The following is a 115,343-nucleotide window of genomic DNA, read 5'->3' as shown; positions in this document are numbered from 1 at the left end:
AGTTCGCAGGCAGCAAGGGCGAGGGCGCCATCGAGGGGGTTGCCGGTCCCGAGGCGGCCAACAATGCTAGCGCCACAGGGTCCTTGGTACCGCTGCTGACGCTCGGCATTCCGACCTCCGCGACAGCCGCGATCCTGTTGGCCGCGTTCCAGAACTACAACCTGCAGCCGGGACCGATGTTGTTTCAGACCTCGGGCGATCTGGTCTGGACTCTTGTCGCCTCGCTGTACATCGGTAACGTCATCCTGCTGGTGTTGAACCTGCCGCTGGTCGGGTTGTGGGTCAAGCTGTTGCAGATTCCCCGACCGTACCTGAACGCCGGCATTCTGGTGTTCGCCACCATCGGCGTGTACGGCATGCGCCACTCTTCATTCGACCTGCTGCTGATGCTGGCCATCGGTTGGGGCGGGGTGCTGATGCGGCGCTTCGATTTCCCCGTCGCTCCTGTAATCGTGGGCATGCTGCTGGGGCCGATGGCTGAAAAACAGCTGCGCAACGCGTTATCCATCAGCGAAGGAGACTGGATGATCTTTCTGACGCAACCCATCGCCGCGTCGTTCCTCGCGCTGACCCTGTTGGTGTTGATCGTGCCGCATCTGCTGCACGCTCGGGGCATCAAGTTGCATGAGGATGATTAGGCAGTTTTCTTCAATACGCAGGGCAGGGCGCTCAGTACCTTGGGCGCTGGTTTTCCTGAATTGAAGAAGGTGTGCGATGAGTCTGATTATCTCCATGGCGACATTTGCCCTGGTGGCGTCGATAACGCCGGGGCCGGTGAACATTGTCGCGTTGAGTTCGGGGGCGCAGTTCGGTTTCCGCGCCAGTCAGCGGCATGTGGCCGGGGCCACGTTGGGCTTTGTGTTATTGCTGGTGTTGATGGGCCTGGGACTGCATGAGGTGTTGCGCCTTTGGCCCGCGCTGACGCAGGTGGTGCAACTGGCGGGCGTGGGGTTTCTGTTGTTCATGGCCTGGAAGCTTGCGGCGGACGATGGTCGCATCGACGCGAAAGAGTCGCGCAAGGCACCGTCGATGCTGTACGGCGCGGTGATGCAATGGCTCAACCCGAAAGCCTGGCTGGCGTGTGTCGCGGGGATGGGCGCCTTCGTCGCGGACGGCGAGGCGCGGTTGGTCTGGCAGTTTGCGGCGGTGTATCTGGTGATTTGCTACGTGTCGGTGGGGTGCTGGGCGTATGCCGGAACATTCCTGCAGGGTTATCTGAATAACCCGGCAGGCATGCGCTGGTTCAACCGGGTCATGGCGCTATTGCTGGGAGCAAGTGCCGTGTATCTGCTGGTTTCCTAGCCCCCAGGCAACTCACCTCAATCGAGGCCGTGCAGCAAACTGAACTCGTTTTTTGTCAGCGGTGTGAAACGGTTGTTTCGCAGTTGGCTGATGGCGTACAGCGCACGACCGGTACGACCGTTGCCGTCGCCCAAACCGTGGAATCCCACGACGGTCGCCAGCAAATGTTTGTCGAAATGCTCATGGCCGGTGTCCAGTGTTTTCAGATGCTGTTCCATTGCGGCGAAGCCACTGATGTTGCTGGCGTACTTCTTGTCATTGACGCCAATGCGCACGATGTCCGAGGTTGCAGGGGCAATCCGTGCGTGCACCTCTTTGATCACCGCCGGATCGGTCAGCGATTTTTCGTTGCCCGCGTAGTCGCGCAGGACCTGAACGATGCTGTCAACGTCATTGCCGGGGGAGGTCGAACCGTTGACGATCCAGGCGCCGGCCCGCTGCGAATTATCCGTAAAGCCATTCGGGTTGAACGTTGATTCCGCCATGGCCTGGTTGAACGGCGCCTTGCCCAGGTCCTGCTTCAGCACGTTTTGCTGGTAGCCCTTCATGTAATTGACGTTTTTAGCTTCGACCTGAGCAAAGGTGGCCAGTGTGTCGGCATAACCTTGGGCGCCCGATGCGGAACGTGCGGTGGTGTAGCCGTATTGCGATTTATCCAGGACCGCCGCGAACAGGTCATCGACCGCCGTTCGACCAATCAAGGCCTGCAGATCTTGCGCTTGCTTGAATTGGGCCGCCGATTCGATGACCGCATTATTGAACAGATGCTCCAGTTCGAGGTGGGTTGCACTCTCGGGTAATCGAATGTTCTTGTCCCCCAGACGGGCCACAATCTGTTCGACAGTCTGAATGCTGTCGTCCTTGAACAGCGCTCGGCCATGGGCAACCGAGTCCAGCGACATGCGGATCCGGGGCGCCGCGCCGGTATGGTCGACGGCCTTGATCAGGTTGTAGCTGTTCGCGCCGGAGAGGTAACGCAATTGCTGTCGGGCAGCATGTGATGCGGAAAGGGCGCTGCCGCTCAGTTTCGCCACGCTCCGGCCGAGCAGCCGGGCGCCACCCTTGAACAGCTGCGGTACGCCGCTGACCGGATTGACCAGGCTGACCGCGGTACTGGCCACGACTGTGGAGGCAGACAACAGCTTCGAAACCAGGGTCGTGGCTTTTGCACTGATCGCGACGACTTTTACGCCGATAATGGCGAACGACATGACCAGCGCCGCGGCGTCGATGACACACCCCAGAATCGCGCTCCGCTGTCTTGATGGAACACCTGAGGAAAGGTCCTCGATGCACCCTTTGAACGGAATGATCAGGTTCAAAATGACATTGAATACGGCATCGGTACTGGCGATTGCTTTTTCGCGCTCCGTTTCGTCAAGGCTCAGTGTTTTCAGCGCGCCTTTGTTGAAGTACGGGTTCTCCTTGGCAATAAAATCGCTGATTTCATCTTTCCGTTGGGAGCGGAAGTAGCGGTTCGGCGAGGTGGTGTCGGTATTGTCAGAGGGTATGTTGAACTCGCCGAGTTTGTGGAAGACAACCTGAGAATTATGGCCACTACGGGCTGGCAAGTTCTTGAAGTAAGCACGAGCGTCGATGGGGTAGTCCGTGAACACTCGTTTTTCCGGATAGTCATTGCCGTCGATAGCGTTGAAGGGATTCAATCGATAATGTTCGACAAGCGCCTTGTTTAAAACACATTCCATTCTGAGCGGGAAAAGTTCGTAACAACGAAGTTGCGAGTCTTTTTGTGCATAGATGAAGGTTCCATAGGGATATTTTTCGCCTAGTGGAATGCCGTCAAATCCGGCCGGCCCCCACGAATAAATCTGGTAAATAGCCAAATGCCCTTCTTCGATGAACTGCCTGTCCAGGGGACGAAGTTGCGAAAAAGCAATGTTGATCGAGGCAGATAATGCGTTGGTCATCGTATCAATATGGTCGTCAAAGACCGGCTCGTACAGTTCGGCAACAGGCTGCATGTGGACCAGGTGAGGGAAAGACTTGTAAATGCTTTCTCCTGAAATCCGGTCCCATTCCTCAGTATGAAGTTCGTCGCCCATATAAAGGTCTATCACCGATACCTTTCTTCCCGCCCCTCCACCGGTACCGCGATGTTTGACCAACAACTCCTCAGGGTCGCAGTCCGATTCCCAGGATTTCAACTCTTTCAACGCAAGCGCCTTGCGATGGGGTAACGGCTTGCCCAGTTGATTCACGGCGCCGTTGATCATATCGATGTGCTGTTGATATTCCTCCATGGCCAGTGTCACGGCTTCCGCGCTCAGGTTGCCTTCGGCGTCCCGGGAGACAAGCCTGTTCATCAAGGCCCAGGTGATGACCGGATCGACCGATACCGTCGCCGACAGGTTTTTTACGGCCGGGCTCAATTCCGATATCCGGCCAAACCCGAGCAACTGCTGATACGTCATGCTTCGGGAGACGCCCGGAACAATCGATTCGGCGAAATGGACGGCTTGGGTGAATACAACCCAGCCGGGCGTTCCAAGACGTAATTCGGGCGGCAGATCACGGACCAGATATTCCGGCGCCATGCCGCCCAGGATCAGTTCTGCCACCAGCGGCGCAAAGAGTTCATGGAGTTTGCAGGCGGTGACCAGATGCTGTTCAAGTTGCGTGCGCACCTCAGTCGGGCTGGCCAGCAAGTAACGTTTCGAATAAAGGTCGAAACCGGCAAACGTGGTGTTGGCCCGGTCGGCATCGGGGTCCAGATCAAGCAGTATCGCCGCAATGATCAACTGCTCAATAAACTGTTCGGTGGGTTTGGGGGCCGTTTCTTCCGCGAACCATCCCAGGGCATCGATGTATTCTTGCCCGTTGTCGGAGGCCCACACGGCGATGTCGATCAGCCGCGCCATCCGGTAGTTTTGGCTGGTGGGCAATCCATCGGCGGAGCCGCTTTCGAGTCTCAGCGAATCGCCCAGCAGGGTCACCAGTGGGACTTCGCCTGCCGTCTGGTCCTCGGAGATACGGCGAATGATTGCGCGGTTTTCTTCCGTGAGATTGAACGGAGAGTCTTCTGGGGTATTCAGCAGTTGCCAGTAATCTTCGTGCGTCGGGCTGTTCGGCAATGTCGAGTGATTGATCAAGTCGATCAACTCTTTGGCGCTTTCTACGGTGCCCGGCATTGCCAGGCCGTGAACGCGCAACCACTGACTGACCGCCATTTTCTCGGTAGCGGTCACCCATCCACCGGTCAACCTGGCCATGCTTGCCAACAGTTGAAGGTCTTCCTCGAAAGATTGATGGCCGGCGAGCGCGTGAGTGATGTCTGTGCGGGTAGAGAAGTAGCCGACGGTGACAACTTCGGAATCGACGGTACGGCTGTTGACGTTCTCATGGGTGTAATAGAGATGACCCAACTCATCGACTTGAAAGGAACTTGTCGCAGGGATGGAGTGTTCGGAACGGATCTTTAGAAAATCAGGATGACGGATAAGTCTCGAAAGACACATGGCGGCGGGGCGATGCAAGTTATCCAAGTGGGAGTCGGTCGTGCGTGTGACCGATAAGCGGTCCCACGACCAGCCAATAGTATCCATGACATCTTCATCACTGAGGAAGTTGGTAATGGCGTCAGTGACTGTTTGTTTGTCTCGTTGGTTGTTGGAGTGAAGCAGGTTGTTATATGAATTGTTCAAGTGAGAAGCTCCATCTTCTGGTGTCTGGTTTGGGTGTGGCTTGGGAAGGGAGCTTAAATAAGAGGGCGCAGCGCTGTCATTTTAGTTATATGTCTTTGTATGTTTATAGAATGGGTGAAGGTCGCATAATTGCTATGCAAATAAATAACTCTCTAGCGGGATAAGTATTGGCTTAGCCGCGATACTGCCCCGGCGTGGCAGCCAGGTGCTGTTTGAATACCCGCTGTAAATGCGCCTGATCGGCAAAACCCGCTTCCAGTGCTACATCCGCAATCAACTTGCCGCTGCGCAATTGATCACGGGCGAACTGGATACGCCGATTGACCAGAAAGGCATGGGGCGTCATGCCGTAGTGGTGCTTGAAGGCGCGAATCAAATAGGACGGCGACAGTTGCGCCGCTTCGCAAATGTCCTCGAGTTTGAGCGGCTGTGTGCAGTTGTCGCGAATGTAGTCGGCGGCCCGTTCCAGCTTGAAATTGGGTTCGCGCAACGCTTGGTCGACCGGGTTGAGCCGCTGCTGTACATCGGTAAAAAACTCCACCGCCGCACTGTGTTTGCACAACACGTCCTGCCAGGGATCAACCAGTATTTCGTACAAGCCGTTGAGGCCGGCGAACAGGTTGCCATCGCGGGTGTGGGTGATGGAAAACCGCCTGAACGCCGAGTCCTGGCTGAAGCCGAGCTGATGCTGCAAAACGGTCAGCCAGGGCGTCTCGACGTACAGCATCAGGTACGACCACGGCTGGTCGTCAATCGGATTGCAGGCATGCACATCATCAGGGTTCATCAACACCACGGTGCCGGCGCTGACCTGGAACTGCGCTTGCTCATGAAGGTAGGTGCTGCGCCCGGCGGTGATCGCACCGATGGAAAAGTGTTCGTGGGAATGCCGGGTGTAGCAGACCTCGCGGCCATCGGCGATGGATCGGGCTTCGATGAAGGGCAGGGCGTCGTCGCGCCAGAAGCGGGGTGCTGTGTCAGCGTATTTGGCAACGGTGTGCTTCATCGTCAATGTCCTCGGCAGGCCAGCAACGGAGTGTATTAGCTCTCGCCGTCAAAGGCTCGCTGCAAGGCGGCGATGTCGAGTTTTTTCATCTGCATCATGGCTTGCATGGCACGTTGGGATTTCTTCGTGTCGGGGTCTTTGAGCATGTCCATCATGGCGACCCGCACGATCTGCCAGGACTTGGCTGGACCGTAGATCGACATTTGCCCTCAGGCATTGGCGTGATCGAGTCAAAATGACAATGATTTGAGTCATATCGACCATTAAAGAAAGTTGTCGTTATGACTCATGTCGCTTCAAGGTGCTGATTTAAATGGACTAAATAGCTGGCACGAGACTTGATAAGTAAAACGTACAACTGAACTGCTTCAGGAGTACGGAAAAATGTTCGAGTTCTTCAACAATCCTCAGAACGTTCTGCACCTGTCTAGTCGCGTGCTGGGCGCGGGTCTGGCGCTGCTTTTGGCGGGCATCTACGGCGCGTATCTCTACGACGGCCATGTGCCAATCGTGGCGCTGGTAACGATGCATGCCATGACCATCATCGGGCCGACCTTGCTCAAGATCGGCTACGTGATGCGACTGCTGGCCCAGTATCGGTTGAGTACAGGTTTGGCCAGGGCGGTGGCCTGATGCGCAGACTCGCCGCTGCCCCCCTCTTCAGTCTCGGCTTTCGACCCTTCTTTCTGGCGGGTGCCGGGTTCGCCGCGATCGCGGTGGCGATCTGGACATTTTGGCTGTACGGGCGATTGCCCGATGCGCAACCCGTTGGCGGGATGCTGGCCTGGCATCGACATGAAATGCCGTTTGGTTTTGCCACGGCGATCATTGCCGGGTTCCTGCTCACGGCCGTGCCGAACTGGACCGGGCGCCCTGGTCTCAACGGCTGGCCCTTGATGGGGCTGGTGCTGGTGTGGCTGCTGGCGCGGCTGGCCTGGTTACTGCCCGTTCCCGATAGCGTATTGCTGGTGCTGCAAGTACCGTTTCTACCGCTGCTGGCCTGGGCGATCGGACGGGATCTGGTGGCCGCCGGCAAGCGCGATAACTACCCGATTCTGCTGGTTATCACGTTGATGGTCAGCTGTCAGGTCATGACGCTGTGGGGCATAGCGATCGATGACGCGGGTCTGCAACGGCGTGGTGTGTTGGCAGCCTTGTGGCTGGTGGCGGCGCTGATGACGGTGATTGGCGGCCGAGTCATTCCCTTTTTCATCCAGCGCGGCTTGAACCGGGCGGCTACACCCACCGCGCACCCGTTGCAAACCAGACTGTTGCTGCCGAGCAGCCTGCTTGCGGCGATAACGTTTGCTGCCGGATTGAACGGTGCTCCTCGACCCTGGCTGGCCACGTTATTTCTGCTGATGGGCGCGTTGCACGGGCTGCGGTTGTGGCGCTGGCATGATCGGGGTATCTGGCGCGTGCCGTTGCTCTGGTCGCTGTACCTCGCTTATGCCTGGCTGGTGGTTGCTGGGCTGGCGATGGCGTTGTGGCACACAGGCATCATGCAGCAGCAAAGTCTGGCCACGCACGCCTTGGCGGTCGGCGGTATCGGCGGGTTGATTCTGGCGATGATTGCACGGGTCAGCCTGGGTCATACCGGGCGACTGTTGCAGCCGTCGAACGCTGTGGTGCTGGGGTTTGCCTTGCTGGTGATCGCCGGTATGAGCCGGGTGTTTCTGGTACCGTTTTCCGGGTGGGGGCTAGGTCTTTCGGCGCTGCTGTGGAGCAGCGCTTTCGCACTGTTTTTCATGCACTACACTGGCATCCTGCTCAAGCCGAGGCGCTAACGCCCGATGCCACCGCGATCAGCGATCCACTGCGTGGCCATGTCGATGAAAGCGCGCAGTTTCGGTTGTGTCTGGGTACGGCTGGGGAAGTACAGGTACAACGCCGAACTCAGTGGCACAAACGGCTGCAGCACGCGCTCCAGCTGACCGTTCTCCAGCTCGTCGATGATCTCCAGGTTGCAGGCATAAGCTAATCCGAGCCCGTTTCGGGCCGCGCTAATCAATAGCTTGCGATCATTGACGAGCACGCCACTTTCGACACCCACCGTGAAGTCTCGCCCGTCGCGGCGAAACTCCCAGCGATGCGCGCTGCCGGAGCTGGCGAAGCGGAAGCCGATGCACTTATGCCGGGTCAGCTCTTCCGGGCTGATCGGTTTACCGGCCTTGGCGAAGTACGCCGGTGAACCCACCACCGACCACTGCAGGTCCGGTGTCAGGCGCACGGCGATCATGTCTTTCTCGATGGACTCTCCCAGCCGGATCCCGGCATCGAAACCGCTTTCCATGAGGTCGACCGTGGCGTCGTCCAGGGAAATGTCGAGACTGACCTGCGGATAAGCCTCACGAAACAGTGGCATCAGCGGCTCGATCAACAAGGCGCCGGACAAGCGTGGTGCGGTGATGCGCAGCGTGCCCATCGGTTTGTCGCGGAAACCGCTGAGCACCGCCAGCGCCTCGTCGATTTCACTGGCTGCCGGACGCAAGCGGGCGAACAGGCTGGCGCCGGCCTCGGTCAACGCCACCCGGCGCGTGGTGCGCTGGAACAGCAACACGCCGGTGCGCCGCTCCAGCAGTTTGATCGCGTGGCTGACCGCCGTGGGCGTCACCGCCAACCGGGTGGCGGCGAGGGTGAAGCTTTTGTGCTCGGCCACCGCCAGAAACTCGGTCAAGCCATCGAAAGGATCGTGATTCATATCGACGCCATTATGAAAGACAGTTTCATAGTGCTTGTAACACGAGGGCATTTTTCCGACCAATCTTCCTGCGTACCTTGTGCTTACCCCAACCCAAACAAGGAACTCGATCATGACCACTTCCCACACTTTCAAACGTGTCTGGCTCATCACTGGCGCTTCGCGCGGTATCGGCGCCAAGATCGCGGCCGCCGCACTGGCCAATGGCGACGCCGTGGTGGCCACTGCCCGTGATGCCCGCAGCGTCACCCAACGTTTTGGCACTCAACCCGCGTTGCTCGCCGTGTCCCTGGATGTCACCAATGAAGCCCAGGGCGTTGCGGTGGCCAAGGCGGCCATCGAGCACTTCGGGCGCATCGACGTGCTGATCAACAACGCCGGCTTCGGCTTGCTGGGCGCGGTAGAAGAAGCCAGCGCCGATGAAGTGCGCCGCGTGTACGAAACCAACGTCTTCGGCTTGCTGAACATCACTCGTGCCGTGTTGCCATACATGCGCGCCGCCCGCAGTGGGCATGTGATCAACCTGTCCTCGGTGGGCGGTTACGCGTCGGGCCCGGGTTTTGGCGTCTATTGCTCGACCAAGTTTGCCGTCGAAGGTCTTAGCGAGGCGCTGCACGCCGAGTTGGCGCCGCTGGGTGTCAACGTCACCGTGGTTGAGCCTGGATACTTCCGTACCGAATTCCTCGAGGGTAATTCGCTGGTCGAATCCCCGTCCACGATTGCCGACTACGACAGCACGGCGGGTGAGGTGCGCAAAATTGCCAAGGCCGTGACCCTGAACCAGCCGGGCGACCCGGACAAGCTCGCCCAGACCATGATCACCCTGGTAGAAGCGAAAAAGGTACCTCTGCGCTTGCCGCTGGGCAGTGACTGCGTCGCGGCGATCGAAGCCAAGAACGCCTTCGTCGCCAGTGAGTTGCAGACCTGGCGCGAAGTGTCGGTGTCGACCGACTATTGATCGCAATCTTTGTGGCGAGGGAGCTTGCTCCCGCTGGGCTGCGAAGCGGCCCCAAAACCTCCAGACCCGGTTAATCAGTTACACCGAATTGGTCGGGTTTGCGACGGCTTCGCCGCCGAGCGGGAGCAAGCTCCCTCGCCACAAAAGGCACTTCGCCGCACCAGGTCACTTCCATAAAACCGCCACGCCACACAAGCTCCTTCACGACAAAAAACTCATTCCAAGGCCACCCATCGAGGTGGCCTTTTTTTTGACCGGTGGTCGATGAACCGGTCTCCCCCGGCAATTTGCGCTTAGCTGTAGGGATAACCCGAGGCGCGTAGACCCGCCGGCTTTTGTAGGAGCGAAGCTTGCTCGCGAAGAACGATGATTCGGTATACCTGAACGGACGCCTTCGCGGGCAAGTCGGATCGCCGCATCGCTCGCTCCTACAGAAAACCACGACGTCTACATAGAAACGCCCCTTCAGAACACCGTGAGTCTGAGGAAATTCGCAATGCTGACCCTGAACATCAATGGCAAGGATCAGGAGTTGGATGTCCCTGCGGACATGCCGCTGCTCTGGGTCCTGCGCGATGTCGCGTACCTGACCGGGACCAAATTCGGTTGCGGCATGGCCCAGTGTGGCGCCTGCACCGTGCACGTCGACGGCGCGCCGTTGCGCTCCTGCATCACGCCCGCCACCGCGGTGGCCCACGGGCAAAAAATCCTCACCATCGAAGGCCTGTCCACCGACGGTTCGCACCCGGTGCAGCAAGCCTGGGCCGAACTCGACGTGGTGCAGTGCGGTTACTGCCAGTCCGGGCAAATCATGTCCGCCGCCGCGCTGCTGGCGAAGATCCCCCAACCCACCGACAGCGACATCGATCAGGCGCTCTCCGGCAATATTTGCCGCTGCGGCACCTACCCAAGGATCCGTGCTGCGGTCAAACGCGCCGCCGAGATCGGTTGATGCCACGTCGAAGGGAGTCTGAACCATGAACAGCATCAACCCGGTGTCACGTCGCGGTTTTCTCAAAGGCAGCGCGCTGTTGGGCGGAGGTCTGGTGGTGGCGTTCGTCATTCCCGGCGCCCATCGCTTTGCCGTGGGCGCGGAGAATGAAGGCAATGTATTTACGCCCAATGCGTTTTTACGGATCGGCAACGACAACGTCGTCACCGTACTGCTCGGGCACTCGGAAATGGGCCAGGGCATCTGGACCGGCCTGACCATGCTGATCGCCGAAGAACTGGACGCCGACTGGTCGAAAATCCGCGTCGAACATTCACCTGCGTCGGCGGCCGACTACGGCATGGCGGGTTTCGGCGGGATGCAAATCACTGGCGGCTCGACCTCGACCTGGATGGAGTTTGATCGCTATCGCCAGGCCGGCGCGGCAGCGCGCCTGATGTTGATCGATGCGGCCGCCAAACGCTTCAACGTCGCGCCCTCGGCGATTCATACCGAGTCAGGCGTGGTCATTGCCGGCGACAAACGCGCGACCTACGGCGAACTGGCGGACGACGCCGGCAAGCTGCCGGTGCCGGATCCGGCCTCGATCACGTTCAAGGAGGCCAAGGACTGGAAACTCATTGGCAAACCCACCAAGCGCCTGGACACCCCGGAGAAAATCACCGGGCGGGCCAAGTTCGGCATGGATGTGCAATTTGAGGGCTTGATGACGGCCATGGTTGCCCGTTCGCCGGTATTTGGCGGCAGCGTCAAATCTTTCGAAGGCGCCGAGGCGCTGGCCGTGCCGGGCGTGCACAAAGTGGTGCAGGTGCCCACTGGCGTGGCGGTGATTGCCGACCATTACTGGGCGGCGAAGCTGGGGCGCGATGCGCTGAAAATCGACTGGGACCTGGGGCCGAACGCCGGCCTCGACAGCCAGAAATTGCTGGAAGGCTTCCGCAAACTCGCGGCCACGCCTGGCACCTCGGCCAGTAAGGCGGGCGATACCACCGCCGCACTGGGCAAGGCGGCGAAGACCGTCGACGTCGAGTACAGCGTGCCGTACCTGGCCCATGCGCCGATGGAGCCGCTCAATTGCACGGTGAAAATCAGCAAGGATAAATGCGAGATCTGGACCGGCACGCAGTTCCAGACCCTGGATCAGATGATCGCGGGCAAGATCACCGGGCTCAAACCCGAGCAGGTTGAAATCCATACCGAATTCCTCGGCGGCGGCTTCGGTCGCCGAGCCAATCCGACGTCGGACTTTGTCGCCGAAGCCGTGCAAGTTGCCAAGGCGGCCGGCGGGCCGGTGAAAACCGTGTGGTCCCGGGAGGATGACATCCGCGGCGGTTATTACCGCTCGGCGTTCCTGCATCAGGCACGCATCGGCCTGGATGCTGGCGGCATGCCCACGGCCTGGAAGCATGTGATGGTCGGTCAGTCGATCATGGCCTTGACCATGCTCGAGGCCACCATGGTCAAGGACGGGGTCGACAAGACCTCGGTCGAAGGCGTCGCCGACAGCCCTTACCTCGAAGGTTTGGCCAATCACCAGGTGGAACTGCATTCGCCGACTACCGGCATCAGCGTGTTGTGGTTGCGTTCGGTGGGGCACAGCCACACGGCGTTTGTGATGGAATCGTTGATCGATGAACTGGCAGAGGCGGCCGGCAAAGACCCGGTGGACTACCGACGAACCTTGCTCAAGGCGCATCCGCGACATTTGGGCGTGCTGAACCTTGCGGTCGAGAAAGCCGACTGGAAGGCGCCATTGCCGGACGGCCACGCCTTGGGTGTGGCGGTGCATGAGTCTTTCGGCAGCTATGTAGCCCAGGTTGCTGAAGTGTCCCAGGACAACCTGAAAATCCGCGTGCACCGGGTGGTGTGCGCGGTGGACTGCGGGATCGCGGTCAACCCGATGAGCATCGCGGCGCAAATGGAGTCCTGCATCACCTTCGGCCTCGGCTTTACCTTGCACAGCAAACTGACGTTCAAGGACGGCCAGGTGGTGCAATCCAATTACCACGACTATCAGGTGCTGCGGCTCAACGAAATGCCGATGGTCGAAGTGCATATCGTGCCGAGCACCGAAAGGTCCGGCGGTATCGGCGAGGCCGGTGTCCCACCTACGGCGCCGGCAGTGGCCAACGCGGTGTTCGCCCTGACCGGGCAGCGCTTGCGGGAACTGCCGTTGCAACTGTCGGGGGTGTGAGATGAAACGACATCTGATTCTTGGCGCGGTGGTGATGATCGGCCTGGTTGGTTATGCCGAAGACCTGTTTGCTGACGATAAGGACGCCATCAAGGCGTTTGATACGGTGCAGAAAGTCTTTCAAAGTCCGCGTTGCCAGAACTGTCATATCCCGGGCGATTCGCCGTTGCAGTTCGACGCGGGGATCCCCCACGCCATGAGCGTAGTGCGCGGGATGGACGGCAAGGGCGCAGCGGGATTGCCCTGCGCGACCTGTCACGCCGAGGCCAATCCGCCGGCCAGTTACGGGCCAAATACTCCACCGGGGGCGCCGCACTGGAGCTTGCCGCCCGCGGCGCACAAGATGGCCTGGATCGGTCTGCCGGCCGATCAGTTGTGCGCAATGATCAAGGATCGCTCCAGTAATGGTGACCGTGATTTCGCGGCGCTGATCAAGCACGTCAGCGAGGACAAGCTGGTGCTCTGGGGCTGGAGCCCGGGTGAGGGAAGGGCGCCGGTGCCGGTGCCGCACGACATTTTCGTCACTCAATTCAAGCGATGGGCTGACGCTGGTGGACCGTGTCCGGTGCAGGGCAGTTGACCGGCGGTCTGTTAACAGGGAGTCAAACCGGGTATGCACGACTCTAAAGTGCATACCCGCCAATGGAGTGAGTCATGCTGATCCCAGGCAAACCGTTCAAGCGCGGTGCTTGTACAGACCCGTTACGTTCGCCACTGCAGGAGCGTGAGCTGCTGCGTGACCAGGCCCGCAAGGCCGAGCAAGAACTGATGGGCGTGCAGATGGCGAGCATGGACGAGATGACGCTGCTTCCCAACCGTCACGGTTTTACAGCACAGGCCCAACAGGGGATAGACGCCTGCCTGCAACTGGGACTGCCGGCGACGCTGCTGTTTTTCGACCTCGATAATTTCAAGCGAATCAACTATCTGTACGGGCGCGCCGAGGGCGACCATGCCCTGAAGACCTTCGCTGACGTGCTGCGTATCGCCTTTCGCGAAAGCGATGTGATTGGTCGATTGGGCAACGATGAGTTTGTCGCCTTGTTGACGGGTGCAAGCGTTGTAGAACTGTCCGCGATCAAGGCCCGGCTCGAAGAAATACTCGCCGAGCGCAATGCCACGGCGAATCGCAGTTTTGACATTCACTTCAGCATTGGCCAGGTCGAGTTTGATGCTCGGCTAAACCCGACAGCGGAAGACGTGTTGGCCCTGGCCGACAAGGCGATGCACGACACGGGTCATTGTTGAGCGGCGCCTTGCAAAGCTGCAGCAATGTAGGCTGCCGTTCGCAACAGCCGGCCATCGTCCCTGAACTTCCCGATTATCTGTAGCCCGACCGGCAACATGGGTTGGGCGCGCACCAGCGGGATGTTCACCTGCGGCCAGCCAAACGCCCCCCAGAACTTGATGAAGTCCGACGGTCCGGTGCTTTCCAGGCCTAGCGGCGCGACCATCCCGCAAGAGGCGCCGAGCATGGCGTCGAAAGGTTGGCAAAGCTCATTCAAACGGGGCGCAAGCGTGGCCAGGCGCGCCTTGGCAGCGGATTCCTGCTCCCAGGTTGTCGCCGCCGCTCGCTCGAACATGGCCAGTGTCGAAGGGCTCAGTTGAGCACGGTGGCGTTGGAATTCCTTGGCCAGTGAGCGGGCACCTTCGCAATCGTTGATCAGCTGATGGTCGTCGAACACTGCGGCAAACTCTTCGGGCAGCTCCAGTTCGCTCACATCATGGCCGGCGCTACGCAACTGATCCGTGGCCTGCTCCAGAGCGCAGGCCACCTCGGGGTCCACTTGATCCCAGCGTAAGGTGCGGCAGAAACCCAGCCGTAGTGGACGCCGCTCGACGTCGGGCACTACAAAACCGGGAATCAACACCCGTGCCACAAGGTGCAGATCGCGCACCGATCGTCCATACCAGCCCACGGTGTCGAAGCTCGGCGCCAACGGCTTTACACCTTCCAGCGACACCAGTCCCAAGGACGGTTTGTAGGCGAAGAGGCCGCAATAGGAGGCCGGCTTGAGCAGCGAGCCAGCCGTCTGGGTGCCCAGCGCCACAGCAAAGAATCCCGCTGCCATCCCGGCCGCCGAACCCGCGCTGGAACTCCCCGGCGTGCGAGCGAGGTCGTGAGGATTTCGGGTCGGGCCGGTGTGCATGTAGGCAAATTCGGTGGTGTGCGTCTTACCCATGATCAGCGCGCCGGCCTGGCGCAACAGCGTCACGACGTGGGCATCCCGGGACGGTTGATGGTCGGTGTAGATGGGCGAGAAGAATTGCGTGGGGTAGGCGGCGGTGTCGAAGATGTCCTTGATGCCGACGGGGACGCCGGCCAGCAGGCCACGCCCGGTGTTCTGCGCCGCATCGGCGCGTACCTGCCGGTCGTCGAACGAGACGAACGCCTGGATATCCGGCTCCCGCGCCTGAATGCACGCAAGAAAGGATTCGGCGATGGCGACAGCGGTCGTATCGCCATTGACCACCGCTTCACTGAGGGTGGTCGCGTCAAGGGCCGGGCGGTTCATTTGGCGAACAACTGGCTGATGTTTTTAAACGCTTTGAACTCCAAAGCGTTGCCGCACGGGTCGAATAGAAACATCGTGGCCTGCTCGCCCACCAATCCCTGGAAGCGGATGCCTGGCTCGATCACGAAGCGCGTCCCAAGGCCTTTCAACCGCTCGGCCAGCGCCTCCCATTCCGCCATCTCCAATACCACACCGAAATGCGGCACCGGTACGTTATGACCGTCCACGGCATTGGTGTGCGCCGCTTCCTGAGAAGCGTTTTTCGGTGCCAGGTGAATCACCAGTTGATGGCCGAAAAAGTTGAAGTCGACCCAATGGTCGCTCGAGCGGCCTTCTTCCAAACCGAATATGTCACCGTAAAAGCGCCGGGCAGCCGCCAGATCGTAAACCGGTACGGCCAAGTGAAAAGGGCAGAGTTGCATCGGGTTCGCCTCGGGTTCTCAGGAGTTGAAGCAGAGTTTAGCGCTATGATTTTTGATTGAAAGACGATAGTTTTTGCGTCGAGCTCAAATTATTTCGATCAATCGAGAACGCTTATGCTGCGCGAATTGAAAACCTTCATCGCCGTGACGCGCTACGGCACGTTCGCATCTGCCGGGATGCATATCGGTCTGACGCAGTCGGCAGTCAGCGCACAGATGCGCAATCTGGAACAGGCGCTGGGCATCCGCCTGTTTGATCGAACCGGGCGTCAGGCGATTCTCAATGCCGCGGGGCAACGGGCGTTGCCGATGGCGCAGGAGATCCTCGACACGTTTAGCCGGATGGCCGTCAGTGAGGATGTCAGCGAGTACCGTGGCGAGTTGAAAATCGGCGCGGTGGCCACGGTCCAGACCGGGTTGTTGCCTCAGGCATTTTTGCGGTTGAGGGAGCAGGCACCGCTGCTGGAGCCGAAACTGGTGCCGGGCGTGTCGATGAGTTTGTTGAGTCAGGTCGATACCGGTGAGGTAGATCTGGCGATATTGATCAAGCCGCCGTTCGAACTGCCCAAGGAGCTGTCGGCGCAGGTGATTCGCCGGGAACCGTTTGTATTGATCGTGCCGATGGGCCTTGAGGGCGCTGATCCGTTGCAGATCCTCGCGAGCCATCCGCACGTGCGTTACGACCGCAACTCATTCGGTGGACGTCTGATAACACGATTTTTGCGTGAACAGCAGATTGATGTACACGTGGTGATGGAGCTGGATGAGCTGGAAGCCATCGTGAAGATGGTCGAATGCGGGTTCGGCGTTTCACTGCTGCCCGAGGCCGGGCTATGGCTTGAACATGGGGCGAAGGTCAGGATTATTCCGTTGGGCAAGTTGACGTTCTACCGCGAGATTGTGCTGCTGCAGCGTTACAGCCAGCGCACACAGCCGATCCAGCTGTTGTTTGCCAAGTGCCTGACGCAACCTGCCGGCTAAAGCAGGCGTGGCAGCTTATGTGCTGTAAAGAATGAATGTTGGCTCTTGAAGACAGTAAAACTGTTATTTATGACAGTGATATCTGTTTCGGCTTTCGCACTATCGTGGCGCTGTCAAACGGATCTGGCTGTCGGGATGGATGGTTTGTCGGCATCCCCTGATTGCATGGAACCCTTACTTCAGGAGGATAACGGCATGACAGCGCAAGCCAACACGCAGCAAATACCAGGTGATGTGGATGTGGGATTTGCTGACAACGGGATGATCAATATTCCGCAAGACTCCTCTCAATGTGTCGTTGAAACATCTGCCGGGAAACTTCTTTACGTGGCTCAAACAGGCCGTGTCTCATGGGTTTATCGAGCCATGGCTGATGGCACTTCCGATCCGACCTTCCCACCGTTCCCGTGGGACTTCGCCAAAGGTCAATTTGAAAGGACCACACGTTTACTTGCTCGAGAAGATGGCAAATTCCTGTTGATTGGTGACACGGGTAGTGACCCCTTTACCAGGCAGGCTGCGATTACGCGATTCAACGAGGGAGGAAGTCCTGATTTAGTCTTTGGCACAAAAGTGTTGCCTTTACCCATCGATCCTGTCCCTCCGGGGCAGAGTTTGCAGACTTACGAACCTACGGGATGCCTCGCTGCTGACAACCATGTTTTAGTGGCCGCAAGTTACCAATTGGCTGACAACGACGGCGCAACTATCGATTCGGCAGGTAGGGTATACGCCCTTGATGACCAAGGTAATTCCGACACTGATTTTGAAGTCAGATTCGATGGTCTGATTACGACGATCCATAGCATCGGCGTCCTGTCAGACGAGCGCATCGTTGTGTTTGGGATTGTTGGCCATCCGTCATCAGACTCGAACGCGGTCTTGGCTTGCTATAACCGAGACGGCACGTTGAACAAAACCTTCGGCATTGACGGATTTTGGGAGAGCAACGATTCCACTAGTTTTGGTGCGATGGTGGTGGATGATGACAAGATAACCATCGCAGTTGTCACGTCGATTAATGACGATGGCAAACGTTATATTGCCGTGCAACGAGTATTGGGTGATGGCACTTCGGATAATACCTTCAACAATGGAGCGCCGTTGGTGGTTGATCTGGGTACCAGCTTTTTAAACATCCCCTCCATCACCGTACAACCAGATAAAAAAATCGTGGTTGGAGGGAGTGAGGATTTTCCTGAGCAGAAGTTGTACTGGCTGCGCATCACAGATGGCGGTGCACTCGACGCTTCTTTTGGTAACTCCGGGGTGGTTCGGCAGCAAGCTGGCCGCGTGAATGACATTATTGTGCAGCGCACCGGCAATCGAATCATCCTCGCGGTTGATCTGGGCTCAAGTGCAGGTCGAGATCCGAAAGTTTTGGGTATCTTGAGCTAATAGTGTTTTTACGAACGCGCAAGCAAAACAACCCGCCAATCGAGACGGGTTGTTTAATGGCCAAGCGCACCCAAAGGGGATTTGCATCAGGCCTGATAATGCAGGCATAAAAAACCCGCCAGAACCGGCGGGTTTTTTAGTGGCTAACGGAAGATCACTCTTCCAGGCTACCCATCGCAGTGGTGTTGAAGCCACCGTCTACATACATGATTTCGCCGCTGATGCCGGACGCCAGGTCCGAGCACAGGAAGGCGCCGGCGTTGCCGACTTCGTCGATGGTGACGTTGCGACGCAGCGGGGTTTGCGCTTCGTTGGCGGCCAGCATCTTGCGGAAGTTCTTGATGCCGGAAGCGGCGAGGGTGCGGATCGGGCCGGCCGATACGCAGTTGACGCGGGTGCCGTCCGGGCCCAGGGAACCGGCCAGGTAGCGCACGCCAGCTTCCAGCGAAGCCTTGGCCATGCCCATCACGTTGTAATTCGGCATGGTGCGCTCTGCACCCAGGTACGACAGGGTCAGCAGGCTGCCATTGCGGCCTTTCATCATTTCGCGGCCAGCTTTGGCCAGGGCCACGAAGCTGTAGGCGCTGATGTCGTGAGCGATGCGGAAACCTTCACGGGTGGTGGCTTCGGTGAAGTCGCCGTCCAGTTGGTCGCCCGGGGCGAAGCCGACGGAATGCACGATGCAATCCAGGCCGTCCCACTTCTTGCCCAGCTCAACGAAGACCTTGGCGATTTCCTCATCGCTGGCCACGTCGCATGGGAAGCACAGGTCCGGGTTGGAACCCCAGCTTTGTGCGAACTCTTCGACACGACCCTTGAGTTTGTCGTTCTGATAAGTGAAGGCAAGCTCAGCGCCCTCGCGATGCATGGCGGCAGCGATGCCGGATGCGATGGACAGCTTGCTGGCGACACCGACGATCAGTACGCGCTTACCGGCGAGAAAACCCATGTGTTGCTCCTCTCTTTCAGGTTATTGCGCAGTGGCCGGAGCCAGGAAAGCGGCTTCCAGCAACTGCTGTGTATACGGATGTTGGGGGGCGGCAAAGATACTTTGCGCGTCTCCCTGTTCGACCACTTGGCCCTGCTTGACCACCATCAGCTGGTGGCTCAGCGCCTTGACGACAGCCAGGTCATGGCTGATAAACAGATACGTCAGGTTGTACTTGGTTTGCAGTGAACGCAGCAGCTCCACCACTTGGCGTTGCACGGTGCGGTCGAGGGCCGATGTCGGCTCGTCCAGCAAAATCAACGCCGGTTTTAGCACTAATGCCCGGGCAATGGCGATTCTCTGCCGCTGCCCACCGGAAAATTCATGGGGGTAGCGGTTCCGGGTTTCCGGGTCCAGGCCTACCTCCTTCAATGCCGCAATAATCGCTTGTTCCTGTTCCGCCTCAGTGCCCATCTTGTGGATCCGCAGGCCTTCGCCGACGATCTGGCTCACGCACATCCGTGGGCTCAGGCTGCCGAACGGGTCTTGGAACACCACCTGCATCTCCCGGCGCAACGGCCGAACTTCGTTCTGCGTCAGGCAGTCTAGCTGCTTGCCCTCAAAACGGATGCCGCCTTTGCTGCCGATCAGCCGCAAAATCGCCAAACCCAACGTCGACTTGCCCGAACCACTTTCTCCCACAATCCCCAGGGTCTGTCCCAGGGGCAGGCTGAAATTGATGCCGTCCACCGCTTTGATGTGATCGACGGTCTTTTTCAGAAAGCCTTTCTTGATGGGGAACCAGACTTTCAGGTCCTCGACTTGCAGCAAGGGCGGGCCGATAACATTGGTCGCCGGCTTGCCGCTGGGCTCCGCTGCCAGCAGTTCCCGAGTGTACGGATGCTGCGGCGCGCGGAACAACTCTTCGCACGATGCCTGTTCGACGATGCAACCGCGCTGCATGACACATACGCGATGCGCAATTCTTCGCACAAGGTTCAAATCATGACTGATCAGTAGCAATGCCATGCCCAGGCGGGCCTGCAATTCCTTGAGCAGTTCGAGGATTTTCAGCTGAACGGTCACGTCCAGCGCGGTGGTTGGCTCGTCGGCAATCAGCAGCTCGGGCTCGTTGGCCAGGGCCATGGCGATCATCACCCGCTGGCGCTGGCCGCCGGACAGCTCGTGGGGCAAGGCCTTGAGGCGCTTGTGCGGCTCAGGAATGCCGACCATCTCCAACAACTCCAACGTGCGCTTGGTCGCCACTTTGCCGACCAGGCCCTTGTGGATGCCCAGCACCTCGTTGATCTGCTTCTCGATCGAGTGCAGCGGATTGAGCGAGGTCATCGGCTCCTGGAAGATCATCGCGATCCGGTTGCCGCGGATGTGGCGGATGGTTTTCTCTTTCAGGCTCAGCAGGTCTTGCCCGGAATACTCGATGGTCCCGGACGGATGCCGGGCGAGCGGGTAGGGCAGCAGTCGCAGGATCGAGTGCGCGGTCACCGATTTGCCGGAGCCGCTTTCGCCGACCAGTGCCAGGGTTTCGCCGCGCTTGATGTCGAAGCTGACGCCTTCAACCACCCGCTGACAGCGTTCGCCGACGACGAATTCGACGGCCAGGTCGCGCACTTCGATCAGATTGTCCTGATTCATTTCACTTCCTCGGGTCGAAGGCATCGCGAGCGGACTCGCCGATAAACACCAGCAAACTCAACATCAGGGCCAGCACGGCAAACGCGCTCATGCCCAGCCACGGCGCTTGCAGGTTGGATTTGCCCTGGGCCACCAGTTCACCCAACGACGGCGCGCCCGGCGGTAGACCGAAGCCCAGGAAGTCGAGCGCGGTCAGGGTGCCGATGGCGCCGGTCAAAATGAACGGCATGAAGGTCATGGTCGAAACCATGGCGTTGGGCAGGATGTGACGGAACATGATCGCGCCATTCTGCATCCCCAGTGCCCGGGCTGCGCGCACATACTCCAGGTTACGCCCGCGCAGGAACTCGGCGCGCACCACGTCCACCAGGCTCATCCACGAGAACAGCAGCATGATCCCCAGCAGCCACCAGAAGTTCGGCTGCACGAAACTGGCGAGGATGATCAGCAAATACAGGACCGGCAGCCCAGACCAGATCTCCAGGAAACGCTGCCCGGCCAGATCCACCCAGCCGCCATAGAACCCCTGCAAGGCCCCGGCAATCACGCCGATGATCGAGCTGAGAATGGTCAGGGTCAACGCAAACAGCACCGAAATGCGGAAGCCGTAAATCACCCGCGCCAACACATCGCGGCCCTGGTCGTCGGTGCCCAGCAGGTTGTCGGCCGAAGGTGGCGCCGGCGCCGGGACTTTCAGGTCGTAGTTGATGCTTTGGTAGCTGTAGGGAATCGGCGCCCACAGCACCCAGGCGTCTTTGGCCTTGAGCAATTCGCGGATGTACGGGCTCTTGTAGTTGGCCTCCAGTGGGAATTCGCCGCCGAACGCGGTTTCCGGGTAGCGCTTGAGCGCCGGGAAATACCAACCATTGTCGTAATGCACCACCAGCGGTTTGTCGTTGGCGATCAGCTCTGCGCCGAGACTCAGGCCGAACAGCACCAGAAACAGCCACAGCGACCACCAGCCACGCTTGTTGGCCTTGAACAGTTCGAAGCGCCGGCGATTGAGCGGGGACAAATTCATCTCAATGCTCCCGGCTTTCGAAGTCGATGCGCGGATCGACAAAGGTGTACGTCAAATCGCCAATCAGTTTCACCACCAGCCCCAGCAATGTGAAGATAAACAGTGTGCCGAACACCACCGGGTAATCGCGGTTGATCGCCGCTTCGAAACTCATCAAACCGAGACCGTCCAGGGAGAAGATCACTTCCACCAGCAGCGAGCCGGTGAAGAAGATCCCGATAAACGCCGACGGGAAGCCGGCGATCACCAGCAGCATCGCATTGCGGAACACATGACCGTAAAGCACACGGTGATTGGTCAGGCCCTTGGCCTTGGCGGTGACCACGTACTGCTTGTTGATTTCGTCGAGGAAGCTGTTTTTGGTCAGCAGCGTCATGGTCGCGAAGTTGCCGATCACCAGCGCGGTCACCGGCAATGCCAGATGCCAGAAGTAATCGAGGATCTTGCCGGCGGTGCTCAGTTCATCGAAGTTGTTTGAAGTCAGCCCCCTGAGCGGGAACCAGTCCAGATAGCTGCCGCCGGCAAACACCACGATCAGCAGGATGGCGAACAGAAACGCCGGGATCGCATAACCGACGATGATCAACGAGCTGGTCCAGACATCGAAGTGGCTGCCATGTCGCGTCGCCTTGGCGATCCCCAGCGGGATCGACACCAGGTACATGATCAGCGTGCTCCACAACCCGAGCGAGATCGACACCGGCATCTTTTCCTTGATCAGGTCGATGACCTTGGCGTCGCGGAAGAAACTGTCGCCGAAATCCAGGGTGGCGTAGTTCTTGATCATGATCCACAAGCGTTCCGGCGCCGATTTGTCGAAGCCGTACATGTGCTCGATTTCCTTGACCAGCATCGGGTCCAGGCCCTGGGCGCCGCGATAGGCGGAGCCCGCCACCGAGACTTCGGCACCGCCGCCGGCAATGCGGCTGGTGGCGCCTTCGAAGCCTTCGAGCTTGGCGATCATCTGCTCCACCGGCCCGCCGGGGGCGGCCTGGATGATCACGAAGTTGATCAGCAAAATGCCGAGCAAGGTCGGGATGATCAGCAGCAGTCGCCGAAAAATATACGCCAGCATCTGATTACTCCGTGCCCGCAGGGTCGGCTTGCAGTTTGGTTTCGACTTCTACCGCAGGTTTGGCATCGGGCTTGACCCACCAGGTGTTAATGCCGATGTCGTACTTGGGGGAGATTTTCGGATGGCCGATGTGGTTCCAGTACGCCACGCGCCAGGTTTTGATGTGCCAGTTGGGGATCACGTAATAGCCCCATTGCAGCACGCGGTCCAGCGCTCGTGCATGGGCCACCAGACTTTTGCGCGAATCGGCGTTGATCAGCTGCTCGACCAGTTGATCGACTACCGGGTCCTTGAGGCCCATCGAATTGCGGCTGCCAGGTTTGTCGGCCGCGGCGGACATCCAGAACTCGCGCTGTTCGTTGCCCGGCGAGTTGGACTGCGGGAAGCTGCCGACGATCATGTCGAAGTCCCGTGAACGCACGCGGTTGATGTACTGCGAGACATCGACCCGGCGGATCACCAGGTCAATACCCAGGTCGCTGAGGTTGCGCTTGAACGGCAGCAGCACGCGTTCGAATTCGGTCTGGGCCAACAGGAACTCGATGGTCACCGGTTTGCCATTGGTGTCGACCATCTTGTCGTCGACGATCCGCCAGCCGGCCTCTTGCAGCAATTGGTAAGCCTCGCGCTGCTGGGTGCGGATCATGCCGCTGGCGTCGGTCATCGGGTTCTGGAACGCTTCGCTGAACACCTGCTCGGGGATCTTGCCCCGGAACGGGTCGAGGATCGCCAGTTGAGCGGCGTCGGGCAGACCGGTCGCGGCCATCTCCGAGTTTTCGAAGAAGCTGCGGGTGCGCACATAGGCACCGTTGAACAGTTGCTTGTTGGTCCACTCGAAGTCCAGCAGCAATGTCAGCGCCTGACGCACGCGTACATCTTGGAACACCGGGCGGCGCAGGTTGAACACAAAGCCTTGCATGCCGGTGGGGTTGCCGTTGGGGATCTGTTCCTTGATCAATCGGCCTTCGGTGACGGCTGGAGTGTTGTAGGCGTTGGCCCAGTTTTTCGCGGACATTTCCGCCCAATAGTCGAACTGCCCGGCCTTGAGGGCTTCCAGCGCGACGGTGTTGTCACGGTAGTAATCGGTGGTCATCACGTCGAAATTGTAGAAACCACGGTTGGCCGGCAGGTCCTTGCCCCAGTAATCCTTGACCCGCTCGTAGCGTATCGAGCGCCCGGCCTTCACTTCGGTCACCTTGTAGGGGCCGCTGCCCAATGGCATTTCAAGGTTGCCCTTGTTGAAGTCGCGGTTCGCCCACCAGTGCTTGGGCAACACTGGCAACTGGCCGAGGATCAGTGGCAGTTCACGGTTGTTGGTGTGCTTGAACTTGAACAGCACGGTAAGCGGGTCTTCGGCGACCGCCTCTTCGACATCGCTGTAGTAACCGCGATAGAGCGGGGCGCCGTCCTTGGTCAGGGTCTGGAAGCTGAACACCACGTCTTCGGCGCGCATCGGATGACCGTCGTGGAAGCGCGCTTCGGGACGCAGATAAAAGCGCACCCAGCTGTTGTCCGGGGCTTTCTCGATCTTGCCGGCGACCAGCCCGTATTCAGTGAAGGGTTCGTCCAGCCCCTGTTTGGCCAGGGTGTCGTAGATCATGCCGATGTCGTCGGCCGGTACGCCTTTGCTGATGAACGGGTTGAGGCTGTCGAAGCCGCCGAACCCTGCCTGGCGAAAGTTCCCGCCCTTGGGTGCGTCGGGGTTCACGTAGTCGAAATGCTTGAAGTCGGCCGGGTATTTAGGCGGCTCGTTGTACAGGGTCACGGCATGTTGCGGAGCGGCGCAGGCCAGTCCGGCGAACAGCAGACCGCTGGCCTGCAAGAGCAGGGCGCTTAGGGGTTTCATCGATCCTTCTCCGAAGATTTCAGCCACCACGCGGACAGGCCCAGGGTGTAGGGCGGCGTGGTGACGAAGGCGAACCGGTTGCGGTAGGCCAGGCGGTGATAATTAAGGTACCAGTTGGGAATGATGTAGTGCTGCCACAGCAAGACTCGATCCAGGGCTTTGCCGGCGGCCACTTGTTCGTCGCGGGTTTGCGCGGCGAGCAATTGTTCGAGCAGGTGATCCACCACCGGGTTGGCGATGCCGGCGTAGTTTTTACTGCCCTTGACCCCGACCTGGCTGGAATGGAAATACTGCCATTGCTCCAGGCCCGGGCTGAGGGTCTGGTTAAGCGTCATCAGGATCATGTCGAAATCGAACTGATCCAGGCGTTGTTTGTACTGAGCGCGATCGACCGTGCGCAGCCGGGCGTCGATGCCAATGCTGGCGAGGTTTTCGACGTAAGGCTGAAGGATGCGTTCCAGGTTCGGGTTGACCAGCAGGATCTCGAGCTTGAGCGGCTGGCCCTTGGCGTTCTCGATCCGTTGCCCATTGAGCTTCCAGCCGGCCTCGGCGAGCAGCGCCAGGGCCTTTCGCATGGTTTCCCGGGGAATGCCGCGACCTTCGGTCCTGGGCAGGCTGAACGGCTCGGTGAAGAGCTTGGCGGGCAGTTGCTCGCGATACGGCTTGAGCATCAGCCATTCGTGACCGACCGGCAGGCCCGTCGCGGAGAATTCGCTGTTGGGGTAGTAACTCATGGCGCGTTTGTAAGCGCCGCTGAACAGGGTGCGGTTGGTCCACTCGAAGTCGAACATCAGCCCCAGCGCTTCCCGGACCTTGCTCTCGGCGAAAGCCGGGCGCCGGCTGTTCATGAACAGGCCCTGGGTCTGGGTAGGGATCTGGTGCGGGATCTGCGCCTTGATCACGTCGCCGCGGCGCACGGCCGGGAAGTTGTAACCGTTGTCCCAGTTCTTCGCCTGGTGCTCGATGTAGATGTCGAATTCGCCGGCCTTGAAGGCTTCGAAGGCCACATCGCTGTCGCGGTAGAACTCGACTTCCATGCGGTCAACGTTGTATTTGCCGCGATTGACGGGCAGGTCCTTGCCCCAGTAATCCTTGACCCGTTCGAAAATAAGCTGGCGTCCGGGGGTTACCGACGTAATGCGGTACGGCCCGCTGCCCAGTGGTGGTTCGAAGGTGGTGGCCTTGAAATCACGACCTTTCCAGTAATGCTGCGGCAACACCGGCAACTCACCCAGGCGCAGGATCTGCAACGAATTGCCGGCGCGCTTGAAGACGAAGCGGATGCGCCGCGGGTTGAGGATGTCGACCCGCAACACTTCCTGAAGGCTGGTGCGGTACTGCGGATGACCGTCCTTGAGCAGCAAACGGTAGGAGAACGCCACGTCATAGGCGGTAATCGGCGTGCCGTCGTGGAATCGCGCTTCTGGACGCAGGTTGAACACCACCCAGCTGCGGTCTTCGCTGTACTCCACCGATTGGGCGATCAGGCCATAACTGGAGGTCGGCTCATCACCGGACGGCGCGTACTGGCCGGTGCCGACCATCAACGGTTCGTTGAGCTCGTTGATGCCGTATTGCAGGAAATTGGCGGTGGAAACCGGGCTTGAACCCTTGAACGTGTAAGGATTGAGCGTATCGAAGGTGCCAAACGCCATCACTCGCAACGTACCGCCCTTGGGCGCTTGCGGGTTGACCCAGTCGAAGTGGGTAAATCTGGCCGGGTACTTGAGCGTGCCGAACTGCGCATAACCATGGCTTTCGCTGATCGTCGCGCTTGCGGAGGAGCTCAAGGCCAGGCTGATCAGGAAGAGGAGGAGGGGGCGCTTCAAGTCAGAGATCCGATCCAGGCGGCTTGGGCTTTGTGGGCCGTACAGTAACAGCTTGTATCGACTGGAAAAAGACGGGGGCTTAATGCGTTGTTAACGGCTGGCGCTATAGCCCTGTGCATCGCAGAACCTGTGGCGAGGGGGCTTGCCCCCGTTGGGTCGCGAAGCGGCCCCTTACATCCTCTCAGATCAACCGCATTCGCAGGGTTTGCGACTGCTGCGCAGTCAAACGGGGCAAGCCCACTCGCCACAACAGCCCCTGGGTAGTACTTAACAAGTGCAGTAGTCCTCAAACTGCTGGCCAAAAAAAGCCCCTGAAATCAGGGGCTCGTTTTTAGCGTGGCGAAGAAACCGTCAACAACTGACCAGGTTTGAGAGCCTGACCGACACGCGGGTTCCAGCGCTTGAGGTGCTGCATTTCAACGTTGAAGCGCTTGGCGACGATGTACAACGAGTCGCCTTGCTTGACCTTGTATTGGGTCTGCGGCTTCTGTTTGTCGGCTTTGCTGTTGGTCTTGCTGTTCGCCGCCACGACGGTGTTGACGCGACCGCCGCTGCGTTTGGTGGTGTCCTGCATCACCAGGGTCTGGCCGACCTTGAGGTTCTTGCCGCTCATCTTGTTCCAGCGCTGCAGGTCCTTGACGTCGACCTTGTTGGCCTTGGCGATGGCGGCCAGGTTGTCGCCGCGTTTGACACGGTAGGCACGTTTGAGGCTGGCGACTTCGGATTCATCGGCACCTTCGAAGACCGGCTTGAGCGACTTCTTGCTGATCAACTCTTCAGGACGCATGGTCGAGAGGCTGGCAGTCAGCAACTGTGCCTTGGACGTTGGCACCAGCAAATGCTGGGGGCCGTCGATGGTGGTGCGCTGTTTGAAGGCCGGGTTGAGCTGGAACAACTCGTCTTCGTCGATGTTGGCCACCGCGGCAACCTTGGACAGGTCCATGCGCTGGTTGATTTCGACGACCTGGAAATACGGTTCGTTGGCGATCGGGTTGAGGTTCACGCCGTAGGCTTCGGGGGCCAGCACGACCTGGGACAAGGCCAGCAGCTTGGGCACGTAAGCCTGGGTTTCGGCTGGCAGCGGCAGGTTCCAGTAATCGGTCGGCAGACCGAGTTTCTCGTTGCGCTCGATGGCACGGCTGACCGTACCTTCACCGGCGTTGTAGGCCGCCAGGGCCAGCAGCCAGTCACCGTTGAACATGTCGTGCAGACGGGTCAGGTAATCCATGGCCGCGGTGGTCGAGGCGGTGATGTCGCGACGGCCATCATAGAAGCGGGTCTGACGCAGGTTGAAGTAACGGCCGGTGGAAGGAATGAATTGCCAAAGGCCCACCGCATTGGCCCGGGAATAGGCCATCGGGTTGTAGGCGCTTTCAATCACTGGCAGCAGCGCCAGCTCCAGCGGCATGTTGCGTTCTTCAAGGCGTTCGACGATGTAATGAATGTAGAGGCTGCCGCGTTCGCCGGCGTTTTCGAGGAAGGACGGGTTGCTGGCGAACCACAGCCGCTGTTGCTCGATGCGCGGGTTGACGCCCAGGTTGTCCTGCAACTGGAAGCCCTGGCGCATGCGCTCCCAGACATCCTGTGGAATTTGTGGAGTCGGCTTTTCGCTGAGCCAGATAGGTTTCTGCTTGGCGCGAGCGGCGATGTTCGGAGTGTGTGTCGCTTCGGTCTGCGGCACATGGCTGGAACAGCCCGCCAGAGTGGCGGACACAGCCACCGCGATGGCTTGAGCCAGGCGGGTCAATGCGTCTGAATTGATGGCTTTACGAATAGATGACGACATTGGCTGGAAGTAAGTTCCGGGCAAAAATGTCGGGCGATTCTAGAAAGCGTACCCTCTGCGGTCAACCATTCAGAATTTTTGTACCAACGGGGCGGCTACTTAGAACTTATCTTTCCAAGCCCGAAGTACAGCAAAAACCGCACTCGGAGCCCGGTTTTGGGTTCCATTCCGTTCGTCCACTTTTTCTTTAACGGATGTTTCGTCGACACGCAAAAACGGGTTGGTCAGCTTTTCAAGCGCCAAAGTAGAGGGCAGCGTCATGATTCCGGCTGCACGTTGCGCGGTGACTTTTTCCAGACGTGCGGCGGTGTCCCGATTGCCCGGTTCGACCGCTACGGCAAATTTCAGGTTGCTCAGGGTGTATTCATGCGTGCAGTAGACCAGTGTATCTTCGGGCAGGGCAGCGAGGCGGCTCAGCGAGGTGTGCATTTGTTCTGGCGTGCCTTCGAACAGGCGCCCGCAACCGGCGGCAAAAAGGGTATCGCCGCAGAACAGCAGGCCATGATGGTAATAGGCAATATGTCCCAGGGTGTGTCCGGGGACGGCGAAGACGTCGAAGTCCCAGCCCAGCACGCTGACACGGTCGTTGTCCTTGAGCGCCACGTCCCGCGCCGGAATGGTTTCGCTGGCCGGGCCGCAGACTTTCGCGTCTGTCGCTTTTTTCAGCTGCTCGACGCCGCCGACATGATCATGATGATGGTGAGTGATCAGGATATCGCTCAATACCCAGCCCGGATGCGCCGCCAGCCAGGCTTGCACGGGCGCGGCATCACCCGGATCGACCACGGCGCAGCGCTGGGTGTTGTGGTCTTGTAACAACCAAATGTAGTTGTCGGTGAAGGCGGGCAGGGCACTGATCTGTATCATCGTCGGATTCGCCAAGCTGAAAACAATGGCGCATCTTAGAACTTCCTGGCGCGTTGGAGAATGCAATGACCGATAAAGCGTTCGCTCAGGCCGATCCTGAGTGGCTGACGTTGATCAGCGCGGCCCGTGAATGGCTGTCCGGCCCGATCGGGCAATTTCTGCTGGATGAAGAGCGGCGCATGCTCGAAGACGAGCTGGGCCGCTTCTTCGGTGGCTATCTGGTGCATTACGGCCCGTCGGCCCAGACGCCGCCGTCGGCACCCCAGGTTCAGCGCAATGTGCGACTTGGCGCGCCGTTGCCGGGGGTCGAGATCGTCTGCGAAGAGCAGGCGTGGCCGTTGAGCGAGCATGCCGCTGATGTGGTGGTGATGCAGCACGGTCTGGATTTCTGCCTGTCGCCCCACGGCTTACTGCGTGAAGCGGCGAGCAGCGTGCGGCCCGGCGGGCATTTGCTGATCATCGGGATCAACCCCTGGAGCAGCTGGGGCTTGCGCCATGTGTTCGCTCACGACGGCTTGCGCAAGGCGCGCTGCATCTCGCCCTCGCGAGTGGGCGACTGGCTGAATCTGCTGGGCTTCGCGCTGGAGAAACGCCGCTTCGGGTGCTATCGTCCGCCGCTTGCTTCACCCGCCTGGCAGGCTCGTCTGGCCGGTTGGGAGCGCAAGGCCGGTGACTGGCAACTGTCGGGTGGCGGCTTCTATTTATTGGTGGCGCGCAAGATCGTGGTGGGCCTGCGACCCGTCCGTCAGGAGCGGCGCGAACCGATGGGCAAGCTGATTCCATTGCCGATGGCCAAGGTCAACCGTCGTAACATCGAGCCGTAACACACTCTTTATTTCCCGGCCGGGTTTGCCCCGGCCTAGGGCATCGTCGGTCACTGATTGGCGAGCCACCGCATTTTCTGGATAGATTGGCATGAGCGATAGCGTAGAACTCTTCACCGACGGCGCCTGCAAAGGCAACCCTGGCCCTGGCGGTTGGGGCGCGTTGCTGGTGTGCAAAGGCGTTGAAAAGGAACTGTGGGGCGGCGAAGCCAACACCACCAACAACCGCATGGAGCTGATGGGCGCGATTCGCGGCCTGGAAGAACTCAAGCGTTCCTGCGACGTGCTGCTGGTGACCGACTCCCAGTATGTGATGAAAGGCATCAACGAGTGGATGGACAACTGGAAGAAGCGCGGCTGGAAAACGGCGGCGAAGGAACCGGTCAAAAACGCTGACTTGTGGAAACTGCTGGACGAGCAGGTCAACCGCCACAACGTCACTTGGAAATGGGTGCGCGGGCACATCGGCCACCATGGCAACGAACGGGCGGACCAACTGGCCAACCGTGGTGTGGATGAAGTGCGCGGGTACAAGCAGGCCTGACTCAGCGCTGAACCTTTGTGAGAGCGAGCGGGCTCGCTCTCACAGGACCTCACAGTATCAGGATGGCGGTCGCCAGTTTTGGTCTGGCTATCTGCATCCAGGCTTTATAAACATTGCTAATGATTGCTGAAAGCTGCATGAGCGCCGCTCACTTGGCGGCACGCGCGCCGGATCCAGCGAGCGTGTTAACATCGCCGCTTTTGCACGATTGACCCGTTGAGAGCTGAGCGCTGATGGCCACCAGATCCGTTGTACTCGATACCGAAACCACCGGCATGCCGGTGACCGACGGCCACCGGATTATCGAAATCGGTTGTGTCGAGTTGATCGGTCGGCGCCTGACAGGCCGGCATTTCCACGTTTACCTGCAACCGGATCGCGAGAGTGACGAAGGTGCCATCGGCGTCCACGGTATCACCAACGAATTCCTGGTGGGCAAACCGCGTTTCACTGAAGTGGCCGATGAGTTTTTCGAATTCATCAAGGGCGCGCAGCTGATCATCCATAACGCAGCGTTCGACGTTGGCTTCATCAACAACGAATTCGCACTGATGGGCCAGCACGACCGTGCGGACATCACGCAACACTGCTCGATCCTCGACACTCTGATGATGGCCCGGGGACGTCACCCGGGGCAGCGCAACAGCCTTGATGCGTTGTGCAAACGTTATGGCGTCGACAACTCCGGCCGTGAACTCCACGGCGCCTTGCTCGACTCCGAGATCCTCGCCGACGTTTACCTGACCATGACCGGCGGCCAGACCAGCCTGTCGCTGGCCGGTAATGCGTCCGATGGCAACGGTTCCGGCGAAGGCGCGGACAACTCCGCCACGGAAATCCGCCGCTTGCCGGCCGATCGCCAGCCGACCCGGATCATCCCCGCCAGCGAAGATGACCTAGCCCGGCACGTGGCACGCCTGGAAGCCATCGCCAAGTCCGCCGGCGCTCCGTCGCTGTGGCAGCAATTGGTCGAGGCCAAGGCGCAGGCTTGAGCGCAATCTGATGTGACACGGCTTTTGTGGCGAGGGGGGGGGTGTGCCACAGGTCATTTGTTGAGAACCGTGCACACGGCCTGTAGCAGCTGCCGAGCTGCGCGAGGCCGCAGCCTCGCGCAGCTCGGCAGCTGCTACAAGGTGCGCTACACAGGTAACTGCGGAGCAACCTACCTGCAGGGCGCCGCCAAGCTCAACGTCTCCATTTCAGTTGGGGGTTGATGGCCACATGATGGTGCACTCATTGACCCGCTTCAGGGCATCGACGCTCGCCACATCCGCTTCAACCCTCTACCCTGAGCATATTGGCAGGCCACGGTCTGCAGCCTCAGGACACTGAGCCTCATGTATAAAGATTTGAAATTCCCGGTCTTGATCGTGCACCGCGACATCAAGGCCGACACCGTCGCCGGTGACCGCGTGCGTGGCATCGCCCGGGAACTGGAGCAGGAAGGCTTCAGCATCGTTTCGGCGGTGGATTACACCGAAGGGCGGCTGGTCGCTTCGACCCATCACGGCCTCTCCTGCATGTTGATTGCCGCAGAAGACGCCAGCGCCCATTCGCATTTGTTACACAATATGGCTGAATTGATCGGTCTGGCGCGTGTGCGTGCGCCGGACTTGCCGATCTTTGCGCTGGGCGAACAGGTCACGCTGGAAAACGCCCCGGCCGATGCCATGGCCGAGCTCAATCAACTGCGCGGCATTCTCTATCTGTTTGAAGACACCGTGCCCTTTCTGGCGCGGCAAGTGGCCCGGGCGGCCCGAAAATACCTGGATGGTTTGCTCCCGCCGTTTTTCAAGGCGCTGGTGCAACACACTGCCGATTCCAATTATTCCTGGCACACACCCGGTCATGGCGGCGGTGTGGCCTATCACAAAAGCCCGGTGGGGCAGGCGTTTCACCAGTTTTTCGGGGAGAACACCCTGCGCTCGGATTTGTCGGTATCGGTGCCGGAATTGGGCTCCTTGCTCGACCACACCGGCCCGCTGGCCGAGGCGGAAGCCAGGGCCGCGCGCAATTTCGGCGCCGATCACACCTTTTTCGTGATCAATGGCACCTCGACCGCCAACAAGATCGTCTGGCATTCGATGGTCGCTCGCGATGACCTGGTGCTGGTGGACCGCAACTGTCACAAGTCGGTGCTGCACTCGATCATCATGACCGGCGCGATCCCGTTGTACCTGTGCCCGGAGCGCAATGAGCTGGGGATCATCGGTCCGATTCCGCTGAGCGAATTCAGCCGCGAATCGATTCAGGCGAAGATCGACGCCAGCCCGCTGACCCAGGGCCGTGAGCCCAAGGTCAAGTTGGCCGTGGTGACCAATTCGACCTACGACGGCCTCTGCTACAACGCCGAACTGATCAAGCAAAACCTGGGTAACAGCGTCGAGGTCCTGCATTTCGACGAGGCCTGGTATGCCTACGCGGCGTTCCACGAGTTTTTCGCCGGCCGGTACGGCATGGGCACGTCCCGTGGCGAACACAGCCCGCTGGTGTTCACCACGCATTCCACGCACAAACTGCTGGCCGCGTTTAGCCAGGCCTCGATGATTCATGTCCAGGACGGCGGCGCGCGGCAACTGGACCGCGACCGCTTCAATGAAGCGTTCATGATGCACATCTCGACGTCGCCGCAGTACAGCATCATCGCCTCGCTGGACGTCGCATCGGCAATGATGGAAGGCCCGGCCGGGCGATCGCTGTTGCAGGAAATGTTCGACGAGGCGCTGAGTTTTCGTCGGGCCCTGGCCAATCTGCGCCAGCACATTGCCGCGGATGACTGGTGGTTCTCCATCTGGCAGCCGCCCTCGGTGGAAGGCATCGAGCGTGTGGTCACCGAAGACTGGTTGTTGCAACCTGACGCAGACTGGCATGGCTTCGGTGGTGTGACCGACGACTACGTGTTGCTCGACCCGATCAAGGTCACGCTGGTCATGCCTGGCCTGACCGCGGGTGGTGCACTGAGCGAGCGCGGGATTCCGGCGGCGGTGGTCAGCAAGTTCCTTTGGGAGCGAGGGTTGGTGGTCGAGAAGACCGGCCTGTATTCATTCCTGGTGCTGTTCTCGATGGGCATCACCAAGGGTAAATGGAGCACGCTGCTGACCGAGTTGCTGGAGTTCAAGCGCAGTTACGACGCCAACGTCAGTCTGGCTACGTGCCTCCCCTGTGTGGCGCAACAGAACGTCGCACGTTATCAGGGCATGGGGTTGCGGGATTTGTGCGATCAACTGCACGCCTGTTATCGCAGCAATGCCACGGCCAAACACCTCAAACGCATGTACACCGTGCTGCCGGAAATCGCCATGAAGCCGGCTGACGCCTATGATCATTTGGTGCGGGGTGAAGTGGAAGCGGTGTCGATCGATGCCCTGGAGGGGCGAATTGCCGCGGTGATGCTGGTGCCGTATCCACCCGGCATCCCGTTGATCATGCCGGGCGAGCGGTTCACCGAGTCGACCCGGTCGATCATCGATTACCTGTCGTTTGCTCGCACGTTCGACAGCAGCTTCCCCGGGTTTGTCGTTGATGTGCACGGATTGCAACACGAAGACGAGGGCAATGGACGGCATTACACCGTTGATTGCATCAAGGAATGAGGACCTTTCCCAGCATGCAACCGATCATGAATCCCAAATACCCAGGCCTCTCGGTGCGTGTCGCCGATGAGGGTTTCGCGCCCTATATCTGGGGCAGCGATTTCAGTTTTGAAGTCGCGGCCTATGGCGCAGCCGAAATCGGCAAACCGGTGGAGCAGTGGCGGGTGACGCCGATCACCCCTTATCGAAAGTGCTACGGCATTGATCCCGAGGAGTTCAGCAGCTTCCGCGATGCCGCGGACAGTGCGGTGTTCATGGCCTATCTCGATGATGAGCCCGTCGGCCATCTGGTGGTCAGCACCAACTGGAACGGCTTTGCCCATATCGACGAGTTGGCCGTGCATGCGCCGGCGCGCCGTCACGGTGTGGCCAAGGCGTTGCTGGACGTGGCGCAGTTCTGGAGTCGCAAGAAGAAGTTGCCGGGCATCATGCTCGAAACCCAGAACAACAATCTGGGGGCCTGCCGACTCTATGAGCGCTGTGGTTTCGTGATAGGCGGGATCGATCATCTGCGTTATCGCGGCATCGACCCGAACACGGCTGAAGTCGCACTGTTCTGGTATCGCCTGTTCGATAATCCGCTGGAAAACCCGCTCAGCTCGACAACATCGCCACGGCTTGTTCCGTGAGGATGTCCAGCAGCACCTGAACGGCCGGCATGGGCTCGCCGTTTTTCAGGGTCAGGGCATAGAGGCTGATCGGCACCGCAGGTGCCAGCGGGCAGACATCCAGGCCGCTCGATTTGGCACCGAGGGCGGTAAACGGGTCGACAATCGCCAGGCCTTCTCCGGCCTCGACCATGCTGCGCATCATCTGATGAGTCTGCACCCGTGTCTGGATGACCGGGGCAGGGCGCAAGGCATGCAGTTTGTTGTCGAGCGCCGGGCTCAGCGGATCATGACCTTCCAGACCAACCATCGACTGGCCGGCCAGATCTTGCAACGAAATATACTTCTGTTTGGGTTGCAGCCAGCCATGGGGCGCCAACAGCTGGAGTTTGCCTTGGGCAATCACCTGGCAATGAATGTCAGCGTGGTCGGGATCGTGCAGGCTCAGCCCCAGATCGCTTTCGCGTAGCAGCAGGTTTCTGACGATCTCGCGGGTGGGTTGGCTCAGCAGGGTGCAAGGCGCATCGGGAAGGCGTCGGCGCAGGGCGGCGATGCTGTGAGGCAATAACTGTTGGGCCAACGGCGGGGTGCAGATGATGCGCAGCGGGTGCGCCTGATATTGCTTGAGGCTGCTGGCCAGGCGCTGGACCGGCTCAAGCGCGTCGTAGACGTGGGCGATTTCAACCTGAAGCTCCCGCGCCTCGCGCGTAGCCTGCAGACGTCCACGCACGCTGGAAAACAGCATGAAACCCAACTGATCCTCGGCGTCGCGCAAAATGCCTTCGACCTCGGCCACCGGCAACTGCAGCCATTCGGCGGCGGTGCCCAGGTGACCGGTCTGCAAGAGCGCGTGGATCACTTCGATATGACGTAAACGCATGCGTGAAGTCCATGTTCAGCAGGTGAGGGAGTCAGTGACTGAATCCTAACTCAAGTGCGCGCATATGACTTCTGCTCATAACGCGGGGTTATGAGGCGGTGGTGATTTCCGGCCGGCTGCCGACATAGGTGTCGGGCTCGCGCACGATGGTGATGTTCGATTGCACCAGCAAAAACTGGTTGTCGTCGAGCTTATTGACGCGATCGCCAATGGCCAGTTTGTAGGTGGTCACAGGCGCCGAGCCAGTGAGGCCGTCATGCGAGGGGGTGGATTCCTGGAACTCATGCACGGAATAAACGCGGCCTTCCGCGTCTCTTGCATGGAACTGACCGACGAGTACTGCTGCCATCTGCTTAGAACCTCTGGAGATAAATCACTCAATTTGCGGTTCTGTAGACCGTGGTTAAGCGAAGTAAGTTTTCCTACAGGAAAAAAATAGTCAGGGGCGGTAAATTCAACAGCCCACTGGGTGAATCGTCATCTATAACTACAAGTCTTTCCATCGAACAGTCGAGAGTCTTCCATGAGCAACGTCTACACGATCGCCGTACTGGTCGGCAGCTTGAGAAAGGAATCGATCAACCGCAAGGTGGCGCTGGCTCTGGCCGACCTGGCGCCTGCCAATCTCAAGCTCACTATCGTCGAAATCGGCGATCTGCCGCTCTACAACGAAGACATCGATGGAGCTTTACCGCCGGCAGCCTACAGCACTTTCCGACAACAAGTGAGTTCATCCGACGCAGTGCTGTTCGTTACCCCTGAATACAACCGCTCGGTGCCGGCGCCGCTGAAGAACGCGATCGATGTGGGATCGCGTCCGTATGGCAAGAGCGCCTGGAGCGGCAAGCCAGGGGCGGTGATCAGCGTTTCGCCGGGCGCTGTCGGCGGGTTTGGGGCCAACCATCACTTGCGTCAGTCGATGGTGTTTCTGGATGTACCGTGCATGCAGCAACCGGAGGCCTATCTGGGAGGTGCCGGTTCGGCGTTCGATGAGGCGGGTAAATTGTCCGAGTCGGTGAAGCCGTTCTTGCAGAGCTTCATCAATGCGTATGGCAAATGGGTCGAGCAGCATAAGAAGGTGTGACCTAAACGCAGGACATCCCTTGTAGCAGCTGCCTTGTGGCGAGGGGATTTATCCCCGTTCGGCTGCGAAGCAGTCGCGAAATCAAGCAACGCGGTGCATCAGATAGACCGTGCGTTCAGGTTTACGACTGCTTCGCAGCCGAACGGGGATAAATCCCCTCGCTACAGGGCGTTGCTCGTCAGCTGATACTGAAGTCAGGTTATTCAGTCTTTGCTTTACTGCATATTCGAAATTCCATATATTCACGCCTCGTTTGCCCAGAGGCGTGTTCCCGCATGTCCAGTTCCCGTAGCCCCGTCGATATTTTCAAGGCCTTGGCCGATGACACCCGCAGCCGCATCGCACTGTTGATCGCTCGCGAAGGCGAGTTGTGCGTGTGTGAATTGACGGCCGGGCTGAACCTCAGCCAGCCAAAGATCTCCCGTCATCTGGCGCAATTGCGCAGCAATGGTCTGCTGGCAGACCGCCGTCAGGGGCAGTGGGTCTTTTATCGCCTGCACCCGCAATTGTCGCCGTGGGTCATCACGCTGTTGCAAGGTGCACTGGCTGATCACGCTGGCTGGCTGGCCGCTGATGTCGACCGTTTGCAGGCAATGGCTGATCGCCCGGCTCGCTGTTGCTAATCCCCCCGATTGTTTTTTGAAGGCTGTTCCGCATGCTTGTAGCGTCGCTGATTTTCCTGCTGACCATCACCCTGGTGATCTGGCAACCCAAAGGCCTGGGCGTAGGCTGGAGTGCGACATTCGGCGCAGTGCTGGCGCTGATTTTTGGGGTGGTGCACCTGGCTGATATCCCGATTGTGTGGCAGATCATCTGGAACGCCACGGGCACCTTCGTGGCGCTGATCATCATCAGTCTGCTGCTGGACGAGGCGGGGTTCTTTGCCTGGGCTGCGCTGCATGTGGCCCGTTGGGGAAAGGGCAGCGGGCGCAAACTCTTCGCTTATATGGTGCTGCTCGGGGCGCTGGTGTCGGCGTTGTTTGCCAATGACGGCGCGGCGCTGATTCTCACGCCGATTGTGATTTCCATGCTGCTGGCGTTGCGCTTTTCCCCGGCGGCGACGTTGGCGTTTGTGATGGGCGCCGGTTTCATCGCCGACACCGCGAGCCTGCCGTTGGTGGTGTCGAACCTGGTGAACATCGTTTCGGCGGACTTCTTCAACATCACGTTCAACCGCTATGCGGCGGTGATGATTCCGGTCAACTTCGTCAGTGTCGCCGCTACGCTGGCGATGCTGATGTGGTTTTTCCGTCGCGACATCCCCAAGGATTACGACCCCGAACAACTGGAACATCCGTCGACGGCGATCCATGACAAGGCGACGTTTTATGCCGGTTGGGCAGTGCTGGCCATACTGTTGATTGGCTGCTTCGCCCTTGAGCCGCTGGGCATTCCGATCAGCGCCATTTCCGCCGTCTGTGCCGCGTTGCTGCTGGCCATCGCCGCCCGTGGCCACAAGATTTCCACGCGCAAGGTGATGAAAGAAGCGCCGTGGCAGATCGTGATTTTCTCGCTGGGCATGTATCTGGTGGTGTATGGCCTGCGCAATGCCGGGCTCACCGGGTATCTGGCGGGGTGGCTGGACGGGTTCGCAAACTACGGCATTTGGGGCGCAGCCATGGGCACGGGCGTGCTGACGGCGCTGTTGTCGTCGATGATGAACAACTTGCCGACGGTGTTGATTGGTTTGCTGTCGATCGATGCCAGCCAGGCCACGGGGGCGGTGAAGGAAGCGATGATTTATGCCAACGTCATTGGCAGCGACCTGGGGCCGAAGATCACGCCGATTGGCAGTCTGGCGACGTTGTTGTGGCTGCATGTACTGCAGCGCAAGAATATCCGGATTGGCTGGGGGTATTACTTCAAGGTCGGGGTGGTGTTGACGGTACCGGTTTTGTTGGTGACGTTGGCGGCTTTGGCGTTGCGGTTATCCATTTAGAACGGGGTGGCCTCTTCGCGGGCAAGCCTCGCTCCTACAGATTTATGTCGAATGCAAATTCGGCGAACGACACAAAACCTGTAGGAGCGAGGCTTGCCCGCGAAGGGGCCAGTCCAGGCACTACAAATCTTAGCCACTGCCCGCCACATTCGGCCAAAGGTCCGCGACCAGAAACAACCGCTCCGCTTCCTCCCAATCCCCCTGCGCATTCTCGATCAGTCGCACCATCAACTGCGCCGGGGCCAAAGGCTCCAGATCACTGAGCCATGCCTCCAGTTGCTCGGTGTTCCAGGTCTGTTCCGCCGGATAATGCGCCGGCGCCAGCCAGGCATGGCGCGGCAGGGGTTGCCAGCGCCCGAACGGGCGCTGCACGACAAAATCCGCCCAATCCTTCTGATGCAGCCAGCTGCCGCGCAGGTGCTGCGGATGCGCGCCGTGGGGTGGCTCGGCTTCTCCTGGCCACGGATACAGCAGATAACCGCCCAGCCACAGATGTGCGCTGAACTGTTGAACATCCAGCGCCGCCAGCACCTCGCGACTCTCGGGTCGGGCGGAGATGGGCAATTGATGCTGTGACAGATGTGCCAGTTTGCGGTCCAGTCGATCATGACAACCCGGCCCGAGCCACTGCGCCGAGTCCTGTCCGTCGCCATTCTGCGGGCCCAGATAGAGTTTGATCGCCAGTTCCAGGTGATGCACGCCGTCGCGATCGCGCAACAGCATGTCCAGCTCGCCCAAGGTGTGGCCTTCGCGGCGGATCGGCATATTGGCGGCAATCAACTCGATACCCGGCGCATGGCGCACGGCGTATTGCCACAAGCGTTCGTAATACAAGCCCAGTCGCCGGGTCCTGGCCTGTGCCAGCCAATGCAGCAGGTCATAACTGTCACGGTCGAGTTGCTTCAGCCAGCGTTCCAGCTGATCAGGTGCCTGCACCCAGTCACTGCCGGCCAGCGGATGGCGTTGAGGCCACGGGGTGATGTCGAGCATCGGCGGCGCGAGGATGACCCAGGCCAGGTCGCGCACTTCGGGGTGGCGTAACTGGTGGGGTAACTGGAGCAAATCGGGAAATAGGATCATCTTGCGAGCATAGCCCTAAACATGAGTACACCCTTGTGGCTGAAAGGATTTTGTCTATCCTGCGCTTTCGCCCATAATCGTGTTTTTCACCGTCGCGCAGGAACCCCATGGAGCAATTTCGTAATATCGGCATCATCGGTCGCCTGGGCAGTTCGCAGGTGCTGGATACCGTCCGCCGACTGAAACGGTTTCTGCTTGATCGTCACCTGCACGTGATCCTCGAAGACACCATCGCCGAAGTCCTGCCCGGTCATGGCCTGCAAACCTCGTCCCGCAAGATGCTCGGCGAAGTGTGTGACATGGTGATTGTGGTCGGCGGTGACGGCAGCCTGCTTGGCGCCGCGCGTGCCCTGGCCCGACACAATATTCCGGTGCTCGGCATCAACCGCGGCAGCCTCGGTTTCCTGACCGATATTCGCCCGGACGAACTGGAAGTCAAAGTCGCCGAAGTGCTCGACGGCCACTATCTGGTGGAAAACCGCTTCCTGCTGCAAGCCGAAGTCCGCCGCCATGCGGAGGCCATCGGCCAGGGCGACGCGCTGAACGACGTGGTGCTGCACCCGGGCAAATCGACGCGGATGATCGAATTCGAGTTGTACATCGACGGCCAGTTCGTCTGCAGCCAGAAGGCCGACGGCCTGATCGTCGCCACGCCCACCGGTTCGACCGCCTACGCGCTGTCGGCGGGCGGGCCGATCATGCATCCCAAGCTCGACGCTATTGTGATTGTGCCTATGTACCCCCATACCTTGTCGGGCAGGCCGATTGTGGTCGATGGCAACAGTGAGCTGAAAATCGTCGTGTCCAAAGATATGCAGATTTACCCGCAAGTCTCCTGTGACGGGCAGAACCATTTCACCTGCGCGCCGGGCGACACCATCACCATCAGCAAAAAAGCCCAGAAACTGCGGCTGATTCACCCGCTCGACCACAACTACTATGAGGTCTGCCGGACCAAGCTCGGCTGGGGCAGCCGCTTGGGTGGTGGAGGCGACTGATGCTCGATCCCGCGCGTAGCTACGACCTGATCGGTGACGTGCACGGTTGCGCTCTGACCCTTGAGCACTTGCTCGACCGGCTCGGTTACCACAAGCAAGGTGGCGTCTGGCGGCATCCGTCGCGCATGGCGGTGTTCGTCGGCGACATCATCGACCGCGGCCCGCGGATTCGCGAGGCGCTGCACATCGTCCACGACATGGTCGAGGCCGGTCAGGCGCTGTGCATCATGGGCAACCATGAATTCAACGCCCTTGGCTGGGTCACGCCGGCGCCTCCGGGCAGCGGCAAGCAGTTCGTGCGTGAACACACGCCGCGTCATGCGCGCCTGCTCGGTGAAACCCTGACGCAATTTGAACATCATCCCGGCGACTGGCATGACTTCCAGCAATGGTTCTACGAATTGCCATTGTTTGTGGATGCCGGACGCTTTCGCGTGGTACACGCCTGCTGGGATTCCGGCCTGATCGAACCGCTGCGCGCGCTGTTCCCCGACGGTTGCATCGACGAGCATTTCCTCCAGGCCTCGGCCGTGCCCGGCAGTTTCGCCTGCACCGTGTTCGATCGCTTGTTGCGCGGCACCGACATGCGTCTGCCCCACGGGCTGACCATGACCAGCGGCGATGGTCTGACGCGTTCGTTTTTCCGCACCAAATTCTGGGAAGACGACCCGCAAACCTACGGAGACATTGTGTTCCAACCTGACGCCTTGCCCGAACCCGTGGCCCAGACGCCCCTGTCGTCCACCGAAAAAAACACCTTGCTGCGTTATGGCGTCGATGAGCCGTTGTTGTTCGTCGGCCACTACTGGCGCAGCGGAAAACCGGCACCAATCCGTCCGAACCTGGCCTGCCTGGATTACAGCGCGGTGCTCTACGGCAAACTGGTCGCCTATCGCCTGGATCAGGAAACCCGTCTCGACCCGCACAAATTTGTCTGGGTCGATGTCGAGCGGCCGGAGGTGCTGCAATGAGTACGGTTGCCGTTTTACGTCTGCCGCTGGCGGTGGATTTGAGTGGGTTCGTCAAACTGCTGCAACGCATGCAGGTGCCGCATCGGGTCAGCGAAGAGTCGGGCGAACAAGTGCTGTGGGTGCCGGCCAATATCAGCGAAGACGTCCGTTCCTTGTACGAACGTTTTCCGGCGGGCGACCCTGATCAGCAGCTGGACATTCCGGTCGCGCAAACCACTAAGCGGCCTGGTTTCGTCGAGCAGTTGCGGCATGCCAAGGCAACCGGGTTGGTGCTGCTATTGAGCCTGATCGTCGGTGCGGTGACGCTGCTGGGGGAAAACCTCGACACGCTGCGCTGGCTGACTTTCCTCGATTTTCGCATCGTCGGCGAGTACATCCATTTTGTGCCATTGGCCGATAGCCTCGCGGCGGGGCAGTGGTGGCGTCTGGTGACGCCGATGCTGATCCACTTCGGCATCCTGCATCTGGCCATGAACGGCATGTGGTACTGGGAGCTGGGGCGGCGCATCGAGTCGCGCCAGGGCAGCATCAACCTGATCGGCCTCACCTTGCTCTTCAGTCTGGTGTCCAACTACGCCCAGTATTATTTCAGCGGACCGACCTTGTTTGGCGGGTTGTCCGGCGTGCTGTATGGACTGCTCGGGCACTGCTGGATTTTTCAGGTGTTGTCGCCGAACCCGGCTTATCGCCTGCCGCGCGGCGTGCTGGTGATGATGCTGGTGTGGCTGGTGCTGTGCCTGTCAGGGCTGGTCTCGATGATCGGTTTCGGTGAAATTGCTAACGCGGCCCACGTCAGCGGGTTGCTCGTCGGATGCTTGACCGGTTTGTTGGGTGGTTTGTACAACCGCCGTAAACTGGCCGTCTAAACAGTTATGTATTAAAGAGCGGAGCCCTTGATGTCCTCTTTTAACGAAATGATCCAGAACATCACCCCCGATATCTACCAGAGCCTGAAATTGGCGGTGGAAATCGGCAAATGGTCCGACGGTGGCAAGCTCACCGCCGAGCAACGCGAACTGTCGTTGCAAGCGATGATCGCCTGGGAAATCCAGAACCTGCCCGAGGAAGAGCGTACCGGCTACATGGGCCCGCAGGAATGCAGCTCGAAGTCGATCAGCGTGCCGAATATCCTGTTCAAATCGGATGCCGTCCATTGATTGAGATTGGCCGTGGTGCAATCAGCAAAATGTCGGCGCGCCTTGACGGGCCGGACGTGCAGTACGCGTTTCGTCTGGATGACGTCGAGGTGCCGGTCAATCCATTGATCGGCACCACGGTGCGTCTGGAATACCTGGGGGCGATCCATTGTTCCCATTGTGGACGCAAGACCAAAACCAGTTTCAGCCAGGGGTATTGCTACCCGTGCATGACCAAACTGGCGCAGTGCGACCTCTGCATCATGAGCCCGGAGCGTTGCCACTACGACGCGGGCACCTGCCGTGAGCCGGAGTGGGGCGAGAAGTTCTGCATGACCGATCACATTGTGTATCTGTCGAATTCGTCCGGGGTGAAAGTCGGGATTACCCGCGCCACCCAGCTGCCGACTCGCTGGATCGACCAGGGCGCCCGTCAGGCGTTGCCGATCATGCGCGTCTCGACCCGCCAGCAATCGGGGTTTGTCGAAGACCTGTTCCGCAGTCAGGTGGCGGACAAGACCAACTGGCGTGCTTTACTCAAGGGCGACGCGGTGTCGGTGAACCTGGCCGAGGTTCGCGATCAGTTGTTCGACAGCTGCGCCGAAGGCTTGCAAGGTTTACAGGAACGATTCGGCCTACAAGCGATCCAGACTATTGCCGATGTAGATGTCCTCGAAATCCGCTATCCGGTCGAGCAATACCCGGCCAAAATCGTCAGCTTCAATCTGGACAAGAATCCGATTGCCGAAGGCACGCTGTTGGGGATCAAGGGTCAATACCTGATTTTCGACACCGGCGTCATCAATATTCGTAAATACACGGCTTATCAGCTCGCCGTGCATCAGTAAGGACTCCAGCATGCGCACCGAACAACCGAAGATGATCTATTTGAAAGACTATCAGGCGCCCGAGTACCTGATAGACGAGACGCACCTGACCTTCGAGTTGTTCGAGGACCACAGCCTGGTCCATGCGCAACTGGTGATGCGCCGCAATCCCGAGCGTGGCCCGGGCCTGCCGCCGCTGGTGCTGGATGGCCAGCAACTTGAGCTGCTGTCAGTCACTCTGGCTGACAACGAATTGAGCGACGCTGACTACCAGTTGACTGAAAACCACCTGACCCTGCACCCGACCAGCACCACCTTTACGATCGATACCAGTGTCAAGATCCACCCGGAAACCAACACCGCCTTGGAAGGTTTGTACAAATCCGGCACGATGTTCTGCACCCAGTGCGAGGCCGAAGGCTTCCGCAAGATCACCTATTACCTCGACCGCCCGGACGTGATGAGCACATTCACCACCACGGTCGTTGCCGAGCAGCACAGCTATCCGGTGTTGCTGTCCAACGGCAATCCGATTGCTTCAGGTCCCGGCGAAGACGGCCGGCACTGGGCGACCTGGGAAGATCCGTTCAAGAAACCGGCGTACCTGTTCGCGCTGGTGGCCGGTGACTTGTGGTGTGTCGAAGACACCTTCACCACCATGAGCGAACGCTCCGTGGCGCTGCGCATTTACGTCGAACCGGAAAACATCGACAAATGCCAGCACGCCATGAACAGCCTGAAGAAGTCGATGCGCTGGGACGAAGAGGTCTACGGTCGCGAGTACGATCTGGACATCTTCATGATCGTCGCGGTCAACGACTTCAACATGGGCGCCATGGAGAACAAGGGCCTCAACATCTTCAACTCCAGCGCCGTGCTGGCCCGCGCCGAAACCGCCACCGACGCTGCGCACCAGCGTGTCGAAGCGATCGTCGCGCACGAGTATTTCCACAACTGGTCGGGCAACCGCGTGACCTGCCGCGACTGGTTCCAGTTGTCGCTCAAGGAAGGCTTCACCGTGTTCCGCGATTCGGGCTTCTCCGCCGACATGAACTCGGCCACCGTGAAACGCATCCAGGACGTGGCTTACCTGCGTACTCACCAGTTCGCTGAAGACGCAGGTCCCATGGCTCACGCTGTGCGCCCCGACAGCTTCATCGAAATTTCCAACTTCTACACCCTGACCGTGTACGAGAAAGGTTCGGAAGTGGTCGGGATGATCCACACCTTGCTCGGCGCCGAAGGCTTCCGCAAAGGCAGCGACCTGTACTTCGAGCGTCATGACGGCCAGGCCGTGACCTGCGATGACTTCATCAAAGCCATGGAAGATGCCAACGGTGTCGACCTGACCCAATTCAAGCGCTGGTACAGCCAGGCCGGTACGCCGCGTCTGGCGGTGAGCGAGTCTTACGACGCCGCCGCGAAAACCTACAGCCTGACCTTCCGTCAGAGCTGCCCGGCGACCCCGGACAAGGTTGAAAAGCTGCCGTTCGTGATTCCTGTGGAATTGGGCCTGCTGGATTCGAAAGGTGCGGCCATTGCGTTGCGTCTTTCCGGTGAAGCCAGTGCTCAAGGCACCTCGCGGGTTATTTCGGTGACCGAAGCCGAGCAGACCTTCACCTTCATCGACATCGCGGAACAGCCATTGCCTTCGTTGCTGCGCGGGTTCTCGGCGCCGGTGAAACTGAGCTTCCCGTACAGCCGCGATCAACTGATGTTCCTGATGCAGCACGACAGTGACGGTTTCAACCGCTGGGATGCCGGTCAGCAACTGTCGGTTCAGGTGTTGCAAGAGCTGATTGCCCAACAGCAGAAGGGCGAGAAACTGGTGTTGGATCAGCGTCTGATCTCTGCTCTGCGCACCGTGCTGTCCGACGAGACGCTGGATCAGGCAATGGTTGCAGAAATGCTCTCGCTGCCGGGCGAGGCGTACCTGACTGAAATCAGCGAAGTGGCTGACGTTGATGCCATCCATATCGCTCGCGAGTTTGCCCGCAAGCAGCTGGCTGACGGTTTGTTCGAGGCGTTGTGGCTACGTTATCAGGCCAATCGCGATCTATCGAAGAAAACCCCGTATGTGGCTGAGGCCGAGCACTTCGCCCGTCGCGCCTTGCAGAACATCGCGTTGTCGTACCTGATGCTCAGCGGCAAGCCGGAAGTGTTGGCGGCGACGCTGGAACAATTCGAGACCAGCGATAACATGACCGAACGCCTGACGGCGCTGGCGGTGTTGGTCAACTCGCCGTTTGAAGAGCAGAAGGCCTTGGCGCTGGCGAGTTTTGCCGAGCACTTCAAGGACAATCCGCTGGTCATGGATCAGTGGTTCAGTGTCCAGGCGGGCAGCACGTTGCCCGGTGGTCTGGAGCGTGTTCGTCAGTTGATGGAGCACCCGGCGTTCAACATCAAGAACCCGAACAAGGTGCGGGCGCTGGTAGGTGCGTTTGCCGGTCAGAACCTGATCAACTTCCATGCGGCGGACGGTTCCGGGTATCGCTTCCTGGCGGATCTGGTGATCGAGTTGAACGGGTTTAACCCGCAGATCGCTTCTCGCCAATTGGCACCGCTGACTCGCTGGCGCAAATACGACGACGCGCGTCAGGATTTGATGAAAGGCGAGTTGGAGCGGATTCGTGCTTCGGGTCAGCTGTCCAGCGATGTGTTTGAGGTGGTTAGCAAGAGCCTGGCCTGAGTTGGGGGCTTGTTTCCGTGGGGGTGTATATCCATTCCTGCGGTAACGGCCGCTTAGGGTTTCGCCCTTACGGCGACTCAATTTTTTTACAAACGCCTAAAAAAAGTAAGCAAAAAAACGCTCGCCCCGAGCGTCCGGCCCCTCGCCTGGGCTCGGCGTTCCTTCGTTCCGGTATTCATCTGGGGGCATCGCCTCCGGTCGGCTTCGCTTCGACCTCCTCTCGATGTGTGCGGCTTCGCCGCACGGCGCTGCGCGCCCACCCCCCAGATGAACACCTCCGCTCAGCCTCCCGAAGGGGCGGGCAGATCAAGATCAAAAGCTGAAGGCGAGCTAACGCTCGGCCTGATGAGTGGTGAAAAGCAAAAGCCGTACGCCGATCTGCTTTATGTGGGAGTGAGCCTGCTCGCGATGGCGGCCTGACAGCCGACCAATTCCTTGCAGATGTACACCAAACCTTTTGGGAACTGGCCTGCCTGCGAAGACGGCTTGGTAGTCGACCTGTACTTGCGGAGATACGACAACTACCCTGACACCGGGGGGGCTTTGGCTTTTGACGTTGATCTTGATCTTGATCTTGATCTCTCGCCCCTTCGGCAGGCCGAGCGTAGGTGTTCATCAGGGGGTTAGGCGCGTAGCGCCGTGCGGCGAAGCCGCACACATCGAGAGGAGGTCGTCGCGAAGCAGACCGTAGGCGATGCCCCCTGATGGACACCGTAGCGAGGGAACGCGGAGCCTCAGCGAGGCGCCGTACGTCGGGGCGAAGCCTTTTGCTTACTTTTCGGCGTCTGGAAAACTGAGTCGCTGTAAGAGCGAAACCATAAGTAGCCGTTACCGAAGAAATGGATATGTACACCGAACACCGAACACCAGACAAACCCGGAAACCCGAATCACCCCACCTGATACCCAATCATTCACCCAAACCCCATTCCCCCCCAGTTAACAAAACATAACGTGGCGTCGATTGTCAGACCTTTCCAAACCCCGATAGGATAAGCCAGCTTCCGAAGGGGCTCTAGATTGCGCATTTCAGGACTATGCTCCAGAACAGGCAATCCCGATGAGCACCCCTTACGGCGCCCTGAAAGGTTGAATGACCTAACAATAATAATGGGGGAAGGTCTATGAGTGAGCCTGTCATGGGTGTGGGTATCTGCCGCCCGCCGGCGTTACGCAAGTTCGCGTTGCTGGCTACAGCGCTCTCGCTGTTGGGTTGTGCCGTGCTGTCGGCACCTGTGTTGGCCGCCGCTGCGCCAGCATCCGACATTGTTTATGCCGTTGAATCTGCAAAAGCCAGCAAGAGCCTGATGCTCGACGTCGTGCACGCCGGCAAGCGCCTGGTGGCTGTCGGAGATCGCGGGCACATTCTGTATTCCGATGACCAAGGTGCGACCTGGACCCAGGCCAAGGTGCCAACCCGGCAGTTGTTGACGTCGGTGTTTTTCGCCGATGACAAACACGGCTGGGCCGTCGGCCATGACGCACAGATCCTCGCCAGCGAGGACGGTGGCGCTACCTGGACCAAGCAATTCGAAGATTTGAAACGCGAATCGCCGTTGCTCGACGTTTGGTTCCAGGACGTCAACAGCGGCTTAGCCGTGGGCGCTTACGGCGCGTTGCTGACCACAACCGACGGCGGCAAGAATTGGGAAGACGCCAGCGATCGCCTGGACAACGAAGATCAATACCACCTCAACGCCATTGCCGCAGTTAAGGATTCCGGGCTGTTCATCGTCGGCGAGCAGGGCAGCATGTTCCGCTCCGCCGATTGGGGCCAGACCTGGGAAAAGCTTGAAGGCCCATACGAAGGTTCGCTGTTCGGCGTAATCGGCACTGCTCAGGCCAATACGCTGCTGGCTTACGGGCTGCGGGGCAATCTGTTCCGCTCCACCGATTTCGGCACAACCTGGGAACCGGTCGAGCTCAAGGCTGCCCGCGGGGCGCTGGAGTTCGGTCTGTCCGGCGCAACGCTGCTCGACGACGGTTCCATTGTCATCGTCGGCAACGGCGGTTCGGTGATCCGCAGCAACGACAACGGCGAAACCTTCAGCGTGTTCAACCGCCCGGATCGCATTTCCGTTTCGGCGGTGACCGCGGCAGGTAACGGCAATCTGATTCTGGCAGGACAGGGCGGCGTTCGCGTCACCTCGCCAACCGGCGCAGAGAATGGCAAAAACGGGTCGTCCAAATGAGCCGGGCAAATAATAAGAAGGCGGGTCTATGACATCCTTGAGCAGTCATCATCAAGACAAGGCGACGTTTCTTGAACGCCTGATTTTCAACAACCGCCCGGCAGTGATCGTCATCTGCCTGCTGGTCAGCATCTTCCTGTTCTGGCAGGCGACGCTGATCCGGCCGTCCACCAGTTTCGAAAAAATGATCCCCCTGGAGCATCCATTCATTCAAAAGATGATGGAGCACCGCAACGATCTGGCGAACCTGGGCAACACGGTGCGCATTTCCGTTGAAGCCACCGATGGCGACATTTTCTCCAAGGAATACATGGAGACCCTGCGTCAGATCAACGACGAAGTGTTCTACATTTCGGGCGTCGACCGTTCCGGCCTCAAGTCGCTGTGGAGCCCGAGCGTGCGCTGGACCGAGGTGACGGAGGAGGGCTTCGCCGGCGGCGAAGTCATCCCGCAGAGCTATAACGGCTCCCAGCAAAGCCTCGACCTGCTGCGCAACAACGTGCTCAAGTCTGGTCAGGTCGGGCGTCTGGTGGCCAACGACTTCAAGTCGAGCATCGTCGACATCCCGCTGCTGGAGTCCTACCCGGACCCGCAGGACCAGGGCAAGTTGCTGGCGTTGGACTACCGCAAGTTCTCCCACGAACTGGAAGAAAAGATCCGCGACAAGTTTGAAGCGCAGAACCCTAATGTGCAGATCCACATCGTCGGTTTCGCCAAGAAAGTCGGCGACCTGATCGATGGCCTGGTCATGGTGGTGATGTTCTTCGGCATCGCCTTCATCATCACCCTGATTCTGCTGTACTGGTTCACCAACTGCATGCGCAGCACCGTGGCGGTATTGAGTACGACGCTGGTGGCGGTGGTCTGGCAGCTGGGGTTGATGCACTTCTTTGGTTTCGGGCTTGATCCGTATTCGATGCTGGTGCCGTTCCTGATCTTCGCCATCGGTATTTCCCACGGCGTGCAGAAGATCAACGGGATCGCCTTGCAGTCCAGCGAAGCGGACAACGCCTTGACCGCTGCGCGGCGCACGTTCCGTCAGCTGTTCCTGCCGGGGATGATCGCGATCCTCGCGGACGCGGTGGGCTTCATCACGCTGCTGATCATCGACATCGGTGTGATTCGTGAACTGGCCATCGGCGCCTCCATTGGTGTCGCGGTGATCGTCTTCACCAACCTGATCCTGCTGCCGGTCGCCATCTCCTACGTCGGCATCAGCAAGCGCGCCGTCGAACGCAGCAAGAAGGACGCTCACCGCGAACACCCGTTCTGGCGCCTGCTGTCGGCCTTTGCCAGCCCGAAAGTCGCACCGGTGTCGATCATCCTGGCCTTGCTGGCCTTCGGGGGCGGCCTCTGGTACAGCCAGAACCTGAAAATCGGTGACCTTGACCAGGGTGCCCCGGAACTGCGTCCGGACTCGCGTTACAACAAGGACAACAACTTCATCATCAGCAACTACTCCACCAGTTCCGACGTATTGGTGGTGATGGTCAAGACCAAGTCTGAAGGTTGCTCGCGCTACGAAGCCATGGCGCCGATCGACGAGCTGATGTGGAAGATGCAGAACACCGAGGGCGTGCAGTCGGCGATCTCCCTGGTGACGGTGTCCAAGCAGATGATCAAGGGCATGAACGAGGGCAACCTGAAATGGGAAACCCTGTCGCGTAACCCGGACGTATTGAACAACTCCATCGCCCGTGCCGATGGCTTGTACAACAACAGTTGTTCTCTGGCGCCGGTGCTGGTGTTCCTCAACGACCACAAGGCCGCCACCCTGGATCGCGCGGTGCATGCGGTGCAGGACTTCGCCAAGGAAAACAACAAGGACGGCCTGGAATTCATCCTGGCGGCGGGTAACGCGGGGATTGAAGCGGCCACCAACGAGGTGATCAAAGAGTCCGAGCTGACCATCCTGATCCTCGTCTACATCTGCGTCGCGACCATGTGCATGATCACCTTCCGTTCCTGGGCGGCGACCTTGTGCATCGTGCTGCCGCTGGTGCTGACCTCGGTACTCGGCAACGCCCTGATGGCCTTCATGGGCATCGGCGTGAAAGTCGCGACCCTGCCGGTCGTGGCGCTGGGGGTGGGGATTGGCGTGGACTACGGCATCTACATCTATAGCCGCCTGGAAAGCTTCCTGCGTGCAGGCCTGCCATTGCAAGAGGCCTACTACCAGACGCTGAAATCCACCGGTAAAGCCGTGCTGTTCACCGGCCTGTGCCTGGCGATCGGCGTGTGCACCTGGATCTTCTCGGCCATCAAGTTCCAGGCCGACATGGGCCTGATGCTGACCTTCATGCTGCTCTGGAACATGTTCGGCGCGCTTTGGCTGCTGCCGGCGCTGGCTCGATTCCTGATCAAGCCGGAGAAACTGGCGGGGCAGAAGGGCAACTCGTTGTTCGCGCACTAACGTTGCGCAGTACTAAAAGCCGCAACCTCAGGTTGCGGCTTTTTTATGGGCGATGTCTCGTCCTGAATAAGGTTTACACCTTCTGGCTTTTTATCAGGAAGGTGCAATGGATACGGGCGCAAAACGTAGTCAGCGCGATTACACGCTGACTTTTAAATTGTCGGTTGTCGACCAAGTAGAAAAAGGCGAGTTGAGTTATAAAGAGGCTCAGCGGCGTTATGGGATTCAAGGTCGGTCGACGGTGTTGGTCTGGTTACGCAAGCATGGTCGACAAGATTGGAGCCAAGGCGCCTCCATTCGTACGCAGAGGACTCGACCGATGGACGAGCCAACTTTGCCTTTGACCCCCGAGCAGAGAATCAAAGAGCTTGAGGAGCAACTGGCACTAGCAAATCAGAAAGCCAAATTCTTTGAAGATGTGGTTGATGTCCTGAAGAATGACTACGGCGTATCCATTGTAAAAAAGCGGCCCGGCAAGTCGTTGCGCAAACCCAAACCCTGAGTGTCAGCAGGGCTTGCCAGTTTATGGGGATCAGTCGCCAAGCCTTTTACAAGCGTGATCGCGTCTATCGGGCGCGAGTCGATCAAGATCAGAAACTCATCAAGTTTGTGCAGGCAATCCGAGTGCGCCAACCCTGCATTGGCGCACGCAAGCTCCAGTCATTGATGCACGCGGAGCATGAGAAACCTGAGTTGCATGTTGGCCGGGATCGCTTGTTTGAAGTGCTGCGCGAGCACCGGCAGTTGGTTCGCAGGAAACGGGCGTATCACAAGACGACCGACAGCCATCATCACTTTCGCTGCCATCCCAATCTGCTAAAGCCAGGCCCGCAGCAAGTCGTTGCAACCGGTCCGGAACAGGTCTGGGTGGCCGATATTACTTACCTGTCCACCCAGCGTGACGATCCGGTCTACCTGAGCCTGGTCACAGATGCCTTCTCAAGAAAAATTGTCGGTTATCACGTGCATGGCAGCCTGCATGCCGACTCGGTGGCCCAAGCCTTACGCATGGCGTTAAAGACACGTCGAACACGTCAGAAACTGGTCCATCACTCGGATCGAGGAGTCCAGTACTGCTCGGCGCTGTATCAAAAGCTCCACGCCAAGCATGGCATCACGTGTTCGATGACGGATGGCTACGACTGCTACCAAAACGCCTTGGCAGAGCGGGTCAACGGCATCTTGAAAACAGAACTATTACTCCACCGGCCGACAGACTTGGCGCAAGCGGAGCAAATGGTGCGAGAAGCGATCCTGATCTACAACCAGGAACGCCCGCACCTGTCCTTAAAATACAAAACGCCCGATGCGGTGCATCGGGCGTTGGGGTGAAACAGGTGTAAACCTATTTCAGGACTAGACACGATTGAAAACTCAGCGCGGTACCAGCGGTAGAAAATCGCTGTTTGCCAGTTCCTTGCTGATGATTCCATGATGAATATCGATCTTCTGCTTCGGATCCTTGGCCTTGGCCATGGCCGATTCGTAGGTTTCGAAACGTTGTTCCCTGGTTTTAAGATGGGCCTGGGTGTAGTCAGTCTTGGCATCCTCTGCGCTCGCATAGTGAAAATGCCCGTACCACCAGGGTTGATTATCCTTATTCATCAAAACGTACTCCTGCATGAAGTCCTTGCGCCCGGTTTTCAGCTGAACCCGGTTGCCGATGATCCGCGCAAAAAGAGCATTACGCCGCAGCAGAAACTCCACACCCTCGCTGCTGGGCGGCCGGGCGAGGGTCATGCGGGTACGAAGTTCGGTCGCCTTGCTGTCGAGGACGCGCGCTTGATCCCGAAGTCCGCTGATCAGCGAAACGTCAGGATCCCGGCTGACCGGAGGGCTTTCGTGCTGCTCGAGGCTGTCGGCAAACCCGGTCAGTTTTTGTGCCTCACGTTGCAACTGCTCTTCGATTTCCTTGGGGGAACTGGCGCGTTGCGCGTAACCCTCGATCTTTTGCACGTGCTTATCGACATCGGCCAACGCCTTGCGCGCTTCACCTTTGACCTGCTGATACGGGCGTGAGGCCTTGGGCGGTAAGGGCCTGGATTCGACAATTTCTACCCAGACATTGGGCTCGTGTTCGTGGAACGAGGCCAGTGGCTTCTCTTCAAAAGGACCGTTGATGTCGACAATGTCCCCTCCCTGGTTGGCGATTCGTTGGCGAAGATCGCCGATCAACGTGCCCTTGGTAGTTTTGATCACCCGCTTGCGACTGGACCCTGAATATGGATGTTTCACCGTCGGCCTGCTGGTTCCTGGTGCAGTACTGGGCGACTCGTCAGGTTGTGGCTGCAGTTGAATGGCATCCGCCAGCCGTCGCTCGGCATCGATACGCAGCTGATCAATGAGCCCGCGCAGACGATTGAAGGGGTGTGTCTGCAACTCATCGGTACTGAAAATGCCGATCGCCTCAAGACCGTCCTGAGCCTTGTTGTATTGATCGACCAGGTGGTCCAGAACGGCGATTCGGTCGCTGTTGGAGTAGGTGTGCTCCGTTTGCAGTTCGGCATGCGAGCGAGACAGCAACAGCAGGGGATCGAGGGTCTGTTCGAGAACCGCCATGGTGCTGCTTCCAAGCACCTTGAGACTGAGTATTCGCAAGACACTCAGTTGGTAGGATTTGATGCGCAAAGCCGTCATTTCATCTACGGGCCTGTTGCCGGCAAGACGCTTCCAGTATTCGATGCCCGTGCGAGGGATTTGCTTGAGTTCCTGAAGTCGGCTATCGACCTGCTCAAACAGCTTGATCATGGTTTCGTTGATTTCAGAGGTTTGGCGCATGTAGTCGAAGTACCGATCCAGCAGCACTGTGCCTTCGGTTTTCAGCGTCTCATGCAAACGCCCTATGCCTTTTTTCAAGTCCGCGAAGTGTCGATCCAGCGCCTCGCGCTCCAGGTCAGTGATGACGATCTGTTTACGAATGTTGTTGATCAGGTTTTCCGACAAACTGCACAGTTGCACCGGATCCGGGTCGGATTTGGTCAAATCGCTCAGCTCCCTGATTTCGGCCAACAGCGTGGCGTAGGTTTCGGTCTGTTTGCCCAACTCATCAAAGAACCGTTGTCTGTACGTGGCACGATCGACTTCAGTGGTGGCGGGGTCGTTTTGTTTCAGCTGCATCAGGTTTTCGGCGATATCGACGCGCTTCTGCACCCGCGCTTGCTGGTCCACGAATTCCTGACGATTCACTTGCAGCAGGCTGATGCGTTGTTTTGTCATTTCTCGCTGGGCATTGATTCTCGTATTGCGCCCGCCGCCGAGCAGTTTCAGTCCCTGATCCAGGGTCCAACGGCCATCCCCATTGGTTTTGAGCTTGACCCCCGGATGGTCGGGGTGCTCTGGATGTAATAGATAAACCTCGCCGAACCCGGGCGTGATACTGACGCGAAACAGCAGGCCGGCAATGGTGGCGTGCCATTTGTTGTCGATCAGGTACAAGCCTTTGAAGGCACTGGTTGCAACGGGCTCTGGCAACGGAGTCGGCCAGGGAACCCGAATCTCCCGTAACGTATTGAATAACCGGGCTGATGCCGAATCACGGGCGTTCGACAGGTTGAAATCCACCAGGGTATTGCCACTGCCCGGTGGCTCGGACGGCAGCCCCGGTGTTTCCTGGGTGACGGTCGTCCCGGCGCGCCATGAGTACGCCTGCGAAGGACGGCGCAAGGGGGCGAGGGCGCCGGGCACTTGCATCGCCACGCTGTCGGAGAGCGGTGGGGCCCCATCCTCTCGGGCCACATGCAGAACCAGCAGGCCAATGTTCAACAACACATCGATCCATGCCTGGTTTCGTGCGTGTGGATCATCACTGTCCAGTGCTGGAAGATCGGCGATCAGGCTGTGGGCGATTTGCAGCATCCAGCCGACCAGCATGGCGGGGCCGCGTAACAGGGGCAAAATCATGTTGTTGAACACCAGCCAACCCCCCTCGAGGATGATCGCCCAACGGCTCTCGGCATTGGACACCGATTGCCGGTCAGCCAGATCGATCAATGTGCGGGCGTTGCTCGCATACAGACTTGCCAGCAATCGACCTTCTTCCAGCGCGGTGAACCAGTCTCCAGCTGCTTCATCGCCTGCCAGGATCGCTGGATTCGGTTTTTCCGGACGAGTGAATTCGTCGCCCGCATGGAAGTGAACAATGTGGGGTTCGTTGAACCCGTTGTTGTCGTAGATCGGCCGGGCACGATCCGGCAGCCAGGTCAGCACACTGGATTGCAAGAGGCCGGCTTGAGCAATGGCATCGTGCAGGGACTGACGAGTGGGGTATTGGTGCAGGGGTTGCGCGTACAGCGGTCGGTAAAGGATATGCGGGCCGACGGCATTCAGGTCTTTGGGTTCGATGATGAACATGTTGCTGACCACGTCACACGGGGCGCCTGCCTTGCGTTGAAACGCCAAGGGCCTGATAACGACTGCCTGCTCATCAACCATTCGCTCGGCCGCAAGCGCATGGAACAATGCATCGACGTATCGATAGCCCAGGAGGTTGAAGCCGTGCTCACCCTTGATCGCGTGTTCAAGGGCTCGCAGTGGCAAATGCAGGCTCAGCTCCAGACCGAAGAGTCGTAGACGCTCCTTCGCCTCGGGGCTGTTCCCAAGCAGTTGGGCCTCGATGTATTCAGGGTAATGTTTTCCTACATCGACCCGGCTCACCAGTTCCAGCAGATAGGCCTCGGTGGTCCAGTCTTCAATCTGCTGGCTCTCGGTATGGCGGATGGTCATCCGGCCTTTGGGTTTGCTGGCGAGATTGTTGATCGCCAGATCGGTAAGAGACATTTTGACCGGTTCGATGTAGCCGCTGCCCAAGTCACCGACCGGCACATGAAACGTCAGCTCCAGTTCATCGGCCTTGTAGCCTGGCGCCAGGGGCTGGTCCTTGAGCATTTGCTCATGCAGTGCGTTGTTGGCGAACGTATGAAGATCAACGATATCGTCGCCTAACGAGCGACCCTGGGTCTGCTGTTTGACACTGGCCATCGACAACGTGTGCTTGCGCCACGCCATACGCCCCGTGCTGCCTGTGTCCCGCAACCACGCGGGAATCGTTGCCTGTATCGATTGAAGGTGCGCCGGGTTGTTGTCGCTGCCGATAAACCGGGCGGCTACGTCGGTGATCGAATCAAAACGTTTTTCAAGGTCCTCCAGGCGTTGGAGTGCCGGCAGTTTGAGCGCCTCGAGATCTTCCAGTTGCTGGTTCAGGAGCAGGGCAGCCTGGGTGTCGAAGATATTGCCTTCCGGTTTAAAACGTTTCCATGTCATGGAATCAGACATGAAATGTTGCTGAAAACGCTCTCCCCACGACATTCCAAAAGCGTCCAAGGAAGGGAAAGACTCGATGCTGCCGGTCACGCTGCACAATAAATGGGTATCACCGCAGATCACCAGGATGTCGGGAGTTTGCACGGTGATAGAGACGTCCCCTTGGGTCAGTGTGGTTTGAAGCGTGCAGGCTTCAATGATGCCTTTCTCCCAAGGTCGCTGAAGGCGTTCCCGGTTGTCTGGTTGGCGGGCCAGTTCCATGAGGATCTCTGCCTGTAACGCATGGGTTGCTGACAGGCGCGTAGCGGAGGCTTTCAACTCGCCAGCGAGCAGATCCCCCAGCCATTGCCAGCGGCTCACGCCCGTTTCGTCTTTCTCGTTCCAGCAGGTCGTCAATGATTCCTGGAAGCCGATGTAGAGAATGCCGGGTAATTCGCGGATGACCGTCGCGATCACTTGCATGTCGGGCTGCCGGACTGTCGTTTTGTCGACAGTGAGCTTCGAAGGGGCACGGTTTGTGAAAAAACAGCTTCGACCAAATTTCTCGTTCAACTCGGGAAACGCACCACTGGCGAGGTATTCCAGTACCACGTCCAAAAGCAGCGTCAGCCGCCAGGCACCCCCCGGGATCGGTTGGGCAACTTTGGTTCGGTCAGGGTCGAACGCCAGTGTCGGGTATTTTTCCAGAATGCCGCTCTTGAGCATGCGGGCGGTTTGCGAGCGCAAGGTGGGGCGGGAATCGAATCGACTGTTGACCGCGCGCGCGATGATCTCGGCGGAGCCTGTGGTGGGTAGTGCGGCAGATGTCGGCATGATGCAATCCTTTGCATGAATGGCTCCTCAGCGTAATTCAGCGCCCCCGAGTATGTGCGGTAGCCGGTTACCGCACATTGATCGATCAGATAGGCCAAGGGACCCTTTCAGGCCGGAAACAAAAAAGCCGCAACCCGGGTTGCGGCTTTTTTCAGCCCCACAATTGATGCTGAACCCCTGTGGGGGTTATGAGGGATCAGTGCCGAGCACTACATTCAAGGCACTTCGCGCATCATCCAACTGCACCAGCGTTGCATGCCGCGCACCCAGCGCATCGCGGTTCTCGATCGCCGTCAGGATCGCCTTGTGCCGGGGCAGCGCCAGTTCATGCAGGTTCGGCCGCTGGTTGGAATGCTTCAATGCTTCGGCAATCGCCACCGACAGCATGTTGCACAGGTTGGCCAACAGATCGTTGTGGGTCGCATCGGCGATCCGGCTGTGGAAATCCAGGTCCGGCTGCAACAGCGCTTCAGGCGTCGGTGCGGCTTCCATGCGCTGGTAGGCTTCACCGATGGAGGCGATGTCCGCATCGGTCGCGAACTGCGCGGCGAGGGCGGCGGCAGCGGGTTCGATGATGCTGCGCACGCTGGTCAGTAAATCGAAGAACTCATTCTGCGGACTGCTTTGCATCAGCCAGTGCAGCACATCCGGATCGAGCATGTGCCATTCCTTGCGCTGCTTGACCACGGTGCCGACCCGCGGACGGGAATACACCAGGCCTTTGGCAACCAGCACCCGGGTGGCTTCGCGCAGCACCGGGCGGCTGACCGCGTACTCCTCGCACAGCAGGGCTTCAGCGGGCAGTTTGTCACACGGTTTGAAGCGCCCGGAAACGATCTGCATGCCCAATTCCTGGACGATGCGCGAGTGCATGCTTTTGCGGTCGGAGGGTTTGCGGTAATCCATGGGGAACGGCGCGATCCTGTGCGATGGAGATGCCGCGCATGATAACAGGCGCGGCGGGCAATCATCAGACCTGAAGTCGGCGATTGCTCTGTGGCGAGGGAGCTTGCTCCCGCTGGGCTGCGAAGCGGCCCAATCGGTCACCGCGATTTGTCAGAAAGATCGCGTCAATCGATTTACGACTGCTGCGCAGCCGAGCGGGAGCAAGCTCCCTCGCCACAGGTTTTGCTGTGAATGCAGAGTTGAAAGGGTTAGTGAGAGTGGCGCGGGACTTCGGAACCGCGGCAGCCGACCAGGAAGTCGAAATCGCAGCCCTGATCTGCTTGCAGCACATGGTCGATGTACAGCTGACGATAACCGCCCACGATCAGATGTTGCGGCGGTTGCAGATCCGCCATGCGCGCCGCCAGTTCAGCGTCCGGGATGTCCAGGTGCAAACGGCCGTTGGCGCAGTCGAGCTCGATCCAGTCGCCTTCCTTCACCGTCGCCAGTGGCCCGCCGGCCGCTGCTTCCGGGGCCACGTGCAAAACCACCGTGCCATACGCCGTGCCGCTCATGCGTGCGTCGGAAATGCGCACCATGTCCGTCACGCCCTGAGCCAGTAGCTTGGCCGGCAAGCCCATGTTGCCGACTTCGGCCATGCCCGGATAACCCTTCGGCCCGCAGTTCTTCATCACCAGAATCGAGTTGGCATCGACGTCCAGTTCCGGATCGTTGATCCGCGCCTTGTACATGTCGAAGTTCTCGAACACCACCGCACGCCCGCGATGCTGCATCAATTCGGCACTGGCCGCGGACGGCTTGAGCACCGCACCCAGTGGCGCGAGGTTGCCGCGCAATACGCAGATGCCGCCGTCGGCACGGATCGGATTGTCGAGGGTGCGGATCACTTCGTCCTGGCCGTAGATCGGCGCGTCCTTGGTGTTCTCTCCCAGGGTTTTGCCGTTGACGGTCAAGGCGTTCGGGTTGGGGATCAGATTGGCTTCACCGAGGCGGCGCAACACCGCTGGCAGGCCGCCGGCGTAGTAGAACTCTTCCATCAGGAAACGTCCGGACGGTTGCAGGTCGACGATGGTCGGCATGCCGCGACCGATGCGGGTCCAGTCATCCAGGTCCAGCTCGACGCCGATACGACCGGCGATGGCTTTCAGGTGGATCACGGCGTTGGTCGAGCCACCGATGGCGGCGTTGACGCGGATGGCGTTTTCGAAAGCTTCCTTGGTCAGGATCTTCGACAGCCGCAAATCTTCACGGACCATCTCTACCGCGCGCATGCCGGACATGTGCGCCAACACATAACGTCGCGCATCCACCGCCGGAATCGCCGCGTTATGGGGCAGGGACGTGCCCAGTGCTTCGGCCATGCAGGCCATGGTCGACGCGGTGCCCATGGTGTTGCAGGTGCCGGCCGAACGGGACATGCCGCCCTCGGCCGCGAGGAAATCGTCAAGGGTGATGGTGCCGGCTTTCACTTGTTCGCTGAGCTGCCAGACCACGGTGCCGGAACCAATGTCCTGGCCTTTGTGCTTGCCGTTGAGCATTGGCCCGCCGGTAACGACGATGGCCGGCACGTCGCAACTCGCCGCGCCCATCAACAGTGCCGGAGTGGTTTTGTCGCAGCCGGTCAGCAGGACCACGCCATCGATCGGGTTGCCACGAATCGCTTCTTCAACGTCCATGCTCGCCAGGTTGCGGGTGAGCATGGCGGTGGGGCGCAGGTTCGATTCGCCGTTGGAGAACACCGGGAATTCGACTGGAAAACCACCGGCCTCGATCACCCCGCGTTTGACGTGCTCCGCGATTTGGCGGAAGTGCGCGTTGCACGGGGTCAGTTCCGACCAGGTGTTGCAGATGCCGATGATCGGCTTGCCGTGAAACTGGTGGTCGGCGATGCCCTGATTCTTCATCCAGCTGCGGTACATGAAGCCGTTCTTGTCGGCGGTGCCAAACCATTGGGCGGAGCGCAGGTTGGGTTTCTTATCAGACATGATCGATTCTCTTATTGTATGACTATATTGTTCGAGCTACGGCGTAAGATAAGCTCAATTTTGCCTGTTTGGAAGTGTTGTTGGCTAATTAGTAATACTATATAGTCGCTTTCAACGGAGGGATGGCCCTGGCAGTTTTTGCGAGAGGCGTCCCCCGAGGTTCTATAAAAACAACAATCGGAGACCGATCTCATGAGCCAGGAACTGCGGCTTATTCGTCGCATCACGCTGAAACTGATTCCCTTCCTGATCCTGCTGTACCTGATCGCCTATGTGGATCGCTCCGCCGTAGGTTTCGCCAAGCTGCACATGGGCGCCGACATTGGCCTGGGTGACGCGGCCTATGGGCTCGGCGCAGGGTTGTTTTTCATTGGTTACTTCCTGCTGGAAATCCCCAGCAACCTGATGCTCGACCGCTTCGGTGCACGGCGCTGGTTCGCGCGGATCATGGTCACCTGGGGCGCCATCACCATTGGCATGGCCTTCGTCCAAGGGCCGCACAGCTTCTATGTCATGCGTTTTCTGCTCGGCGCGGCCGAAGCCGGGTTCTTCCCGGGCGTTCTCTACTACATCACCCAATGGTTCCCCGTTCGCCATCGCGGCAAGATCCTCGGGCTGTTCATCCTTTCCCAACCCATCGCGATGATGATCACCGGCCCGGTGTCCGGCGGCTTGCTCGGCATGGACGGCATCCTCGGTCTGCATGGCTGGCAGTGGCTGTTTATCGTCATCGGCACCCCGGCGATCCTGCTGACGTGGCCAGTGCTGCGTTACCTGCCGGACGGCCCGCAACAGGTGAAATGGATGGACCAGGCTGAGAAAGACTGGCTGACCGGCGAGTTGAAAAAGGACCTTGATGCATACGGACAGACCCGTCACGGCAATCCGCTGCATGCCCTGAAAGACAAACGCGTGTTGTTGCTGGCGCTGTTTTATCTGCCGGTGACCTTGAGCATTTATGGCCTGGGCCTGTGGCTGCCCACCTTGATCAAACAGTTTGGCGGCACGGACCTGGTGACTGGTTTCGTGTCATCGGTGCCGTACATCTTCGGGATCATTGGTCTGCTGATCATTCCGCGCAGTTCCGACCGCCTGAATGATCGTTACGGGCACCTCGCCGTGCTTTACGTGCTGGGCGCCATCGGCCTGTTCCTCAGCGCCTGGCTGACGGTGCCTGTGCTGCAACTCGCGGCGTTGTGCCTGGTGGCGTTTGCGCTGTTTTCCTGCACTGCGGTGTTCTGGACCTTGCCCGGGCGTTTCTTCGCCGGCGCCAGTGCCGCGGCCGGGATCGCGTTGATCAACTCGGTGGGCAACCTCGGCGGCTACATCGGCCCGTTTGTGATCGGTGCGCTGAAGGAATACACCGGCAACCTGGCGTCGGGGCTGTACTTCCTGTCGGGGGTGATGGTGTGCGGGCTGGTGTTGACCGGCGTGGTCTATCGGTTGCTGGAGCGCAAGCATGTGCTGGCGGCCGACCAGTTCGCGGCCAGTGCCCGCGGCGCGACTCGTACCTGAGGATTTACACCGATCAACTGTAGGAGCGGGCTTGCTCGCGAAGACGGAGTGTCAGTCACCGTTTAAGTTGAATGTGACGGCCCCTTCGCGAGCAAGCCCGCTCCCACAAGGGGTTTGCGGTGTGTTCACGTTTTGTCTATGGGAGAAAATCATGCGTTTAGTGCAATTCGAATTGAGTAACGGCGAGCGCCGGGTAGGCGTGGTCGAGGAGGTGCTGGTTCGTGAAGTGCAGGACGCGCGGTCCGTCCGTGACCTGGCCCTGGCGGCGATCGAGGCGGGTGTCAATCTGCAGCAACAGGTTAAAGCCCTGGGCCTGGGCATCAGCCATGACTACGCAGAGCTGCTGGCGCAACTGCGGATCCTCCCTCCGCTGGATCACCCGGACCCGGCGCACATGCTGGTCAGCGGTACCGGTCTGACCCATCTCGGCAGCGCCTCGGCCCGGGACAAGATGCACCAGCAAGCCGGCGAGGAAGCCGCGATGACCGACACCCTGCGTATTTTCAAATGGGGCGTGGAGGGCGGTAAACCGGCGGCCGGGCAGGTCGGTGTGCAACCGGAGTGGTTTTACAAGGGCGACGGCAGCATCGTCGTGCGTCCGGGCCAGCCGTTCCCGCTGCCGCCATTCGCCGAAGACGCGGGGGAAGAGCCAGAACTCAGTGGCCTCTACGTCATCGGCCACGACGGCAAACCGTATCGCCTTGGTTTTGCGGTGGGCAACGAGTTCTCTGACCATGTGATGGAGCGCAAGAATTACCTCTACCTGGCGCATTCGAAATTGCGCAGTTGCAGCTATGGCCCGGAACTGCGGGTCGGCGAATTGCCCGCGCATCTGGCTGGCACCAGCCGCATCCTGCGTGACGGTGAAGTGCTGTGGCAGAACGAGTTCCTCAGTGGCGAGGCCAACATGTGCCACAGCCTGGAAAATCTTGAGTACCACCATTTCAAGTACAGCCAGTTCCTGCGTCCGGGCGACGTGCACATTCATTTTTTCGGCACCGCGACCCTGTCCTTTGCCGACGGCATTCGCACCCGACCGGGAGATGTGTTCGAGATCAGTCAGGCCGAGTTCGGCGCGCCGTTGATCAACGGGATCGCACCGGTTGAAGCAGCGTTCGAGCCCGGCACCGTCGGCACCCTTTAAAGGAGACACCCATGACCCGGATTCTTGGTCACAACTACATTGGCGGTCAGCGCAGTGCGACCGGCACCGTCAAACTGCAGAGCGTCGATGCCAGCACGGGCGAAGCACTGCCTCATGATTTCTTCCAGGCCACGCCCGAGGAAGTCGATGCCGCCGCCAAGGCCGCCGCCGCAGCGTACTCGGCATACCGTAGCCTGAGCGCGGAACGTCGCGCGCAATTTCTCGATGCGATTGCCGATGAACTGGACGCCTTGGGGGATGACTTTGTCGCGGTGGTCTGCCGCGAAACGGCATTGCCTGCCGGACGTATTCAAGGCGAGCGTGGGCGTACCAGCGGCCAGATGCGTCTCTTTGCCAAAGTGCTGCGTCGCGGTGATTTCTACGGCGCGCGGATTGATCAGGCCTTGCCGGATCGCCAGCCGCTGCCCCGTCCGGACCTGCGCCAATACCGCATCGGTCTTGGGCCTGTCGCGGTGTTTGGTGCGAGCAACTTTCCGTTGGCCTTCTCCACTGCAGGCGGCGACACCGCGTCGGCGCTGGCCGCCGGTTGCCCGGTGGTGTTCAAGGCTCACGGCGGCCACATGGCCACCGCGGAACAGGTCGCTGATGCGTTGATTCGCGCGGCGGAAAAAACCGGCATGCCGGCTGGGGTGTTCAACATGATCTACGGCGGCGGAGTCGGCGAAGCGCTGGTCAAGCACCCGGCGATTCTAGCGGTCGGTTTTACCGGTTCGCTGAAGGGTGGCCGCGCGTTGTGCGACATGGCTGCCGCACGTCCACGACCGATCCCGGTGTTCGCCGAGATGTCGAGCATCAACCCGGTGATCGTGTTACCGCACGCATTGGACGTTCGGGCCGACAGCGTCGCCCGTGACCTGACCGCTTCGGTGGTGCAGGGGTGCGGTCAGTTCTGCACCAATCCCGGTCTGGTCATCGGTATTCGCTCGCCGCAGTTCACCGCGTTTGTGCAGCAGGTGGCGGGCCTCATCGGCGATCAGCCGGCGCAAACGATGCTCAATGCCGGGACGTTGGGCAGCTATGGCAACGGCCTGCAAAAACTCCTTGCACACCCGGGCATCGAGCATCTGGCCGGTAGCCCGCAGCAAGGCCATCAGGCGCAACCGCAGTTGTTCAAAGCCGACGTCGGCCTGTTGATCAATGGCGATGCGGTGCTGCAGGAAGAAGTGTTCGGCCCGACCACGGTGTTCGTAGAAGTCGCGGATCAGGCGCAACTCAGTGCCGCGTTAAACGGTCTGCACGGGCAACTGACGGCGACCATCATTGGCGAACCCGCAGACTTCGAACAATTCGGCGAGCTGACGGCGCTGCTGGAGCAAAAGGTCGGACGGATTCTGCTCAATGGCTATCCGACGGGCGTTGAAGTCTGTGACTCGATGGTCCACGGCGGGCCGTACCCGGCGACTTCCGATGCGCGCGGCACGTCGGTGGGCACGTTGGCGATTGATCGCTTCCTGCGTCCGGTGTGTTTCCAGAACTATCCTGACAGCCTGCTGCCGGAACCGTTGAAGAACGCTAATCCCCTGCGAATCCAGCGCCTGGTGGACGGCAAGCCATCCCGCGACGCCCTCTAGCAGCCTCGCACATGACCCCCTGTGGGAGCGGGCTTGCTCGCGAAAGCGGTATGTCAGTCAACGTAGATATCGACTGATACTACGCATTCGCGAGCAAGCCCGCTCCCACATTGGTTCGCGGTTATGTGTGATGTGCGACCGGCACAGACCTGCCCCCGCATTGAGCTATCATTGCGTCTTTCCCATTCAAAGATTGACTGCCATGACTGCCGCAACCGACACCTTGCTCGCCACCCTCGAACACTGCGATATGGTAGAAATCGACGGGCTGCACGCCTTCGAATTCTCCCTCGATGAAGACGACAATCTGCACATCGAATGCATTGATGGCCGAGCGTCCAAGCACTGGGAGTTCACTCCGGCCGAGGTCAAGGCCGCGACCTTCGATTCAACCCTGCAAAGCTGGCTGATCACCGGCAGTTCCGGCGAGCATCGGCTGGTGTGCATGACCGCGTTCCGCGGTGATGACGACGAGGAAGAAGGGAACGAGAATGCATAAGCTTTGGCCGCTGTTGATGGCCGGCAGCATCGGCGCGATGGGCATTGAGGCGGCGTCGGCCGACGACTATCAGTTGCTGGTCGGCTCCTACACGGCGGGGCAGAGCCAGGGGATTTATCGCCTGACCTTTGACAGCGCCACCGGGCAGATCAACCCCAAGCCGCTGCAAGTGGTCACCAGTGAAAACCCCTCTTGGCTAACCGTTTCCAAAGATCAGCAGCGCCTGTTCGTGGTCAACGAAAACGGCCCCGGCCAGAAAGACCTGGTAGGGCGCGTCAGCAGTTATGCGATCGATCCCAAGACCCATGCACTGAGCCTGATCAATCAGGTGCAGAGCCTGGGCAACGAGCCAACACATTCGAGCCTCAGCGGTGACGCCAGTCATTTGTTCGTCAGCAACTATTCGGTGGTTGAAGACCCGGGTGGCACGTTGGCGGTGTTGCCGGTGGGTGCCGACGGCAAGCTCCAACCCGTAGTGCAGATGAGCAGTCACCCGTCGAGCCGGGTCAATCCGGAGCGGCAGATGTCGGCGCATGTGCATTCGACGGTTTCCTCGCCGGACGGCAAGTACGTGTTCTCCAATGACCTGGGCGCCGACAGGATCTTTGTCTACCGTTTCGACCCTAAGGCCAACCCGCAGCTGCCGCTGGTTGCCGCCACCCCGGCGGCCGTTCAGTTGCCGGCCGGCAGCGGGCCGCGTCATTTGCTGTTCAGCGTCGATGGCAAACATGCCTGGCTCACCATGGAAATGAGCGCGCAGGTCGCGGTGTTCGATTACCAGAACGGCAAGCTTGAGCAAACCCAGATGGTTGATCTGGCGGCGGGTCAACCTGTCTCCGACAAGGCCGCCGCTGCGCTGCACGCCTCGGCCGATGGCAAGTTCCTCTACGTCAGCAACCGTGGCACCGCCAATCAGTTACTGGTGTTTGCCATTGATGCTGCGACCGGCCACCTCAAGGAGCTGCAGCGTCGCTCGGTGGAAGGTGATCACCCGCGCGAGTTCAGCCTCGACCCGAGTGGCCAGTTCTTGCTGATTGCCAATCAAAAGAGCAACCAGATCGTCGTGGTAGAGCGCGATGCCAAGACCGGTCTGCTGGGTAAAACCGTACAGAAACTGCCAATGGATGCCCCAAGCGACCTCAAGTTTCTGGTGCGTCAATAGGCCGCAGGCCCCGGTTGATGGGGCCTGCATCCTAGTATTAATGAGACTGATATCTGCTAATGCTACAAAAGATTTCAAGGCGCCAACCTCGAAGGTTAAGTTTGCTCTACGGCCCCACCGGGCAAGCAAGCCAACTGAATCCGAGGAATACCGCCATGAACTTCAATCTCTTCTCCGTCATCGCCGCTTCTGCCATCTCCGCCACCGTTGCGCTGCCAGCCAGCGCCAACGTTGAAGTCAGCGACAAAAAATCCCACACCCAGAGCTACACCCAGAAATACCTGCAACAGAGCGCCAACTTCTACGCGGCGCTGGATCACAAGACCCAAGCCTGAAATTCAAGCCCTGCACCTTTTATGCAGGAGCGAAGTCACTTGCGTCGATCGGGCTGAACAGCTTCGAGAAACCAGAGTGATGTCGCTCCTGCATAACGCGTTTACGACAGCATCACATTGCCACTAATCAAGCGCTTGATATCACATGGCCATGCGTTTAGATTCGACGCTGAGTTTTTGACTCCTCATCAATAACAAGGATCGACAGCATGGCGATGCGTCTCGCAGTGGTTCTTCTGTTTCTCTATTCAACCCCCATTCTTTCGGCTGCCCCGCCTGTTCCAGACGAGCCGGATGCGGCCCGCGAACGCTTGATGAGTTTTATTGAAGACTGAAATAGACTGGCTTAATGATTAACGAAGCTGATGGTTACTATGGAAAACCCTGAGTGGTTTGCACAGCTTTTTTGATCGATTCTGTGGGCTCTGAAACATGCCCACGGAGAACACCATGGCCAGCTCAATCATCATTTCTGCCAAATACGGCGCCTACCTGGCCATTGGTCTTTACGTGGCCCTGGTACTGGTCGTCAGCGTTTCGGCTCAATTGCAGCACACCGTTGAAGCACCCATTCAGGTCGCTTATCCCGCCATCCAGTTCGAACACCGCGCTCAAGACGTGGTGGTCGATCACGCAGCATTGGCGGGAGTGGCAGGGGCATGAAAGGGGGCAAACTCTGGGTCATCGCCTTCCTGGCATTCATGACCAATGGCGCTTCCCTGTTGGGGATAGGCCAGGGCTCGGCGGGTTCGGTCGCACGGTCCATCGAAGCCAATCACAACCTGGCGCGAAACATTGAAACGGAGAAGTCCTTGGGACTGCTGGCAGGTAATCCGCCTATCAAGCGGCAAGACGATTTTTTCGGGCCGTTCCAGGTGGATTGCTCGGTGCTTGAAATGTGTGAAGTGTTCGCCTAAGAGCCAGCGGCCACTGAGATCCATTGTGGCGAGGGAGCTTGCTCCCGCTGGGCTGCGAAGCAGCCCCAAAACCTGCAACGTCAGCAAGATTGCGTCAGCCGATTTACGCCTGCTGCGCAGCCGAGCGGGAGCAAGCTCCCTCGCCACAGGGGGTGTTCGATTACTTCTGCATCACACCTACAAACAACGTCGACTCCAAAAACCGCTGCAACCACGCCTGCAACCGCACATAAGGCGTCTGCCCGAACCACTCGCGATCGACATGGGCGAATTGCCGTATGAACGGCATCAATGCCACATCCGCCAGACTCGGATGCTCCGCCAGCAGGTAATCGCGCCCCTCCAGCAACTCATCCAGCTTGCGCAAGAACACCTCACCCGCAGCGCGATAGGTTTCCATCGGCTGCTCGGGGTAACGCTCGGCGTACTTGTAGCGATTCAGATGCACCTTGAACGTCTGATCGTTCTCTTCAATCAGGGCGGCGATGTGCGCCTGTCCGGCTGGATCACCCTTGAGCAACCAATCCTGCGGATCGTTCTGCGCCAAGGCCCAGTGCATGATCGCCAGGCTTTCATCGATCACCTGACCGTCGACACTCAGCACCGGGACCGTGCCCTTGGCCGATAGCGCGAGCATCTCGGCAGGCTTGGCTTTCAGGCTGACCTCGACAATCTGCACTGCAACGCCCGAATAGCGCAAGGCCATGCGCGCTCGCATGGCGTAAGGGCAGCGGCGGAACGAGTACAGCGTATTCATTTCACCTCCAGGGTACTCAGGCCATTGCCTTGGCGGTGAACCTGAATCTGCACCGGAATCCGCTCATGCATTTCCTGCACATGGGAAATCACCGCGACCTTGCGGCCCTGGGCTTGCAAGCCATCGAGTGCGTCCATGGCCAGTTGCAGGGATTCCGGATCGAGGCTGCCGAAGCCTTCGTCGATGAACAGCGATTCGATTTTCAGTGTGCTGGAGGCCATCGACGCCAAGCCGAGCGCCAGGGCCAGCGACACCAGGAACGTTTCGCCGCCCGACAACGAATGCACCGAACGCAGTTCGTCGCCCATCTCGGTGTCCATCACCAGCAACCCGAGCATGCTGCCGCCGCGTTTCAGGCGATAGCGCCGCACCAGTTGTCGCAACTGCACGTTGGCGTGATGCACCAGCAAGTCGAGGTTATAGGCCTGGGCGATCTTGCGGAAAGTGTCGCCGGTCGCCGAGCCGATCAACGCATTCAAGCGAGCCCAACGCTGGTATTCGCTGTAGGCCTCGGCGATCTGCTGCGCCAGGGCCTGATTGGCGTTCTGCCGACGCTGATCCTCGGCCTGTTCGGCACGCAGTTCGGCGCAACGGTGTTCGCTGGCGGCGAACAGGTTTTGCAGGTCTGTCAGGGCCGTGGCGAGTTGCTCGGCGTCGAGATTGCCGTTGTGTTGCGCCTGATGATTGAGCAGACGCTGATCCCGTTCCTGCAATCGCACGTTGGCCTGCTCGATGGCTTTTTCGCTTTGCTGCAAGTGCTGCCGCAGTTCGCTGACTTGCTGGTCGTCGACGCTCAGCAGCGCTTCCAGTCCGCCATCGTCGAGCTCCGGATGCAAGGCGCGCCAGTCGGCGATCTTTGCGCTCAGGTCGCGGTCTTCGGTTTCCAAGGCCAGCAGACGTTCTTGTCTGGCTTTTAGTTCAGCGGCCAGTTCGACTAACCGCGTGTGCACGGTTTGCAGTTCCTGATGGGCCGTTGCCTGGGCAGTGCGCGCCTGTTCGACGGCTTGATCCAGTTGCTGCTGCCAGTGTTCGGCGCTGCTGTGTTCGCCCAGCAATTGCGTCAGTCGTTCCTGGCAAGCCTGTTGTTGCTCGGCGAGGACGGTGAATTGCTGCTGGGCCGCTTCCAGTGCCTGGGCGCGGGCCAGTTGGCGATCCTGTTCTTTTTCCAGTGTCTGCTGACGTTGTTGCTGTTCGCCGAGCTCATCGCGCTGCTGGTCGAGTTGCTCCAGTCGCTGGGCAATCTGCCGGTCGAGTTGCATGAAGGTCGCGGCCGGTTCGTTGCGCAAGGCCTCCAGTGTCTCGGCCGGGAGCAGGGTGCTGAAGGCGCTCAGCTCTTCGTCGAGACGTTGGCTGTCACTGCCCAGCTCACGCTGCTGGTTACTCAAGTGCTGCGTCGCTTGCTGGCTTGCCGCTTCGGCACTGCGCAGTTGCTGCTGAAGGCGAGCCGCGTCTTGTTGCAGGGTGAGCAGGGCGGTCTGCCGTTGTTCATCCTGGGTGATGCTCTGGTTCAACTGGCTGTTTTGCTGCGCCAGCCAACTGTCGCGCTTGCTCGCGTCCTGAGCCAGCAGTTGCGTCGACAACGGATGCGCTTCGAGGCTCGGCGTCAGGCCTTGTTGCTGGATGGCGAGTTGCTCCTGCTGCTGCAACAGTTCTTTTTGCTGAGCAATCAAGCCGCCGACTTCGCCACGCAAATCGGTGAGTTTCTCTTTCAGCAGGTCAACGGCCTTCTGCGCGTTGGCCTGCTCGCTTTCATCGTGGCGACCGAGGCTATGCAGCAACGCTTCGGGTTGATGGTAAGGATGGTCGGGGCTGCCGCAGACCGGGCACGGTTGATCGTCCTGCAACTGTGCGCGCAGTTCTTCGACGCTGGCGCTGCGGGCCAAACGCTGACGCTCCAGCAGTTCACGAGTGACGGTCAGGGTCTGTTCGGCGACGACCAATTCGTTCTTGGCCTTCACGCCGTCCTGGGTCAGGCGATCACGTTCCTGTTGGGCGCTGAGCTGGCGTTGCGTCAGCTCCGTGCTGCGCTTGTCGATCTCCTGCTGGCTGGCCCACAGCCGTGTCAATTCCTCGAACGCCCGCAGTTGTTTGCGGTTGTCCTGCAACAGATTGCCCAGCAGTTGGATCTGTTCGGCCACCGCCTCGGGTTCGGCACCGGCTTCTTTGTAGAGCACTTCCAGATGCTGCTTTTGAGCCGCCAGTTCTTCGCCGGTGCGGGCGGCGCTTTGCTCAAGGGCGGCCAGTTCAGCCTGGCCCTTGTTCAGGCGATTACCGATCAGCATCAGCTGTTGCAAGCGATCACGGTAGGCGTTCCACGCCTCGCTCAACGGCGCTAAATGCGTGCTTTGCTCAAGCTCGCCGGCAATCCGCTCCAGACGTGCAGCCACCTGCTTTTGTTGCTCGAGCAAGCCTTGAATCGTGTTCTGCCCTTGAGTGCTGGCCAGTTCCACTTGTTGCTTGTGCTCGGCACTCACACTGGCGTCTTTGACCAGCCGGGCGAGGGTGCTTTGCTCTTCAAAGGCCTGGCGCAGCAACGGAGCTTTTGCCGTGTGTTGGCTTTGGGCGTCGACCAGCGCGGTCTGCGCAACGCTCAAGCTTTGTTCGAGTTGCGCCTGACGCTTGTTCAACTCGGCTTGCTGCTGGGTGTAATGCTGAATCTGCACCGCCAGCGGGGTGAGCTGGGCGGTGAGTTCGGTCTTGCGGGCGAACTGGTGCCGTTGCGGGGCCAGTTGTTCCAGGCGATTGAGCTTCAACCGTTCGCCGGCCAGGCTTTCCCAGTGCTGCCGGGCGCTGGTCAGCTGCTCGGTGGCGCTCTGTTGCTCGTCCTGCAATTGACGCAGGTCCTTGAGCCAGGTGTGCTGCAATTCAAGCTGTTTGAGCTGCGCTTGCTGGGTCTTGAGTTGCTGCTGCGCCTCGTTGAAGCGCTCATCGAGTTCGGCTCGGGCTTCGGGGGACAGCGGCGTCACGCCCGTGGCCTGATCCTGCAACAACTTATGCGCTTCACGCGCCTCTTTAGCTTTGTCGAAGGCGCGGCGACCGAGGCGGGTGTACAGCGCGGTATCGGTGAGCTTTTCCAGCAGTTCGCTGCGTTCGTTGTCGTTAGCCTTGAGGAAGGCACTGAACTCGCTCTGGGCCAGCAGCACGGCGCGGGTGAACTGTTCGAAGTTCAGGCCCAGCACGGCTTCGAGCTGGGTTTTGAACTCGACTTTCTGGCTGGCCAGCAACTGATCCTGATCGATGTCACGCAGACTCTGACGGCTGGCTTGCAGCTTGCCGCCGGCCTTTTCCCGGGCGCGATTGGCTTCCCAGCGCGCGCGGTAACGCCGGCCATCGATGCCGACGAAATCTACTTCGGCATACCCTTCGCCGGTGCCACGACGCAGCAAGGTGCGCGGGTCGCCGGTGCTGATTTCGCCATCGGCGTCCGGCGCCTTGGCAGACACCTGGGCGTTGCTCAGTCGCGGAACGGCGCCAAACAGCGCGAGGCACAAGGCGTCGAGCAAGGTACTTTTGCCCGCGCCAGTCGGCCCGGTGATCGCGAACAGGCCGGCACTCGCCAGCGGTTCAGCGGTAAAGTCGATTTCAAAGGGCCCGGCCAGCGAGGCGAGGTTTTTCAGGCGGATCGCGAGGATCTTCATGGTTGTTCGCTCTCCATCTGCACATCCTGCAACAGCTCGGCAAAGTCTTTCAGCGTCTGCTCATCAACCTCGCTGCCATAGCTATCCTGCCAGGCGCGACTGAACAATTCCTGAGGCGTGAGCTGGTCCAGTTCGATCAACGTGGTGCCGTCATCGACGCCCTCGCGACTGCCGTTGCCGGCATATTCGGCGGCGATGCGCACCAGGCGCACGGCTTTGCCTTGCAGGGCACTTTCAACCTGGTGGCGCAAGTCGGGTTGCGGCTCGTCGAGACGCACGCGAACTTCCAGCCACGGTTGGCGCTGGATATCGGCCAGCAAATCGATGTTCGGCAAGTCGGCCAGTTGCAAGAGGATTTCAGCCAGGGGCGCCGGACCGATGCGTTGCAGGTTGACCGCGCGGGGAATCAGTTTCGGCTCGACGCTGACCAGGGTTTCGCCGTCGAGTGTGACGTCGAGAATTTGATGCTGATAACCGATTTCCGAGAACGACAACGGAATCGGCGAGCCGCTGTAGCGGATGCGCTCTTCACCGTTGACCTTCTGCGGCTTGTGCAAATGCCCCAGCGCGACGTAGCTGATGCTCGGCCCGAACAGACTGGCGGGCAGGGCTTCGGCATTGCCGATGATCAGGCTGCGCTCGGAGTCTTCCGAAACGGACCCACCGGCCATGTGCGCGTGGCTGATCGCAATCAGCGCCTGACCAGGCTTGCGCTTGGCATTGGCCGCCTCGATCAGCCATTCATGAACCTGACCGATGCCGCGCAGGTAGTTGTCACCCAACTGCGCACCAGTCACTTCGGCCGGGCGCAAAAACGGCAGCGCCAGGCACCAGCCAGCGATTTCACCGCTGGCATCCGGCAACGGCAATAACAGCCGCTCGGCGTCCAGTTGACCGTCGTCGAGCCACAGCACCCGGCCGAGCGCATGGGTGCGCAAACGGCGCATCAACGGCGCAGGCAGTTCAATCCGCGAGCCGGAGTCATGGTTGCCGGCGATGATGACGATGGTCAGCAGCGGTTGCTGCTCGTGGGCGCTGACGATGAATTCGTAGAGGCGTTCCTGGGCTTTGACCGGCGGGTTGACCGTGTCGAAGATATCGCCGGCGATCAACAGCACATCGGGCTGGTCCAGCTTCAGTTGAAGCAGCAGCCATTCGAGAAAGCAGCCGTGCTCGAAATCACGGTCTTGGCCGTGCAGGTTCTGCCCAAGGTGCCAGTCGGAGGTGTGAAACAGACGCAAGGCGAACTCCGTAGGAAATAAGGTGATGGCCGCGTGGAAAATGAGGGCGGCGAAAGGGGAGAGAGTTTAATGGCAAAAGACCGGGGATGCTGAAAGCTTTGAAAGTTTGCCTATCGATTGTGTGGGGTTTCAGTATGGTAGGCAGCAGACCGAGGTGACGAGACGGACGGTGTAGCGCACTACCAGGGAGTTTTGAATAGTTAAGGAGACGTCATGACCCAACGGTTACTTCAGCTTGATCATGTGTCGTTCAACCTGCCCGACGGGCGCGTCTTGTTCGATGACTTCAACCACACCTTCAGCGCCCGGACCACCGGCATCGTGGGTGCCAATGGCTGCGGCAAGTCGTTGCTTGGCCGCCTGCTGACGGGGGAGCAACGGCCCACCAGCGGCATCGTCCGCCGCGAAGGTCAGGTATACGCCGTGGAGCAGTTACTGGAGCAAAACCGCTATCCCACCGTTGCCGCGTTGGCAGGTGTCGATCTTATTTTGGCGGCGCTGGATCGCATTGCCCAGGGTAGCGTTGACGATGCGGACCATGCGCTGGCTGTCGATCAATGGGATTGCGCCACACGCCTTGAGGCGGAGCTGGAGAAGATCGGCCTGGGCCATTTGAATGCCGACTCGCACACTGACGTCCTCAGTGGGGGCGAGCGGCAGCGGGTGGCGCTGCTGGGGGCGTGGTTGTCCCGGGCCGACTGGCTCATTCTGGATGAACCCAGCAACCACCTGGACATTGATCAGCAACACCAGCTCGCGCAGCAGATCAATCGCTGGTCCAACGGTCTGGTGTTGATCAGTCACGATCGCGGCCTTTTGGAACACATGAGCGAAATCGTCGAGCTCTCGCCATTGGGGTTGGCGGCCCATGGCGGCAACTACAGTCAATATGTGGCGGCGCGCGAGCAGGAACAGCAGTCGTTCCAGTCGGCATTGCAAGGCGAGCGGGCACAGGCCAAGCGCGAGCAACGTGAGATGGCCGTGCAGATGGAGCGTCAGCAACGGCGTAATGCGCGCGGCGACCGTCAGGCCCGCGACGGCAATCAGACCAAGTTGATCACCAACGCCCAGAAAGAACGCAGTGAAAACAGTCAGGGAAAATTGCGCCTCAATCAGCAAGTGGCCCGGGAGCAGCAACAACAACGTATTGCCGAAGCCCGGGCGCGGTGTGCGCCGGATATCCAGCGCATGATGCTGTCCCCGGAAAGCGTGGTGCCCAATGGCAAGCTGATTGTGCAGCTCAACGACGTCATTCTGCCGTTCGGTCACACGGCGCCGGTCAATCTGACGCTGACCGGGCCTATGCGCATGGCAATCCTCGGCGCCAACGGTAGCGGTAAGTCGACCTTGTTGCAGGTGATCGCCGGCCAGTTGCCGGTTCGCGAAGGCGAAGTCATACGCACCTGCCATGTCGGCTGGCTGGATCAACACGCCGGGTTGCAGCACCCCGAGCGCACGGCGGTGCAATGGCTCTACGAGAGCAATCCGGAGTTGCCCGAAGCCGAGGCGCGAACCCGGTTGGCGCAGATGGGCATTGATGCGGATCGAGCGACGCTCAAGACCAGTCAGTTGAGTGGTGGCGAACGCCTGAAAATAGCCCTGGCGGCGCAGTTGTATGCACTGCGGCCACCGCAGTTACTGTTGCTGGACGAGCCGGATAACCATTTGGACTTGCCCAGTAAAACGGCGCTGGAGCAGATGCTCAATCAGTACCAAGGGGCATTGATCGTCGTCTCCCACGACAGCGCTTTTCTACAGGCCATTCATCTGGACACTGAGTTCCATCTCGACAGCTAGGGACCGTTACTTCGGATAAAGCGGCGGCAGCCCGCTGTCACCCACCGGATCATGAACCCGTTCGGCAATCGGGATCGCCTTGATCGCCCGCCACAGATCTTCGCCTTGCCAGTGCTGGCCGGTTTCGCTGTAGAGCGCGCCGTTTAAGCCGTCCAGTGCGTCGGACAGTGGCACGAAGCGCGCCGCCATATCGGCCAGGGTTTCCGGTTGTTGCCGGGCCCAGGCGTCGAGGGCCTGGCGGGTGGCGTGGGGCTCGTTGGCCTGACAGGCGCGCTTGAGTTCGTCGAGGACGGTGCGTGGGCTCGGGCCGGTCTGCGCAGCGCGCAGGATTGCCGGTTGCCAGCGGGCGCGCCACCAGAGGCCGAAACCCAGCAACGTGGTGCAGGCCAGAATCAATGTGCTGAGTTTCCACTTCCACAAGGTTTCACTGTCGACGCCGGTATTCACTTGCGCGGTGTTAGCCGGTGTATCAACCACCAGGCTCGGATTGTTCGCCACTTGCAGGCTTCGGGCCGGCAGGCTGCTGTGTTCCAGGTGATCTTCGAAGGTGTTCCACCAGACCACTTCCACCGCAGGCAACTCGATGGCACCACTGCGGCCCGGCACCAGCGCTTCGCGATCTTCACGGCTGCCGATCAAGCCGCGCTCAGTGCTTTGGTTGCTCAGCACCGGTTGATCCGGGTAGCGGCGCAGCCCATTGACGTCGGTGGCGGGCAGCGGCGGCAGTTGGGAGCTGGCCAGGCCTTCGGCCTTCAAGGTCAGACTACGAGTCAGCGAATCACCCACCTGCGCATGGTCCGGCTCCGGGTTCCAGCTTTCGCTCAGGTTCAGGCTGCGGGCTGGCAACCAGGGCAGGTCGGCAGGGTACGTGATCGGTTTGGCCTTGACCGTCAGCAGAATCGGGGCGGAGCTCACGCGCATCAGTTTTCCGGACTTCGGCGCCTGGGCAGCGGCGTCCTGAGCGGGCTGCGCGTCGACGAGCGTGGCACTGAATATTTGCGCCGGGATGGTCAATTCGCCGCTGTGTTGCGGGTAGATCGCATAGCGCATTTCGATCACGCCATGACGCAGACCATTGATGGCTTTCTCGTAAGTGCGCGACTCGCCCAGTTGTTCGATGCGCGCATCGGGAATCTGCAACGGGGTCAGGCTGCTGTCGTCGTACAGCGACACCGAATGGTAGATGCGCAAGGTCAGGATGGCCTGGGCTTGCACGTACACGCTGCTTTGGTCGAGGCTCGCGTCGATAAACACCGGGGCCAGTTTGTTCTTGGTGTCCTGGGTTTCGCTTTCGACCACTTGCACGGTAATCGGCTGGCTCTGCACCTCGCCCAGTTGCAGCGATGGAATCGTCACGCTGCCGTTTTCCTTGGGCAGCAAGGTGATGATCCAGCGCGTGGTGGCGCGGTTGTCGCCGTTCAGGGTGGTCAGTTGGTTGACCTGGCGGGTGCCACGCACTTCGAACTGCGGTTCCAGCGGTGCCAGGTCAGGCTTGCCGAATTGGGTGACGTCGTTGGATTCCAGGGTCAGTTCGACCGTCTCGCCGGAGTTCAGGCGACTGCGATCGACACTGGCGACCAGCGCCGCCGCCTGGGCCTGAACGGTGCAAAACAGCAGGGCGAGCATGAAAAGGGTGAAGCGGGTCATCGCGTTTTTTCCTGATCCTGATGTTGTTGCTGTTCGTACCAGAATTTGCGCCTGAGCAATTCACCCGGGTCATCCGGGATCTTGCGCAGCCATTGCTCCAGCGCCTGACGCTGTTCGCCATCGATGTTGTCACTGGCCGGACGCAGCGGTGGCGTGGTGCTTTGCTCGTCCCCCAACTCGCTGCCCGGGACTTCATTGGTGCCCGGTTTCGGTGGCGTGGTGGCCTGCTGCCCGGCGTCCGGCGTGGACTGCTCGACGTCGGATGTCGGATGGTCATTGTCCGCCGGTTGCGTGGCGGCACCCGGTGGCGGTTCTTGCTCGGTGTTCTCGGTCTCGTCATTGGCGGTTTTCTGCGGCTCGACCGGTGGCGGGGTGTTTTTCTGTTTGAGCAGACTTTCCACCAGCGCCTTGTTGGTCTGTGCCGGGCGCAAATCCGGTTGCTGTTCCAGTGCCTGATCGTAAGCATCCAGCGCCGCTTCCAGCTCACCGCTTTTGGCCAGGGCGTTGCCACGATTGTAGTGGGCGTGGGCGTCGTTGCCCTGGGCGAACTGCTGGGCGGCGCCGCTGTAGTCGCCGGCCTCATACAGCGCGACGCCTTGCCACTGCGGATCCTCGAAATGCTGCGAAGCCTTCGCCGGATGGCCTTGCCTGAGCAAATGCAGGCCCCGTTGATCGGGGCGCAACCACAAGTCTTCGAAGTCGAAGGCATAACTGGGTTGCGGCAGCAGGAACAGCAGCGGCAGGCAGAATAGCCAGCCACGACGACCAGCACACGCCGCCAGCAGCAACAGCGGCAGCAGCAACCAGTAACCCTGATCGGCCCAGGTGTCGAGGCGCAAAGTCTGGCCGTCGTTGCGCAGGGTGCGTGGGCCGTCGAGCAGGCCGAGTCCACGCAGGTCGGTGTCGTCCAGACGCGCCGGACGATAGTCTCCGCCGAGGTCGCTGGCAAAGGCTTTCAGGCTGGGGCTGTCTAGGTGCGGCACCAGAATCGCGCCCTGATCGTCCTTGAGGAAACTGCCGTCCTCCTGAGCGACCGGCGCACCTTCGGCAGTGCCGATGCCGAGCATCAGGAACTGCGTCGATTTTCGGTCCAGCGCCTGGCGAATACCTTCACGTTCCAGGTCCGTCAGGGTGGAACCGATCAACAGGATCCGGCCTTCACCCAAATCCCCCTGATTCAGCAGTGCCAGGGCCTTGGTCACCGCGAGGTCCGCGCGATGGCCGGCTTCGGGCATCAGCGAAGGCTTGAGCGCATCGAGCAGATTACGGCTGGTCGACAGGTCATCCGACAGCGGCACCAAGGTGTGGGCGCTGCCGGCGTAGACGACGATTGCAGTCTGCGCGTCGCTGCGGACTTGCAGCAGGTCCAACAGTTTACGTCGGGCCTGTTCGAGTCGGTTCGGCGCAACGTCGGTGGCGAGCATTTCCGGGGTCAGCTCAAGCACAACCACCAGCGGGTCGGCGGGTTTCTGACTGATTTGTTCGACGCGCTCCCAACTCGGCCCCAACAAGGCCAGGACGGTCAATACCCACGCCACGCCAAGGACGACCCACGGCAACTTGTTATCGCGACCGTTGCCACCGCTCAGCAGTGCGGCGTGGAAGGCCGGTGGCAGGATCATCTGCCAGCGTCCGGCGCGTTTTTGCCGATGCCAGAGTTGCCAGAGCAGCCAGCCCAACAGCGGCAACAACAGCAGCCACCAAGGGCGAAACCAGTACGGCCACAGCGCACTCATCGGCGCCTCCGCAGACGCAGGCGTTTGAGCCGCTGGCGCCAGTCAGGCAGTTGCGTCTGCAAAAAAAGGTCCTTGGTAAACAGCCGTTGCAGTGGGTTGTCCGGCCAACGCTCGCGCACCACCAACAACATGCTCAACAACAACGCCAGCGCCAAAGGCCAGTGATACAACGCCTGCGCCGGGCGAGCCTGGGTCGGTTGTTGAGTCACTGGCTCAAGTGTGTCGAGGGTGTCCTTGATCGACTGCAGCTCTTTGCCATCGTGGGCGCGGAAGTACTGACCGCCGGTGGCTTGGGCGATGGCCTTCAACGCCGGTTCATCGAGGTCCAGGCTCGGATTGACCCCGAGGAAACCCAAGGTGCCGCTTTGCTCCGGGTCGGCGCCGATGCCGATCGGGTAGATCTTCACGCCTTCTTTGGCCGCCAGCCGCGCCGCCGTGAGCGGGTCGATTTCACCGCCATTGTTGGCGCCGTCCGTGACCAGGATCAGCACGCGGCTCTGGGCTGGACGCATGCGAAGGCGTTTAAGGGCGAGGCCGATGGCATCGCCGATGGCGGTGTTTTTGCCGGCGATGCCGATTCGCGCTTCGTCCAGCCACACGCGCACGGTGTGCCGGTCGAACGTCAATGGCGCTTGCAGGTACGCCTGGCTGCCGAACAGGATCAGGCCGACGCGATCGCCGTCGCGACTTTCAAGGAAGTCACCGAGCAAGTGCTGAACCAGCGACAGTCGGCTGACGTCTTCGTCCTGCCACTGCATGTCGGGGAAATCCATGGAGCCGGACACGTCCACGGCCACCAGCAGATCTCGACCACTGGCGGCAATCGGCAGCGGTTCGCCCAGCCATTGCGGGCGCGCCGTCGCTATCAGCAACAACAGCCACAACAGAATGAACGGTGCTTGCTGGCGCCAGGCCGGCAGGTTGGCCCGTGCACGGCGGCGGGCCAGGCCTTCGAGGTCGTTGAGGAAACTGACTTTGAGTGCCGGTTCGCCGCTGTCGGCCACCGGCAGCAGGACGCGCATCAACCAGGGCAGCGGCAGCAGGACAAAGATCCACGGCCAGGCGAACTCAAACATGTTTGCGAATCCAGGTATCGACGGCTTGAGTGAGGCCGGCGATGGCCTTGTCGTCGAGTTTGCATTCGGGTTTGTAGGCGCCTTCGACCAGCACCATCCAGCGGGTCAGGCCGGCGGCCGGGCACCGGTTGTCGAGGAACGCCAGCCACTTGCGCCCGTTGAGGGTATGGCTCTGGCTGTAGGGGTAATGGTTGCGGCACAGGCGTTTGAGCAAGCCGTTGAGTTGCTGCAACCAGGCGCCGGCCGGGGCGCCGTCGTAGGGTTTTGGCATCTGCGCCAGTTCGGCCAATGCGGCGATACGCACCGGGTCCAGCGGTTGTTCGGCGCGCACTATCGGGCGTTTGTTCGGAATGAATCGCCGCGCTTTCCACAGACCGAAACCGATCAGCGGCAGCAATAACAGCAACAGCCACCAGCCGGGCGCAGGTGGCCAGAACTCGACGGGCGGCGGCGAGATCAGCGGTTGCAGTTGATCGAGGCTGCTCATCGACCTTTCCCCGGTTTTTGAGGGTTCAGGTACTCGCGCAGTTGCTCGACCATCTCGCTCTGGGTGCTCAGCGGCATCAGCAACACGCGCAGCTTTTGCGCGAGCAGTTCCCAGCGGGCAATACGCGCTTCGGCCTGAGCGCGGTAGGTCTGGCGCAGGTCGAAATTCAGCGTGTCGAGTTCCAGTTGCGCGCCGCGTTCGGCGAAGCGCAGCAGCCCGGCGGCGGGCAGGGCGTGATCCAGCGGGTCGGACAGGGGCAACAGCAACAAATCGCAATGGCGCGACAACAGGCTCAGCTGCTGTTCAGAACCTTCGGTCAAGGCACGTTCATCACAGATCACGATCACCAGGCTGCCGGGGCGCAGCACTTCCCGCGCACGACGCAGCGCCAGGTTGAGGGAGTCGCGGTTCTGCTCGCTTTCGGTGTGCAGCGACTGATTGACCCGCACCAGACGGTTAAGCAGTTGCAGCAGGCTTTGTTTGCTGCGCCGGGGTTTGATCTCGTAGTGCTCGTTGTCGCCGAACACCAGCCCGCCGACCCGGTCGTTATGGCCAAGGGCTGCCCAGCCGATCAGGCTCGCCGCCTGGGCGGCCAGCACTGATTTGAACATCAGCCCGGAGCCGAAAAACAGCCGACGGCTTTGCTCGACCATGATGAAAATCGGCCGCTCGCGTTCTTCATGAAACAGCTTGGTGTGCGGCTCCTGGGTGCGGGCGGTGACGCGCCAGTCGATGGTGCGCACGTCGTCGCCGGCCTGGTAAACCCGCACCTGATCGAAGTCCACACCCCGGCCGCGCAGCTTGGAGTGGTGCAGGCCGATCAGCGGGCTACGCTGGCTCGGCGTGGAAAACAGCTGCACTTCGCGCACGCGATGGCGCATCTCGATCAGCTCGGCGAGGCTGACGCGGATGCCCGGCTCGGGCGGCAGGAGGGCGTTCATCGGGGTCAAGCGACGGCTACGACGTCGAGAATCCGCTGGACCACCCGGTCCTGATCGATGCCAGCGGCTTCGGCTTCAAAGGAAAGAATGATGCGGTGGCGCAACACGTCGAACAGCACCGCTTGAATGTCTTCCGGGCTGACGAAGTCGCGACCGGCCAGCCAGGCGTGGGCCCGGGCGCAGCGGTCGAGGGCAATCGAACCACGAGGACTGGCGCCGTAGGCGATCCACTCGGCCATCTCCGGGTCGAACTTGGCCGGGGTGCGCGTGGCCATGACCAGTTGCACCAGGTATTCCTCCACGGCGTCGGCCATGTACAGGCCGAGGATTTCCTTGCGCGCGGCGAAAATCGCCTGCTGGCTGACCCGGCGCTCGGGTTTGGTTTCGCCGTTAAGGGCTTCGCCACGGGCCTGTTGCAGGATCCGGCGCTCGACGGCAGCATCCGGGAAGCCGATTTTGACGTGCATCAGGAAGCGGTCGAGCTGAGCTTCCGGCAACGGATAGGTGCCTTCCTGCTCGATCGGGTTTTGCGTGGCCATCACCAGAAACAGTGGCGACAGTTCGTAAGTGCTGCGCCCGACACTGACCTGACGCTCGGCCATGGCTTCCAGCAATGCCGATTGAACCTTGGCCGGGGCGCGGTTGATTTCATCCGCCAGCACCAGGTTATGGAAGATCGGTCCTTGCTGGAACACGAAGCTGCCGGTTTCCGGGCGATAGATTTCCGTGCCGGTGATGTCGGCCGGCAGCAGGTCGGGGGTGAACTGGATGCGATGGAACTGGGCTTCGATGCCTTCGGCGAGTTCTTTGATGGCCTTGGTCTTGGCCAGCCCCGGGGCGCCTTCGACCAGCATGTGGCCGTCGGCGAGCAAGGCGATGAGCAAGCGCTCGATGAGTTTTTCCTGGCCGAGAATCTGCGTTGAAAGAAAGGTTCGCAGCGCTAGCAGCGCTTCACGATGTTCCATCGATGACTGTTCCTGGAAAGGGTGACCGAAGACGTTCGAATAACGCCAGGGCTGGGGGCGCTACTTTAATCCATCGCGGGGGGCGACGACTAACGGCATTTTGTGCAAAGAGTGGGAAATGGTTGGGGAAATTGTTTGAAAATTGTAGGGCGGGGCAATGGTGTTGTTCTTTCGGACGCCTTCGCGGGCAAGCCTCGCTCCTACACCAGGACCCGTGCTGGACCTGTAGGAGCGAGGCTTGCCCGCGAAGGGGCCGGCACAGGCGCCGAAAATCAGAGCTCGCTGATATAGGTGCCAGTCCCCTTGAGGATGTTCTGCAACGTTTCTTCAACCTCCGCCAGATCGCTCGCATCGGTGCTGTGAATGATCTCCAGCGAATCATCCCCATTCAACGCATCCGCATCCGCCGCCGCGATTTCGATCAGCAATCGGGTAGGGCTGAGCGTGACTTTCACGCCATCGAGCGTCGAAGGCTCGCCGTCGAGGGTGATGTCCAGCGCGTCCTCGTCCGGGTAACGGGTCATCAGGAACATGTCGCCCTGATCGCTGTGGCAGCAGAGCATGGCCATGTTGTCTTCTTCGTCATCGCACGGGTTGACGATCAAGAGTGCGGTGGTCATTTGCATGGGGGGGAATCCTGGCTCGGCGAGCATTGTGAATGCAATAAAAGGCGATTCTGCCAGCCCTCGGGAATTTCTGCTCGCCTGAGTGTCAGAGTATGTGTCGTGAACACTTGGAGTGTTACTGGTCATTTCTGGTACGGATGTGCCGTAAAACCGGGGATAAAACGCCCGTTTTCCCGCACGGCTGCTAGTGTTGTTCGAGGCGCATGCCGTGAGCTGCGTACCGATGACCGAATATGTCGCAGCGCCGCAAGCACAGGCGTTACCGCACTCGTTAAGCTGCGCATCGAATGGATATCCGTAAAGGCATTGTGCAATTCATCGCACAGGCGTTTTTGCCGATAACCCTCATGGAAGGTGAATGTGACCTGAGTGTCTCGTCCAGCTTCACCCACCTGTCACCCTGTTTCCTCTGCCCGAGAATCAGGAACAGGGTGACGGATCGCCCCGAAAGGGGTTTTGCACGCGACGCTTCCATCAATAACAAGCCCAAGCGGAGTACCACAGATGGCGTTCTTCACCGCAGCCAGCAAAGCCGACTTCCAGCACCAACTGCAAGCGGCACTGGCCCAGCACATCAGTGAACAGGCACTGCCACAAGTGGCGCTGTTCGCTGAACAATTCTTCGGCATCATTTCCCTGGACGAGCTGACCCAGCGTCGGTTGTCCGACCTCGCCGGCTGCACCCTTTCTGCGTGGCGCCTGCTTGAGCGCTTCGATCACGCGCAACCGCAAGTGCGCGTCTACAACCCGGATTACGAACGCCACGGCTGGCAGTCGACCCACACCGCGGTCGAAGTGCTGCACCACGACCTGCCATTCCTGGTGGACTCGGTGCGTACCGAGCTGAACCGTCGCGGCTACAGCATTCATACCCTGCAAACCACTGTGCTGAGCGTGCGTCGCGGCAGCAAGGGCGAGCTGCTGGAAATCCTGCCGAAAGGCACCCAGGGCGAAGGCATTCTGCAAGAATCGCTGATGTACCTGGAAATCGACCGTTGCGCCAACGCGGCCGAGCTCAATGTCCTGACCAAAGAGCTGGAGCAGGTTCTCGGTGAAGTCCGCGTCGCGGTCACCGATTTCGAACCGATGAAAGCCAAGGTCCAGGAAATCCTGAGCCACCTGGACAGCAGCCAGTTCGCTGTCGATCCTGAAGAAAAAGCCGAAATCAAAAGCTTCCTGGAATGGCTGGTGGGCAACCACTTCACGTTCCTGGGCTATGAAGAGTTCGTGGTTCGCGATGAAGTCGACGGCGGCCACATCGTCTACGACCAGGATTCGTTCCTCGGCCTGACCAAATTGCTGCGCACCGGCCTGACCTACGATGACCTGCGCATCGAAGACTACGCCGTGAACTACCTGCGCGAACCGACCCTGTTGTCGTTCGCCAAGGCTGCACACCCAAGCCGTGTGCACCGTCCGGCCTACCCGGACTACGTGTCGATCCGTGAAATCGACGCCGACGGCAACGTCATCAAGGAATGCCGTTTCATGGGCCTGTACACCTCTTCGGTGTATGGCGAGAGCGTGCGGGTCATTCCGTACATCCGCCGCAAGGTCGAAGAAATCGAACGCCGTTCCGGCTTCCAGCCCAAGGCTCACCTGGGCAAGGAACTGGCGCAGGTGGTCGAAGTGCTGCCGCGCGACGATCTGTTCCAGACCCCGGTGGACGAGCTGTTCAGCACCGTGATGTCGATCGTGCAGATCCAGGAACGCAACAAGATCCGCGTGTTCCTGCGCAAAGACCCCTACGGCCGTTTCTGCTACTGCCTGGCCTACGTGCCGCGCGACATCTACTCCACCGAAGTGCGCCAGAAGATCCAGCAAGTGCTGATGGATCGCCTGAAAGCCTCGGACTGCGAGTTCTGGACCTTCTTCTCCGAGTCCGTGTTGGCGCGCGTGCAACTGATTCTGCGCGTCGATCCGAAGAACCGTCTCGACATCGATCCGGTTCTGCTGGAAAAAGAAGTGGTTCAAGCCTGCCGCAGCTGGCAGGACGATTACGCGAGCCTGACGGTTGAAAGCTTCGGTGAAGCGAGCGGCACCAACGTGCTGGCCGATTTCCCGAAAGGCTTCCCTGCCGGGTACCGCGAGCGCTTCGCCGCGCATTCGGCGGTGGTCGACATGCAGCACCTGCTGAGCCTGAACGAAAAAAATCCACTGGTGATGAGCTTCTATCAGCCACTGGGTCAGGTCTCCGGCCAGCGCGAACTGCACTGCAAGCTGTATCACGCCGATACCCCGCTGGCACTGTCCGACGTCTTGCCTATCCTGGAAAACCTCGGCCTGCGTGTACTGGGTGAATTCCCGTATCGCCTGCGCCACAACAATGGCCGCGAGTTCTGGATTCACGACTTCGCGTTCACCGCCGCTGAAGGCCTGGATCTCGACATCCAGCAACTCAACGACACCTTGCAGGACGCCTTCGTCCACATCGTGCGTGGCGATGCCGAGAACGATGCGTTCAACCGTCTGGTGCTGACCGCCGGCCTGCCTTGGCGCGATGTGGCGTTGCTGCGTGCCTACGCGCGTTACATGAAGCAGATCCGCTTGGGCTTCGACCTGGGTTACATCGCCAGCACCCTGAACAACCACACCGACATCGCTCGCGAGTTGACCCGGTTGTTCAAGACTCGTTTCTACCTGGCGCGCAAGCTCACCAGCGACGATCTGGAAGACAAGCAGCAACGCCTGGAACACGCGATCATTGCCGCGCTGGACGAAGTCCAGGTGCTCAACGAAGACCGTATCCTGCGTCGCTATCTGGACCTGATCAAGGCCACGCTGCGGACCAACTTCTACCAGACCGATGCGAACGGCAAGAACAAGTCCTACTTCAGCTTCAAGTTCAACCCGCACCAGATTCCAGAGCTGCCGAAGCCAGTACCGAAGTTCGAAATCTTCGTTTACTCACCTCGCGTCGAAGGCGTGCACCTGCGCTTCGGCAACGTGGCTCGCGGTGGCCTGCGCTGGTCTGACCGTGAAGAAGACTTCCGTACCGAAGTCCTGGGCCTGGTAAAAGCCCAGCAAGTGAAGAACTCGGTCATCGTGCCAGTGGGTGCCAAGGGCGGCTTCCTGCCGCGTCGCTTGCCACTGGGCGGCAGCCGGGACGAGATAGCGGCCGAGGGCATCGCCTGCTACCGCATCTTCATTTCGGGCCTGTTGGACATCACCGACAACCTGAAGGACGGCGCGCTGGTTCCGCCGGCCAACGTCGTGCGTCATGACGACGATGACCCGTACCTGGTGGTCGCTGCGGACAAGGGCACTGCAACCTTCTCCGACATCGCCAACGGTATCGCCATCGACTACGGCTTCTGGCTCGGCGACGCCTTTGCGTCCGGCGGCTCGGCCGGTTACGACCACAAGAAGATGGGCATCACCGCCAAGGGCGCGTGGGTAGGCGTTCAACGTCACTTCCGCGAGCGCGGCATCAATGTCCAGGAAGACAGCATCACCGTGGTGGGCGTCGGCGACATGGCCGGTGACGTGTTCGGTAACGGCTTGTTGATGTCCGACAAGCTGCAACTGGTCGCAGCCTTCAACCACCTGCATATCTTCATCGATCCGAACCCGGAGCCTGCCAACAGCTTCGCCGAGCGTCAGCGCCTGTTCGACCTGCCACGTTCGGCCTGGTCGGATTACGACACCAGCATCATGTCCGAAGGCGGCGGGATCTTCTCCCGTAGCGCGAAAAGCATCGCGATTTCCCCGCAGATGAAAGAGCGTTTCGACATCCAGGCGGACAAGCTGACCCCGACCGAACTGCTGAACGCCTTGCTCAAGGCTCCAGTGGACCTGTTGTGGAACGGCGGTATCGGCACCTACGTCAAAGCCAGCACCGAAAGCCACGCCGATGTCGGCGACAAGGCCAACGATGCACTGCGCGTGAACGGCAACGAACTGCGCTGCAAAGTCGTGGGCGAGGGCGGTAACCTCGGTATGACCCAACTGGGTCGTGTTGAATTCGGCCTCAATGGCGGCGGTTCCAACACCGACTTCATCGACAACGCCGGTGGCGTGGACTGCTCCGACCACGAAGTGAACATCAAGATCCTGCTGAACGAAGTGGTTCAGGCCGGTGACATGACCGACAAGCAACGCAACCAGTTGCTCGCGAGCATGACCGACGAAGTCGGCAACCTGGTCCTGGGCAACAACTACAAGCAGACTCAGGCCCTGTCCCTGGCGGCCCGTCGTGCCTTGCCGCGGATCGCTGAATACAAGCGCCTGATGAACGATCTGGAAGGTCGCGGCAAGCTGGATCGCGCCATCGAGTTCCTGCCGGCCGAAGAAGCCATCAACGAGCGCATCGCTGCAGGCCACGGCCTGACGCGTGCCGAGCTGTCGGTGCTGATCTCCTACAGCAAGATCGACCTCAAGGAAGCGCTGCTCAATTCCCAGGTGCCGGACGACGACTACCTGACGCGCGACATGGAAACCGCTTTCCCGCCGAGCCTGGTGAGCAAGTTCTCCGAAGCCATGCGCCGTCACCGTCTGAAACGCGAAATCGTCAGCACCCAGATCGCCAACGATCTGGTCAACCACATGGGCATCACCTTCGTTCAGCGACTCAAAGAGTCGACCGGCATGAGCCCGGCGAACGTGGCCGGTGCTTATGTGATCGTGCGTGACATCTTCCACCTCCCACACTGGTTCCGTCAGATCGAAGCCCTGGATTATCAGGTCTCCGCCGACGTGCAACTGGAGCTGATGGACGAGCTGATGCGCCTGGGCCGTCGTGCTACGCGCTGGTTCCTGCGTGCCCGTCGCAACGAGCAGAATGCTGCCCGTGACGTCGCGCACTTCGGTCCGCATCTGAAGGAGCTGGGTCTCAAGCTCGACGAACTGCTGAGTGGCGAGATCCACGAGAACTGGCAGACCCGCTATGAGGCTTACGTCGAAGCCGGTGTGCCGGAGTTGCTCGCGCGTATGGTGGCTGGCACTTCGCACCTGTACACCCTGCTGCCGATCATCGAGGCCTCCGACGTGACTGGCCAGAACCCTGCGGATGTGGCCAAGGCTTACTTCGCCGTGGGCAGCGCCCTGGACATCACTTGGTACCTGCAACAGATCAGCGCTCTGCCGGTTGAAAACAACTGGCAAGCCCTGGCCCGTGAAGCGTTCCGCGATGACGTCGACTGGCAGCAACGTGCGATCACCATCTCCGTCCTGCAACAGGGCGACGGCACTCAGGACGTGGAAACCCGTCTGGAGCTGTGGATGGAACAGCACGAAGGCATGATCGAACGCTGGCGCGCCATGCTGGTAGAAATCCGTGCCGCCAGCGGCACTGACTACGCTATGTACGCGGTGGCCAACCGTGAACTGCTGGACCTGGCGTTGAGCGGGCAAGCGGTAGTGTCTGCGCCTGTTACAACAGCTGCCGAGCTGGAACCGGCGGCCTGATCAGGCGTTGAATGAACAAGCCCCGCATTGAGAGATGCGGGGCTTTTTTTTGCCTGCAAGTTTTGTGTTGGCTGATTTGGCCCCTTCGCGGGCAAGTCGAATCGTCGCTCCCACATTTGAAATACATTCCAATGTGGGAGCGAGCCTGCTCGCGATGGGGTCATTAGCCTTAATACAACTTCTGACGCTGTTGCGTTATCAATCATCGAAACTTTATCAGTCGGCCTGGTCAATAAATTACTGAGCGACTGGTCAAACTTTTGCAGTGCCCGCACTTGCACATTCTGTTGTTCGTTAATATCCGCCACGATCTCTTCACTGCGTTTGTAGTCTGCCCATAATGGACTTAGCGCTTTGGCGTCATGCCCCTGCGCAGTGCCGATGTAGTTGAAGTTTGAGTCATAGAAGTCCGCACTCACATTCGCTTCGATATCCGAACTGCGCGATGTGATCAATTGGCGACGGGTGTCGACAATAGCGACCACATCGGGCTTCGCCGCCCTGAGGCTTTGCATGTCCGGGTACACCGTCACCGAGCCGAACTGACGCTGCAGGGATCACTTGACGAAACGTTAATTCGGGCCTTTATATTTATGGCTGTCCCGTCAGCGATCAGTTTTCCAGTGGGATCAACACTTTCTCGTCGGGGGACAACACCATGAATACCAACAGTTTGGCGGGCTTGGTTGTACTTGCATTTTTTGAGACCAAATGTTCCGAGCCGGCCGGTTCGTACATGTTCGCGAAGGTGAGGGGACCAATCCTCCGCATGATTGATGTAGCAGCTGCCGAGCAGCGCGAGGCTGCGTTCGGCTGCGAAGCAGTCGTAAACCCGACCCGCACGGTCCACCTGAAACACCGCGGGGTCTGATTTTACGACTGCTTCGCAGCCGAACGCAGCCTCGCGCTGCTCGGCAGCTGCTACACAGGGTTTGGCGTTAGCGAATCGGGAAGCTGTTGAAGTCCACGGTTCTGGCCAGGTTTTCATCGATCAGGCCAATAAATCCTTGTACTTCAGGGCAGTTGAAATGCGATTGCATGGCCGCTTCCGATTGCCAGCGGGCGCTGACGGTCCAGCGGTTGCTGTCCTCTGGGCAGCGGTCGACCATATAGGAATCACAGCCCGGTTGCTGACGCAGGGTATCGACAATCTTTTGCAGTTGCTTACCCAGCTCTTCCGAGCGGCCGGCGGCGGCCTGCACCTGTACGGTATTGATCACTTTGTTGGACATTGCTCACACTCCTGAATCAGGCCGGGCGAATCCTGCTCATTGAGGGATAACGCTTATGCAGGATAGGCCTGCACCTGTGGACAGCCAATAGCCAATCGCCGGAAAAAGCCGCAGACCAATCGATCAGGCCACCTGCTGCAAGATGTCGCGCAAACGGTCCAGGGCGACGTCGATGTCCAGGGTTTCTATGGCTCCAAAACCCAGGAAAAGCCCGGCCCGTGGTACTTGCTGGTAGAAAAAGCTGTCGATGGCGTAGAGCCCGACTTCGACCTTTTTCGCCAAGTCGATCACCAATGGAAGATCGATAGGCACTTTGCACATCACCACCATGTGGAACCCGGCCGTGGTAGGCACAGGTTCAAGCCAGGGTGAAAGGTCGCCCGCCATGCGCGACAGGATCCGCTCGCGACGCCCGGCATAGATCGTATGGCAGCGCCGGATGTGCTTGAGCAGGCAACCTTCGGCGATGAACTTGGCCAGCGCCCATTGGGGCAGGGTCGAGGTGTGCAGGTCGGTCAGTTGCTTGGCGCGGATGACGGCTTCAAGAATCGCCGGCGGCAACACCGCATAACCGAGGCGCAACTCCGGCAGCATGGTTTTCGAAAAGGTCCCGACGCAGGCGACGATGCCGCGTTCATCCATGCTTTGCAGTGAATCGGTCGGGCGGCCTTCATAGCGAAACTCGCTGTCGTAATCGTCCTCGATGATGATCGCGCCCAACTCGTGAGCTCGCTCCAGCAGTGCAGCCCGGCGCGCCTGACTCATCGGCATGCCCAGCCGGAACTGGTGTGACGGTGTGACGTAAATCAGCCGGGTACCAAGGGGAATCTTGTCCACCTCAATACCCTCGGCATCCACCGGCACCCCGATCACCCCGATCACCGTGGCCCCGTGGGTGCCAAACAGCAGCAGAGCCGGCGGATAGCCGGGTTCTTCCATGGCGACAATGCTGCCTGGACGGGTCAGCACCCGGGAGATCAGGTCCAGCGCCTGCTGCGCGCCGTTGCACACCACCACGTCTTCGTCCTGGCAATTGACCCCGCGGGAAAACGCGATGTGCCGGGCGATCGCGTTGCGCAGTGCCGGCAGGCCTTCGGGCAGGCTGTAGAAACCTTTGGAACCGGCAATCTGGCGCAACGCGTGGGACGTGCAGCGCCGCCAATCGTCCTGCGGAAACTGGCCTTTTGATCAAGATCCGCGCCTCGCAACTCAATGGCTGCGCGTTCTGCACTGACATGCATTCAGTGGACGCGCGGCGCCTTGGCGAGACGGATCGGCGCTTGTATTCGATTGTGGTGTGGCGCGACAGCGGCTTCTTCAACCCTCGCGAACGCGCCGCGCTGGCCTGGACCGAAGCGGTGACATTGCTCTCTGAAAGCCATGTGCCGGACGACGTCTACGCCGTGGCGCGTGAGCAGTTCAATGAAAGCGAAATGGTCGACTTGACCATCGCGGTCACCACCATCAACAGCTGGAATCGCCTGGCGGTGAGTTTTCGGCAAAGCCCCAGCAGCTGAATCGATTTTCCGTTCGGGGTGTCACGTCAGGTTCATAAACGCTGCGCAGGATGAGGTCCTCACGGATAGATCGACAGGAGTCATTGATGTCATTCATGGAATCCACCCCCGCCGCCCGGATCGACCCGGTGCTGGCGCAGTCTTTCCGGGTCAGTGCCCGTTGCGGTTGTTTCATGCAGGCGGCCCGCAGCCTCAATATCAAATCAACCCTGTTGCGCAAACACCTGGCGCAGCTTGAAACGCAATTGCAGTGTTCGCTGTTCAATCACCAGGACAATGGCCTGGCGTTGAGTCATGAAGGGTTGCAGTTGCAGGCGCAATTGATTGCGCTGGCTCATGAGCACGACGTGCCGGTGATCGAACAGCCCTTGATTAGGCTGGCCGTGGCTGAGTCGATTCTGCACGACATTCTGGGCCGCGATCTGGTCGCGCTGTTGCGACGCAACGCCAGCGTGCGCCTCGACATCATTACGCTGGACGGCGAACTGTCGCTGCAAGCCATCAGTGCCGATGTGGTGCTGTGGCTGGCCGGTACTGACTCACCGCTGCCAGGCCCGAGTTTCCCGGTCAGCGAGCCTCAGCGTCTGGCGCGACTGAACTATCTGCCGCACATCGCCAAACGGTATTCGCGGGTGGCGGCCCGCCCCGCCAGCCTCGATGACCTGGCCGACTTCATGTTGGTGCAATGGCAGCCGGATCGTCAGGTCGAGAGTTTTCGACCATGGAACGGCGTGGTCGACCAGCGCCTGGCCGGCGTGGTGCAGTTGCATTCTTATGAGCTGATGCTGGAGATGATTCGTTGCAGCGCCTGCATTGGTTTGCTGCCCAATTACATGAGCCGGTTTGACCGCGGCCTGATCGGGTTATCGGGGGTGTTCGACCAGTCGATGCAGAGGCAGGTGTGGATGGCCGTCAACGCCGAGTCCACGGGGCGGGCAGAAGTGCACATGATCGTCGAACTGATCCAAAACACCTTCAACGAGCGGCGCGAGTGGTTCGAAGCCTGACGCCGATCCACCTGTGGGAGCGGGCTTGCTCGCGAAAGCGGTGGGTCAGTCAAATCAATGCTGACAGACCCACTGCATTCGCGAGCAAGCCCGCTCCCACATTGGATCTCGCCATGCCGCAAGAAGGCATTGTAGAGTGGGCGGCCATGTCTGCATCAAGGATGAGTCACCCATGCCCGCCACCGATTCTGTCATCACCCTCGAACGCTTCAGCGAATCCCACATCGACGGCGTCACCGCGCTCTACAACGACCCGGCCATTACCCGTCAGGTCCTGCAAATGCCGTTTCAATCCGCCGAGATCTGGCGCCAACGCCTGGCGTCGGATAACGAGCGGCTGGTGAAACTGGTGGCGCTGCATCAGGGCTCGGTCATCGGCAACATTGGCCTGGAGCAGTTTTCGCGGATCCGCCGCAGCCATGCCGGCAATCTCGGCATGGCGGTCGCGGTGGATTGGCAGGGCAAAGGCGTGGGCTCAAAACTGCTGGCGGCGGCGCTGGACGTCGCTGACAACTGGATGAACCTGCAACGGGTCGAACTTTCGGTGTACGCCGACAACGAAGCGGCCATCGGCCTCTACCGCAAGTTCGGTTTCGAAACCGAAGGCCTGTTCCGCGACTACGCCGTGCGTGACGGCAGGCTGGTCGACACGTTGAGCATGGCGCGTCTGCGTCGCTCGCCCAGGTCCGACTGACTCAGTCACCCAACGCGAACGCCACCGCCGCCTGCGCATGCAGTTCGGTGGAGTCGAGCAAGGGCAGGGCGCTGTGCTCGGGTTTGATCAACAGGCCGATTTCCGTGCAGCCGAGAATGATCGCCTGGGCGCCTCGCCGGGTCAGCGACTCGATGACCTGCTGATACACCTTGCGCGACGCCTCGCTGATCACCCCGATGCACAACTCCTCATAGATGATCCGGTGCACGGCGTTGCGCTCCTCGGTGTCCGGCACCAGCACCGTCAACCCCCTCGCGCTCAGGCGATCCTTGAGAAAGTCTTGTTCCATGGTGAACGCAGTCCCGAGCAAACCGACTTTCAGCGCACCGCTATCGACGGCGGCTTGACCGGTCGGGTCGGCGATGTGCAAAAACGGAATACTGATCGCTGCCTGAATCTGCCCGGCCACCTTGTGCATGGTGTTGGTACACAGCACCACGCATTCAGCGCCGCCGGCCTCCAGGCGCTGCGCCGCATCCACCAGAATCGCCGCCGCATCGTCCCAGCGTCCGGCGTGTTGGGCCTGTTCGACAGGGCCGAAGTCGACGCTGTACATTAGCAATTTCGCCGACCGCAACGGCCCGAGCCGGTCGCGAACCTGTTGGTTGATGAGGCGGTAATACTCGGCGCTGGACTCCCAGCTCATGCCGCCGATAAGGCCGATGGTGCGCATGATGTGCTCCTGTGGTTGGCAACCCTTTGCGAGAGAGTGTCCAGTGGATTCCGGTTTCGATCTATCAGGAAATTTCACATGCCTGACGTCATGAGCCAGCGTTTGTTCGACGGCAACGTCTGCCTGCAACTCTTGCCCCGTGCGGCGTACAGCGCGCGTGACGCGGCGCAGTCGCAAACCCTCGGGGTGACGCTGGAGCGTCAGCAGGGCGTGCACGCGATCAATTCCGACCATCGGGTGGATTTCGATACCTTGCCGGGTGTTTTGGCTTATACGCCGATCGGCGTCGAGGTGTTCTCCGAGTCCGCCACCGGTGGTGAATACCTGTTGATGCGTCTGTACGAACCGTTTGCCTGTGAACCGTTACCCAGCGTCGCGCACCGTGTGCAGTCTTCAGGCAATCGACCCGCGCTGACCCTGGCGAGAGAGTTGCGGTGCCTGTTGCTCGCCCCACAGCCCGATCTGCTGGCGGTTGAGCAATGTACGCTGGGTCTCATTGAGTTGACCCACCAGAAAGTCGACACCACGCGCCAGGTCAATCCCAGGTCCTTCGCCCGGGTGCTGGAACAGATCGCCGAGCAGTTCCACCAGCCCCTGGCGCTTGCGCAATTGGCCGAAACATACGGGCAGAACCCGCTGCGGTTTCTGCGCGATTTCACCCAGGCGACGGGCCTGACGCCCCACGCTTATCTGGTGGAAATTCGACTTCAAGCGGCACGCCGCATGATCGAACACACTGACCTGAGCCTGGCGAGTATCGCCCTGGATTCGGGGTTCGCTCATCAGTCGCACATGGGCAGCGCGTTTCGCAAATACCTGGCCATGACCCCTAGCCAATACCGTTCACGCTTTTAGTCGTACGCCGGCAGCGCGCATCTGCCATGCTCAACGTCCGCAGCACCGCTTCAACCAAAGGAACACTGCAATGGACGACGTACAGCAACTGGGCGAGATGCTTCGCCACTACGCAGAAAGCGAAGCGCACAAGAAGCAAGTGTTTGAGTCGCAATCGGCCGTGTGGGCGACGCGTATCGGTGAATTGTTCGACCAGATCCAGCAATGGCTGGAGCCGGTCCAGGTGCCGAATCTGCTGGAGGTGAGTCGCGAGGTGTATGTCGCTTCAGGGCCAAGCGTTCCGGCTGAGACGTCGACGTTCAAGACCGAGAAACTGGGCATTGTCATTGCCGGTAAACCGGTGGAGTTCGTGCCGGATGTGATGGGCGCCGGCGGTCAGATTTCGTTGGCGGTGATGGGGTTGACGGCCGCGCGGTATGGCAGCATTTCGTTGGTGTGCCTGCCGCCGTCGATCAGCTGGCAATGGCGCAAGACCAATGGCTTGAAAGACCCGGATACGTTTGCCTTCGATGCGAACTTCCTGGCGCAGCAGTTGCAGAGCCTTATTCCCCGCGAACGCGGCTGAATCCACCAATCCATTGTGGGGCCGAGCTTTTGTGGCGAGGGGATTTATCCCCGTTGGACTGCGCAGCAGTCCCATTTTTGGGGCCGCTTCGCGACCCAACGGGGCGGTGCGACGTTTCGTTAAATCCCCTCACCACAAAGGCTCGCTCCCACGGGTAATGTGCCAGGTGGGTCAGATTTCGAGGTTGCCCCAGCCGGGTTTAGCTTCTTCCGGGGCCACTGCCTTCACAGTCTTCCCCGTCGCCAACTCCACCCGCCGCGCCACCTCAGGGTCATCGGCAAACGGAATCAGGCTGGCATCCTCCAGGCTCTCGGCCGTCTGGTGTTTCAGGCAATACTCGATTGCCAGCCAAAACCCCACGACCCCAAACAGATTCAGCACTATCTCGGTCATCTCAAACCTCACGCAATCTGCGCTTCGCGTTCAGCCATCGCCACGTCTGAAACCCGTACCGTGCGCCACGTGTTGTAGGCCATCAGCAACATGCCGCTGAGGAAGAAAACCCCGCCGGCAAAGCGCACCACGAACCCCGGATGGCTGGCCTGCAAGGCCTCGACGAACGAGTAGGTCAGGGTGCCGTCGTCGTTGATCGCACGCCACATCAACCCTTGGGTGATGCCGTTGACCCACATCGAGGCGATGTACAACACCGTGCCGATGGTCGCCAGCCAGAAGTGCAGGTTGATCAGCGGCGTGCTGAACATTTGCTCGCGACCGAAGACTTTCGGGACCATGTGGTAGATGGCGCCAAACGTGATCATCGCCACCCAACCGAGAGCACCGGCGTGGACGTGGCCGATGGTCCAGTCGGTGTAGTGGGAGAGGGCGTTGACCGTTTTGATGGCCATCATCGGCCCTTCGAACGTCGACATCCCGTAGAACGCCAGCGACAGCACCAAAAAGCGCAGGATCGGGTCGGTGCGCAATTTATGCCAGGCGCCCGAGAGCGTCATCATGCCGATGATCATCCCGCCCCAACTCGGTGCCAGCAGGATCAGCGACATTGCCATGCCCAGTGACTGCGCCCAGTCCGGCAACGCGGTGTAGTGCAAGTGGTGCGGGCCGGCCCAGATGTACAGGGTGATCAGCGCCCAGAAATGCACGATCGACAACCGATAGGAATACACCGGCCGCCCCACCTGTTTCGGCACGAAGTAATACATCATCCCGAGGAACCCGGTGGTCAGGAAAAAGCCCACCGCGTTGTGCCCGTACCACCACTGCACCATGGCGTCGGTGGCCCCGGAATACACCGGATAAGACTTGAACCAATCCACCGGAATCGACAGGTGATTGACCACGTGCAGCATCGCGATCACCACGATGAACGCGCCAAAGAACCAGTTGCCGACGTAGATGTGTCTGGTATTGCGCTGCACCACGGTGGTGAAGAAGACAATGGCGTAAGCCACCCAGACCACGGTCATCCACACCGCGCCGGAGAACTCGATCTCGGCGTATTCCTTGGTGGTGGTGTAGCCCAGCGGCAAGGTGATCAGCATCACCACAATCACCGATTGCCAGCCCCAGAAGGTGAACGCCGCCAGTTTGTCGGAGTACAGCCGCACCTGACACGTGCGCTGTACCGCGTAGTAACTGGCGGCGAATTGCGCGCTGCCGGCAAAGCCGAAAATCACCAGGCTGGTGTGCAGCGGGCGCAAGCGGCCGAAGGTGGTCCACGGCAGGTCGAGGTTCATCTCGGGCCACACCAGTTGCGAGGCGATCCACACCCCCATCGCCATCCCGACGACGCCCCAGACGATGGTTGCCACGACGAATTGGCGGACGACCTTGTAGTTATAGGCCTGTCCGATTGTTGCTGTGCTCATGGTCAATGCTTCCACGGTTGCAAAGTCTTGCCAGGCCACCCGGACTGGCATGTCGTCCACTGTAGAAACCCTGCCGAAAACAAAACAGGCTCAGAAAAACCGAGTTTATGCGGATCAGATACGAGCCCTGCCTGCGGTGATCTGACGCACTCTGATACGGTTTTTTAGTATTCAGGTGAATCTGTAACGTGCTGCGCCGCAGGTTCATAGTCACTGCCACAAGCACCGCCACCCCTGTAGCAGCTGTCGAGCACCGCGAGGCAGCGTTCGGCTGCGAAGCAGTCGTCAAACCAGGCGACTCGGTCTGTCAGGTAAACCGTGGGCACAGGATTTACGACTGCTGCGCAGCCGAACGCTGCCTCGCGGTGCTCGACAGCTGCTACAAATCATGGCTGTGGTGTTTTTGCTTGGGCCGCTGATGGCATTTTGGTAGAGTCCGCGCCTTATCAGGGAGTTGGCAAAGAAAGGAGTCTGGTTTGAGTGTGGGCAAAAAGATTTTGGGGCTGATTGCGCTGTTGCTGATGTTGGCGCTGTGGGCCAGTTATTTTTATGTGTTCAAGGAAAACCGTGAAGGCCAGTTGGGCGCAGCTTTCGACAGTACGGCCTGGTGCGGCACGCCTCCGGCCAGCGATGCTGCGGCGCTTGGCAAGGATCAACTGACGCTGCGCATCACCAACACGGTGCGCGGCGAGTTCATGCTCAGTGGTGCCGTGGTGGTGTCCGAGCGCACCTTCAACCGCTACGATCTGGGCCGCAACGAACTGCGCCTGCGTCTGGAACCCTTGCAGTGGTCGTTCGGTGTCACGCGGATTTTCCTTGAGCAGGTCAAGGTCCAGCCGCTGAGCCGCAACCTCGCGTCGGCCAACAAAAGCGCCTACGCCGAACTCGAGCCAAGGCCCATCGGGGTGCAGGGCCGGGCCACGGATTTTCCCTTCGATACCTACCGTTATGGCTACAAACCGGTGCTGTATTACCTCAAGGGCAACGAGCGCATCGACCTGAGGTTCAAAAACATCACCACACTGATGGAGATGTCGAACACCTTCACGCCGGTCCAGAAGTACAACCGCGTCGACTACATCAACGAACGCAACTCGATGATCCGCGATGAGGACTACAAGGCCTACAGCGCCCACGAGTGCGCGTTCAGCGTCGAGCGCAAAGGCTCGTTTAAGGTGATCGTGCTGCTCTTGTTGCTGGTGATGTGCCTGCCGCTGCTGCACGTGTTCTATCGCGATGAACCGGGGATCGATTTTCTCGCCACGCTGGTGAGTATCGGCGCGATTCGGGTGTTGCTGGTGGGGCCGATGCAAGATTTCCAACTGTATACCATCGACTTTCTGTTCGCCGGCGTGATTATCTTGGTGGGCACGGTGTCGCTGATCAAGGCGATGCGGGCGAACAGCCGGCGGGAGTTGGCGTTGAAGAGTGGGTCGTCCTGGTAATTCCACGGTCCATGTAGCAGCTGCCTTGTGGCGAGGGGATAAATCCTCTCGCCACAAGGCAGCTGCTACGAAAGCGTCACTTCAACGCCGGATCCCCCATGTTCATTTTCTTCCAGCCTTGCAACAGCACCTGCGCCTTCGGTTCCTGCCCGTTATCCAGGTAGTACTGGATCAGCGACAACCGCGCATTGCGGTTGGCCGGCTGCACTTTCAACAACCGCTCCAGCTCTGCACAGGCCTCATCGACCTTGCCGCTGTCGTGCAACGCCACGGCCAGCACGTAGCCGTATTGGACGTTTTGTGGTTCCAATTGCGCGGCTTTGCGCAAGGCCGGCATGGCTTGGGCTGACTGACCTGCGCGCACCAGCGACAAGCCCAGGGTGTGTTGCAGGAGGGCGGCGTCCGGGTGTTCTTTCAGGCTCTGCGCCAACAGCGTCTGCGCGTCCTGGCCGCGTCCATCGGCTTCCAGCCATTGCACCAGCGTGACCAGCGCCGGGTAGAAATCCGGATCACGCTTGAGGGCGGTGCGCAGCAGCGATTCGACTTCGCCGTTGCGCCCGCTGGCCTGGTAGAGCATCGCCAGGTTGAGGTTGGCCTCGGCGCGCTCGGCCAGGCTTTTTTGCACCGCTTCGTATTCGGCAATGGCCGCGTTCCAGTTGGCCTGGGCGCTACCCAATCCGTTGCGCGCGACGCTCAGCAGGTCCCGGGCCGCGACGATCCGCACCGCCTTCACCGGATCGCCCAGCAATGGCGTCAGCAGCGGCGCACGCTCCGGTGGCGGCAGGAACGCGCTGATCGCCCGCACTGCGCTTTCACGCACTTGCGGTGCGGGGTGGCTCAAGTCCTTGGTCGCGAGTTTCAAGGCCTGTTCGCTCGGGTACAGCGGCAGTTCTGCGAGCAATGTCGCACGCTGAATCGCCGGAAGATTGCTGCGCTGAAGCTGCTCGTACAAGGCTTGCGCGGCACCGGGCTGACCGTTGCGAATCAGCCACAGGCTTTCGTCATAGCGTGGCGCCTGCGCGGTAGTTGCGGTGTTCCAGAGCTTGAATTGTTCGGTGACCTTGTCGCTGGCCTTGCCTTGGTGACAGGTCAGGCAGGCGTCCGGCGTGCCGAGTTTTTTCGCCCGCTCCGGATTGGGAATGCTGAAGCTGTGGTCGTGCCGGAAGTCGTTGCCCATGTAGAACTTGCCCGGCATGTGGCAATCCACGCATTGGGAGCCGGGCTGACCTTGAGTGTGGCGAGTGTGTTCGATGGAATCGTAGTTCTTCGCTTGCAAACCCTTGCCGTCGACGCCTGCCACCGAAGTCTTGCCGGCGGTGTTGTGGCATTGCAGGCAAACACCGTTGCCCGGCGCCTTGAGTTCGGTGCTGTGGGGGTTGTGGCAGTTGCTGCAACGCACGCCCTTGTCGAACATTTTGCTTTGGGCGAAGGAGCCGTGTTCGAACACTTCATCCTTGATCTTGCCGTCCAGCGCGTACAACTCGCGGGTCAGGGTGCTCGGCAGGTAGTCGTCCATCAAGCGCTTGCCAACGGTGTAGCCGTCATCCAGCGGTGCGCGGCGCGAATGGCAGCGGGCACAGGTTTCGATTTCGACCGTGGCGTCCTTGTCCTTGAGGTCGACCGCAAAGCCGGCATGGATCAGATCACCTTTCTTCGCCGTCCATTCCAGGTGGTTGGACGCGGGCCCGTGGCACGCCTGGCAACCGACACCGAGGCTGTTCCACTGACTGTCGAAGGTGTTTTTGGCCGCGTCGAAATTGCGCTTGTAGCCGGTGGTGTGACACTCGACGCACATGAAGTTGGCGTTCTGGCTCGGCTTGCTCCAGTGCAGCGGGTTCTTGAAATTCACGCCCTGGCCCGGATAGAGGTGGAACCAGCGGTTTTTCTCGGTATCCCAGGCCACGCCAAGCGCTTGCAAGCGACCTTCACCCACCTCGATCAGGTATTGCTGCAACGGCGCGATGCCGAAGGTGTAGGCCACTTTGAAGTCGGCATTCTTTCCATCAATGCCGGGCGTGTTGACCCAGAACCCGTCATCCTTGCGCGAGAAACGGGTGGTTTCGTTTTGCGCCTTGAACGTGACGTTATTGAAGTCGCCCAGCATCGTCTCGGCATTGGCTTCCTGCATCGCCAATTGGTGATGGGAGCCCTGCCAATCCTTCATCTGTTCGCTGTGGCAGCCCTGACACTGTTGCTCATCGACCATCTTCGCCGGTGTCACGACGACGGGTTGTGGTTTGGCCGGCTGAACGGCCGGCGTACTGACGGGCACGGTTTTGATCGGCGCTGGCGTGCTGCTCAGCAGAAACCAGCCGATCGCCGCCATGGCCACCAGCAATACGCCGATGGTCACGGGAAACAGGTAGCGGTTAATCAGGGTCGGTGGCGAATCAGGGTTTGCCTGTGCTGCTTTATTTTTAGGGTTCGGCATGGCGACTTCCGTAGTCCAGTTGCGTTTGCCGTCAGGCGCGCATTCAAGCTCGGTGCAGCTTTGCCGGATGCTCTGCGTCTGTCAAATGGTGTGGAGGTTAACCCTATGAAGTGATCCCTATTGCACGGGTGGACGCGACGGTCAACAAGGCCAGCGGTACTCCTGACCAGGAGACGGTGCCGGCCACCGAAGCGGTATTCATTGATGGCCTCTGCGTCGGAACGCCGCCCGGGGCAAGCCAGGCGCCCACAAGTTTACGCATCCCCCTGAGGGAGCGTGGCTTGCCCGCGATGGCGGCCTCAAGAACAACACATCACTCAATACTCAGCTCGCGCCAACCGGTTGTAATGGCTGATCAGCGAATCATATCCACGCGTCACCGCATAAAAATCATCACTCAATCGCTGTGGTTCAGCCTTGTTCTTCCAGTCCTTGTGCAGAGCATTCAAGGCATCCAGATACTTCTGTGTCGGCCTGGCGATGTGCGACCAGAGATAACTGGGTACTTCGTTACGTTTTTGCGTTTCCGGCATATGGCGTTGGCCGAACTGCTGCAGGTAATCCAAGGCCAATTGCAGTTCAGCGATGGTTTTAGCCAGTGCCTGCGGCGTCAGGGTTCGATTGTTCACGCCCTCGGTTACAAGGTTCAGCGTGTCCCTGGCCTGGATCATGTAGGCCAGCAAATACCAGTGAATGTCCTTGCCCAGACGCGCTTCGATCAGGTTGAGTTGCTCGCGCCGTTGTTCAAGGTCCAGCCCTTCAACCTGCTGCCTCAGTACCGTTGACGCCGTGAGGTAGCCCTCGGCCCTGGGCCTGAATTGATCGGCAAAAGCGGGCTGCACCTCACTGATGGCGGTCGAAAAACGCGCCTGTCGGTAAAAGGTGATTTGCTGCGTAAGCGGCATTACTTGCTGTAATGCCTGCGCGTAGGCATCGGCTTTCAACGCCAGCGGTGGGTTGTATTTCAGCAGCTTGAGCTTTTCGCTGATTTTCGGCGAACAGATATCCCTTTGAATGGCGGGCGCATCACTGGCACCGTTGTCGTCGAAATCCTGCTGGTTGGCGATCCAGTCTCGCACCGGTTCCGCAGGTTGCTTCGGCGATTTGTACAGTTCGTAGGCCACCCGCCAATGCACGTCGACCCGGTTGATGCAATCGATCACCGTGCTCAGGGCATTGGCCTGCGCGGTGAGCGGAGCGTCGTGTTGATCCAGCCACAAATCGATGCGGGCAACGAATTTCGAAGAGCCGGCCAGCCCCATCAGGATCAGCATCACAATGGTCGCCACCGGGAACAGCCATTTCGGGTTCATGGCTGTTTCTCCTGGCCGTACCACTGCTCAACAGTGGCCGGTGCGTTGCATTCACTGGCGGTGACCGGCATCCGGCTGCACAAGCGTTCGGTCCACTGTTGCAGGCCTTGGTTGCGGTTGACCGTACTTTGGCTTGAGATCACTTTGAACACGCCGAGTACTAAAACCAGCACCAAAATACCCGCGCCTATCAGGATGCGTTTGAGCAAGGGGCTGGCGTGTTGCCAGGAAACGTGCGGTTTGACCTCCCGTCGGCGGATAAGTCCGACACCCGTTAGTGTGATGACGTAAACGATGCTGCCGACCACGCCATACACGTTGCCAATGCCCGCCGCCATCGCCATGCAGGGAATCAAGTCGCGCAGCACGCCAAACGGCAGGGGCATGAGCGAGGGCGAAAGGCGCACACTCAATCGATCGTCCAGCAACCAAAATCGATGGGCAACGTGCGCCGTCAGCCAGTTGAGTACCCAACCGGCGACCGCGAATATCACCGACCAGAACACCGCGACGCCGATCAATCCGCCCAGACGCGTGCCCAACGGCGCGAACTGAATAAAAGAGCCGACCAGGCAGGCCAGGACAATACCCAGGTACATCGGCCAGCTGTCATGGGTATGTTCCCAGTCACGCCAGAAGAACGGTGTACCGCCGGGCAGGTCTGCGCAGATGTCCGGGTGGTTGGCGTACAACGCAGAGCTGAGCTTGCGGCATTGCACCCAATCGTCTTCGCGCAAGCGTCGGGCCAGGGCGCGGCGGTGACTGAACGTGCCAGGCGCCAACAGCAAGTGGGCGGCGCGATGTTTCGGCGTGGCGGCGGGTTCGGCGGCGAGGCGCTGTTGCCGGGCCAGAAATATCGGCGCTTCAAGTCGCTCCGCCAAGCGCTTGCGCTGCTGCGACAACTGTTCGATCAGGTCTTCGTCCAGTTCCAGGCGCTGCCAGAGACTGAACCAGTGAAAGGTTTGCATCGCCCATTCGAGCAGTGCTTCGGACGTCTCGAAGTGTTCGACGCAATGCCTCAGCACCGCATCTTCCATGACATCGACCGCGCCATGCTCAAGGGCGGCGGCATAACGTTGTTCGAGCTCGACACGGCTGACACCGTCCAGCGAACGGGTGACCCGTTGCAACGTGTCGACTTCAACCACCGTCAGCCCAGTCAGGTCCCACGGGGCATCGTCGCCCGAGTCATCCGCGCGCAATTGCTCCCATTCCTTGATGCTCAGCGCGTGTTCATACGCCTCACGCAGACGCTGAAAGCCCTCGGGGTCTTCATCCGGGCGCGTCTGTTTGAGCAGGATTGCGTATTGGCGTTTGATACTGCGTGTATCGGCATCGGCCGGGAGGCCAAGGATGGTCCAGCAATTCATTGCGTGTGCAACTCCATGAAAACCCGCGACGCGATCCAGTAGTGGCATTTTGATCTTGCGCACCCTACCTGTTTCGCGTCAAAAAGTCCTCGGGTCTTACATCAGTCGCCGACGAACCAGCGGTAATGCCAGTCGCCGAAATCGCATGGCCGAGGCTGCCTCCAGGGTGAGTTTCGGTAGCCACTTGCGTATGCGAGTCATCTGACTGGCTCCTTTTGCTCACTAGCACCGCTCAAGCGCGACAAACGTTTATTGCAGTCCTGCGTAACGCTTTTTTATTGCACTTGCTCGGGAGCGGCCGCATCGAACGGATAGATCCGGCGCCATTCGGACGCCATGTCCACGATAGTCCAGCCACGGGTTTTGGCTTCGTCCAGAGCCTTGTCCAGCCGGCCGATCTGCGATTGACGGTCATAGGCCCATTCGCGCTTGGCGTCGGTGTGATGCACCAATCCCATGAAGCGTTTGCCCGGTCCTGCGGCGGTCCATTGCAGCATTTGCAGATCGCCATCGGAGTTGCCGAACGCCAGGATCGGCCGGCGCCCGATCACCGCGTCGATGCTTTCCGGTTTGCCCGGGCCGTCGTCGTTGTGGGCCAGTTTCGGGGTGCGCATGATCGAGGCCTTGCCGTCCTTGAACTGGAACGCGGTGACAAAGGTGGTGCCGATCACTTGCTCCGGCGGTATGCCGTATACCTTCTCGGCAAAGGCGCGCATGAACGCAGTGTCGCCCCCGGAGACGATGTAGGTCTTGAAGTCCTTGCTGCGCAGGTAGTCGAGCATTTCCAGCATCGGCTGGAAGATCATCTCGGTGTACGGCTTGCCGGTTTTGGGGTGTTTGGCCTGGCTCAGCCAGGTCTTGGCGTAGTCGTCGAAGGCGTCGGTGGTCATGCCGGTGTGGGTGGCGCCGAAGATTTTCAGGATGCCGTCCATGCCTGTGGCGGCGAGGGCCTGGTGATCGTTCTCCAACACGGCTTTGAAGGGCTGGGTGGTTTTCCATTCCGGGTGTTGCGGTGCGGTGCGCTTGACCTCTTCGAGGGCAAACAGCAACTCGAAGTACATCGGCTGCTCGCTCCACAACGTGCCGTCATTGTCGAAGACGGCGATGCGGTCTTCGGGTTTGACGAAGTCCTTGCTGGATTGGTCGGTGACTGCCTGGACGAACTCGATGATGTTTTGCTTCGATGGTCCGTCGTTCCACGACGGCAGGGGTTCGGCCGCGAGGGCCAGCAGCGGTATGCTCAAGGCCAGCGCAAGCAACAGCTTCAGCCCGTGGCGTTGGCGGATCGATATCGGGTTCGTCATGGGAAGTCCTTCTCGTAAACAGGGTTAAGTGGGCGTAAGGCGTGAGCAGCAGGAGGCGGGTTGCGCTTGGCCTGACTATGCAGCGTAGCCAAGGATTTCTCAGTTGGCGCAGCGCCTGATCTTCGGTCGGATGCCGGCTGTAACAGGCGCGCAACAGGTTTTGCAGGCGCGGGCCGAGGTTGCCCAGTTTCAGGCCCAGGCGGCTGCGTCTGCCCCAGAGGTACAGGGCGCTCAGTTGTGCCGGTTTGTCATCGATCTGCACCGGGACTTTCCGCCAGGCGTGTCGATCGGGGTGCTCCTGCGGTCTACGGAGTGGGAATTCATGGTTTAGCAGGCACGGGGTTTAGCAGCGGCATTTTCCATTGGCCGTTGGTAACTTCCGGTTTCGGCAGATACAAGCGCAGGACGCCGTAGAACGGGCCTTTGGGAGCTGGCAGCCAGTTAGTCTGCAGGTCCTCGGCCGGTGCCTTGTTTTGTGCGTAAAGGGTCAGGCCACCGTCGGCATCGAGCTTAAGATCGGGCAGCATTCGCGAGTTGATCAGGTAGCGATTCAGCGGGTTGGCCACCAGCAGCTTGTTCTTGCCGTTATACATCGTCAGTGACCAGAACGCGTCGGCCGGGGGTAGGGCGCCTTTGTCGAAATGCAGGGTGTAATCGTGTTTCGAGGCATCGAGTGGCTGGCCGTCCTTATCAACGAAATAGCCAATGTAATTGGCCTCTTGGGCCGAGTTGCCGAAAATCCCCATGTTGGCGCCAGCGTAGCGGTACAGGTAATTGCCCTTGAGGTGATCGCGGGTGCCGAAGAAGTCGCCGCTGGTGACCTGGTGGGTATCGACTTTGTCTTTTTTGAATTGGGCAAATTCGGCCTTGGCGTCGCTGATACCGTCTTCCAGGGCCTGGCGCTGTTCCGGTGTGAAGTCGTGCAGATTGAACGGCTTGCCGGCCTCGATGCCGATGGTCTTGAAGCGCGCAAGCAGGTCCTTTTCCGCGTCCTGCGCCGGGGCGAAGGCCAGCATGAAGTTCAGGTAGCGGAACAGATCAGGGGTATCGCTCATGGTAGGGGTGGGTTTGGGCCAGGCGATCTTCGGCGCGGCTGGCGGGGCCTTCTGTTTGACATAGTGGCTCAGCGTTTCGACCTTGTAGCCTTTCTGGATCGCCTTGACCTTGGCCAGGTCCTTGTCATCGAACAGCTGCGTGCGATACAGGGCGTAGGCGATGTTGGTTTCACTGCGCAACAGGCGATCCATTTTTACCGGTTGCTGGCCCTGCCAGTTGGGGCCTGCGACCATGAAATGCCCGCCGTTGTTGCCCGTACTGCGGGTGCCCAGGTACGCGAAGTTTTGCGTGTAGGCGTCGATCAATTGAACGGAGTAATAACGGTGCCCGTCGATCGGCGGCAAGGTCAGCACAACGGGTTCGGCGCGCAGGTCCATCCACACAAATGAGTAGGGCGTGTCCGCGTTGGGTGTGACGAACGCGGTGTCCATGGCGGTGAACGCCTTCGCGGTGTTGCCGATCCGGTTGAACGGTGCCCTGAAGTTCGCGCTTTTTTTGTCCACGGCCTGGGTGTAGAGGGTTTTGTACATTTCCACCACCGGGAAGCCGTACAGGTAGGCTTCCTTGGCGATGCCGCGGGCTTCTTCGGGTGTGGTGGTGAAGTCGGCCCAGGCGCTGGTGCTCAGGGCGAGCGAGAGCGCGGTGAGCAACAGGCGGTTAGTCATAGAACTTCCTTCTTGAACCCTTGGGCGTCACTCCACGGCCGTGATGTCGTCGAGTGCCGGGCGGGACGGCACTTCGACCACCAGCGGACCGGCGTTGATCCGGAAGATCGCTTCATGGGCCGGCAGACTGGGTTGCATCGCAATCTTGCCGATTCGGGTATCGAGGTCCTGGGCACCGACGCCGCAACTGACGAACATAGTCATCAGGCTGTAGCCGGCCAAGCGAATTGCACAGTACATACGAGACTCCTATTTGCCGAAAGGCAGTTGTGTCGCGGTTGCAACTACTGCGTAATCTCTTTCCTATCAAGCCTGTAGGACACGTTTGTTGAAGTTAGCAGTTAACGTCGGATTCGCCAGCCGGACGGGGGCTTTGGATGTTTGTTCAGGTTTTCGGTATTTTTTGTGCATTGAAATTGAATGCAAACCTGAGGCTTGGGTGATGTGGCAGAAAAGCCATCGCGGGCAAGTCTGGCATCTGCAAGAGAACGCGGTGTGGTGATCGACTTGCCCGCGAAAAGTGTTGATGAGGTGGCGCTGGACGCTTAATTCCCTGCAATATTCAGCGCTTTTTCATCTGCTCGCGAATCCGTTCTTCCTGCTCGCGCAGTTGCGGGGTGAACTCTTCGCCGAAATCTTCCACTCCGTATATCGGACGAATCTCGATCTCCGCTTCGGTCCCGGGCATCGGGTTGGGGCAGCGTTTGACCCACTCGATCGCTTCCTCTTTCGACTTGACCTCCCAAATCCAGTAACCGGCAATCAGCTCCTTGGTTTCGGCGAACGGGCCGTCGATGACCGTGCGTTTTTCGCCGGAGAAACGCACTCGTGCGCCTTTGCTGCTCGGTTGCAGGCCGTCGCAGTCGATAAGGATGCCGGCCTTGGTCAGTTCCTCGTTGTAATTGCCCATCGCGGTCATCAGTTCTTCGGTAGGCAGCACGCCGGCCTCGGAGTCCGGGCTGGCTTTTACAATGATCATGAGTCGCATGGTCTTGTCTCCGCTGGATTGTGGGTGATTCGCTATCTAGTCGAATAACGGCGACTCGAATCGACAACGCCACTGACGGAAGTTACCCGAATGAGCCGATTTAACCTCGACTTACCATTCAGATTGCTGACGACCTTCGGTGTATAGGCGACCCATATAACTATGTACCGCACCGGACCACCGCTCCACCGACATGCTGCGCCCTACAGACAAGGAGTGACTGTATGGCACAACAAATACATAACGATGGAACGTCAGGAAGTGTCGTCATCCGGTCGGGTCCGCCCGCTTCAAGCAGTGGTTCCGGTGGAGGGACAGGCGGCGGAGGGGTTTCAGGCGGGTTCGGTAAATCCAGCAAGAAAAAGAAAAAGGCCCGAAAGCGGGCCATAGAGGCCGCTCGTCAGGCAAAGGAAAAAGCGCACGCGCAAGCTGTCGCCCAAGCGCAAACCGAGGCGGCTCAAGCACAGGCCGTCGCAGCACAGGCTCAGGAGTTGTCTCGCGTCCAGGCCTTGCATCAGTTTCTTGCCGGTCTGGCCCAGCGTCATGACGCTATCAGATCAGAGGCAGACCGAAGCTTTGCGGCTAAGGCAAGTCAACTCGCACCCTCCCTGGAACATGAAATCTCGGGTGTTCGACGACCGCCGAACAGTGGATCGAGCGAGCGTTGGCAGCTCTACATCATCACCAAGGAAAAAAACGAAATCGATGGGCTGATCGCCCGTAAAACCGCAGAGCTCAATGCAAAGAATGCGGTTGCCCGGTCCTTCGATGGACACGATCCTCTCACCCGCACTTCGAACGATTACCTGACACGACTGGGTGAGTTCGGCCAGGCGCTCAACGACGGCCACCAGATCTGGGAAAACGCCTACAACGCCGCCCACGAAGCCCGGCTTCTATCCGCGCAGATAAACGCGCTCACGGATAAATCCAATGCGCTGGGCAGACATCATGCCGAGCAGACCGTTATATGGCGTGAAAGGGAAGCCGTCTGGGAGCGTAACCGGCAGTATGCCGAGCAGCGTGAGGCGCGAGTTCGGTTCAAGCAGCAAGTCGATGAAGATGCGCGAGTTGAACGGGTCAGGCAGGCCAACACGCTGACGGCGCCGGCAACTTCGGTGGCCGCTGGCGGCGGAATGTTTTTGACTCGAGAAAGTGTGTTGGTTGCGCAAGACGTCGCCACTGCACTTGAAAGGGCTGTCCGGGCTGCCATCGATACCCTCATCGATGCCGGACGCATCGTAGTCAGGACAGGGCCAGTATTTGTCACTGCAATGTTTTATTCGCCAACCCTTGGCAATGGCGAGTTGACTACGGAACAGCGCGGGCGTTTGTTGCAGGGCATTGGCGTTCCGGCCCAAGCGCTGGGCTTTACTGACAGTCGGGCGCTGCAGTCAATCGCAGATGCGGGCGGTTCGGCGGAGGTGGCGTACCGGCTCAAACCCGAAGCTGTGCCGGAAGGTACCGCGATTATCGTCACAGGCACCGGTGGTGAGGTTGACGCTCGTGTACCTGTCATCAATGCCGTACTTGACCCGCTGACCGGTGTCTACAGCGCCGAGGTTCCGGGTTCACCGCCACGACTCCTGCAGTTCACACCCGAGTCCACACCTCAGGTGACCACTTCTGGCCAAGCTGGCCTGGCGGTGATGACACCGCAGATCCAGGACATCCCGGCGGGTGTCGACTTGCGCATTCAGGATTGCATCGTTTGCGTGCCTGGCCTGCCGCCGACGTACCTGTCCTTCAACCTGCCGCCCATAGGCTCGGGCATTGTCACCGGGACCGGTCAACCCGCTGCGAATGATTGGTGGAAAGCCGCAAGCCGAGCCCAGGGTGCATCCATTCCTGTGCAGATCGGTGACCAATTCCGCGGCCGCGAAATCAAGTCGTTCAGCGCCTTCGATGAAGCGCTGTGGCGCACGGTTGGCGAACATCCGGCGCTTGTTGCGCAATTCGACGAGGTGAATAAAAAACGCATCAAACAAGGCTTTGCACCCTACGCGCCGAAAAGCACGTGGGTTGGTGAACGGCGTGAGTTCGAACTGCGCTATCAGGAGCGGGCAGAACTTGGCGCGAACCCCTTCAACCTCGACAAGATAAGCATCACCACACCGCAAAGCACCCAGGGGAGGCTGGGCATCACTCCAGCTGTTCTACCTTGGCCGATTCGTCCCGTGGGAGGCGGTACCTGGACACCCCTCGTTCCGCCGGGAGTGGATCTCCTTGGTCCTACAACCTTACCCGTCACACCGTCTATTCCAACGGTTTATCCCGGCACACCGGCCATCCCGGTCCTACCGCAAAACGAGACGTTTCCGGCTGTTGACGAAGGGCAGATTGGTGCCAGTATTCCTGGGTATCCGGGGGATATGGAGCTGCCCTCGTCGGATGTTCTGTTTCTTGATCGGCGAGATGATCCAGGAACCGCTACAGGTTGGGGGGCTGATACTTCGGAAGTTTGGCTCGGGGACGACGCAAGAGGTATGGGCGCACCCATTCCTTCGCACATTGCGGATCAGTTGCGATGGCAGGAGTTCAGGAATTTTCATGGATTCAGGCGGGCGTTTTGGAAGGCTATTGCAGAGGATGTGGCATTGAGCAAACAGTTTAGTGTTCACAATGTAAAAAGAATGCGATCAGGCCTTTCTCCATACCCATTGGGCACTGATCAGGTGGGTGGTCGCAAAACGTTTGAACTTCACCACGAAATTGGAATTGCAGACGGTGGGGAGGTGTATGGGATGGATAACATCTTAGTGATGACGCCCAAGCGGCACATCCAATTACACGGAGGAAAAAATGAAAATGATCTTTAAAAAGAAGTTGGAAGACTATACAGAAGCGGAGTTTTTGACCTTTTTACAACAGTTTAGTAATTATCCGGATGAATTGGAGGGAGACGAGTTGGAGGCTTATCTGGATAGCCTGTTGGTCCATTTTGAGTTAATTACCGAACACCCTGACCGATCAGACGTCATTTTCTATCCCAAGGACGGTCAGGAGGACAGTCCCGAAGGGATTCTGAAAGAAGTCAAAAAGTGGCGGGCAGCCAATAACAAACCTGGCTTCAAACGCGAGTAACTTTCCAGCAATGACTAACTGGCACCTGCTCATAAGGAAATGAGCAGGTGCCATTCTTTTCGGAAGTTTTCCAAAAGACAAAAGGAAGAACCAAAGATGGAACTTAAAGCAACACTCAAGGATTACACCGAGCCGGAATTCCTGGCGTTGGTAAACAGGATCTGGGCGGTTGATTTACCTAAGCAATATCACGACCAACTGATCAATCATTTCGACCGTATCGTCGGCCATCCTGAGGGTGCTGACCTGCTGTTTTACTCAAAAGATGAGTACAACATGAATTCCCCCGAATGGGTCGTCGGTTATGTCAACGAGTGGTGGCAAGGGCAGGGCGTGGCCGCGTTCAAGGGTCAAAGTGCAGCTGTGAGAGCACCAATACCGTATGTGCCGCTGAGTCCCGCGCAGATAGCGCAGCAACGAGCGACCTTGAGCCTGGAAGGTGTTCAAAGAATCGTCGCGGAACTGGCGACATCCGAGCAAGCGATTGAAGTGTCTCTTGGCCTTCTTGAGCAACGAATCAAGCACCTGCATGGCCAACAGATCAATGAAGTGAACATCATCGAGTGCGAGGCAAGTCTGCGAGCGCTGGAAGTGGCCGAGTACGAGGCGCGTAAGGCTGCGCACCAGTATGGATACTGGAAATCGCGCGTCGAGTTCACCAAGAACGCCGCCCTGCGCGATAAGACCGACGCTCGGTCAGAGCAGGCGCTGTGGCAAAGTATCGCGCAACAGATCAGCGCCACCCATGAACGGTACGCAAGGAGTTTGATCGCCATCAACCAGCGTCTGCAGCGCTTGCAAGTTCAGGCTGAAGCATTGCTGGTCCTCGCACAGGCTCAACTTGTCCGTCAGCGCCATAAAGAGGGGGTTGGTCCTACTCAGGCGCCTGGTTTGCTTGTCGCATACCTCGCCTTTGCCAAGGTGCGCCCCAGTATTTTGCTTAGCGGTGCCTTTTCGCAGCCACTGGAGACTCATTGGGTGGCTCTGCAAAAATCCATACGTTCAGCTCTGGCAGAGTTCACCTGGCAGCTCACTACTGAAACCGACGCTCATACAGGTCAGTACGCAGCGGTCCTGCGATTTGAGTTTGTCAGTCGTGCCGAAACCGAGATGTATGGGTTAAGTGTGCCCCTTGCCGAACTTCACCCTATAGAGGGGCAAGACTGGCACGGTCTGGCGAAGTCTCAAGCTGAGGTCGACATGCGCTTCAGAATGAACAGCAGCACGTACACAGCGCCACCTGGTGCAATGTCGCGTGGTTTGAAACAAATACAGACGTTGTTACAGATTTCTATTACCTCGACCAATGATTCGAAAGTGCGAGTGCGCCCGGCTGTTTGGAATGAGCACCTGAACGCGTTCACTTTCACTGCCGACGGACCCGCTCCCCTGACGGTTAACTGGCAGGCGCCGGTCACTCCCGACAGCCCACCTGATTTGGCACCAGCAAGCGAAAAAAGGCTGGGATTTCTCGTGTCTCCACCCGTGCCGTTACTAGAGACCTTCCGCGATGTTCTAGCGATTCAGTTCGATGACTACGTCGTGGTCTTCCCGGCAGATTCAGGTCTGGACCCGCTTTACGTTATGTTCAGAGACAGGCGCGAGTATCCCGAGTTGGCGATTGTTGAAGTAAAGCGCTAGTGCGACTTCGTTCTTGACCTGCCATCAATCTGCCGTCTCGCCAAACAAAGGAATGTTACCGTCTATGCCTGTCCTGGAACTCACCACTCTGATCCCCGGCCGCACGCCTGAGCAAGTCCTCGATTTCTGCCTTGAAGGCGTCAACTTTCCGAAGATCTTCCCGGAGCGGGTTACGTTATTGAGCGATATCGATTTGAGCAACCTGCGCATCGAAGCCGGGCGCCAGTTCCGTTTTCGACACTGGATGTTCAGTGTCATTCCTGCGAGCTGGACCGTGGTGATACGGGAAGTCGGCGAGCACCATTTCATCGATGAAATGCTCAAGGGGCCCATGGCTGCCTTTCGTCATGAGCACCGGGTGGAGGCAGGAGAGGGCGGTACGCTATACACCGACCATGTGACGTATTCGGCTTTCGGTGGCGCGTTTACCGAAGCGTTGCTGGTGAATGCGTATATGCGCCGGATTTTCGAGGCACGGCACCGCAATATGCTGCGGTTGTTGGCCTGAACCCGATTTGTAGGAGCGAGGCTTGCCCGCGAAGGGATCACCTCGTTGCAACAGGCTGACCGCGTTATCGTTCTTCGCGGGCAAGCCTCGCTCCTACAAAGGATTTGGTTTGTATCCAATGTGTGCGACGAGACATCACAATTTGTATCTGTCCATAGGTCGTCGGCCCATTTCGTGGTTAACTTCGGCCTCTTCAAAATTCTCCACAACAACGTCAGAAGGACTCCGTTCATGGCTCAAGTCACTCTTAAAGGCTCCCCGGTTCAAGTCAACGGCCAACTGCCACAAGCCGGTTCCAAGGCGCCAGCCTTTTCCCTGGTTGCTGGCAATCTGTCCGACGTGACCCTGGCGAGCTTCGCCGGCAAGCGCAAAGTGCTGAACATCTTCCCAAGCGTCGACACCCCAACCTGCGCCACTTCGGTACGCAAGTTCAACGCCCAGGCCAACGACATCGCCAACACCGTGGTGCTGTGCATCTCCGCTGACCTGCCGTTCGCTCAAGCACGCTTCTGCGGCGCCGAAGGCCTGGACAACGTACAGAACCTGTCGACCCTGCGCGGTGCCGAGTTCATCGAGAACTACGGCGTGGCCATCGCTGACGGCCCGCTCAAAGGCCTGACCGCCCGTGCCGTCGTGGTACTGGACGAAAACGACAACGTTCTGCACAGCGAACTGGTCAAGGAAATCGCTGAAGAACCGAACTACGAAGCGGCACTGGCCGTTCTGAAATAAGTAAAGCATTACAATTGTTAACGGCCTGAGGGGGCGTTCTCAGTTAATTTCCCCGTCGCGTTGTCGCCTTAAAGCGGGCCAGGCAAGGCGCAGGCCGCTGGGAATGGTTGTTCCCTTTCCAAGGCCTGCAACGCAGGCTGGCCCGCTTTAAGGCACAACCCGAAGGGCCGGGCCTGCTGTTGTGCAGGGCTGCGTTGCTCGAAGCTTATTTGGAATGACCAAACCACGCTTCTCGCGCCTTGCCCTGCACAACAGCAGACCCGGCGCGGCGGGGTAATTAACTGAGAACGCCCCCTCTGTCCAGGCCGTTTTCATTTGTGCTTCAGTGTCTTAGATATATCTCCTGTTACGTAAGCCGAAGGTAAATTGCCGGTAAAGGCGCTTTGCTTAATACCCACCAGTGCTTATCGTTCAGCCTCCTGTAGAAAGAAGCTCACGCGCCCAATGGTTGATCATTCCATGCAATCCTCCGCTTCCCGTAAACCTCGTCGCTGGCTGCTCGGCCTGCTTGTCCTGTTGGTCATCGCTGGCCTGTGCTGGAAATTCTGGCCCGCCGGCACTGCCCAGAAAGACGGTGCTGCGCCGAAAGCCGTGGCCGGCCACACCGGCAAGTCGGGGGGGATGCGTCCGGGCTTCGGCGGGGCGACCGGGCCGATCCCGGTGCGCGTGGCGCCGGCGGTCAAGGGTGATTTCCCGCTGTACTACAAGGCGCTGGGCACCGTCACCGCGCTGAACACCATCAATGTGCGCAGCCGGGTTGGCGGCGAACTGATGAAGATTTCCTTCGAAGAAGGGCAGATGGTCAAGGCTGGCGACCTGCTGGCTGAAATCGATCCGCGCCCTTACCAGAACGCCTTGCTCCAGGCCGAAGGCACGCTGCTGCAGAACCAGGCACAGCTGAAAAACGCGCAGGTCGATGTCGAGCGTTATCGCGGCCTGTTCAAGGAAGACAGTATCGCCAAGCAAACCCTGGACACCGCCGAAGCACTGGTCGGCCAGTACCAGGGCACGGTCAAGACCAATCAGGCGGCGGTCAACGACGCCAAGCTCAATCTCGAATTCACCAGAATCCGCGCCCCGATTGCCGGGCGTGTAGGCCTGCGGCAGCTCGACGTCGGCAACCTGGTGGCGGCCAACGACACCACGGCGCTGGCGATCATTACCCAGACCCAACCGATCAGCGTCGCCTTCACCTTGCCGGAAAACAGCCTCGACGTCGTCCTGGCGCGCTACCGCACGGGCGCCAAACTGCCGGCCGAAGCCTGGGACCGTGGCGACACCAAGTTGCAGGCCACCGGCGTGTTGCAGAGCCTGGACAACCAGATCGACGTCACCACCGGCACCCTGAAATTCAAGGCGCGCTACGACAACCGAGATCAGGCGCTGTTCCCCAATCAGTTCGTCAACGTGCACCTGCTGGCCGACACCCTCAAGGATGTGGTGCTCGCGCCGTCGGCGGCGATTCAGTTCGGCACCAACGGCACCTTCGTCTATGCCCTGGACGGCGACAAGAAAGTCGCGATCCGTCAGTTGAAAGTCGGCGCCAGTGACGGTGAAAACACCGTGATTACCGAAGGCCTGGCGCCTGGGGATCGCGTCGTGTTGGAAGGCACCGACCGCCTGAAGGAAGGCAGTGAAGTGGAAGTGGTCAACGACACCCAGGACGTACCGACCAGCCCGACCGGCCATCTGCAAGGTAAATCGGCGGCCAGCTCGACTGAGCCGGCGACCACCGACAAGGCGAAAAAGGGCGGCGCATGAACATCTCGCGGCTGTTCATCCTTCGCCCGGTAGCCACCACACTGAGCATGCTGGCCATTATCCTGGCCGGCGTGATTGCTTATCGGCTGCTGCCGGTGTCGGCATTGCCTCAGGTGGATTACCCGACCATCCGCGTCATGACGCTGTATCCCGGCGCCAGCCCGGATGTCATGACCAGCGCCGTGACCGCGCCGCTGGAGCGTCAGTTCGGGCAGATGCCCGGCCTGACCCAGATGGCGTCGACCAGTTCCGGCGGCGCTTCGGTGCTGACCCTGCGTTTCAGCCTCGACATCAACATGGACGTCGCCGAGCAGCAGGTCCAAGCCGCGATCAACGCCGCGACCAATCTGCTGCCCAAGGACCTACCGGCGCCGCCGGTGTACAACAAAGTCAACCCGGCGGACACCCCGGTGCTGACCCTGGCCATCACCTCCAAAACCATGCTGTTGCCCAAACTCAATGATCTGGTCGATACACGCATGGCGCAGAAAATCGCCCAGATCAGTGGGGTCGGCATGGTCAGCATTGCCGGCGGCCAGCGGCAGGCGGTGCGGATCAAGGTCAACCCGGAGGCGTTGGCGGCCAATGGCTTGAACCTGTCGGATGTGCGCACCCTGATCGGCGCGTCCAACGTCAACCAGCCCAAGGGCAATTTCGACGGCCCGACCCGGGTCTCGATGCTGGATGCAAACGATCAACTGACCTCGCCCAAGGACTACGCCAACCTGATCCTGGCCTACGCCAACGGTGCGCCGCTGCGCCTCAAGGACGTGGCCGAGATTGTCGACGGCGCCGAAAACGAACGCCTGGCGGCATGGGCCAATGAAAACCAGGCGGTGCTGCTGAACATTCAGCGCCAGCCCGGCGCCAACGTTATCGAGGTGGTCGACCGGATCAAGGCCTTGCTGCCGAGCATCACCGACAACCTGCCGGCCGGTCTCGACGTCACGGTCCTCACCGACCGCACCCAGACCATCCGCGCCTCCGTCACCGACGTGCAGCACGAATTGCTGATTGCCATCGCGCTGGTGGTCATGGTCACGTTCCTGTTCCTGCGTCGGTTCAGCGCCACGATCATTCCGTCGGTGGCCGTGCCGCTGTCGTTGATCGGCACTTTCGGCGTGATGTACCTCGCCGGTTTCTCGGTCAACAACCTGACCTTGATGGCCCTGACCATCGCCACCGGTTTCGTGGTGGACGATGCGATCGTGATGCTGGAGAACATTTCCCGGTATATCGAAGAAGGGGACAGTCCCCTAAATGCTGCGTTGAAGGGCGCCAAGCAGATCGGCTTCACCCTGATTTCCCTGACCCTGTCGCTGATCGCGGTTTTG

General features: G+C 59.6%; 91 protein-coding genes and 6 pseudogenes (2 of these 97 running past the window's edge). 52 read left to right on the top strand and 45 right to left on the bottom strand.

Annotated features, from left to right (window positions below):
- A protein-coding gene (locus ACA068_RS16685) for a tripartite tricarboxylate transporter permease (protein ID WP_497303286.1) crosses the window boundary here: on the top strand, positions 1-638 show its 3' end. Its footprint begins 871 nt before the window's first position; only the last 638 of its 1,509 coding nucleotides appear in the window; the start codon falls outside the window, past its left edge; the stop codon is at positions 636-638.
- 76 nt (positions 639-714) lie between these two features.
- A complete protein-coding gene (locus ACA068_RS16680) occupies positions 715-1,302 on the top strand; it encodes a LysE family translocator (protein WP_497303284.1) in 588 nt (195 codons plus the stop codon).
- A 17-nt stretch (positions 1,303-1,319) separates the two neighbouring features.
- Here ACA068_RS16680 and ACA068_RS16675 read toward each other — a convergent pair whose 3' ends face one another.
- The 3 genes and pseudogenes from ACA068_RS16675 to ACA068_RS16665 form a co-directional block, all read right to left on the bottom strand.
- The gene (locus tag ACA068_RS16675) at positions 1,320-4,964 is read right to left on the bottom strand and encodes a hypothetical protein (protein ID WP_497303282.1); all 3,645 of its coding nucleotides are present in this window, start codon (positions 4,962-4,964) and stop codon (positions 1,320-1,322) included.
- A gap of 172 nt (positions 4,965-5,136) precedes the next feature.
- Positions 5,137-5,970 carry an AraC family transcriptional regulator gene (locus ACA068_RS16670; RefSeq protein ID WP_497303280.1) on the bottom strand — a complete coding sequence of 278 codons (834 nt, stop codon included), beginning with the start codon at positions 5,968-5,970 and terminating at the stop codon, positions 5,137-5,139.
- A gap of 35 nt (positions 5,971-6,005) precedes the next feature.
- Positions 6,006-6,149 (bottom strand): annotated as a pseudogene (locus ACA068_RS16665) (VOC family protein); the annotation flags it as partial.
- 205 nt (positions 6,150-6,354) lie between these two features.
- On the opposite strand from ACA068_RS16665, the gene ACA068_RS16660 reads away from it, so the two are divergent.
- Both ACA068_RS16660 and ACA068_RS16655 read left to right on the top strand, forming a co-directional pair.
- Complete coding sequence (locus tag ACA068_RS16660) at positions 6,355-6,603, top strand: transmembrane sensor/regulator PpyR (RefSeq protein ID WP_497303278.1); 249 nt, start codon at positions 6,355-6,357, stop codon at positions 6,601-6,603.
- Positions 6,603-7,757, top strand: a complete 1,155-nt coding sequence (locus tag ACA068_RS16655) for an NnrS family protein (RefSeq protein ID WP_497303276.1) — start codon at positions 6,603-6,605, stop codon at positions 7,755-7,757. The genes ACA068_RS16660 and ACA068_RS16655 overlap by 1 nt, the downstream gene beginning before the upstream one ends.
- Here the strand turns inward: ACA068_RS16655 and ACA068_RS16650 are convergent.
- On the bottom strand, positions 7,754-8,671 hold the full coding sequence (locus ACA068_RS16650) for a LysR family transcriptional regulator (protein WP_497303274.1): 918 nt from the start codon (positions 8,669-8,671) through the stop codon (positions 7,754-7,756). The two genes, ACA068_RS16655 and ACA068_RS16650, sit on opposite strands and share 4 nt — an antisense overlap.
- A 112-nt stretch (positions 8,672-8,783) precedes the next feature.
- Between ACA068_RS16650 and ACA068_RS16645 the strand changes: the two genes are divergently transcribed.
- The 5 genes from ACA068_RS16645 to ACA068_RS16625 all read left to right on the top strand — a co-directional run bounded on the left by ACA068_RS16645 (position 8,784) and on the right by ACA068_RS16625 (position 14,023).
- Positions 8,784-9,629, top strand: a complete 846-nt coding sequence (locus ACA068_RS16645) for an oxidoreductase (RefSeq protein WP_497303272.1) — start codon at positions 8,784-8,786, stop codon at positions 9,627-9,629.
- 496 nt (positions 9,630-10,125) lie between these two features.
- Complete coding sequence (locus ACA068_RS16640; RefSeq protein ID WP_497303270.1) at positions 10,126-10,581, top strand: (2Fe-2S)-binding protein; 456 nt, start codon at positions 10,126-10,128, stop codon at positions 10,579-10,581.
- A 25-nt stretch (positions 10,582-10,606) separates the two neighbouring features.
- Complete coding sequence (locus ACA068_RS16635; protein ID WP_497303268.1) at positions 10,607-12,775, top strand: xanthine dehydrogenase family protein molybdopterin-binding subunit; 2,169 nt, start codon at positions 10,607-10,609, stop codon at positions 12,773-12,775.
- A 1-nt stretch (position 12,776) separates the two neighbouring features.
- Positions 12,777-13,355: a hypothetical protein gene (locus ACA068_RS16630; RefSeq protein ID WP_497303267.1), complete on the top strand. Its 579-nt coding sequence runs from the start codon at positions 12,777-12,779 to the stop codon at positions 13,353-13,355.
- A 74-nt stretch (positions 13,356-13,429) separates the two neighbouring features.
- Complete coding sequence (locus ACA068_RS16625; RefSeq protein WP_497303265.1) at positions 13,430-14,023, top strand: GGDEF domain-containing protein; 594 nt, start codon at positions 13,430-13,432, stop codon at positions 14,021-14,023.
- Here ACA068_RS16625 and ACA068_RS16620 read toward each other — a convergent pair.
- Positions 14,014-15,291 carry an amidase gene (locus ACA068_RS16620; protein ID WP_497303263.1) on the bottom strand — a complete coding sequence of 426 codons (1,278 nt, stop codon included), beginning with the start codon at positions 15,289-15,291 and terminating at the stop codon, positions 14,014-14,016. The genes ACA068_RS16625 and ACA068_RS16620 overlap by 10 nt on opposite strands.
- Complete coding sequence (locus tag ACA068_RS16615; RefSeq protein WP_497303261.1) at positions 15,288-15,713, bottom strand: VOC family protein; 426 nt, start codon at positions 15,711-15,713, stop codon at positions 15,288-15,290. The genes ACA068_RS16620 and ACA068_RS16615 overlap by 4 nt, the downstream gene beginning before the upstream one ends.
- Positions 15,714-15,827: 114 nt before the next feature.
- Here ACA068_RS16615 and ACA068_RS16610 point away from each other — a divergent pair, with 114 nt between their 5' ends.
- On the top strand, positions 15,828-16,694 hold the full coding sequence (locus ACA068_RS16610; RefSeq protein ID WP_497303259.1) for a LysR family transcriptional regulator: 867 nt from the start codon (positions 15,828-15,830) through the stop codon (positions 16,692-16,694).
- A 195-nt stretch (positions 16,695-16,889) separates the two neighbouring features.
- On the top strand, positions 16,890-18,092 hold the full coding sequence (locus ACA068_RS16605) for an NHL repeat-containing protein (RefSeq protein ID WP_497303257.1): 1,203 nt from the start codon (positions 16,890-16,892) through the stop codon (positions 18,090-18,092).
- 154 nt (positions 18,093-18,246) lie between these two features.
- Here the strand turns inward: ACA068_RS16605 and fabI are convergent, their stop codons facing one another.
- From fabI to gloB, 8 genes are all read right to left on the bottom strand, one after another.
- Positions 18,247-19,041, bottom strand: coding sequence for an enoyl-ACP reductase FabI (gene fabI / locus ACA068_RS16600; RefSeq protein WP_008152082.1), 795 nt, complete (start codon positions 19,039-19,041; stop codon positions 18,247-18,249).
- Between the two features lie 21 nt (positions 19,042-19,062).
- Positions 19,063-20,673 carry an ABC transporter ATP-binding protein gene (locus ACA068_RS16595; protein WP_497303255.1) on the bottom strand — a complete coding sequence of 537 codons (1,611 nt, stop codon included), beginning with the start codon at positions 20,671-20,673 and terminating at the stop codon, positions 19,063-19,065.
- A 1-nt stretch (position 20,674) separates the two neighbouring features.
- Positions 20,675-21,694 (bottom strand): ABC transporter permease, encoded by a 1,020-nt coding sequence (locus tag ACA068_RS16590; RefSeq protein ID WP_010459784.1) that lies wholly within the window; start codon positions 21,692-21,694, stop codon positions 20,675-20,677.
- Between the two features lies 1 nt (position 21,695).
- A complete protein-coding gene (locus ACA068_RS16585; protein WP_497303253.1) occupies positions 21,696-22,769 on the bottom strand; it encodes a microcin C ABC transporter permease YejB in 1,074 nt (357 codons plus the stop codon).
- A gap of 4 nt (positions 22,770-22,773) precedes the next feature.
- Entirely contained in the window at positions 22,774-24,615 is a 1,842-nt protein-coding gene (locus tag ACA068_RS16580) for an extracellular solute-binding protein (RefSeq protein WP_497303251.1), read from the bottom strand.
- Positions 24,612-26,420, bottom strand: a complete 1,809-nt coding sequence (locus tag ACA068_RS16575; protein ID WP_497310610.1) for an extracellular solute-binding protein — start codon at positions 26,418-26,420, stop codon at positions 24,612-24,614. Before ACA068_RS16575 ends, ACA068_RS16580 begins: the two co-directional genes overlap by 4 nt.
- A gap of 355 nt (positions 26,421-26,775) precedes the next feature.
- Positions 26,776-28,230: a transglycosylase SLT domain-containing protein gene (locus ACA068_RS16570; RefSeq protein ID WP_497303249.1), complete on the bottom strand. Its 1,455-nt coding sequence runs from the start codon at positions 28,228-28,230 to the stop codon at positions 26,776-26,778.
- Positions 28,231-28,329: 99 nt separating this feature from the next.
- A complete protein-coding gene (gene gloB, locus ACA068_RS16565) occupies positions 28,330-29,097 on the bottom strand; it encodes a hydroxyacylglutathione hydrolase (protein ID WP_497303247.1) in 768 nt (255 codons plus the stop codon).
- 65 nt (positions 29,098-29,162) lie between these two features.
- Between gloB and ACA068_RS16560 the strand changes: the two genes are divergently transcribed.
- The 5 genes from ACA068_RS16560 to ACA068_RS16540 all read left to right on the top strand — a co-directional run bounded on the left by ACA068_RS16560 (position 29,163) and on the right by ACA068_RS16540 (position 34,687).
- Complete coding sequence (locus ACA068_RS16560) at positions 29,163-29,921, top strand: class I SAM-dependent methyltransferase (RefSeq protein ID WP_497303245.1); 759 nt, start codon at positions 29,163-29,165, stop codon at positions 29,919-29,921.
- A 91-nt stretch (positions 29,922-30,012) separates the two neighbouring features.
- Positions 30,013-30,465 carry a ribonuclease HI gene (gene rnhA / locus ACA068_RS16555; protein ID WP_008028618.1) on the top strand — a complete coding sequence of 151 codons (453 nt, stop codon included), beginning with the start codon at positions 30,013-30,015 and terminating at the stop codon, positions 30,463-30,465.
- Between the two features lie 233 nt (positions 30,466-30,698).
- Positions 30,699-31,457, top strand: a complete 759-nt coding sequence (dnaQ, locus tag ACA068_RS16550) for a DNA polymerase III subunit epsilon (RefSeq protein WP_131062909.1) — start codon at positions 30,699-30,701, stop codon at positions 31,455-31,457.
- Positions 31,458-31,802: 345 nt separating this feature from the next.
- The gene (locus tag ACA068_RS16545) at positions 31,803-34,058 is read left to right on the top strand and encodes an Orn/Lys/Arg family decarboxylase (RefSeq protein WP_497303243.1); all 2,256 of its coding nucleotides are present in this window, start codon (positions 31,803-31,805) and stop codon (positions 34,056-34,058) included.
- A 14-nt stretch (positions 34,059-34,072) separates the two neighbouring features.
- A complete protein-coding gene (locus ACA068_RS16540; protein ID WP_010459805.1) occupies positions 34,073-34,687 on the top strand; it encodes a GNAT family N-acetyltransferase in 615 nt (204 codons plus the stop codon).
- Here the strand turns inward: ACA068_RS16540 and ACA068_RS16535 are convergent.
- Positions 34,653-35,546: a LysR family transcriptional regulator gene (locus ACA068_RS16535; RefSeq protein ID WP_497303241.1), complete on the bottom strand. Its 894-nt coding sequence runs from the start codon at positions 35,544-35,546 to the stop codon at positions 34,653-34,655. The genes ACA068_RS16540 and ACA068_RS16535 overlap by 35 nt on opposite strands.
- Positions 35,547-35,634: 88 nt before the next feature.
- Positions 35,635-35,895: a hypothetical protein gene (locus ACA068_RS16530; RefSeq protein ID WP_094467661.1), complete on the bottom strand. Its 261-nt coding sequence runs from the start codon at positions 35,893-35,895 to the stop codon at positions 35,635-35,637.
- A gap of 174 nt (positions 35,896-36,069) precedes the next feature.
- Between ACA068_RS16530 and ACA068_RS16525 the strand changes: the two genes are divergently transcribed.
- The 3 genes from ACA068_RS16525 to ACA068_RS16515 all read left to right on the top strand — a co-directional run bounded on the left by ACA068_RS16525 (position 36,070) and on the right by ACA068_RS16515 (position 38,569).
- Positions 36,070-36,630, top strand: coding sequence for an NADPH-dependent FMN reductase (locus tag ACA068_RS16525; protein ID WP_497303239.1), 561 nt, complete (start codon positions 36,070-36,072; stop codon positions 36,628-36,630).
- Positions 36,631-36,905: 275 nt separating this feature from the next.
- Positions 36,906-37,253 carry a metalloregulator ArsR/SmtB family transcription factor gene (locus tag ACA068_RS16520; protein ID WP_497303237.1) on the top strand — a complete coding sequence of 116 codons (348 nt, stop codon included), beginning with the start codon at positions 36,906-36,908 and terminating at the stop codon, positions 37,251-37,253.
- 32 nt (positions 37,254-37,285) lie between these two features.
- A complete protein-coding gene (locus tag ACA068_RS16515) occupies positions 37,286-38,569 on the top strand; it encodes an arsenic transporter (RefSeq protein ID WP_497303235.1) in 1,284 nt (427 codons plus the stop codon).
- Between the two features lie 129 nt (positions 38,570-38,698).
- On the opposite strand, the gene ACA068_RS16510 is transcribed toward ACA068_RS16515, so the two are convergent.
- Positions 38,699-39,649, bottom strand: a complete 951-nt coding sequence (locus ACA068_RS16510) for a DUF1853 family protein (protein WP_497303233.1) — start codon at positions 39,647-39,649, stop codon at positions 38,699-38,701.
- A 107-nt stretch (positions 39,650-39,756) separates the two neighbouring features.
- Here ACA068_RS16510 and ACA068_RS16505 point away from each other — a divergent pair, with 107 nt between their 5' ends.
- The 9 genes from ACA068_RS16505 (at position 39,757) to ACA068_RS16465 (ending at position 52,206) form a co-directional block, all read left to right on the top strand.
- Positions 39,757-40,647 (top strand): NAD(+) kinase, encoded by an 891-nt coding sequence (locus ACA068_RS16505; RefSeq protein WP_010459816.1) that lies wholly within the window; start codon positions 39,757-39,759, stop codon positions 40,645-40,647.
- Entirely contained in the window at positions 40,644-41,618 is a 975-nt protein-coding gene (locus ACA068_RS16500) for a metallophosphoesterase (protein WP_497310609.1), read from the top strand. Before ACA068_RS16505 ends, ACA068_RS16500 begins: the two co-directional genes overlap by 4 nt.
- Positions 41,615-42,484 carry a rhomboid family intramembrane serine protease gene (locus tag ACA068_RS16495; protein WP_497303231.1) on the top strand — a complete coding sequence of 290 codons (870 nt, stop codon included), beginning with the start codon at positions 41,615-41,617 and terminating at the stop codon, positions 42,482-42,484. The genes ACA068_RS16500 and ACA068_RS16495 overlap by 4 nt, the downstream gene beginning before the upstream one ends.
- Positions 42,485-42,514: 30 nt before the next feature.
- Complete coding sequence (locus tag ACA068_RS16490) at positions 42,515-42,775, top strand: YeaC family protein (RefSeq protein WP_090183249.1); 261 nt, start codon at positions 42,515-42,517, stop codon at positions 42,773-42,775.
- Complete coding sequence (locus ACA068_RS16485) at positions 42,772-43,602, top strand: DUF2797 domain-containing protein (protein ID WP_403097309.1); 831 nt, start codon at positions 42,772-42,774, stop codon at positions 43,600-43,602. The genes ACA068_RS16490 and ACA068_RS16485 overlap by 4 nt, the downstream gene beginning before the upstream one ends.
- Before the next feature lie 10 nt (positions 43,603-43,612).
- A complete protein-coding gene (gene pepN / locus ACA068_RS16480) occupies positions 43,613-46,270 on the top strand; it encodes an aminopeptidase N (RefSeq protein ID WP_497303229.1) in 2,658 nt (885 codons plus the stop codon).
- 1,123 nt (positions 46,271-47,393) lie between these two features.
- Positions 47,394-48,461 carry a WD40/YVTN/BNR-like repeat-containing protein gene (locus ACA068_RS16475; RefSeq protein ID WP_497303227.1) on the top strand — a complete coding sequence of 356 codons (1,068 nt, stop codon included), beginning with the start codon at positions 47,394-47,396 and terminating at the stop codon, positions 48,459-48,461.
- A gap of 28 nt (positions 48,462-48,489) precedes the next feature.
- Positions 48,490-50,874, top strand: coding sequence for an efflux RND transporter permease subunit (locus ACA068_RS16470; RefSeq protein WP_497303225.1), 2,385 nt, complete (start codon positions 48,490-48,492; stop codon positions 50,872-50,874).
- 106 nt (positions 50,875-50,980) lie between these two features.
- Positions 50,981-52,206 (top strand): IS3 family transposase gene (locus tag ACA068_RS16465; RefSeq protein ID WP_497303223.1). Its coding sequence is split into 2 segments (ribosomal slippage): positions 50,981-51,332 and positions 51,332-52,206, totalling 1,227 coding nucleotides; the frame shifts between segments, so codons are not numbered across the junction.
- A 42-nt stretch (positions 52,207-52,248) separates the two neighbouring features.
- Here ACA068_RS16465 and ACA068_RS16460 read toward each other — a convergent pair.
- The 3 genes from ACA068_RS16460 to ACA068_RS16450 all read right to left on the bottom strand — a co-directional run bounded on the left by ACA068_RS16460 (position 52,249) and on the right by ACA068_RS16450 (position 59,837).
- A complete protein-coding gene (locus ACA068_RS16460) occupies positions 52,249-56,946 on the bottom strand; it encodes a dermonecrotic toxin domain-containing protein (RefSeq protein WP_497303221.1) in 4,698 nt (1,565 codons plus the stop codon).
- A gap of 186 nt (positions 56,947-57,132) precedes the next feature.
- Positions 57,133-57,852, bottom strand: coding sequence for a FadR/GntR family transcriptional regulator (locus tag ACA068_RS16455; RefSeq protein WP_094467649.1), 720 nt, complete (start codon positions 57,850-57,852; stop codon positions 57,133-57,135).
- Positions 57,853-58,100: 248 nt separating this feature from the next.
- The gene (locus ACA068_RS16450) at positions 58,101-59,837 is read right to left on the bottom strand and encodes an IlvD/Edd family dehydratase (RefSeq protein ID WP_497303219.1); all 1,737 of its coding nucleotides are present in this window, start codon (positions 59,835-59,837) and stop codon (positions 58,101-58,103) included.
- A gap of 192 nt (positions 59,838-60,029) precedes the next feature.
- Between ACA068_RS16450 and ACA068_RS16445 the strand changes: the two genes are divergently transcribed.
- From ACA068_RS16445 to ACA068_RS16405, 9 genes are all read left to right on the top strand, one after another.
- The gene (locus ACA068_RS16445; RefSeq protein WP_497303217.1) at positions 60,030-61,352 is read left to right on the top strand and encodes an MFS transporter; all 1,323 of its coding nucleotides are present in this window, start codon (positions 60,030-60,032) and stop codon (positions 61,350-61,352) included.
- 151 nt (positions 61,353-61,503) lie between these two features.
- A complete protein-coding gene (gene araD1, locus ACA068_RS16440; protein ID WP_497303215.1) occupies positions 61,504-62,496 on the top strand; it encodes an AraD1 family protein in 993 nt (330 codons plus the stop codon).
- Between the two features lie 11 nt (positions 62,497-62,507).
- Complete coding sequence (locus tag ACA068_RS16435; RefSeq protein ID WP_497303213.1) at positions 62,508-64,088, top strand: aldehyde dehydrogenase (NADP(+)); 1,581 nt, start codon at positions 62,508-62,510, stop codon at positions 64,086-64,088.
- A 202-nt stretch (positions 64,089-64,290) separates the two neighbouring features.
- Positions 64,291-64,587, top strand: coding sequence for a DUF5629 family protein (locus ACA068_RS16430; RefSeq protein WP_497303212.1), 297 nt, complete (start codon positions 64,291-64,293; stop codon positions 64,585-64,587).
- Complete coding sequence (locus ACA068_RS16425; protein WP_497303210.1) at positions 64,580-65,749, top strand: lactonase family protein; 1,170 nt, start codon at positions 64,580-64,582, stop codon at positions 65,747-65,749. The genes ACA068_RS16430 and ACA068_RS16425 overlap by 8 nt, the downstream gene beginning before the upstream one ends.
- 155 nt (positions 65,750-65,904) lie before the next feature.
- Positions 65,905-66,084, top strand: a complete 180-nt coding sequence (locus ACA068_RS16420) for a hypothetical protein (protein ID WP_497303209.1) — start codon at positions 65,905-65,907, stop codon at positions 66,082-66,084.
- 209 nt (positions 66,085-66,293) lie between these two features.
- On the top strand, positions 66,294-66,419 hold the full coding sequence (locus ACA068_RS16415; protein ID WP_497303207.1) for a hypothetical protein: 126 nt from the start codon (positions 66,294-66,296) through the stop codon (positions 66,417-66,419).
- Positions 66,420-66,534: 115 nt separating this feature from the next.
- Entirely contained in the window at positions 66,535-66,747 is a 213-nt protein-coding gene (locus tag ACA068_RS16410) for a hypothetical protein (RefSeq protein ID WP_497303205.1), read from the top strand.
- Positions 66,744-67,001: a hypothetical protein gene (locus ACA068_RS16405; RefSeq protein WP_497303203.1), complete on the top strand. Its 258-nt coding sequence runs from the start codon at positions 66,744-66,746 to the stop codon at positions 66,999-67,001. The genes ACA068_RS16410 and ACA068_RS16405 overlap by 4 nt, the downstream gene beginning before the upstream one ends.
- Before the next feature lie 160 nt (positions 67,002-67,161).
- Here the strand turns inward: ACA068_RS16405 and ACA068_RS16400 are convergent, their stop codons facing one another.
- The 3 genes from ACA068_RS16400 to ACA068_RS16390 are packed head-to-tail and all read right to left on the bottom strand — an operon-like array spanning position 67,162 to position 72,637.
- Entirely contained in the window at positions 67,162-67,758 is a 597-nt protein-coding gene (locus tag ACA068_RS16400; protein WP_497303202.1) for a glutathione S-transferase, read from the bottom strand.
- The gene (locus ACA068_RS16395) at positions 67,755-71,396 is read right to left on the bottom strand and encodes an SbcC/MukB-like Walker B domain-containing protein (protein ID WP_497303200.1); all 3,642 of its coding nucleotides are present in this window, start codon (positions 71,394-71,396) and stop codon (positions 67,755-67,757) included. The genes ACA068_RS16400 and ACA068_RS16395 overlap by 4 nt, the downstream gene beginning before the upstream one ends.
- Positions 71,393-72,637, bottom strand: a complete 1,245-nt coding sequence (locus tag ACA068_RS16390) for an exonuclease SbcCD subunit D C-terminal domain-containing protein (protein WP_497303198.1) — start codon at positions 72,635-72,637, stop codon at positions 71,393-71,395. Before ACA068_RS16390 ends, ACA068_RS16395 begins: the two co-directional genes overlap by 4 nt.
- Before the next feature lie 213 nt (positions 72,638-72,850).
- On the opposite strand from ACA068_RS16390, the gene ACA068_RS16385 reads away from it, so the two are divergent.
- The gene (locus tag ACA068_RS16385) at positions 72,851-74,434 is read left to right on the top strand and encodes an ABC-F family ATP-binding cassette domain-containing protein (protein WP_497303196.1); all 1,584 of its coding nucleotides are present in this window, start codon (positions 72,851-72,853) and stop codon (positions 74,432-74,434) included.
- A 6-nt stretch (positions 74,435-74,440) separates the two neighbouring features.
- On the opposite strand, the gene ACA068_RS16380 is transcribed toward ACA068_RS16385, so the two are convergent.
- From ACA068_RS16380 to ACA068_RS16350, 7 genes are all read right to left on the bottom strand, one after another.
- On the bottom strand, positions 74,441-76,081 hold the full coding sequence (locus ACA068_RS16380) for a BatD family protein (protein WP_497303194.1): 1,641 nt from the start codon (positions 76,079-76,081) through the stop codon (positions 74,441-74,443).
- Positions 76,078-77,817, bottom strand: a complete 1,740-nt coding sequence (locus ACA068_RS16375) for a tetratricopeptide repeat protein (RefSeq protein WP_497303192.1) — start codon at positions 77,815-77,817, stop codon at positions 76,078-76,080. Before ACA068_RS16375 ends, ACA068_RS16380 begins: the two co-directional genes overlap by 4 nt.
- Positions 77,814-78,893 carry a vWA domain-containing protein gene (locus tag ACA068_RS16370; RefSeq protein WP_497303190.1) on the bottom strand — a complete coding sequence of 360 codons (1,080 nt, stop codon included), beginning with the start codon at positions 78,891-78,893 and terminating at the stop codon, positions 77,814-77,816. Before ACA068_RS16370 ends, ACA068_RS16375 begins: the two co-directional genes overlap by 4 nt.
- Entirely contained in the window at positions 78,886-79,380 is a 495-nt protein-coding gene (locus ACA068_RS16365) for a DUF4381 domain-containing protein (RefSeq protein WP_497303188.1), read from the bottom strand. The genes ACA068_RS16370 and ACA068_RS16365 overlap by 8 nt, the downstream gene beginning before the upstream one ends.
- Positions 79,377-80,321, bottom strand: coding sequence for a DUF58 domain-containing protein (locus tag ACA068_RS16360; RefSeq protein WP_438659141.1), 945 nt, complete (start codon positions 80,319-80,321; stop codon positions 79,377-79,379). Before ACA068_RS16360 ends, ACA068_RS16365 begins: the two co-directional genes overlap by 4 nt.
- A 5-nt stretch (positions 80,322-80,326) precedes the next feature.
- Positions 80,327-81,286: an AAA family ATPase gene (locus ACA068_RS16355; protein WP_003218556.1), complete on the bottom strand. Its 960-nt coding sequence runs from the start codon at positions 81,284-81,286 to the stop codon at positions 80,327-80,329.
- Between the two features lie 272 nt (positions 81,287-81,558).
- The gene (locus tag ACA068_RS16350) at positions 81,559-81,912 is read right to left on the bottom strand and encodes a hypothetical protein (protein ID WP_462035196.1); all 354 of its coding nucleotides are present in this window, start codon (positions 81,910-81,912) and stop codon (positions 81,559-81,561) included.
- A 504-nt stretch (positions 81,913-82,416) separates the two neighbouring features.
- On the opposite strand from ACA068_RS16350, the gene ACA068_RS16345 reads away from it, so the two are divergent.
- Positions 82,417-87,318 (top strand): NAD-glutamate dehydrogenase, encoded by a 4,902-nt coding sequence (locus ACA068_RS16345; protein ID WP_497303186.1) that lies wholly within the window; start codon positions 82,417-82,419, stop codon positions 87,316-87,318.
- Between the two features lie 194 nt (positions 87,319-87,512).
- Here the strand turns inward: ACA068_RS16345 and ACA068_RS16340 are convergent.
- The 4 genes and pseudogenes from ACA068_RS16340 to ACA068_RS16325 form a co-directional block, all read right to left on the bottom strand.
- Positions 87,513-87,875, bottom strand: a pseudogene (locus ACA068_RS16340) (ATPase); the annotation flags it as partial.
- 55 nt (positions 87,876-87,930) lie between these two features.
- Positions 87,931-88,053, bottom strand: a pseudogene (locus ACA068_RS16335) (cupin domain-containing protein); the annotation flags it as partial.
- A gap of 203 nt (positions 88,054-88,256) precedes the next feature.
- A complete protein-coding gene (locus ACA068_RS16330; protein WP_497303184.1) occupies positions 88,257-88,550 on the bottom strand; it encodes a putative quinol monooxygenase in 294 nt (97 codons plus the stop codon).
- 123 nt (positions 88,551-88,673) lie between these two features.
- A pseudogene (locus ACA068_RS16325) lies at positions 88,674-89,738 on the bottom strand (aminotransferase-like domain-containing protein); the annotation flags it as partial.
- On the opposite strand from ACA068_RS16325, the pseudogene ACA068_RS16320 reads away from it, so the two are divergent.
- The 3 genes and pseudogenes from ACA068_RS16320 to ACA068_RS16310 all read left to right on the top strand — a co-directional run.
- Positions 89,735-90,067 (top strand): annotated as a pseudogene (locus ACA068_RS16320) (carboxymuconolactone decarboxylase family protein); the annotation flags it as partial. The pseudogenes ACA068_RS16325 and ACA068_RS16320 sit on opposite strands and share 4 nt — an antisense overlap.
- Positions 90,068-90,153: 86 nt before the next feature.
- Entirely contained in the window at positions 90,154-91,074 is a 921-nt protein-coding gene (locus tag ACA068_RS16315) for a LysR family transcriptional regulator (RefSeq protein ID WP_497303182.1), read from the top strand.
- A 172-nt stretch (positions 91,075-91,246) separates the two neighbouring features.
- A complete protein-coding gene (locus ACA068_RS16310) occupies positions 91,247-91,768 on the top strand; it encodes a GNAT family N-acetyltransferase (RefSeq protein WP_497303180.1) in 522 nt (173 codons plus the stop codon).
- A gap of 1 nt (position 91,769) precedes the next feature.
- On the opposite strand, the gene ACA068_RS16305 is transcribed toward ACA068_RS16310, so the two are convergent.
- The gene (locus ACA068_RS16305; protein WP_497303178.1) at positions 91,770-92,462 is read right to left on the bottom strand and encodes an aspartate/glutamate racemase family protein; all 693 of its coding nucleotides are present in this window, start codon (positions 92,460-92,462) and stop codon (positions 91,770-91,772) included.
- Positions 92,463-92,540: 78 nt separating this feature from the next.
- On the opposite strand from ACA068_RS16305, the gene ACA068_RS16300 reads away from it, so the two are divergent.
- Together ACA068_RS16300 and ACA068_RS16295 are read left to right on the top strand one after the other, a co-directional pair.
- Positions 92,541-93,317 (top strand): helix-turn-helix domain-containing protein, encoded by a 777-nt coding sequence (locus tag ACA068_RS16300; RefSeq protein ID WP_497303176.1) that lies wholly within the window; start codon positions 92,541-92,543, stop codon positions 93,315-93,317.
- 70 nt (positions 93,318-93,387) lie between these two features.
- Positions 93,388-93,882 (top strand): hypothetical protein, encoded by a 495-nt coding sequence (locus ACA068_RS16295; protein WP_497303174.1) that lies wholly within the window; start codon positions 93,388-93,390, stop codon positions 93,880-93,882.
- Positions 93,883-94,053: 171 nt separating this feature from the next.
- Here ACA068_RS16295 and ACA068_RS16290 read toward each other — a convergent pair whose 3' ends face one another.
- Together ACA068_RS16290 and ccoN are read right to left on the bottom strand one after the other, a co-directional pair.
- Entirely contained in the window at positions 94,054-94,275 is a 222-nt protein-coding gene (locus ACA068_RS16290) for a cbb3-type cytochrome c oxidase subunit 3 (RefSeq protein WP_461959084.1), read from the bottom strand.
- Between the two features lie 8 nt (positions 94,276-94,283).
- The gene (gene ccoN / locus ACA068_RS16285; RefSeq protein ID WP_497303172.1) at positions 94,284-95,711 is read right to left on the bottom strand and encodes a cytochrome-c oxidase, cbb3-type subunit I; all 1,428 of its coding nucleotides are present in this window, start codon (positions 95,709-95,711) and stop codon (positions 94,284-94,286) included.
- Between the two features lie 476 nt (positions 95,712-96,187).
- Here ccoN and ACA068_RS16280 point away from each other — a divergent pair, with 476 nt between their 5' ends.
- Positions 96,188-97,156 (top strand): hypothetical protein, encoded by a 969-nt coding sequence (locus tag ACA068_RS16280; RefSeq protein ID WP_497303170.1) that lies wholly within the window; start codon positions 96,188-96,190, stop codon positions 97,154-97,156.
- Positions 97,157-97,232: 76 nt separating this feature from the next.
- Here the strand turns inward: ACA068_RS16280 and ACA068_RS16275 are convergent, their stop codons facing one another.
- From ACA068_RS16275 to ACA068_RS16240, 8 genes and pseudogenes are all read right to left on the bottom strand, one after another.
- Positions 97,233-99,587 carry a tetratricopeptide repeat protein gene (locus ACA068_RS16275; RefSeq protein ID WP_497303169.1) on the bottom strand — a complete coding sequence of 785 codons (2,355 nt, stop codon included), beginning with the start codon at positions 99,585-99,587 and terminating at the stop codon, positions 97,233-97,235.
- 317 nt (positions 99,588-99,904) lie between these two features.
- On the bottom strand, positions 99,905-100,900 hold the full coding sequence (locus ACA068_RS16270) for a DUF3829 domain-containing protein (protein WP_497303167.1): 996 nt from the start codon (positions 100,898-100,900) through the stop codon (positions 99,905-99,907).
- Complete coding sequence (locus ACA068_RS16265) at positions 100,897-102,270, bottom strand: J domain-containing protein (protein WP_497303165.1); 1,374 nt, start codon at positions 102,268-102,270, stop codon at positions 100,897-100,899. Before ACA068_RS16265 ends, ACA068_RS16270 begins: the two co-directional genes overlap by 4 nt.
- Positions 102,271-102,545: 275 nt before the next feature.
- A complete protein-coding gene (locus tag ACA068_RS16260; RefSeq protein ID WP_497303163.1) occupies positions 102,546-103,574 on the bottom strand; it encodes an HAD family hydrolase in 1,029 nt (342 codons plus the stop codon).
- Positions 103,571-103,857: pseudogene (locus ACA068_RS16255) on the bottom strand (BatD family protein); the annotation flags it as partial. The pseudogene ACA068_RS16255 and the gene ACA068_RS16260, both read right to left, overlap by 4 nt.
- A 37-nt stretch (positions 103,858-103,894) precedes the next feature.
- The gene (locus ACA068_RS16250; RefSeq protein ID WP_497303161.1) at positions 103,895-105,295 is read right to left on the bottom strand and encodes a DUF1254 domain-containing protein; all 1,401 of its coding nucleotides are present in this window, start codon (positions 105,293-105,295) and stop codon (positions 103,895-103,897) included.
- A 27-nt stretch (positions 105,296-105,322) separates the two neighbouring features.
- Complete coding sequence (locus ACA068_RS16245) at positions 105,323-105,535, bottom strand: hypothetical protein (RefSeq protein ID WP_497303159.1); 213 nt, start codon at positions 105,533-105,535, stop codon at positions 105,323-105,325.
- A 322-nt stretch (positions 105,536-105,857) separates the two neighbouring features.
- Positions 105,858-106,283, bottom strand: coding sequence for a YciI family protein (locus tag ACA068_RS16240; protein WP_497303158.1), 426 nt, complete (start codon positions 106,281-106,283; stop codon positions 105,858-105,860).
- Between the two features lie 224 nt (positions 106,284-106,507).
- Between ACA068_RS16240 and ACA068_RS16235 the strand changes: the two genes are divergently transcribed.
- The 7 genes from ACA068_RS16235 to ACA068_RS16205 all read left to right on the top strand — a co-directional run.
- Positions 106,508-109,102 (top strand): pyocin-S2/colicin E7-DNase domain-containing protein, encoded by a 2,595-nt coding sequence (locus tag ACA068_RS16235; protein WP_497303156.1) that lies wholly within the window; start codon positions 106,508-106,510, stop codon positions 109,100-109,102.
- A complete protein-coding gene (locus ACA068_RS16230; protein ID WP_497310608.1) occupies positions 109,092-109,367 on the top strand; it encodes a bacteriocin immunity protein in 276 nt (91 codons plus the stop codon). Before ACA068_RS16235 ends, ACA068_RS16230 begins: the two co-directional genes overlap by 11 nt.
- Positions 109,368-109,463: 96 nt before the next feature.
- The gene (locus ACA068_RS16225) at positions 109,464-111,008 is read left to right on the top strand and encodes an S-type pyocin domain-containing protein (protein ID WP_497303154.1); all 1,545 of its coding nucleotides are present in this window, start codon (positions 109,464-109,466) and stop codon (positions 111,006-111,008) included.
- Between the two features lie 64 nt (positions 111,009-111,072).
- A complete protein-coding gene (locus ACA068_RS16220; RefSeq protein ID WP_497303153.1) occupies positions 111,073-111,516 on the top strand; it encodes an SRPBCC family protein in 444 nt (147 codons plus the stop codon).
- Positions 111,517-111,747: 231 nt separating this feature from the next.
- Positions 111,748-112,248 carry a thiol peroxidase gene (gene tpx / locus ACA068_RS16215; protein ID WP_497303151.1) on the top strand — a complete coding sequence of 167 codons (501 nt, stop codon included), beginning with the start codon at positions 111,748-111,750 and terminating at the stop codon, positions 112,246-112,248.
- A gap of 444 nt (positions 112,249-112,692) precedes the next feature.
- Positions 112,693-114,009, top strand: a complete 1,317-nt coding sequence (locus tag ACA068_RS16210) for an MdtA/MuxA family multidrug efflux RND transporter periplasmic adaptor subunit (RefSeq protein WP_497303149.1) — start codon at positions 112,693-112,695, stop codon at positions 114,007-114,009.
- A protein-coding gene (locus ACA068_RS16205) for an MdtB/MuxB family multidrug efflux RND transporter permease subunit (protein ID WP_497303147.1) crosses the window boundary here: on the top strand, positions 114,006-115,343 show its beginning. The gene runs 1,767 nt beyond the window's last position; the window shows 1,338 of its 3,105 coding nt (coding positions 1-1,338); it begins with the start codon at positions 114,006-114,008; the stop codon falls past the right edge of the window. The genes ACA068_RS16210 and ACA068_RS16205 overlap by 4 nt, the downstream gene beginning before the upstream one ends.

This window comes from Pseudomonas sp. LBUM1660 (assembly GCF_059695935.1).
This window is presented reverse-complemented; position numbering and strand designations above follow the sequence as displayed.

Excerpts from the sequence above, each read along its gene's own strand:
- ACA068_RS16680 (WP_497303284.1), top strand. The coding sequence starts at position 715 with ATGAGTCTGATTATCTCCATGGCGACATTTGCCCTGGTGGCGTCGATA.
- ACA068_RS16670 (WP_497303280.1), bottom strand. The coding sequence starts at position 5,970 with ATGAAGCACACCGTTGCCAAATACGCTGACACAGCACCCCGCTTCTGG.
- ACA068_RS16660 (WP_497303278.1), top strand. The coding sequence starts at position 6,355 with ATGTTCGAGTTCTTCAACAATCCTCAGAACGTTCTGCACCTGTCTAGT.
- ACA068_RS16655 (WP_497303276.1), top strand. The coding sequence starts at position 6,603 with ATGCGCAGACTCGCCGCTGCCCCCCTCTTCAGTCTCGGCTTTCGACCC.
- ACA068_RS16650 (WP_497303274.1), bottom strand. The coding sequence starts at position 8,671 with ATGAATCACGATCCTTTCGATGGCTTGACCGAGTTTCTGGCGGTGGCC.
- ACA068_RS16645 (WP_497303272.1), top strand. The coding sequence starts at position 8,784 with ATGACCACTTCCCACACTTTCAAACGTGTCTGGCTCATCACTGGCGCT.
- ACA068_RS16640 (WP_497303270.1), top strand. The coding sequence starts at position 10,126 with ATGCTGACCCTGAACATCAATGGCAAGGATCAGGAGTTGGATGTCCCT.
- ACA068_RS16635 (WP_497303268.1), top strand. The coding sequence starts at position 10,607 with ATGAACAGCATCAACCCGGTGTCACGTCGCGGTTTTCTCAAAGGCAGC.
- ACA068_RS16630 (WP_497303267.1), top strand. The coding sequence starts at position 12,777 with ATGAAACGACATCTGATTCTTGGCGCGGTGGTGATGATCGGCCTGGTT.
- ACA068_RS16625 (WP_497303265.1), top strand. The coding sequence starts at position 13,430 with ATGCTGATCCCAGGCAAACCGTTCAAGCGCGGTGCTTGTACAGACCCG.
- ACA068_RS16620 (WP_497303263.1), bottom strand. The coding sequence starts at position 15,291 with ATGAACCGCCCGGCCCTTGACGCGACCACCCTCAGTGAAGCGGTGGTC.
- ACA068_RS16615 (WP_497303261.1), bottom strand. The coding sequence starts at position 15,713 with ATGCAACTCTGCCCTTTTCACTTGGCCGTACCGGTTTACGATCTGGCG.
- ACA068_RS16610 (WP_497303259.1), top strand. The coding sequence starts at position 15,828 with ATGCTGCGCGAATTGAAAACCTTCATCGCCGTGACGCGCTACGGCACG.
- ACA068_RS16605 (WP_497303257.1), top strand. The coding sequence starts at position 16,890 with ATGACAGCGCAAGCCAACACGCAGCAAATACCAGGTGATGTGGATGTG.
- fabI (WP_008152082.1), bottom strand. The coding sequence starts at position 19,041 with ATGGGTTTTCTCGCCGGTAAGCGCGTACTGATCGTCGGTGTCGCCAGC.
- ACA068_RS16595 (WP_497303255.1), bottom strand. The coding sequence starts at position 20,673 with ATGAATCAGGACAATCTGATCGAAGTGCGCGACCTGGCCGTCGAATTC.
- ACA068_RS16590 (WP_010459784.1), bottom strand. The coding sequence starts at position 21,694 with ATGAATTTGTCCCCGCTCAATCGCCGGCGCTTCGAACTGTTCAAGGCC.
- ACA068_RS16585 (WP_497303253.1), bottom strand. The coding sequence starts at position 22,769 with ATGCTGGCGTATATTTTTCGGCGACTGCTGCTGATCATCCCGACCTTG.
- ACA068_RS16580 (WP_497303251.1), bottom strand. The coding sequence starts at position 24,615 with ATGAAACCCCTAAGCGCCCTGCTCTTGCAGGCCAGCGGTCTGCTGTTC.
- ACA068_RS16570 (WP_497303249.1), bottom strand. The coding sequence starts at position 28,230 with ATGTCGTCATCTATTCGTAAAGCCATCAATTCAGACGCATTGACCCGC.
- gloB (WP_497303247.1), bottom strand. The coding sequence starts at position 29,097 with ATGATACAGATCAGTGCCCTGCCCGCCTTCACCGACAACTACATTTGG.
- ACA068_RS16560 (WP_497303245.1), top strand. The coding sequence starts at position 29,163 with ATGACCGATAAAGCGTTCGCTCAGGCCGATCCTGAGTGGCTGACGTTG.
- rnhA (WP_008028618.1), top strand. The coding sequence starts at position 30,013 with ATGAGCGATAGCGTAGAACTCTTCACCGACGGCGCCTGCAAAGGCAAC.
- dnaQ (WP_131062909.1), top strand. The coding sequence starts at position 30,699 with ATGGCCACCAGATCCGTTGTACTCGATACCGAAACCACCGGCATGCCG.
- ACA068_RS16545 (WP_497303243.1), top strand. The coding sequence starts at position 31,803 with ATGTATAAAGATTTGAAATTCCCGGTCTTGATCGTGCACCGCGACATC.
- ACA068_RS16540 (WP_010459805.1), top strand. The coding sequence starts at position 34,073 with ATGCAACCGATCATGAATCCCAAATACCCAGGCCTCTCGGTGCGTGTC.
- ACA068_RS16535 (WP_497303241.1), bottom strand. The coding sequence starts at position 35,546 with ATGCGTTTACGTCATATCGAAGTGATCCACGCGCTCTTGCAGACCGGT.
- ACA068_RS16530 (WP_094467661.1), bottom strand. The coding sequence starts at position 35,895 with ATGGCAGCAGTACTCGTCGGTCAGTTCCATGCAAGAGACGCGGAAGGC.
- ACA068_RS16525 (WP_497303239.1), top strand. The coding sequence starts at position 36,070 with ATGAGCAACGTCTACACGATCGCCGTACTGGTCGGCAGCTTGAGAAAG.
- ACA068_RS16520 (WP_497303237.1), top strand. The coding sequence starts at position 36,906 with ATGTCCAGTTCCCGTAGCCCCGTCGATATTTTCAAGGCCTTGGCCGAT.
- ACA068_RS16515 (WP_497303235.1), top strand. The coding sequence starts at position 37,286 with ATGCTTGTAGCGTCGCTGATTTTCCTGCTGACCATCACCCTGGTGATC.
- ACA068_RS16510 (WP_497303233.1), bottom strand. The coding sequence starts at position 39,649 with ATGATCCTATTTCCCGATTTGCTCCAGTTACCCCACCAGTTACGCCAC.
- ACA068_RS16505 (WP_010459816.1), top strand. The coding sequence starts at position 39,757 with ATGGAGCAATTTCGTAATATCGGCATCATCGGTCGCCTGGGCAGTTCG.
- ACA068_RS16495 (WP_497303231.1), top strand. The coding sequence starts at position 41,615 with ATGAGTACGGTTGCCGTTTTACGTCTGCCGCTGGCGGTGGATTTGAGT.
- ACA068_RS16490 (WP_090183249.1), top strand. The coding sequence starts at position 42,515 with ATGTCCTCTTTTAACGAAATGATCCAGAACATCACCCCCGATATCTAC.
- pepN (WP_497303229.1), top strand. The coding sequence starts at position 43,613 with ATGCGCACCGAACAACCGAAGATGATCTATTTGAAAGACTATCAGGCG.
- ACA068_RS16475 (WP_497303227.1), top strand. The coding sequence starts at position 47,394 with ATGAGTGAGCCTGTCATGGGTGTGGGTATCTGCCGCCCGCCGGCGTTA.
- ACA068_RS16470 (WP_497303225.1), top strand. The coding sequence starts at position 48,490 with ATGACATCCTTGAGCAGTCATCATCAAGACAAGGCGACGTTTCTTGAA.
- ACA068_RS16460 (WP_497303221.1), bottom strand. The coding sequence starts at position 56,946 with ATGCCGACATCTGCCGCACTACCCACCACAGGCTCCGCCGAGATCATC.
- ACA068_RS16455 (WP_094467649.1), bottom strand. The coding sequence starts at position 57,852 with ATGGATTACCGCAAACCCTCCGACCGCAAAAGCATGCACTCGCGCATC.
- ACA068_RS16450 (WP_497303219.1), bottom strand. The coding sequence starts at position 59,837 with ATGTCTGATAAGAAACCCAACCTGCGCTCCGCCCAATGGTTTGGCACC.
- ACA068_RS16445 (WP_497303217.1), top strand. The coding sequence starts at position 60,030 with ATGAGCCAGGAACTGCGGCTTATTCGTCGCATCACGCTGAAACTGATT.
- araD1 (WP_497303215.1), top strand. The coding sequence starts at position 61,504 with ATGCGTTTAGTGCAATTCGAATTGAGTAACGGCGAGCGCCGGGTAGGC.
- ACA068_RS16435 (WP_497303213.1), top strand. The coding sequence starts at position 62,508 with ATGACCCGGATTCTTGGTCACAACTACATTGGCGGTCAGCGCAGTGCG.
- ACA068_RS16430 (WP_497303212.1), top strand. The coding sequence starts at position 64,291 with ATGACTGCCGCAACCGACACCTTGCTCGCCACCCTCGAACACTGCGAT.
- ACA068_RS16425 (WP_497303210.1), top strand. The coding sequence starts at position 64,580 with ATGCATAAGCTTTGGCCGCTGTTGATGGCCGGCAGCATCGGCGCGATG.
- ACA068_RS16420 (WP_497303209.1), top strand. The coding sequence starts at position 65,905 with ATGAACTTCAATCTCTTCTCCGTCATCGCCGCTTCTGCCATCTCCGCC.
- ACA068_RS16415 (WP_497303207.1), top strand. The coding sequence starts at position 66,294 with ATGGCGATGCGTCTCGCAGTGGTTCTTCTGTTTCTCTATTCAACCCCC.
- ACA068_RS16410 (WP_497303205.1), top strand. The coding sequence starts at position 66,535 with ATGGCCAGCTCAATCATCATTTCTGCCAAATACGGCGCCTACCTGGCC.
- ACA068_RS16405 (WP_497303203.1), top strand. The coding sequence starts at position 66,744 with ATGAAAGGGGGCAAACTCTGGGTCATCGCCTTCCTGGCATTCATGACC.
- ACA068_RS16400 (WP_497303202.1), bottom strand. The coding sequence starts at position 67,758 with ATGAATACGCTGTACTCGTTCCGCCGCTGCCCTTACGCCATGCGAGCG.
- ACA068_RS16395 (WP_497303200.1), bottom strand. The coding sequence starts at position 71,396 with ATGAAGATCCTCGCGATCCGCCTGAAAAACCTCGCCTCGCTGGCCGGG.
- ACA068_RS16385 (WP_497303196.1), top strand. The coding sequence starts at position 72,851 with ATGACCCAACGGTTACTTCAGCTTGATCATGTGTCGTTCAACCTGCCC.
- ACA068_RS16380 (WP_497303194.1), bottom strand. The coding sequence starts at position 76,081 with ATGACCCGCTTCACCCTTTTCATGCTCGCCCTGCTGTTTTGCACCGTT.
- ACA068_RS16375 (WP_497303192.1), bottom strand. The coding sequence starts at position 77,817 with ATGAGTGCGCTGTGGCCGTACTGGTTTCGCCCTTGGTGGCTGCTGTTG.
- ACA068_RS16370 (WP_497303190.1), bottom strand. The coding sequence starts at position 78,893 with ATGTTTGAGTTCGCCTGGCCGTGGATCTTTGTCCTGCTGCCGCTGCCC.
- ACA068_RS16365 (WP_497303188.1), bottom strand. The coding sequence starts at position 79,380 with ATGAGCAGCCTCGATCAACTGCAACCGCTGATCTCGCCGCCGCCCGTC.
- ACA068_RS16360 (WP_438659141.1), bottom strand. The coding sequence starts at position 80,321 with ATGAACGCCCTCCTGCCGCCCGAGCCGGGCATCCGCGTCAGCCTCGCC.
- ACA068_RS16355 (WP_003218556.1), bottom strand. The coding sequence starts at position 81,286 with ATGGAACATCGTGAAGCGCTGCTAGCGCTGCGAACCTTTCTTTCAACG.
- ACA068_RS16350 (WP_462035196.1), bottom strand. The coding sequence starts at position 81,912 with ATGCAAATGACCACCGCACTCTTGATCGTCAACCCGTGCGATGACGAA.
- ACA068_RS16345 (WP_497303186.1), top strand. The coding sequence starts at position 82,417 with ATGGCGTTCTTCACCGCAGCCAGCAAAGCCGACTTCCAGCACCAACTG.
- ACA068_RS16330 (WP_497303184.1), bottom strand. The coding sequence starts at position 88,550 with ATGTCCAACAAAGTGATCAATACCGTACAGGTGCAGGCCGCCGCCGGC.
- ACA068_RS16315 (WP_497303182.1), top strand. The coding sequence starts at position 90,154 with ATGTCATTCATGGAATCCACCCCCGCCGCCCGGATCGACCCGGTGCTG.
- ACA068_RS16310 (WP_497303180.1), top strand. The coding sequence starts at position 91,247 with ATGCCCGCCACCGATTCTGTCATCACCCTCGAACGCTTCAGCGAATCC.
- ACA068_RS16305 (WP_497303178.1), bottom strand. The coding sequence starts at position 92,462 with ATGCGCACCATCGGCCTTATCGGCGGCATGAGCTGGGAGTCCAGCGCC.
- ACA068_RS16300 (WP_497303176.1), top strand. The coding sequence starts at position 92,541 with ATGCCTGACGTCATGAGCCAGCGTTTGTTCGACGGCAACGTCTGCCTG.
- ACA068_RS16295 (WP_497303174.1), top strand. The coding sequence starts at position 93,388 with ATGGACGACGTACAGCAACTGGGCGAGATGCTTCGCCACTACGCAGAA.
- ACA068_RS16290 (WP_461959084.1), bottom strand. The coding sequence starts at position 94,275 with ATGACCGAGATAGTGCTGAATCTGTTTGGGGTCGTGGGGTTTTGGCTG.
- ccoN (WP_497303172.1), bottom strand. The coding sequence starts at position 95,711 with ATGAGCACAGCAACAATCGGACAGGCCTATAACTACAAGGTCGTCCGC.
- ACA068_RS16275 (WP_497303169.1), bottom strand. The coding sequence starts at position 99,587 with ATGCCGAACCCTAAAAATAAAGCAGCACAGGCAAACCCTGATTCGCCA.
- ACA068_RS16270 (WP_497303167.1), bottom strand. The coding sequence starts at position 100,900 with ATGAACCCGAAATGGCTGTTCCCGGTGGCGACCATTGTGATGCTGATC.
- ACA068_RS16265 (WP_497303165.1), bottom strand. The coding sequence starts at position 102,270 with ATGAATTGCTGGACCATCCTTGGCCTCCCGGCCGATGCCGATACACGC.
- ACA068_RS16260 (WP_497303163.1), bottom strand. The coding sequence starts at position 103,574 with ATGACGAACCCGATATCGATCCGCCAACGCCACGGGCTGAAGCTGTTG.
- ACA068_RS16250 (WP_497303161.1), bottom strand. The coding sequence starts at position 105,295 with ATGACTAACCGCCTGTTGCTCACCGCGCTCTCGCTCGCCCTGAGCACC.
- ACA068_RS16245 (WP_497303159.1), bottom strand. The coding sequence starts at position 105,535 with ATGTACTGTGCAATTCGCTTGGCCGGCTACAGCCTGATGACTATGTTC.
- ACA068_RS16240 (WP_497303158.1), bottom strand. The coding sequence starts at position 106,283 with ATGCGACTCATGATCATTGTAAAAGCCAGCCCGGACTCCGAGGCCGGC.
- ACA068_RS16235 (WP_497303156.1), top strand. The coding sequence starts at position 106,508 with ATGGCACAACAAATACATAACGATGGAACGTCAGGAAGTGTCGTCATC.
- ACA068_RS16230 (WP_497310608.1), top strand. The coding sequence starts at position 109,092 with ATGATCTTTAAAAAGAAGTTGGAAGACTATACAGAAGCGGAGTTTTTG.
- ACA068_RS16225 (WP_497303154.1), top strand. The coding sequence starts at position 109,464 with ATGGAACTTAAAGCAACACTCAAGGATTACACCGAGCCGGAATTCCTG.
- ACA068_RS16220 (WP_497303153.1), top strand. The coding sequence starts at position 111,073 with ATGCCTGTCCTGGAACTCACCACTCTGATCCCCGGCCGCACGCCTGAG.
- tpx (WP_497303151.1), top strand. The coding sequence starts at position 111,748 with ATGGCTCAAGTCACTCTTAAAGGCTCCCCGGTTCAAGTCAACGGCCAA.
- ACA068_RS16210 (WP_497303149.1), top strand. The coding sequence starts at position 112,693 with ATGGTTGATCATTCCATGCAATCCTCCGCTTCCCGTAAACCTCGTCGC.